The following is a 115,343-nucleotide window of genomic DNA, read 5'->3' on the forward strand; positions in this document are numbered from 1 at the left end:
TATTAGCCGATCATAGTTGAGATAATATAAGAATTGTTCGCCTAAATCTCTATTTAATGCTTTTTTTAAAGCTGACTTAAATACGCTAACTTGCAACAAGTTGCCTGTTAGGGATAATACATCACGCTCGTTCAATTCCACCGGCCTAAATTCCTGAGCCATTTTTTACCTCTTTCCAACTATTTTTATAATCTACCATATTCTGCCACCCAACTCACCGGCTTTAAATAATTAACCGCAGATGAACGCAGATAAACGCAGATAAATGCAGATGATCTATCAGCCTTCATCTGTGGAGCAGGCATCTTGCCTGCTTTACATCTGCGGTTAATTTAAACTCTTTCTACTCTGCTTTTAAAACAACCACCGGCAACTGAAAACGATCTAAACTCATACTTTGCAAACAGCCATTAAAATCGCCAACTGCCTGATTATAAACCCCGATCACCCCTCCCACATTTGCTAAACGTTCCTCATTTTGCTGCAACAACTCCACAGCCTCTTTTTCCAGCGTTTTTTCTAAATGCGAACGAGCGCGATCATACTGTTGCAAAATTGAATCTTCCAAGTTTTTAACCAACGGCAAAACATGAATCTTCAAAGTCTGATAAAGTGCCTGCGGAAATGTACTTTGAATTGTCTGTTTTACCTTTGGTTCAAAATCCATTTTCATCAATTGTCGGATTCCTGGTTCTGCATCCACCATACTCCCACAATCATACGCCTGCGAGGTTTGCTGTAACACTTGACGAAACTGATAAATTGAAAATGTACCCTCATCATAAAAACGGGAACTTTCTCGCACATATCGGTCACATTCTGTGCTCGCAGCAGCACGAATTGTAAGCTGTACTTTTTCCTCTAAATCTTTAAAAGCTTTCTCAACTCCTGCATCACTTCCCATCAACCGGCACAACTCCCGATAATACTCAGATCGGCGTATTTGTTCCTGCAAATAAACAAACCAATTACCAATCGTTTTTTCCGATTCTGTCGCCAAAACTTCCTCTAATTCATTCGACAGAAAATAAAATGCTTCTACCAAAATTGCTAATAGTGGCGCAGTCGAATTTCGGGGATGTGCAAGAGTGGCGCGGCGGTATGCTTCCTCGACAGAAAAACTATTTAAAAGTTCATCTGTCCGCGATACCATTTTAACTTTCAATTTGCGGAAATCTTCGTCAAAAACCGGACATTGGTTTGTAATTACCTGATTGATTTCTTGACTGATATGCTCATGTAAACCGGCCCCAATTTTTCGCAATTCTTGATTTAAGTGTTCCAACCGCTGATTTTTAATTCCCTCAACTTCCTGCGGTTGACTTTCTAAATGGCGGTATTGTTCCAAATAATGGCGGCTCAAAGCTACACAAATTGGTTGTAAATCATTTGCCAGCGCTTCAAACAACTGCGGACGTTTTTCTTGAGTCAAATAACGGGTAATTGCTGAGCGAAATTCCTCAATCCCACTATCTTTAATTAACTGCTCCAACAAGGGAGAACCCCAATCGCTCAAAATGCGGATATAATTGTCATTGGAGCTTTCATAGCTATGAAGTGAAATCCGAAAATTGCTCGGTAGTTTGCCAGAACTTACGCAATATTGATTAAAGGCATAAACAAATTGTGGGGTTTCTTCTTGCCCATCCAAACCCTTGACACTGGATGCAAAAAGTGTATCTAAACCATAGCGATCCATAATGCCGTTTGTGCGTTGAATTTGACTGCCCCAAAAACCCAACAAACCACTGGTTTTATAGACTCGGTTGCTATCCCGAAATTGGGTGTTAATTAAGTCATCTAATCGCTGCCGTAATTGTCCATTATACCAGGTTTCATCAATGCGATTAAACACATAAAAAACTCGATCTCGAATGCCGGGATTTTGGCTAATTTTTTCGAGTAATTCTGTTTCTTCGGTTGTCATGTCGCCTTCGGATGCCGGTTTGAGCACACAAACGACTGCTGATGTTTCAGGATCTTCTATTTTCCGATAAGTTAATTCAGCATCTTTTTTCACCGGCGCATCAATTCCCGGCATATCAATCAAAACATTTCCATCTTTTAAAAGCGGGTGATTGCAATAATATTCAATTCGTTTCAACACCGCGCTATTGCTTCCCCGCCGCGCATACCCCGCCGCTTCTTTTAAGTTGGAAAAGTTAAACTGTTCCATCGAAAATGTGTTATTATTTGTCGGATGAATTCTCTCTTTGTTTGCCTCTAACCCTTCCACCAATAACATTAAAGCTTTCGCTTGTTTTGCTCGTTCTGATTTCGCTTCGCCGCCTTCTTTTTGAAGAATTTTTTCGCCAAACTCTCTCAAAAGTTTAATCACTTCAGGCTCATTAATTTTGACAAGTCCATTAATTTGCAAACGCTGACATAAAGCAACTGCTTGTTCTTGAATTTCGGCTAAACTTAAAAACGTCAAAACAACTCTTTCTTTCTCCGGTTCAGAATACTCTATATAACATTCTGTTCCCGTTGCGTGCCCTTCTGCACTATAAAGCAATTCTCGCCCCAACAATGCGTTAATCAGCATTGATTTACCGGCACTAAATGCACCCGCAAACACAATCTCAAATTTCGGAGAAATTGCTTTTTTCAGCGAAGCTTGAACCGAAGTGATGTTTTGTCCTTTTAAAGCCGATTCTTGTTTCAACAATTGCAGAATAGAATTAACCGTAGTTTCCAAATTTTGACAGGATGGCGAGAGTTGTGTAGTCATTTTTGGTAGTTCCTGAATAAGAAGCGAACAACCGCCGGCTTATTTGCTTAAACCGGCCAGTCTATTTCCCGATTATCTCACATCACCTACAACCCAAACCGGCAATTTTCCCGAAGCGAAGATGGGTTTTATTTTTCTCTCGCCAAAAAATAAAACCTTAGTAAAAACCCTGTCAATTTTACTTAGTTGAACGCTTCAAAACTTCCTTACGAATTGCCTCTAAATTAGCCCCCATTGCCCCTTGAAAAATATCATAAAATATGCCTTCAGGCGTGCCTTCTTTGGGTTTAACTTCCACCTCTTGCGTAATTAAAATTTTCGTTATTTCACCCCCAGGATAGTCAGAAACAGGCTCAATTTTCCATGAACCTTGAAGTTTACCTAAATCTCCCTCAATTAACCGAAAATCAATTTGCTTCTTATCAATCTCAGTATTCTCTGTACGAATGCGAGACTGTACATCCACTAAAACAATTTTCCGCTTACTAACTTGCTCAACAATTTTGCGGTTTCCATTGGTTTCTAACAACTTAGAAGAAATCACATTCGGCAAAAAAGTGTACAGATTATCATAATCTGTTAAAACATTCCAAACCGCCTCAGAAGTCGCCTCAACTAACACCTTTCCGACAAATTTTCCCTCAGCGCCGGTGACAACAGTTTTGCCTTCTCGTAAAGCAACTCTTTCCTCCACCGGCAAACGATCCACCGGCCCATCAAAAAGTTGCGCCTGTACCGGAGAGCCTGTTAAACTTACCATTAAACTCAGCGCAAATAAACCTGCAAAACTGAAACGATTTTTCATGCTTTTATCGAGAATTGCTCATCAAAAAATTATCCTAATAACTTACTACAAATCTAAGACTAATTGCAATCCCCGCTGCTTTTTAGCATTTTCTGGCAAAGGTTCTGGATTTTCTTGCACCGCCGAACAATACCGAGAATAAGAACAAGTTGAACAATGCTCACCCGGTGCCGGTTCCCACACACAATCCTCGCGCAATCTCAAAGCAAGTTCACTAATTGTTTCTTCTACCAATACCTTCTGATACTCACCACAATCAAAAGTAATTTTATCACCTGTTCGCAGATAAAGCAAACTAAGACACTTCAAACTTTTGCCATATTTTTTCTCCAAAGCCAAATAATATAACCCTAACTGTAAATCAACTTCCTCTGGCAAAAACTCCTTAACCTTCTTACTAGACTTATAATCAATCAACTCTAACCCATCCTCTAACCAATCAATGCGATCATAACGTCCCGACAGCGCAAACTCAATATTTGCTATTGCCAAATTAGCTTTAATTTGCCCCTCCACCGCCAGAGGTTTTCGCATTGCTGTTTCGGTAGCAATAAAAAAATCATAATAAAAATTGAGAATTTCTTCACCTTCTTGAACTTGAGCCGGTTTCAACTTTGAAGTGTGCTGACTCCAGCACTTTTCTATCCAACTTCTCGGCGGTTTTGGTTCTAAATAAGACCATTTCCAATAAATATCAGCCAAAGTGTTATGCAAAGCATTGCCTAAAGCATCCGCACCCCCAAAACTCTTAGGCTTTATTCCCCTTTCATAGCGGAAATAATAAGCTTGCGGACATTGTTGATAGGACTGCAATTTTGTCGCAGATAATTGATAAGCCATAATTTACAACCTCTGGAAAATTGACTTGCATTTCCTCACCCTCAGCTTAGCCAAAATTCGCCCAAATTTCCAAGCCAAAAATATTGTCTTATTTCCCCAAATCTTCAACCCCAGCAAGCGCAAGAATTCGCTGCCAATGTGCCTCAGAAACCGCTACCACCGAAAGACGCGATAACCGAATTAAATCAAAACCCTCAAAATCCTTATCAGCCTTAATTTCTGCCAAAGTCACAAATTTTTTTACTCGCCGCACAGCACGCACATCTACCACAACACGCTTAGGATCATTTAAGGCTGGATCGGGGTAAGCTTCGCTCATTATTTCCGCAATTCCTACAACTTGTCTTTGTTTGCCGGTATGGTAAAATAACGCTAAATCACCAGGCATCATAGAACGCATATTTTTGAGAGCTAAAGCATTATTAACTCCATTCCAAACTGCCTTAGTTTCCTGAACTAAATCTGTATAAGAATACTCATCAGGTTCGCTTTTTAACAACCAATAATTCATAGTAGTGATGAAGGTTTGGGGATTGGGGAAAAGGCAAAAAACATCAAGTCAAACTCCAAAGCAGTTACTAAAACTGTAACCTATCGAACCTACAGGATTAAGCAGTGCCACAGTAGAACCATACAACAAAAAGCATCTGTAAGAGTGGCGCGGGCATCTTGCCAGCGATTGCTGATTACCGCCGCAGGCGAGACACCGGCACCACTGAGATGCAAAAATTATTGAGTGAGGAGAAAATTATCCATGTCTGTAAATCTTGCAAGCTTAAGCAAAATTAGCTCTCGAACCGTCCTGCAAGTTTTGCCCATAGCCTTGAGTTTGCTAAGCTTGAGTTTAACATTGCCAGTATTGGCTCAACAGCGAAACCCACAAGAGCAAAATCAAATTATCCAAGGAGTACCCGTGCGAACCTTAACAGTAACCGGCAGAGGTGTAGAATTAATCCCGACAACCATCACCCAAGTGCGCTTAGGCGTAGAAGTTCAGGCAAAAACAGCCCAAGAAGCACAACAAGAAGCCGCCAAACGTTCAACAGCCGTCGTGACATTATTAAAATCGCGGAATGTGGAAAAATTGGAAACCACCGGCATTAATTTAAACCCAATTTATAGCTATGAAAATAACACCCAAAAACTCACCGGCTATAGTGCCACAAATACCGTTAGTTTTCGTATTCCCACCGGCAACGCAGGAAACCTATTAGACGAAGCCGTAAAAGCCGGTGCAACACGCATTGATGGAGTAAGTTTTATAGCTTCAGACAGTGCAATTTCCACAGCCCAACAACAAGCCTTAAAAGAAGCAACACAAGACGCACAAAAACAAGCAGATGCCGTTTTGAGCGCCTTGAATTTAAGAGCAGGAGAAGTTATAGGCATACAAATTAATGGAGCCTATGCACCGCCGCCGGTGCCGGTGCCGATGCCAAAATTTGCCGATGCAAGAGCAGAAATGGCAGCCTCAACACCAATAGAGGGAGGTGAGCAGCAAGTCGAAGCAAGCGTCACCCTGCAAATAAGATATTGAGGCAGAATAGGCGGCTAAATTTCGCCACCCGCATAGCCGGTGCCACCGTTCATCATAGCCGCCTCGTTATCGCGTTTAGAACCCAAGAGATCCAACTTCTCAACTTTAATCACCGGCTTAGAACGTTGGGAGCCGGAGTTGCGATCTTGCCAATAGTCAAATTTTAGAGAGCCGGTGACACCGATTAAACTACCCTTGCGGACATAGCTACCAGCAATCTCTGCCGTTTTTCCCCAAATTTCCAAAGTAAACCAATCAGGCTCCTCTTTATTACGAGTTCTTCTGTCAACCGCTAACGTTAAATTGCACTTAACAGTACCAGACTCAAAATATTTCATGTCAGGGTCTTGGCCGGCACGGCCTACCAAATGGACGATATTAAGACTCATATTGCTTGTATGTCTTGATGTGCTGCACTGATCTTAGCTAAGGATCGACACAGTAAGTAACTTAGGGGTGATTGTTGATAGTTGCGGTGGTTTTTCGAGTAACCGAACGGAACTTAAAAAAAAACAACACCTGCGCCCCTTGAAAAAAAAAGCGGGCCTCTCTACAATAGCGGGCAGAGCGGCAATTGGCCATCACATTACCCGGATTGGGTAGGCGAAGCAATGGATGATCCTTATAACTTGCGAGTCAGTTGGCCAAAAAAAATAGCGGCCCAGACTAGACTCAGGGGAAAAAACGTAATAAAATCCAGCACGGCTACATCAGTAGTTACACAAAAAAAGCATTTGATTTTGGGGGCGTAGAAACTTGTGGGTCTTTTCAATCGGTTATCTTTATCGCGGGACATGGGTATAGACCTAGGTACAGCAAACACCCTAGTGTATGTATCTGGTAAAGGAATTGTCCTGCAAGAGCCCTCGGTGGTGGCTATTGACCAAAACCTAAAAGTACCGTTAGCCGTCGGAGAAGACGCTAGAAAAATGCTGGGCCGCACCCCCGGAAACGTGGTTGCCCTGCGCCCCCTACGCGATGGCGTCATCGCCGACTTTGACACAGCAGAATTAATGCTGAAGCACTTTATCCGTCGTGTGCATGAAGGCAAAACCCTTGTATCACCCAGGATCGTGATCGGTATTCCGTCAGGGGTGACGGGTGTGGAAAGGCGAGCGGTAATGGAAGCAGCTTCTCAAGCAGGGGCAAGAGATGTTTATTTAATTGATGAGCCGGTAGCAGCGGCCATTGGTGCAGGATTGCCGGTGGCTGAACCAACGGGCAACATGATTATTGATATCGGTGGTGGAACTACAGAAGTGGCAGTTTTGAGCCTCCAAGGAACCGTACTCAGCGAATCCGTGCGGGTGGCGGGCGATGAACTCACCGAAGCCATCACCCAGTATATGAAAAAGGTTCATAACCTAGTGATTGGAGAGCGAACCGCAGAAGAAATTAAAATTAAGCTCGGTTCAGCCTACCCGACAGTCGAAGATGATGATGCCATTATGGATGTGCGCGGTTTGCACCTTTTGTCAGGTTTACCGCGAACGGTGACTATCAAAGGGCCGGAGATCCGCGATAGTATGGCAGAGCCTTTATGGGTGATTGTCGAAGCCGTGAAACGAACGCTGGAACGCACGCCGCCAGAATTGGCTTCCGATATCATTGACCGAGGGATTATGTTGGCTGGGGGTGGCGCTTTGTTGAAAGGCTTGGATACCCTCATTAGTCACGAAACCGGCATTGTTACTCATGTGGCTGCTGATCCGCTTTCCTGTGTTGTGTTGGGAACAGGCCGTGTGCTTGAGAATTTCAAACAACTAGAGCGGGTGTTTAGCGGTCGTTCTCGCAATATGTAGTCGGTAGGGTTTAGGGTTTAGGGTTCATGGCAGCAATTACTTTGATGCTGTGAACAATGAACGCTAAACGGCGAATAATTTGATAGTGAACCACAACAAAAGTTAAATGTATTCATTGCGTCGCTGGTGGGATAGGCACGGGTTGCAAGTGGGGTTGGTGGCTGTCGCTATTGCTGGAGCTTGGGGAGTGCAGCAAACTCAAGGAGCGGTTATTTTTGAGATTTTCCGCACGCTCACCCTTCCTTTCCAGTCAAGTCCCTCCGCAGAAGAACAAATTGAAAAAGCTCGAATGATGGCACAGTCTGAGCGCCTTGTGGAGCTAGAAAATCAAAACCAAAAGCTTAAAGAGCTTTTGGGTTATGTCTCTACTACCAAGGACAAAGGTGTTATTGCACCTCTGATTGGCCGGTCTGCTAACCACTGGTGGCAGCAAGTCACTCTGGGGCGCGGTAGTCGAGATGGTATTAAAGAAGGTGATATTGTCACCGGCGCCGGGGGGTTAGTTGGCAGGGTGGAAAGTGTTTCTCAAAACACTAGCCGTGTGCTTTTGATTAGCGATCCCAGTGCTCGTGTGGGGGTGACTATTAGCCGCAGCCGCAATATGGGCTTTATGCGCGGCCAAGGTGCTAACCGGGCAGTTATGGAGTTTTTTGATAAGGTTCCTGATGTTCGTCCGGGTGATGTTGTCTCGACTTCGCCGGTGAGTGAGTTATTCCCTGCGGGTATTCCTGTTGGGCGCGTTGAGTCGGTTAACCTGAGCAAAAGTCCGGCACCGGAAGCGATTATTGAGCTATCGGTGCCTATTAATGTTTTAGAGTGGGTGGAAGTTAAGCCGAGCAAAATTCTGCCGGATAAGGAATTTTCGGCTCCGCCTCCTGTTCAAGATACCCGTCCTGCCGATGAGCCAAAAATTTATCCTGATGGCTCCCGCCCCGCTGAAACCGAACAGCCGGCTGAACCTCAACCAAACAACAGCACAGATGCTTCTACTGAAACGCCGCCGCAACCGCAGGATGAACTATAGATCGGCAATTAGAAGGGATTCTTGGAGTCGGGTGACTCGCCTGCGCCCCCAAACCCGTCGGTTGCTGAATACGCTGGTAACGCTTGCTTCTCTCTTATTATGTTTGTTGATTTTGCCGACTCGCCTCCCTGGCATGACTTTGCTGGGGATTGGCCCTAATTGGCTGTTAATTTGGGTCGTTGCTTGGAGTGTCAAGCGCAGTTGGTTTCTGGGGGCTGCTGCGGGTATTGCTCTGGGGTTGATTCAAGATGGTATGACTTCCCCTATCCCTAGTCATGCGCTTAGTTTGGGTATAGTCGGGATTTTGACGGCTCGCTTGCAAAAGCAGCGCTTTATTCAGGAAGATTTTATCTCGGTGGCTTTGATTGTGTTTGGCATGAGTGTGATTGCTGAGTTGATCACGGCTATTCAGTTCAGTTTTCTGGGTGAGCGCTCTTTGATGGAAATTTGGCATGACCGGCAACTTCTTGCTCTTTCTAGTGCTATCCTCAGCAGTCTTTGGGCTCCGGTTGTTTATTTTCCTCTCAATGTTTGGTGGGGACGCATGAAGTTAATTGAGTCGTCTTGATTTTGGGAAAATTCAGCGCTTTTAGGTGAAAAAAACTACAAGTTAAGGTTTGTCAATATCACTGTGAAGTCTACTTTGTGTGAGAAACCCGGTTTGTTTTATAAACCGGGTTTTTTAACATTCAGGAATTATTGCTAAGGGGCTATATAAGTTTTTTCAGGCTGCAATTCGCTGCTTTTGGGCGATTAAAAAATGACTCGCAGAAAGCAAATCGCTCATAATGTGATTAGGATTATATTGTGTTAGATATGTGCGGCTGCGAAGTCCACAAGTTAAAGCTATTGTGGGGACTGCACAAGCTTGTCCTGCTAATATATCGGCTTCTGTATCGCCAATCATCCATGCTGAGTCTGTGGCGACATTTTCTTTGGCAATGGCGGCTTTTAGTAGTTCTTGTTTGATGTCTGCATAGTTGTGATAAGCACTGTCGTCGTCTTGGGTTCCCCAAATGCTACTAAATAACCGAAGTAATCCGTAGTTTTGTAAGATTTGCTGGGCTTGTGTTTGCCGGCGTAGGGTGACTAATACTATGCGGAATCCTTGGGAGTGCAGCAAACCTATCGCCCATTCTACTCCGGGTTGCAGCCGGTCTTTGTGCAGCAAGTCGGGCTGGTTGACAATTTCTTGCACTCGTGCTAGGAAGGCTTCTATTTGTGAGCCTCTTAATCCTGAACGCATGGCAATTTCTGCATCGGGGATGCGGTTTTGTTTCATGTACCAAAAGCAATCTTTAGGGAGCGCTGTAACGGGCAATTGTATGTTTTTGGCTTGATAGTTTTCCTGAGTGTCTGCAAGTGCTTGCCGGTAGGTGCTGTAATAGCGATCTGATACATCTACTATTGGCCCGTCAAAGTCGCAAAATACCGTCATTTTTTGGCGGCAAAAAGCGCTTTTGGTTTGGGTGCCGGTGTAGTTGGTCATTTCGGAATTAGCTTGACTCATCTTCGCCACAAAACTTTACCTATGTTTTTGCTTTGATACACTTTTTAACAATAGCAAAAAGTAGATAAGTTTTACTTCAGTTTTTTCGGGAAGTTATATAAAAAAAAGCTATGAGAAGGCGGCGGCATAGAAGAGCGATAAAGCGCTACTACTTAGTGGCTTCTTTTTCTAAAAGCAAGGTAACGGGGCCGTCATTTTCAATGCTGACTTGCATCATTGCACCAAAGATGCCGGTTTCTACTCGTAAATTACTTTGCCGCAATTTGGCTACAAATAAATCATACAGTTGCTCGGCTTGTTGGGGTGGTGCGGAACGGTCAAAGGAAGGCCGGCGTCCTTTGCGACAGTCGCCATAAAGTGTAAATTGGCTGACTACGAGTAATTCACCGGCAATATCTTGAATTGATTTTTCCCAACGACCGCTCCCTTCTTCGTTGGCGGGAAATAAACGCATTTCTAAACATTTGCGAACCATCCATTCAAGTTCGGCTTCGGTATCGGTGTCAGAAATTCCTACTAATAAATTTAAACCTCTGCCTATTTTGCCGACAATTTCACCGGCAACTGTGACTTGAGAAGATTTTACTCGCTGAACAATGATACGCATTATTTTTGTTGTCCTTTGTCTAAAGTCCGTAGTCATTAGTCTTTTGTCTTTACTGAAAGGACTAATGACTAATGACTAATGACTAATGACCAGAAAGGCAGTTTTCTAGTTGGGATAAAATTTGCTCGCGGTCGAGGTCTTGGCCAATAAAAACTAATTGGGTTTTGGGTTCGCCTTTCCATTCATCGCTATCAATTGAAAAGCGTTTGCCGCAGAGGTGGAAAATGTGCCGTTCTTCACTTTCATCAAACCAGAGAATTCCTTTAGCCCGAAACACATTTTCTGGCAATAAATTATCCAAAAAATGCTGAAATTTTCTAATAGAAAAAGGCTTACCTGTTTGGAAAGAAACAGATATAAAACCATCATTTTCTAAGTGGTTGGAGTGATGATGGTGATGGTCGTGGTCGTGGTCGTGGTCGTGGTGGTCGTGGGTGCAATGACCGTGATCGTGGTCGCAGTCTGAGTGGTCGTGGTGTTCGTGGTTGTGGGTTTCTGTTTGGAAATATTTATCTGATTCAAACAACCCAACACTTAAGATGAGAGGCAGAGAAATTTGGGAGTTTTTTGTTCGGATAATTCGCGCACCGGCTTTGATATCTCGAATTTTGCACTCTAGTAAATCGACATCTGCTTCATCAACTAAATCTATTTTGTTGAGCAGAATAATATCACCGTAGGCGATTTGACTGTAGGCGGCTTGGGAGTTAAATAAATCGAGGCTGTAGTTGGCAGAATCTACAACTGTGATAATCGAATCTAAGCGGGTCATATCGCGTAATTCGGTTCCCAAAAATGTGAGGGCAACTGGCAAGGGGTCAGCTAAGCCGGTTGTTTCAACTACGAGATAATCGATTTTATCTTCGCGGGATAAAACTTTGTAAACGGCATCGAGTAAATCGTTGTTGATGGTGCAACAAATGCAGCCGTTGCTGAGTTCTACCATGTTATCGGTGCTGGAAACGATTAACTCGTTATCGATGCCAATTTCGCCAAATTCGTTGACTAAAACAGCGGTTTTAAGTCCTTGTTGGTTGGTGAGAATATGGTTGAGGAGGGTGGTTTTACCGCTACCGAGAAAACCGGTAATGATTGTGACAGGTAGGCCAAAATTGGGGGTATCGAGGGCCGGTGTGTTGTTGGGATTGACGGCTGTTTGCATGGTAAGGAGGTAAAAATTTATCAAGAGAATGTTGGGTGCGTTCCCAGCTAAACTTAATTATGGCCGGTGTTATGGAAATGGCGTTATTGCCGGCGTTGCGAATTTTTGTAAATTTCACAGTTATTTTATTATGGCCCTGAGAGTTTATAACACCTTGACTCGTTGCGAAGAAACCTTTGAGACGCTTGAACCTGGCAAAGTGCGGATGTATTGCTGTGGGGTTACGGTGTATGATTTCTGCCATTTGGGCCATGCGAGGGCGTATATTGTGTGGGATACGGTGCGCCGGTATTTGCTGTGGCGGGGGTACGAGGTGCGCTATGTGCAGAATTTTACAGATATTGATGACAAAATTTTGAACCGCGCCCGACAGGAAGGTTCTTCGATGGAGGAAGTGGCGGAACGCTACACGCAAACTTATTTTGAGGATATGCGGCGGTTAAATATTTTGGAGGCGGATGAGTATCCAAAGGCGACGCATACGCTGGATGGAATTAAAAAGTTGATTCACGAATTGGAAAATAAGGGGTTTGCTTATCCGGCGGAGGGTGATGTTTATTATTCGGTGCGAAAGTTTGATGGATATGGAAAACTTTCGGGTCGAAAATTGGACGATATGCAGGCGGGTAAAAGTGGTCGGGTAGAGGTGGAAGATCCAGAGGCGGCTAAGAAGAAAGATCCGTTTGATTTTGCTTTGTGGAAGGCTGCGAAAGAGGGTGAGCCTTCGTGGGATTCTGCGTGGGGTAAGGGCCGGCCTGGGTGGCATATTGAATGTTCGGCGATGGTGCGGGATTGTTTGGGCGAGAGTATTGATATTCACTGCGGTGGGGGTGATTTGATGTTTCCTCACCATGAGAATGAAATTGCACAATCTGAGGCGGTTACGGGGAAGAATTTGGCGCGGTATTGGATGCACAATGGGATGGTAAATGTGGATGGGGAAAAGATGTCGAAGTCGTTGGGTAATTTTACGACGATTCGAGGTCTTTTGGATGGGGAAAATGCACCGGAACCGATGGCGGTGAGGATGTTTGTTTTGCAGGCGCATTATCGCAAGCCGGTTGATTTTACGGGGGAGGCGATGGTGGCGGCTCAAAATGGCTGGAATACGCTTAAGGAGGGGTTAGTTTTTGGTTTGGAATATGGGGATAAATTGGGTTTTTCTGAGGGGCAAACCGAGGGGAATTGCTCCAATAAAAATGAATATATCGAGCGGTTTGAAGAGGTGGTGGATAATGATTTTAATTTTACTGGTGGGTTGGCGGTGATTTTTGAATTGGCGAAGGAGTTGCAAAAGGAGGCGAATATTTTTGTGCATGAGGGGGCAATAAAAACGCCGGTTAATGAGTTGGAGGAAAAGTGGGAGACGTTGGTGGCGTTGGCGAAGGTTTTGGGGTTGGAGGCAAATTTTGAGGCAGAAAATCAGGCGGCGGCTGATGGTTTGACGGATGCGGAAATTGAGGCTTTAATTGAAAGGCGACAGGAGGCGCGGAAGGGGAAAAATTTTGCGGAATCTGATCGGATTCGTAATGAGTTGCAGGCGCAAGGGATTACGTTGATTGATGCGGCGGGGGGTGTGACTCGCTGGCGTAGAGGATAATTGTTAAGAAGGCCGGTTTTTTTGTGGGATTGAAAAATTAGGAGGTTTAGAAATGCTGAAACTTTATCATACTCCGCTTTCGTTTAATTCGCGCCGCGTTTGGATGGCGTTGCTGGAAAAAGAGCTTGAGTTTGAGTTAATTGAACTTAAGTTAGATGGAGATCAATTTAAGCCTGAGTTTGTGGAGTTAAATCCGTTTCACCATATCCCAGTTTTGGTGGATGGAGATTTTAGTGTGTTTGAATCTTTGGCGATTTTGGATTATTTGGAGGCGAAATATCCGCAACCGGCTTTACTACCAAGCGATCCCCAAGCTTTGGCAAAGGCGCGGATGGTGGAAATGGTGACGGTGAATGAGTTGGCGCCGGTTTTCATGCAATTGGTTCTTGAGGCACTTGGAATGGAAGAAAGTAATCCTGAGAAAGCGGCAAAGCAAAAGCCACAAATTAATAAAGTTTTGCAGTTTTTTGAAAAAAGTTTAGGCGATGATGTGTATTTTGGAGGCCAGTCAATAAATCGGGCGGATATAGTTGCGGGTACGATTGTTTATCCCTTACCAATGTTTGATTTTCCTCTCGATAATTATGCAAAATTGAGTGCTTGGTGTAACCGTTTAGAAGAACTTCCAAGCTGGAAAGAAACGGAGGTTAGTCCGGTAGAAGTGGCGAAATTGATTGCCGGTAGAAAAGCGATGATGCAGAAAACCTAAAACCGCCAAACTCTTCCCACAAAACACTTTAAGCATCCGTGTCTATCCGCGTTTATCTGCGGTTAATTTTTGAACGCAGATGAATACAGATAAACGCAAATCTGCTCACCGGCTTTTATAATGGTGGGCAGATCCCACCCCACATCAATATTATGAGTGAACAACGCATTACGGTTTCTGTGTCGAATCTGCTGGTGGTGTTACTCACCGGCCTGCTTTTGGTGTTGTTTTGGCAGTTGCGGAGTTTGCTGCTAACAGTGATGATTTCGGTGGTGTTGGCTGCGTCAATTGTGCCGGTGGTAAATTGGGCGGAAAAATACGGTTTTCCGCGTTGGATAGCGACTATTTTGGTGTATTTAAGTTTGATTGGTGGGTTTGTAGGGGTGGGGTTATTAATTGGCCCTACAGTTATCGATCAAATTGACCGTTTAATTCGCCAATTACCTCTTTATTTGGAGGCGTTGCGAGTGATTGCAGAAGGGTTAGCGATGCGTTTAAGTGATAATAGTCCTGATGTGGTGCGGCAGTTTTTTAATCCAGAGGCTTTGACGGGTTGGGTAATTCGTTCGTCTCAGCAAGTTTTGTTACGTTCTTATGGGATTACGCGGGGAATTTTGGGGGGGGTTGTAACTTTTATTTTATGTTTGTTTATTTCGGGTTATATGGTGTCGGATAGTCGGACTTTAATTAATAGTTTGATTCGGCTTTTTCCGAAACCTTGGGATGAGCGTTTAGAGGCGCAGGTGGGGCCGGTGGGGGAACGGATGGGAGCTTATTTACGCGGTCGAATTTTGGTTTCTGCTATCTTGGGTGGGTTGACGGCGGTGGGGTTGAGTGTTTTGGGGTTATCGGATTTTGCTTTGGGTTTGGGGGCTATTGCGGGGGTGACTAATTTAATTCCTTTTTTGGGGCCGGTTTTGGGGACTGTACCGGCTTTAGTTGTGGCAATTTCTCAGGGTGGTTGGTTGTTTTTTTGGGTGTTGATTTTGTTTGTGATTATTCAAAATTTAGAGACTTATGTTCTTGATCCGTTTTTGGTAGGTTCTTCTGTTGGTGTGCATCCTTTATTTCAGTTGCTTTCGGTGTTAGGCGGTGTGCAGGTGTTAGGAATTATTGGCGCGTTAATTGTGCCGCCTTGGTTTGCAGGTGTTTCGGCTTTAATAGAAAATTTATATTTAAAACCGAAGTTATTAGCAGAACGACGGGCTGCACGGGAGGCAAAGGATGAGAAAGTCAGAGGGGTTGAGCTTAGGAAATAACGGTTGCTTTGGCTTGATTTTCCACCGGCACTTCTTGCTCTTTAGCCACAGTTACGGTTAGTTTTAATCCCAATTTTTGCAGCCATTCGGCAAGGTTGTATATGACGTTGCTGCCGTTTTCGGATAAAATTTTGTCGAGTTTTTCGAGTTGCAATTTGGCTTCTTCGGGGGTCATATTTGGTTCCCCCAGCGCTTCAAATACATTTTTTAATGCAACTTCGAGTAATTCTGGTTCTGGGTCTTTTTCTTCAAAAATTACTGTTAGCAATCCAGCAGAACGTTCGGGATTCTTGAGATGTGAAATCAAAAAAGGATGGTAAGGTAAGCTGCTAGGCATTTTCTCGACTCCTGTAATCTTTCCAGTATTCCTTTGCTTGGCGGATATCTCGTGCTTGAGTGCTTTTATCTCCACCGATTAAAAGCAGCACAACTGTTAAGCCAATTTGTCCAAAGTATAGCCGATAACCAGGCCCATAATCTATCCTCAATTCGCACACTCCCTCCCCAACAGGCTGATAGTCTCCCAAATTGCCAAGACCAACTCTTATAAGCCTTTTGTTAATGTTATCTTGTGCATTGCTATCCCGCAGTGAATTAAACCAATCATCAAAAGGAATTCTTCCATCATCGGTTATGTAACGTCTGATTTCTCTGGGTTGTACCATAATTTTATTGTAGGTCGTCGCCTTTCATTTTATGGTAGAAACCGGCCCTCAAACCACAGAAACCTTTTCTACATTTTCCCCTGAAACTTCTTGCTTTTTAGCCACAGTTACGGTTAGTTTTAATCCCAATTTTTGCAGCCATTCTCCTAAATAATAAATAGTTTCAACACCGGAATCCGAAAGAATATCATTTAATTTCTGCCGGTGTAATGTCGCTTCTTCTGAGGTCATATTGTCTTCTCCCAACGCTTCAGCAACATGATCAAGAGCCAGTTTCATTAAGCTTGCATCTGGCTCTTCTCCTTCCTCTAACTCAAAGTGAGTTTCAAGGTAAAGAGCAGCAAAACTGGGCTCTTTAAGTTGAGCAATCAAAAACTCGTGGTAAGGTTTACTTTTTGGCATTTTGCTAACTCCTGTAATCTCTCCAGTATTCAATTGCTTTACGGATGTCTTGAGCTTGAGTGCTTTTATCACCTCCACACAAAAGCAGCACAATTGTTGATCCAACTTGACCAAAATAAACTCGGTATCCGGGGCCATAATCTATTCTAAGCTCACAAACACCTTCTCCCACAGCCCGATAATCTCCCAAATTTCCTTGACTAATGCGGTTAATTCTTTGAGTGATTTTAGTTTTAACTTTCGCATCCCGCAAGGAGTAATACCACTCATCGAAAGGCGTTCTGTCATCATAAGTAGTGTAACGTTCAATATTTTTCGGTTGTACCATAATCTTATCATACCCCTTTCTCAGCCTGCTTTCGCATCAACCGCTGCACGCTCACCAAAGCACGATTTAATTCATAATTTCGCCGTTCAGGATTGTTTAAATACGCCTCTTGTTCTTCCTCAATCATCACTACATCTTGCCGAACTAACCCATCGAGTAATTTTTGTGCGGAACCAAACAAACTATCCTTAATAAACTTGCGAAACCACACCGGCAATTTATGCAATCTCCAAAACGCATTTAAGGAAGTAAAATGAATCAAATAAGCACGAGTTTGAGTTTCACTCACCGGACAAAGCAAACAATAAATCTTAAAATCTTTCCCCAAAGTTGACATCCAATGCGGGTAAATATAACTCACGTCCAAAGCTTCGGGATGCAGTTTTCGCAAGGCGGGAAAAAATAGCTGGGAAATTGACCAAATTTTATCGATTTTATAATAACTTTGCGCCTGATAATGGGCGGCAACATGGTTATCATCTTCATCGATATCTTGTAAAACAGGATCGGCCCAAGCTTGCCAACTTTGATGTAAATGTCCGTGATACATATCCATCAAATTTTCTATTAAATACGAGTAATGTGCTTTGCAATTAATCACAGAAACGGTTGCAATATAGTTCAAGTGATCCCACTCTGGTACTGCCATTAATTGCACGGTGTTTGCTTTTTCTGCATCTCCGGCAAATAGCCAAATAAACCCATCTTGTTCTTTAACTGGATAGGAGCGAATTTTACAAGTGGGTAATTTTTGGTTTTGTTCTAAGTAGGGAACTTCGGCACATTCACCATTTGATTTGAATTTCCAGCCATGATAATCGCATTCTAAATAATTGCCAATAACTTGCCCGTGACTAAGTTTAACTTGGCGGTGGGGACAGCGATCTTCTAAGGCGTGGATGGTGCCGGTGCTATCTCGATATATGACGATGGGTTGATTCCATAAAACAACTGCAAATGGCTGATTTTTTACTTCGCTGCTGCGAGCAATTACATACCAGTGATTGAGGTTAATTGCGAGCCGGCGAATGTCAAGATTTTGGTTAATTGAGGTTGAGGTGAGCATGGGTTTTTTGATTGTTTTTAGGGGGTTTTAAACGGCAGTCTGTAGCAGGCAAGATGCCTGCTCCACAGATGAATAGGATTGGTTTATCTGCGTTGGGGGTTTAGATTTGTAAGACGCCTTGGGGATTGACGGTAAATAAGGTGCGGCGCTGTAAGCCTTCGCGGTGTAAAATTTCGTTGGCTGCGAGTAAGCCACTACTTACGGCTCTTTCCATTAATCCGCAGGGAAATGGCATTTTTACCCAATCACCGGCAAACATTAAGTTTCCTACGCCGGCATCGGTTTCTGGCCGGTCTGGATAACTTCCTGGTGGATAACCAGAAAAGTTTTTTTGATTGACTAATTCTCTGTGTAAAATTGTGGCATTTTTTAAGGCCGGCACTACATCATACAATTCTTCTTCAAAGGTTTTTAACAAGACTTCTTGGGTGGGAAAGTCTTTTTCTTTGTAGCAATAAGCGTGCAATTCTACCACACTGCCGCCGGTTTTTTTATTCCACTCAATAAACTGGGTTTGGATTTTGTGGTAAAGGGTAATGCTATCGGTGAGTTTATAGCCGGATAAGGAGGTAAACCAGCTTTGATCCCACTCAAAATCACGGTCAAACCAAAACCGGCCTACTGCAAAGGGATCGGCTATTGCCAGCTTTTCAATTTTTTGCTTTACCGGCTGATTTACATCGCCGATCATCCGCGTAAATAGATGTTGTACCCCCGGCACATCTGTGGCGATTACATAATAATCTGCCTGTAGGGTTTCTGCTGTTTTCTTATCGGCGGCGAGTTTGGAAGTTGAGTTAATTGCAACTAATTGGACGCGGTTTTCTTCTTTTTCTACCACATCAAAACAAGGCAAATCTCGCTCTGCCGGCCCTCTAACAACTTTGCCATTTTTATCAAAAACAGCCCCATGACAAGGACAGTGAAATTCTCCATTTTCTGCTTTTTTCACCGTACAGCCTTGGTGTGTGCAAGTCATAGAAATCGCTTCTTTTTTATCAGCCTTTACTGCATACACTCGATCTCCTGCACCGTAATATTCTAGCTTGTCGTCTGCTAACAACTCATTCCGCTTTACCCAAAACGGAACTTTATCACCTGCATTGCCGGTGTAATAGCTCAAAGACTCAATTTCGCCATTTTTCCAGACGACATTATCAACTGTTGCACCGGCAATAATTTTCCCGCCTTTCCTAACAATAGAATCGGCAATTGGCTGCACCAAAGAAGTGCCCATATCATCCCGCGTTCCATTAAACGCCAACCCCTCTGGATTGCCAAAAAAATAAAAGTGGAAAAACTGCATTAATTCTCCCGCACTCAACACATCCGGCGCATTAAGACTCGACTTTGCAAAGGGCAGAAAATACAAATCATAAAGCCCGCGAGGAAACTCCGAAGCCACCCATTCTGACACTGATAAATTATCTAGCCGGTCATAAGTTTTTTGGGGATGGAAGCCGGTTATCGCCCGAAAAACTTGCCAATGAGCCGGTTTTGTAAGATTAATTCCCCAGCGCAACGAATTCGGAGAAGAAATCGCTAAATCAACAATATTCCAAGGAAAAGCCGAATGACTAGGACGAAAGATTTCCGGCAAATACTCGTTATCTTTAAAGACAACCGAGTAAAACTTTAAATCCACAAAATTCTCTTCAATTGCTAAATCAGCAACAATAGTTTTTAAGTTGTAATATTGCGGAAAAAAGCCATGAAAACCATGCTCCATCCTAAATTTTTCTTCCCCAACTTCTATCGGCCAACTGGCAATTTTTCCTCCTAGTTGCGGCGATTTTTCTAACAGCGTCACTACAAAACCTCTTTGGCTGAGTTCGTATGCACAAGCCAGCCCAGCCAATCCAGCCCCAACCACCACAACACTTTTTGGTTGACTTACCGAACGAGGCAAATCTAAGGTATCCTGCTGATAAACCGCTGGTTCGGGCTTACTAAAACGCGAGTATCCTAACAAACCGGCAACACTCCCGACGCTCAAAAACTTTAACATTGTGCGGCGAGAAATTGGTTGCGAAACCGTATATTTTGATAATTCAGTCATGGACTTTTTAGCAAACTCCTCACTTCGGAAATATTGGCGCGAAACACTAGCGGTAGCGCAACGTATCCTAATAGAATTGTTGCGCCGGCGACGCAGCTTAATTTTTTGGGGGATATTTCCCGTTTCCGTATTGTTACTCAACGGTTTTATTTTGGCAGAACGTGCCCAACTGTCAATGGATAAAGCTTTTGAAAATGCCGCTCCCTCAACGTTGGTAGGCGCTGCCTTGTTTTTCAGTTGCCTGGGGGGCAGCGTGGCAACTGTAGTCGCAGAGCGCGAACAGCAAACGCTCAAACGCTTATTTATCTCGCCTCTCAGCGGCACTTCCTATTTTTTAGGGATTTTTTTGGCCCACAGTTTTATCGGCATTGGTCAAGCCCTCCTGATATACACAATTGCGTCTTTTTGGCAAGCCCAATTTCAGGGATCAATCCTGTTGGGCGTTTTGATTATTTTACTCAGTATAATTTCCTATGTCGGTGTTGGGTTTGTTCTTGGCACACAATTTGCTCGCCGCACTGAGGATGTTAATGCTTTGGTGGCGGCTTTTGGGGTTCCTTTGTTGATTTTGGGAGGGGCTTTTTTGCCTAGTTCTTTGTTTCCTGAAACGCTTTTACAAATTGCTCAATATAATCCTATTTTTCACATGAATGAGGCTCTTTTAGGGGTTTCTGCTAATGGGGATGGGGTTGAGGAAATTGGCGAGCATTTTTGGTTTTTGTGTGGGTTTTCTGTTTTGATGGTTGCTGGGGGGTGGTTTTCTTATCGGCGGATGTTGGAAAGTGAGAGGAGGCTTTGATAATTACGGTTGATTTTTAACCGCAGATAAACGCAGATTAACGCAGATTTAAGGCAGGCAAGATGCCTGCCCCACTGATGAATACAGATGGTTATTTGGTGTGAAAGGGGTATTTATGTTGAAGATTGATAGGCTTTGCAAGAATTATGGGAAGCGTCAAGTTTTACAGGGTTTGAGTTTGGATATTTTGCCTGGCGAAATTTATGGTTTGTTGGGGCCAAATGGGGCGGGAAAAACTACGACGATTAATATTCTTTGCAATTTGCTTTCGGCAGATAGTGGGGATATTTTGATTAATAATTTGCCGGTTTCTGAGGGGACAAAATCTCTCATCGGGGTTGCTCCGCAGGAAAATTTGCTTTATAAAACTCTTTCTTGTGAGGAAAATCTGAGTTTTTTTGCGAAAATTTACGGTTTAGATAAGTCACGCCGTCAAGAACAAATTAAGGCTTGTTTGGAGGCGGTTGGTTTGCTAGATCGTGCTAAAAGTCCGGTGGAAAGTCTTAGTGGGGGTATGCAGCGCCGGCTTAATATTGCGGTGGCTTTGGTACATCGTCCGAAATTGGTGATTTTTGATGAACCAACGACGGGGTTAGATATTGAGGCGAGGTATGAAATTTGGGAGTTAATTCGTAGTTTAAAATCTCAGGGAATTACGGTTTTGTTAACTACTCATTTGTTGGATGAAGCGGAACGTCTTTGTCAGCGAATTGGGTTTTTAAAAGGTGGTAAAATTGTGGCTGAGGGCAGTTTGGAAGAGTTGCGCTCTCGCATTCCTGCTAAAGAAATTGTTGTGGTGCAAACAACTGATGAGGAAGCGGTGATGCAGCGGGGTATTGAATGTGGTTTTACTGTGCGCCGGTATGGTAGTGATTTGGCTTTCTGGGTTCCTGAAGTTTTGGAATTAAAGGAGATTATTGATAAGTTTGAGGGCATTTCTTTAGATTCGATTTCTCGGATGCCGGTGCGTTTGGAACATATTTATGTGGAGGTAACGCAAAATTCGCTTTCTACATCTTCTTTATCCACCGGCAGTAATACTTGAAATGTTGTATTTCCTGGTACGCTTTCTACAGTTATCTTTCCTGAATGTTTGTCAATAATTTTTTTGACAATATTTAAGCCTAAACCACTCCCCTCCCCGGCAGATTTTGTGGTAAAAAATGGCTCAAAAATATTGGGGATAATTTCGGGGCTAATTCCTTTGCCGCTGTCTGTCAAAGTCACTTTTACCCAGCCTTTATTTTGAGCGACATCTATGGTTAATGTTCCTCGATATTCCATCGCTTGCAAAGCATTGTGAATTAAATTTGTCCACACCTGATTTAATTCATCAGGATAGCACCACACCGGCCCTAAATCTTCATAGTTACGAATTACTTCCACTCCTTGTTTTAACAAATTTTCATACAGCGTTAAAATGGTTTCAATTCCCTCAATGATATTCGCCTGCGTCATCACGCCTGACGCTTCGTAATGAGCATAACTTTTTAGAGCAAATACTACTTTTGCGGCTCGCTCTGTAGCCGTATTAATTCTTTGCGTTCCCCGGTATAATTCTGACAACTTGTAGGCGACATCAAGTAAATAATTTCCCTGGCTTTTTCTCAACATCGGCAACGCATCCTCAACGTCATCATAAATTCCCATATCCACTAAAGTATCCGCCACCATGTCTGCATCAGCCACTCCTTCTTCTTCTAAAAAGGAAATTAAGTTTTTCTTCAGCAAGCGCTTTTCTTTTGTTGTTAGGTTCGGTTTTGCTTGCAGAGATTTTTGCAATAGTCCCCAAAAATAATCGGCTTCTGTTTCGGACAAGTTTTGACACAGTTTCGGCAATTCGGCGAGGGTTTCTGACAAAAATTTAGCCAGATTTCCTGCCGTTGATTGAATCGCTGCTAAAGGCGTATTCAGTTCGTGCGCTATCCCGGCGATCAACTGTCCGAGGGCTGCCATTTTTTCCGATTGTATTAACTGTGACTGTGTAGCTTGTAACTCTTTTAAAGTAGTGTTTAATTCCTGATTTTTTTGCTCTAAGTTATCGTTTTTTTCTGCCAAAGTTTTTTGCAATGCTCTCATTGACAAGTGGGTTCGCACCCGCGCCAAAACCTCCTCTACTTCAAAGGGTTTTGCGATGTAGTCCACTCCCCCCACAGAAAAAGCTTTAACTTTATTAAACGCCTCCGTCAATGCACTGATAAAAATAACCGGTATCTCACAAGTTTGTTTGTCAGCTTTTAGTTGTTCACAAACTTGATAACCATCCATCCCCGGCATATTGATATCTAACAAAATTAAGTCTAAATTTACTCGCTTCGCTATCGAAAGAGCTTGAACTCCATCTCGTGCCGGTCGAACATCGTAGCCACGCTCTCCTAAAATTACCACTAAAAGCCGCAAATTTGCTGGTGTATCATCCACCACTAAAATAGTAGTTCTCGCTGCTTTTGTTGGCTGTTCATTCATATATTTAATATGGGAATTTGAGTTTAAGTATTTAAGAGCTTGGCTAACAAAACACCTGCCGATTAAGCAAGATTATTCAAAATTTATAAAACCCTAAGCCGAACCTTAAATTAACTGCGGGTTTTTGTTGGGAGTATCAATTTTATCACCGTTATTTCCATTTTTCTGATTTGAGAACTGTGGCTAATTCTTCTAAAAGTAAATCTTGTTCTTTTTTAATCGCCTCCAGCCTGCTTAAAATCGTCGTCATTCGTGCTTGCCGGTCGTTACCTCGTAAAATATCTTCAAGTTTTTTCTCTCTCCCCTGAGAAGATTTTGGAATTAAACCCCAACCAAAACCCACCAATTTAAACGGGAAACTAAAAAGCCATACCCAAAATTTCTCTGTCACGTTAGAAACAGCTTTGAGTAAACCCGATAATAAAAATAACCCTAACAGCAATAACACCAAACTTTGCAAAGGATGATTTACTAACCAAATTAGTCGAGGATGACCGGCAATCCAGCTACTCAAAGATGAATTAATCGAAGCTTGGATGCCCTCAGAAAGCGTGCGATTTAAAGTTTCCGCTTGTTGAATCGTTTCTTGCAAAGATGCTTTGGCGGCATTTGTAGCGGCGCTTACAGAGTTAATTGCTTGATTTGTTTTTTCGCTAACAGTATTAACGGCATTTGTTGTAGTTTGCGTTAAAGTTGTTTTAGCGTTTTCTGTGATTTGATTAAGACTTTGGATAGCTTGACCGGCACTTTGGGATAAGGCTGTTTTAGCTTGTTGGTTTGCTTGGCTAACAGAACTTACAGCATTGCCGGCACTTTCATTGAAAAAATCCTTAGTTTTCTGGAAATTTTGGCTAATTTCTTCTGGTAGGTAAATTTGCATTGCAGCAGCCAACATAATGACAGGTTTTTGTTCCATGATATCCCATTGTGCAGTCACAGAAACACAAAAGGTTGGGCTATACAACCCAACCTACTAAATAAAACCGGCAGCAATTAAACCCTACCGGCACATAATCAAACTGTTAGCAGAAACAAACCCCGCAACCGGCGCCGAAATTTCAACCCAATTGCGAGTCGCACCACTTTTATCGCGGACAAGTTTATACCCAGAAACCAGCGTCACTCTGCCACCCGTTTGCACACTTCCGCGCAATCCAGAGGCCGGTGTTGCATCCGCACGAACCACTAAACCCTGGGGCGCCGCACGCCGATCTACCTGACGGCATAAGTTAGCTGTTGTGGCTGCCGGTTGTGCTGCCGGTTGTGCAGCAGGTTGTGCGGGAGAAGGATTACTAGCAGATGTGCCATCACAATTAACCAAATTATTCAAACTGTTGGGATATCCCGCTGATACAAACCCCCGCACCGGCCCAGAAATTTCCACCCAAACCCGTCCATCGGGGCCAGCAATATTTCTAAAATTTTCCACCAGCGTCACTTGCCGGTTTAATTCCACACCCCCCACCACAGCAGAGTTTGAATTAGCGCTTCGTCGCACAGCTAAACCTTGACGCACATTCACCCGCCGGCACAAGTTCGCCTGTGCAATTTCCATATTGTTTGTGCCTGAGTTTTCCACCCCAGCAAACGCCGATAAACTCAGACTTCCAGCCATAACAACGGCTGAGCTTAATACCGCCACACCTTGGCCCCACTGACTCTTGATTTTCATCTTTCTTGACTCCTCACGTTAGTTTAATGCTGTAGTTATAGCAAAAAAAACCATTCTTTCGATCTGCCTAAAGCTTAAAAATAATGGAAACTTGCCGGTTTTACATTCAAGCTACCTCGCTTTAAACGCAACTCTGCCTTTTTCCATTGCTTTTATGTATCCCACCAGCGATGCTTTCGCCTCCGCCACCCACCCTTTTTTACCCATACATCCAGGCTGTTTTAATTCTTTCTCTTTCTTAGAGATTTTTGATTGTTTGGCTTCTTTATTTTCCTTATTTTTAAGAGTTTTATTAATGATAAAAGTTCCTTTTTTTTGCTTTATTTTTGTGATTAATCAACTCGGCGAAACATTAAAATTATTCCTTTTTTCACCATCGGAATTTTTCAGCTTATTTACTTTTAAAAATTAAAGAATTCGTGACAATTCGCCTCACGCCCAACGCTTCTAACTTTTGCATATCCTCTAAACTGTCCACCGTCCAAGCCACAATTTCCACTCCCAAATCTTGGCTTGCTTGGATTAAACCTGGATTTTCTAACAACAAATGATACTCACTCACCATAACCGTTTTTTCTCGCCGCGAAGCTTTGGCAAGTTGAATTTGATAATCGCTTTCCTTGGCCACAATATATCCTAACTTTATTTGCTCGGAACACCGGCCCACCTGCTCCACAAATTCTTCATTAAACGACGTTATAATACACTTTTCTTCCAAGCCGCTACCCGCAATCATTTTTAACAAATTTTCAATATCCTTTTCCTGCCAATCGCAATAGCGCTTTACTTCCAAATAAATAAACTTTTTAATTTCTTGCAACTGCGCCAAAACTTCTTTTAAAGTCGGGATTTGTTGACCGGCAAACTCTGCCCCCTTCCACTCCCCCGCATCCAACCTTTTTAACTCTTCCAAGCTTCTCTCCTTCAACTTTCCCGCCGCGCCGGTTGTCCTTTCTAAACTCTCATCATGGAACACCACCGCCACCCTATCCGCCGATAACTGTAAGTCGCATTCTATCGAATCCGCCCCCGCTTCTATCGCTTTTCTAAACCCTGCTAAAGTGTTCTCAGGTGCGATAGCCGAAAATCCCCGATGCGCGATTATTTCTGGTTGGGTACTTGACATTTTTTTTGATTTATTTTATGCTATATATTATAAGGGAAATATTGATAAAAATTCTGGAGAAGCTCCGATTCCCATTATAATATACACTTTAGCAGATATCAAAACATTTAGCAACCCCCCAGCCCCTCTTTTTAAGCAAAAACTTTACAAATTTTTGAGTCAAGAAAATTGCCAAAATTAGGGGCCGGTGAACCCAGAGATTTGTGAGCCGGCAGAACAAGAAAGCAGCCAAACCCGCAACAATTGCTAAAAAAAGAGGTATCAAACATGAACCCACAGGACAATAAGCAAACCCCAATTCCCAACCACATCCTCAGCAGCTTTCAAAAAATTTGGGGATACGCAGACTTTCGACCACCACAAGGCGAAATTGTCCGCACAATACTGGAGCAAAAAGACGCCTTAATAGTCATGCCCACCGGTGCCGGAAAATCGATTTGTTTTCAACTACCAGCCATCATCCAAACCGGCCTAACCCTCGTCATTTCCCCATTGGTTGCCCTCATGGAAAACCAAATTCAAGAACTGCAACAAAAAAACCTAAGCGCCGCCTCACTCCACAGCGAACTAAGCACCGAAAAACGCCGCCATATTCTTCAACAACTGCAAAACAATAAACTTAAATTACTTTACCTATCCCCCGAAACCCTCCTCAGCAAGCCGGTGTGGTCAATTTTAATTCAACCGCAGATAAAAATAACCGCTTTGATCATAGATGAAGCCCATTGTATAGTCCAATGGGGAGACACATTTCGTCCCGCCTATAACCGGCTTGGAGTAGTCCGAAAAGCCCTGCTCAAAACAAAACCAACCGGCACAAAAATCAGCCTAGCCGCCTTCACAGCCACCGCCGATCCAAGCGCCCAAAAAACCATCAAAAACGTCTTAGAACTGCAAAACCCTCAACTTTATTTAATCAACCCCTACCGCCCAAACTTGCATCTGCAAATCCAAACAATTTGGACACCCCGCAGCCGCAGGCAAAAGCTCTTAAAATTTATTAAAAGCTTCCCCAACCAGTCAGGTTTAGTCTATGTGCGTACCCGAAAAGACAGCGAAATACTCAGCGAATGGTTAGAAGAAAAAGGATATAAAACCAGCGCCTATCACGCCGGCCTTTCTCCCCAAGAAAGACGCATAATAGAAACAGACTGGCTAACAGGAAAAACACAATTTGTAGTCTGTACCTGTGCCTTTGGCATGGGAGTTAATAAACCAGATGTACGCTGGGTGATACATTACCAACCACCGGCACAACTATCAGAATATCTGCAAGAAATAGGGCGTGCCGGTAGAGATGGAAAACCCGCCACCGCCCTAACCTTAATCAGCGAACCCACCGGCATATTTGATCCGCAAGACAAACAACAAAAGCAATATTTTGAAAAGCAAAAACAAAACCAATACTGGCAAGCCCAACAAACCCTTAAAAAGCTTCCCCCCCAGGGAGATATTAGCGCCATCACAAAACAACATCCCCACGCCGACATCACCCTATCGCTTTTGCAGGCCACCGGCAGCCTGACTTGGGTTGATCCATTTAATTACAGCATAAAAAAACAAACTCCCCTCAAAGAACCGCCCAACCTCAAACCCAACCTTACAGAATACCTGCAAACTCGACAATGCCGGTGGAAATTTTTACTATTTGCCTTTGGCTTTGCAAGCAATAACAACTGCGGACATTGTGACAATTGCCTCAAATCTCAGTGAAGTATAAAATGTAACATCCCCCCACCCAAAAAAACATCAATAATTCCTTGCAGATGTAACATTTTTGTTACCAATGGGAAAAATTTTTATAAAGCGCCCCTATTGCCGAGATGATGGCAAACACTTCTTACAAAAGTAGAAAAAATTCTGTGTAAATGACTGCGGAATTAAAAGCACTTCCCCCTTAATATTAAGGATGGGTGAAAACATTATTTCCATAAACCAGCGCAAAAATGTCCCACATCAACAAGGCGGGGCAAAGAGTGGGCCAACACAACCCAGACAACAACATTTGCGGAGAATATCCCGATCCCTTACCGGCCGTCTTAGATCAAGCCTCTGACGGCCTGTTGAGCGTAGATATTAATCCCGACCAAATAGCAGAAAGTTGTGGGGGTTCCATCTTTGAATTTCACATAGTCCGCGCAAACCCAGCCAGTCGGCTTTCTCAGGGTTTCTCAAACCCCCAACCTCTAATGGAACTTCCCTTACAAGAGGGCTGGCCGGCATTGCTTGCCCAAATCATCGTTTCACAACTCAAACACTGTCTCGAACAAGAAAAGCTGATCAGCAGCGCTCTGGCAAATAACTGCAACCTGCCAATGGATCTGATGCCGGTCAACCATTACCCAGCCAACATTGAGCGCATCATCGCACTGTGCAAAAATCTTCACGCCTTAAGTGAAACCGAAACCGACGGCCAACAAGAAACCCGAAAACTATCTCATTTAATTAACTGCTTGCCGGGGATTGTTTTTAGCTGCACAAACCCCCCAGATTGGGAAATGACCTATCTCAGCGAAGGATGCTATAAATTAACCGGATATACAAGCCAAGAACTGACAGGAAAAAATCGCACCACCACCTACGACGACCTCACCCACCCAGCAGATTTAGAAACAGTTATTCAAGCAATAAAAAAAGCCATCACAAACAAACAGCCCTATGTGGTAGAATATCGAATTTTCACAAAAGATGGGCAAGAAAAATGGCTTTGGGAAAAAGGAAGCGGCGTTTTTGACAGCTATGGAAACATACTCGCCCTCGAAGGCTTCATCAGCGACATTACAGAGCGAAAACTTGCAGAAGAAGCCAAAAAAGCCAGTGATCGCGTCCTTGAAAGCATGGTGGAAGGCGTTATCCTTTGGGACAAAGACGGCATTATGACTTATACAAATCCGGCTTTTGATGCCATGTTTGGATACAAAAATAGCGAAGTAATTGGCCAGCACATTTCTATTTTAAGTGCTTATCCTATGTCAGAAAATCAGAAAATTATCAGCGAAATTAATCAAAAATTAAATGAGCAAGGGAAATGGCTGGGGGAATTTAACAACCGCAAAAAAGACGGTAGTCTATTTACCACCTATGCCCATATCAGCACCCTCGAAATGGCCGAAAAAAAACATATTTGCTGCGTTTGTGAAGACATCAGCGACAGAAAACGCGCCGAAATTGCCTTGCGAGAAGCCGAAAAAAAATATCGCAGCATCTTTGAAAACGCTGTCGAAGGCATTTTTCAAACAACTCTTGATGGTTCTTATCTCACTGCTAACCCCATGCTGGCACGCATCTATGGTTATGAGTCGCCTGGGGAACTAATGAGCAGCATTCGCAACATTGAACAACAGCTATATGTTGACCCAAAACGGCGAGCAGAATTTACCCGCATTCTCCAAGAAAATGATGCGGTTTTGGAATTTGAGTCTGAAGTTTATCGCAAAGATAAAAGCAAAATTTGGATCAGTGAAAATGCCCGTGCCATACGAGGCCCAAATAGACAACTGCTCGGTTATGAAGGCACTGTAATTGATATAACTCGGCGTAAACAAGCCGAAGCAGAATTGCTTAAACGCGATAGCCTGCTTGAAGCGGTGGCCGCAGCCATGACACATTTACTCACCGAAAGCAATCATCGCTCGGCAATAGTGAATGCGCTGGCAACTCTGGGCAATGCCGCTTTTGTGGATCGTGTTTATATCTGCGAAAACCACACCCACCCAGACACCGGCCAAGCGGCAATGAGCATCCGCTTTGAATGGTGCCGGTCTGATATTTCATCCACTATCGACCAACCCTCTAGGCAAAATTTAAGCTACAACAGCACCGGCCTCCAAGAATGGTATGACATCCTGAAAACCGGCCAACCGATTGCCGGCACAATCACGGACTTTTCTTTGGAAGTTCAACCGTTATTAGAAGCTAACCAAGTTATCTCGCTGTTGATGGTGCCGGTGTTACTAAATAACGAATTTTGGGGCTATATCGGCTTTGATGATTGTCACAGCATTCGGTCTTGGTCAAAAAGCGAATTATCAATATTAGTCGCCATTGCGGCCAGCATTGGAGGTGCTGTACAGCGCCACCGCACCCTCGCCAGTATCCACCATCAAGCCTACCATGACCGGCTCACCGGCCTGCCCAACCGCCAACTGCTCGACACTCAACTGCCGGTCGCCTTGGAAACCGCAAACAGTACAGGCCATAAACTTGCCGTTATGTTTCTTGACCTCGACCGCTTTAAAATTATCAACGATACTCTCGGTCATGCCGTTGGCGACCAACTTTTGCAATGCGCCGCTCAACGTCTGCGAAATTGTCTGCGCGACCAAGATATAATCGTCCGCTGGGGTGGCGATGAATTTATTTTGCTTTTACCTAACCTTAACAGCGCTGAGGATGCCTCTAGTATTGCTCAGCGTATTCTCGAAGCTCTCCGCCCTGCCTTTGACATTGAACAAAACCAACTGCATATTACCAGTAGTATTGGAATTGCTCTTTATCCCCACGACGGCGAAGATGCAGAAACTTTAATCAAAAATGCTGATATTGCTTTATATCGCGCTAAAGAAGAAGGCCGGAATAATTATCAAATTTATACCGCCGGCATGAATTCCTGTGCTTGCGACTTTTTACAAATTGGTAACAACTTGTATGACGCGCTGGAACAAGGGGAATTTTTATTACATTATCAACCTCAATTTAATACGGCCAGCGGCAAAATTACTGCTATGGAAGCTCTGCTGAGGTGGCAACATCCCCAACGCGGTGTTATTTTTCCAGAAACTTTTATTCCCCTGGCTGAAGACAATGGTACTATCTTTTCACTAGGCCGGTGGGTATTGCAAACCGCCGCCCTCCAAGCCAAAACGTGGCTCGATCTCGGTTTATCTCCTGTCCGCGTCGCTGTCAATATTTCCAGTCGTCAATTCACTCAACCGGCCTTTGTTGAAATTGTCAAAAATATCTTGCACTCCACCGGCCTGCCAGCAGCTTATCTGCAACTAGAAATTTCTGAAACCATTGCTACCCAAAATGTTGCCTATACAGGCCAAGCTTTTCAACAACTTTCCCGCCTGGGGGTTCACATTTGTATTGATCATTTTGGTGCCGGTTATGCTTCCCTCAAAAGTTTAAAACATTTTGATTTTCACAGCCTTAAAATTGACCGTTCTTTTATCGCCGACTTGAACGATAATCCTCAAGATGCCGCCATTGTTACAGCGCTTTTAAATCTCGCCAATGCTCTTAATATTAACGTCATTGCTGAAGGCATCGAAACCGAACAAAACCGCCACTTATTGCAAAAATTGGGCTGCCAAGAAATGCAAGGTTATTTATTTCAACGGCCTCTAGCAACTGACCAAGCCACCAATTTTTTAAAAGATTTTTATTAAATTTTCTCCTGCCTGGGCATTTTTTAAGAGTATCCCTATTCAAATGCTCTCTTGTTCAGTAATTTAATATAGCATTTTTTTTATAATTGCACACCCCAAACTCGGTAACTTGGGCGAAAGCCGGTGTTTAAAAAACGTTTCTGTACTTCATATAACTGAAAAACTCTATAACTCAAGTTGCTATCTTAACCGCAATTGCTAGTTATATTCTCAGAGTTTTAGTAGCCTCGCACCACCCTTAAAAATAATTGCTTTGAGCATTCCCCGCTTTATTAAATCCCCCCAGGCTTCCTTAAAAAAGGCAGAGATAGAGGAAAAAATTTTTCACCGGCGGTAAGGGGGGGGATACTACACTCTTGCTCATAAAGCAAATAATTGTTATATTAAGAAAATTTTTCAAATTTAGTCAAAGCCGCCTCACCCCCACTGCCAAATACCCAATGCTGCTGTAAGCAAAAGACAAATTGCTTTTAGCCACGCCATTTTAACGCTCAGCAGCTTTTTTGACAACTGTTTAGGGCTTCCTCTATCTCAAGATAGAGTCGAAAAACAGCCAGTAATGATTCAATAAAAATACCTGGAATTGCCTCAAAAAAAATTTACATTTTCATACCCCAGGCAGCCCCGGATCATAATAATTATTCGGCATTATTTTTTGGCTAAATATCTGATGAATTTATAAAAAATAACAAATTTTTATTGATTAGGAACGCCGACTATGAATTATCCCCCAGAACTCTCAAAACTTTTGGCCAAAAAGGCCTCCGCAAAAACAGCCAATCCTCCTGATTTAGCCTGCTTCCAGCAAGAAACTCAGCAAAATTCACTCGGAATAATCACAGCATCTTTTGAAGGCATCGTCTTACACGAAAAAGGGAAAATTGTAGAAGCAAACGCCGCCGTAGCGCAAATGTTTGGTTATGAAATTTCCGAGATTTTAGGCAAAAATTTCCAAGAGCTTTTACTATTTAAATTTTCAGATTTTTTGGATAATTTTTCAAAAAACAGCAAGTTTCAAGAAGCCATAGGGTTAAGAAAAGATCAAACTTTTTTTCCCATAGAAATTTGCCGTCAGACCACGATTTATAAAGGCAAAAAAGTCAACATCAGCCTGATTAGAGACATCAGTAAATACAAATGTACCCAGCATAAACTCGAAGAATCTCTCTCACTGTTGCGAGCCACCCTCGACTCAACCGCCGACGGCATTTTAGTTGTAAATAATTCCCGAAAAGTAACGCTTTATAACCGCAAATTTTTGGAAATGTGGCGCATACCTGATGCCGTTATAAACTCACAAAAAAGCAGCATATTACTTGATTTTGTTCTCGAACAATTAAAAGAGCCGCAAGTTTTTCTTGCCAAAGTTATCCAACTGTATAATCAACCCGATGCCGAATCTTTTGATGTTATAGAATTTAAAGATGGCCGAGTATTTGAGCGTTCCTCTCAACCGCAACGCATTAGCGGTGAAAGTGTGGGCAGAGTTTGGAGTTTTCGAGACATCAGCGAACACAAAAAAGTCCAAAAAGAACTTGAAAAATCTCTGTGTATGTTGCGGGCAACTCTGGAGTCAACCGCAGACGGGATATTGGTGGGAAATCATCCGGGTGAAATCTCTCATTACAATCGCAAATTTGCGGAAATGTGGCGCATTCCTGAAGATATTTTAATGTCGCAGAATGGCAAAGCGGCAACAGAATTAGTTTTAAGCCAATTAAAAAATCCCCAAAATTTTATTGACAAAGTTCAACAAGCTTACATTAATCCAGAAATTGAGCAGCAGGATATTCTGGAATTTAAAGACGGTCGAATTTATGAGCGTTATTGTATTCCCCAGCGTTTAGAAAACGAAATTGTAGGAATTGTTATTAGCTTTCGGGATATTACAGAAAGAATGCGAACTGAAGCCGCTTTACGACAAAGCGAAGCCACCAATAGAGCCTTGCTGAATGCGATTCCCGATTTAATTTTTCGTTTCCGCGCCGATGGCACTTATTTAGATTACAAAGGCGGCGGAAATAATCCACTTGAAATATCGCCAGAGAATTTAGTAGGAAAAAACGTTTTTGAAATATTGCCGAGAGAAGTTGCCGAGCAGTGCTACCACTACATCCAAAAAGCCCTAGCCACCGACCAATTACAAATTTTTGAATATCAATTAATAATTAAGGGGAAAGAATATAACTATGAAGCTCGCGTAGCAGTTTGTGGAGAGTCGGAAGTTTTCGCAATTGTCCGCGACATCACCCTTAGCGTAGCGTCCCGCCGGGAAAAGAAACAGGCTAGAGAAGAATTACAAAAATCCGTTTCAATGCACCGCGCTACCCTCGAATCTACGGCAGACGGTATTCTCGTGGTAGACACCGCCGGCAAAATCTCTAGTTTCAATCAAAAACTTATCGAAATGTGGTGTCTTCCTGACGGATTTATCACTTTAGAACAATATAAAATCTACCTCAAACTAGCTTTTAAACAATTAAAAAAACCGCAAAAACTTCTCCAAAGATTCCGTTACTTGCAAGCAAAAGAACAAGAAGTATATCTGGATTGGATTGAATTTAAAGACGGCAGAATTTTTGAAGTATATTCCCAACCCCAGCGACTCGCCGGAAACATCATCGGTAGAGCTTGGAGTTTTCGAGATATCACTAAACGCCGACTCGCTGAACAAGAACTTTCCAGAACGCAAGAACGTTTTGAATTGCTTGCTCGCACCACAAATGATGCTGTCTGGGATTGGGATCGGCTTACCAATCGAAACTGGTGGGGTGGAGGTTTTCGCACCTTATTTGGTTACGACAGCAATCAAATTCAGCCCTCTTATGAACTGTGGTGTCAACTTATCCATCCTGATGATCGAGAGCGAGTTTGTTCTTTTTATCAAAAAGCTGTCGATAATAAGGAGCCATTTATTTCTGTTGAATATCGCTTTCAGCGTGCTAATGGTACCTACGCTTTTGTGTTAGATCGCTGTTGCTTTATTCACGACGCCACCGGCAAAGTTATTCGCTCCATTGGCGTAATGATTGATCTAACTTATCGCATCCAAGCCGAAGCCGAACTCCGAGAAAGTGAAGAACGTTTGAGACTTGCTTTAGAAGCCGCCAAAATGGGAATGTGGGACTGGAATATTCCTAGCAATGATTTGGTTTGCTCTAAACAATTCTTGCAACTTTTAGGCTTGCCGGCTGACTCATCGCTAACCTATGAAACTTTCCTAAAAATGGTGCATCCTGAAGACCGCGAAATGGTTAGAGCCATCAAAGAAAAAGCAATTGAAAACCGCACAGATTACACCTTAGAATGTCGTGTTTTGTGGCCGGATGGTAGCACCCATTGGATCGCTGGTCAAGGAAAAGTTTATTGCGGCTCAAACAACTTGCCGGTGAGAATGCTGGGGGTGAGTGTGGATGTCACTGATCGCAAACACACAGAACTGCAATTGCAGCAATCTCAGCAAATGTTACAGCTTGTGATTGATAATATCCCACAATATATTTTCTGGAAAGATAAAAATTCTGTTTTTTTGGGCTGCAATCGCAACTACGCTGAATTAACTGGGTTAAATTCACCAGCAGAAATTGCCGGCAAAATTGATGAAGATTTGCCTTGGCACCCAGAACAAATTGAGTTTTTATTGGAATGTGAACGCCGAGTTATGGCGACCAATACTCCCGAATATCATATTATTGAGCCGGTCTTAAAACCCGATGGCAAACAAGCTTGGTTAGATAGAAACAAAATTCCTCTGCACGATTTAGAAGGCAATGTTGTAGGTATTTTAGGAACCTTTGAAGACATCACCGACCGCAAACAATCCGAAGAACTGATCCGCTATCAAGCCACCTATGATTTATTAACCGGCTTACCGAATCGACATTTGTTTAATGATCGTTTACAAAATGCTTTAACTTGTGCTGCGGAAAGAGGCGAAATGGTGGCGGTTATGTTTTTAGATTTAGATCGTTTTAAAACCATTAACGATACCCTTGGACACGCCACCGGCGACCTGCTTTTGCAAGGAGTAGCCACCAGAGTTTCTGACTGTTTGCGCCAACAAGATACGCTGGCTCGCTGGGGAGGTGATGAGTTTACATTGCTCATTCCTCACCTAACAAAACTAGAAGATGCGCTCAAAATTGCTCAAAGAATTCTCGATATTTTAAAACCGGCCTTTCATTTAGAATCACATCTCCTTCACATCAGCAGCAGCATCGGCATTGCCCTTTATCCCCACGACGGAAATACACCAGAATTACTCCTCAAAAATGCCGACACAGCCCTTTATCGTGCCAAAGAAAAAGGACGCAACAATTACCAACTTTATACCCCAGCAATGAATTGCCGGGCCGGTGAATTATTAACCATCGAAAATAACTTGTACCAAGCCCTCACTTTGGGAGAATTTGTTTTACATTATCATCCTCAAATTGATGTCTCAACCGGCACTCTTACCGGCATGGAAGCTTTGCTGCGCTGGCAACATCCAGAATGGGGATTAATTCCACCGGCTACCTTTATTCCCCTCGCTGAAGAAAATGGTTTAATAGTGCCTTTGGGCCGGTGGGTATTGCAAACCGCTTGCGCCCAAAATAAAAAATGGTTAGATAGTGGCATTACCCCGTTGCGAGTAGCCGTCAATTTATCTGGTCGGCAATTTCAGCAAGAAAATTTAGTAGAAATGATTAGCGAAATTTTAGAACAAACCGGCCTTCCCCCCCAATTCTTAGACTTAGAAATTACTGAAACCGTTGCCATGCGAGATGTCAATTATACCCGGAATATCTTAGCTAAATTGCGTGCCAATGGAGTGCATTTATCGATGGATGACTTTGGCACCGGCTATGCTTCGCTGAGTTATTTAAAAAACTTTCCCTTCGACACCCTAAAAATTGACCGTTCTTTTGTTACAGACTTAACCATCAACCCCACAGATGCAGCCATTGTCAAAGCCATTGTTTCCCTGGGACAAGAACTTAATTTAAGAGTCGTCGTTGAAGGAGTCGAAACAGAGGAAGCACGGGATTTATTAATAAGTTTAAACTGCTATGAAATGCAAGGCTTTTTATTTAGCAAACCCCTCAATAGTACCTCAGCAACCGCCTTATTAAACCGGCCCTCCTCCTTTAGCTCTCCCCTTTCTCAGGCCGCTTCAATTCTTCAGTTTTACTCTTGACAAAAATCATTATCTATGATAAGGAAATCGCCAAACTTTCACAGTGCGGTCGCGGTTGCCGGCCAAGAGAGTTTGCCCATCCGGGCTAATAGCAATCGCAGAGACAGACCCATGAGGAGCAACGAAAGTATGGGCAAGCGCAGCGGTCGAGAGATTCCAAAGTTTAACGCTATCGGCAGCCGAAGCCAAAATTTTGCCATCCGGCGTAATAGCCAGAGATACAACCCCACTGCTGTGAGCTTCGACAACACTACGCAGTTTGCCGGTAGCCATATCCCAGAGGCGGATCGTGCCATCACTGCCCCCAGAAGCAAGAATTTGGCCGTTGGGGCTGATAGCGAGGGATAATACCGCACCTTTGTGTCCTTTGAGCGTGCGTATCGACTTGCCTGTAGAGAGATTCCAGAGTTTCACCGTTTGGTCATCGCTTGCCGAAGCAAAAATTTTGCCATTCGGGCTAATGACGATAGCATTAACCGGCCCATTGTGAGCCGGGATAGTCAAAAACCGACTAACCGAGGGCAACCTCCACAGCCGAATTGTTTTATCGCGGCTGCCACTCACCAGAGTTTGCCCGTTTGGAGTAAATGCCAAAGCCGTCACCGCTTCGGCATGAGTATTGGGGACACTCCGCATCCGAAAGCGTTTTTGGATATCCCAGAGGCGAATGGTACGGTCATCCCCAGCACTAGCCATGAGCTTGCCATTCTGGCTAATCGTTAACGCCCTGATCCAGCTATCATGGCCAATAAAGTTATGTAGCCGTCGGCCTCCGGGTAACTCCCAAAGACGAATATCCCGAAACGTTCCCGAAGCAAAGATCAATTCCGATTTTTGTGGGTCGCTCAAGCGAGCGGGGTTAATTGCTAGAGTTGTCACCGCACCAACTTCAGCGCCTCGGATTGTCTTTTGTAAAAACTGGCTACTGGGGATGCTTGCGAGAGTGCGGAGGGGGTTAGCCGGAAAGTCGCCATAGCGGAAATAGGCAAACAATTGGGTTGCACCTAGGGCGAACAAAAGCGCCAGGAAAACTTTAACAGCGAGTTTTTTGATTTCGGCAGTTTTATCGGCTTTGCGGCGGTTTTTTTGCAGAGAGGAAACCGGTTTGCCGATGGTATTTTGTTTAGAGCCGACGGTGCGACCTGAAGAGAGGCTTGTGTGGCTACCAAGGCGGGGTTTGGTGAAGCCAGACTGCGGGCCACCGGTGGTTTTATTACTGGGGTCAATTTCCGCGAGACACTGCATCAGCATCTGGGCATTTTGGGGCCGGTTCCCCGGAAACGGCGCCATCAGGTAATCAATAATATCTCCCAATTCTTGGCTTATTTGCGGAGCTTTATCGCGCCAAATTAACTTGCCGGTGCGGGGGTTTTCAGGAAACGCCGTCGGGGAAGAAGCCGTGATCAGATAAACAAACGTCCGACCCAAAGCATAAAAATCTGATTGCGGCACAGCTTTGCCGTTGACTTGTTCTGGGGGAGTATAGCCAGGCGAAACAATGCCGGTGACGTTTTGCCCTTGTCCAACTTTCGCTAAATAGGTGCCGGTCACTTCTCTGGCTGCACCAAAATCAATCAGCACCAGTTGCCCATTGGGCCGGCGCATGATATTCAGCGGTTTAATATCACGGTGGAAAAATTGCTGTTGGTGGACTTTTTCTAAAATTTCTGTGACTTTTTTGAGACAGTCCACTGCTTCTTCTTGCGAAAGCGGTTTATTGTTCCGCTGTTTCATCCACTCTTCTAAATTCAATCCCTGGATTTTTTCCATCACCAGGCAATGCAGTGGCTCTTTAAAATTATTTGGCAAATAAGTAAAATAGCCGTCGGTCTCTACCTTGGGAATTCCTGCGTGAGACAACCGACTCAATATGGTAGCTTCGTGCTTAAAAAGTTCTACCGCCTTGGGGTGGTTTTTGTAAAGAATTTTTAAGACTTTTAAAGTGCCTTGATCGTCCACCTCAAAAGTTTTGCCAAAACCACCCCCACCGAGGGGACGCACGACTCTATAGCGCCCACAAACGAGCAACTCAGAGCCACAGTGGCGGCAAATGTCTCGGTTATTGTTGGACAGATCCGAAGGATTTGGGCATTTGGGATTGAGGCAATAACTCACGGTGCTCTCGCTCACCCGTATTCAGACGACAGGCTCAACATCAATATAACTTGCAGCGCGTCCACGATCACTATAGGGTCACGCCACGCAATCGCTTTTTAAGAGTAGGGGCGGGTTTATCAATGTTGTCTGGGGGATACAAATATCCTTTAATAACCAGCCCCTACCCGGCTTGCCTGTTAAAAAACAAGAGATTGATCGCTCTAGGGGCTTGCATCCCAGCTTTTTTAGTTTTAGCGCAAAAGTGAATTTTTATCTGTATTTTTTAGTTTAGTTCGCCAGTTATTTTGGCAGTGTGTCTTATCTGTACACTTTACATTATTTTATCGCCAGCGATGACATGACATTCATCTGGTGGGTTTGTTGGCGTCAAGCGATCTTAAAAAGCGCTACCATGCCCGTTTATTCCCTCCAAACCGGCAATTTCACTTAGACTCCGTTGGCAAGTCGGTCGCTTGGTTTTGTGGTTTTACTGGCTGTTGCCAAATTTTGACCGAGTTATCCGCACTTCCACTGATCAGGGTTGTGTTATCCCGACTAAAAGCCAGTGAAAACACCGGCCCTTGATGACCGCTGAGGCTGTCGAGTAATGCAGCGGTGGAGCCGTTCCAAATTTTAATATTATTATCAAAGCTTCCTGTGGCAATTTTTTCACTATCCTTGCTCACTGCTACCGACACAATGGGGGACTTATCAGCTAAAATTGACAATTCTAGCTGGTTTTTTTCGAGATTCCAAACCTTAGTTATTCCCTCATTACTGCCACTGACTAATTTTTTTCCATCCGGGCTAAACGCTAGGGCTAAAACCGAGCCTTTATGCTCTTTTAAAGAGGCAATTTTTTCGCCGGTGGCTGGGTTCCAAAGATTGATCACACTATCATTACTGGCGCTGGCCAGAAGGGTACCAGCGGGGTTAAAAGCCACCGCATTTACCCAGCTAGAATGACCGATCATGGTGCGAATTTCTACACCATTATCAGGGTTCCAAAGTTTAACGGTGTTGTCATCATAACCAGCGGCTAAAATTTTGCCATCGGGACTAAATGCCAGAGAATTTGCCGCCACCGGCAGGCTTGCCAAGGTGCGAATCAGATTGCCGGTTTGCCAATTCCAAAGTTTAATTGTGTTATCTTCAGAAGCAGAGGCGAGGATCTTGCCATCAGGACTACTAGCAACGGCATTAACTCGTTTTGTGTGGTCGCTGAGGCTGCGGAGTTCTTCCCCGCTTTGCAAGTTCCAAATTTTAATCGTGCTGTCATTACTTCCCGAAGCAATCATTTTGCCATCGCTAGAAATTACTACAGAATTAATGCTTTCCGTGTGGCCGGTGAGGGTGCGATTTTTTGGTTTTGTCTCGCTTTGTTCAGCTTTGACCTCAAGGGTGGAAAGCGGCAATGGCAAAGTAGTTTTTTTGGATTTGGAATAAAACCAATAACCACCCGCCCCCAAGACACCAAGGGTGGCGAGGACGACGATAACAACCCAGGGAGATTTTTTTTTAAAAAATACCATAAGGATAAGCTGAAAGGATTTTAGATGTCTGAAGCTTGGGGAGTTTTTGCCAGACTTAAAAAAAGTTTGGCAAAAATTTTCCCCCACCCTACTTTATTTAACTTTCGCCTTAAATGACGGGATGGAAATAGAAAGCCAGTCCTAAAACCGCATAGGCTGCTAATAATAAGGTTCCTTCTAACCAGTCTGACCGGCCATCGGAACTCACAGAATTGGCAATGAATACAGCAACGGTGACGGCGACTAATTCAAAGGGATTAAAGTCAAGCGTCATTGGCTGCCCAAATATCCAACCGGCTAAAACCAAAACTGGCGCAACAAATAAGGCAATTTGTAAACTTGACCCGACTGCGACGGAAACGGAAAGATCCATTTTATTTTTCATCGCAACGGTGACGGCGGTGGCGTGTTCGGCAGCATTACCAATGATGGGTACTACAATTACGCCGGTGAAGAGTGCGGTTAGTCCGAGACTAGCGGTTGCTTCTTCTAAAGATGCCACCAATAATTCTGATTCAATGGCAACCAGAATCGTTGCGCCAAGCAAAACTCCTATCCACAGCGGCAAATTTACTTTGTCTTCTTTGGTATCTGGGGCTAAGTTGACCTCGCTTAAATCGGACGGGTCCATTTCTGCTAAACCTACATCATAGAGATAGGTGTGTGTTTTCATGGAAAACAAGAGCGTTAAGCCATACACCAGAATTAACACGACTGCGACGGCAATTGAAAGTCTCTGAAGTGTTATTTCATCAATGCCAGGAGAGGTGACATCCATTGCGGTTGGCAGTAACATGGCAATGACTGCCAAGTTCATTGAGGAAGCGTTGGTGCGGGCGACAATTGGTTGAAAGGTTTGTTCTTTGAAGCGTAAGCCGCCGAGCAGCATGGATAGCCCCATGACAAGCAGTAAGTTTCCCATGATTGAGCCGGTGATGCTGGCTTTGACGACATCTAAAAGGCCGGCTTTGAGGGCGACTATGCCAATTATCAGTTCTGTGGCGTTGCCAAAGGTGGCGTTTAGTAATCCTCCCAAGGAGGGGCCAAGCACAACGGCTATTTCTTCGGTGGCGGTTCCCATCCAGGCTGCTAGGGGGATGATGGCTATGGCCGAGGTTACAAAGAGGGTGGTTGATCCCCAATGCAGAAAGTGGCCTGCAATGGATATGGGGATGAATACTAAGAGCAGTGATAGTAAGTTGTTGGTGTTCAGCATTGATTTTTTAAAAGCGATTGGCTGTGGCGGGATCTCCTAAATTCCACATCCGACTCTAGGATAGTTCATTGTTTATCATTGATTGTTGATTTTGTTTAATTTATTGACAAAAATATAAGTTTGTGATAATAAATAGATTTTTTTCGGTGAAGCCAATGGTGATCTTTTGGTATCCCTGCTGAGTTGAAGGCTTTGGCGCTATCTACGCGCTGCTTGGGTCAAATTTTTGGGGGGAAATTTGAGTTAAGAATGGCAGTAATCTCATGCTATGGGTAGAAATTTCGTGGCCGCAGTAATGCAGAAATAGCATTCTTTGGGTTGTTTTTTTTCATAGAGGCTAGGAGAAAAAAGTATAAAATTTTAGGGTTTCAAGGCTAGTTATTTGCTGCTTAAGTGCTGTATTTTTCAATCGGGGCAAGGGATGTAGACGATTGCAGGGTTCTCCAAAAGCCTCGATGATTCCCTAGACAACGATTAGCGTCAGAAAATTATTCTTTTTTAACAAAACCAACGTTTCAATATAGCGGTGGTAAAATTGAAACGTGCAGCATCAAGCAAAGTTTGGGTTAAGAGAGGAACAACCCAAAAAGAAGCTGTGATTGACAAAAGTTGTGTAAAGACTTGTTTCGTTTCATTACAGGTAAAAACGAATGACATCTATTTATGAAGTTTCGTCGAATGGACGAACGGCAATTTCTACGGAATTGGTAACGGAAAAAGAACAAATAAACGAAAATAGCCGCGCAACAAATGGCGAAATTGAGCAACTGGTAACAGTCGGGGAAACCAAAAGCCAACTACGTCCGGTGGCGAAGGGGGTCTATATTACTATTCACGGACATTTTTACCAGCCGCCCCGCGAAAATCCTTACCTAGACGCGATTGAGCGCCAACCGAGCGCGACACCTTTTCACGATTGGAATGAACGCATCCTCCATGAATGTTATCGCCCAAATGCTTTTGCTCGGATTTTAAATGACCGGGGGGAAGTGGTAGGGATTGTGAATAATTATGAATACTTAAGTTTTAACATTGGCCCTACTTTGATGACGTGGTTAGAACGCCATGATCCAGAAGTTTATGGCCGAATATTAGAGGCAGATCGCAAAAGTGCGGAGCGTTTAAACGGTCACGGAAATGCTATCGCCCAGGTGTACAATCACATTATTATGCCTTTGGCAAATAAGCGAGATAAAGCTACGCAAATTCGCTGGGGTAAAGAAGATTTCCGCGCCCGATTTGGCCGTGATCCAGAGGGAATGTGGCTTGCAGAAACGGCGGTGGATTATCCAACGTTGGAAGTTTTGATTGAGGAAGGAATTAAGTTTATTGTGTTAGCGCCTTCGCAAGCGCAGCGGTGCCGGTTGATCCCTACCCCAGAAATCGTTGATCCCGAATGGCATGAAGTGGGAGGGGCACAAATTGATCCAACTCGTCCTTATCGTTGTTATTTAAATAAAACTGCGGCGAAAGTTGGGGAAAAAGTAGCATTTTCTCAAAAGAAAGAAGAGCGTTATATTGATATCTTTTTCTATGACGGGCCGATTTCGCGGGATATGGGTTTTAATGATGTGCTGAGTTCTGCGGGTCATTTGGCCGGCCGGTTGGGTTTGGCAATTCATGGCGATCACCGGCCTAGTCAATTAATCTCTGTGGCGACGGATGGGGAAACTTTTGGTCATCACAAATATGGCACAGAAAAATGTCTGGCTTATGTGTTTACGGAAGAGTTTGCAAAGCGCGATTGGACGGTGACTAATTATGCTCATTATTTGAGTTTAAATGCGCCGACTTGGGAGGTAGAATTAAAGCCTGTGACGGCTTGGAGTTGCTCTCATGGGGTGGATCGTTGGCAAGAGGATTGCGGTTGCGGTGGTGGCGGCGGTTGGCATCAAAAATGGCGCCGGCCTCTGCGGGATGCTTTGAATTGGCTGCGGGATGAATTAATCGAAGTTTATGAGGAACAGGGACGCCGGTTTTTCCGTGATGTTTGGGCAGCGAGAGATGGTTATATCGGCGTTATTCAAGATAGGAACCAAGAAAATATTGCCCGTTTTTTGGCAAATTATGGTTGCCGAGAATTGACACCGGCAGAAACTACAGATGCGCTGAGATTGTTGGAAATGCAGCGTTTGGCGTTGTTGATGTTTACAAGTTGCGGTTGGTTTTTTGAGGAGTTGTCTCGCCCGGAAGGGGTGCAAATTTTACGCTATGCGGCGCGGGCAATTGAATTAGCGGCGGATGTGGCCGGTGTGCAGCTTGAAAATCATTTTGTGGAGTTGTTGGCAAAGGCTCCTAGTAATGTTGAATTGTTCAAAGATGGTGCTCAGGTTTACCGGCATCAGGTGTTAACTTCGCAAATTTCTCTGCAACAAGTGGCGGCGCATTATGCGATAAGTGGGTTATTTACAACTTATCCAAAACATGAGCGCGTTTATTGCTATTCGGCAGATTTAAAAGATTACCATTTGCAGCGAATGGGCCCGCTGACTTTGGCTGCCGGTCAGTTGCAATTGTGTTCAGAAATTACTCTCGAAAGTACGGAGTTTGTGTTTGCGGTGCTGCATTTAGGCGGTTGGGATTTTCATTGCTGTATTCAACCGTTTACGGGCCGGCGTTCTTATGTGCAGATGAAAGAGCATCTTTTTGACGCTATCAAAGAGGCTTCGGCGGCGGGTGCAATTTTGGCGATGAATGAGCATTTTGATGGGAAGTATTTCAGTTTACGCGATTTATTTGCGGAAGAACGCCACCGGATTATGCGTTTGTTGAGTCAGGAAACGCTGCTGCGTTTAGATCAGCTTTATTCCCAGGTTTACCGCGATAATTATGGCGTGATGATGGGTTTCCACCGCGATGAGTTGGCGGTTCCCCAAGAGTTGCAGGTGGCGGCGGAGATTGCTTTGGCTCATCGCTGTTTGACGGAGGCTAAGGAGCTTTATCACGAATTGTGCGATTTGTCAAGTGATAGTGCTTATTTGGGGTTGGGTCATTTGACGGAGTTGGAGGCGATAGCAAAAGAGGCAAATCATTTGCGGTGCTCTTTGAATATTCCTGAAGTGAAACAAACTTTGGAACAGTTAATTTTGCGGTCTTTGTGGCATTTGTTGCAGGGTGTTGATCCGCAGACGGCGGCGATGCAAATTGAGCGGATTGAGCGGATGATTGCGTTGGGTAATTTATTACATTTAGATGTTTCGCTTGAGCGGGCGCAAGAGGTTTACTATTTCTGGTTGCATAGTCATTTGCGCGATGCTGAGGTGCCAGAAGGGGCTTTTTGTCCGGCTTGGGATAGCCATCAATTACGCCGGCTTTTTCAGTTGGGTGAACTGTTAAAAGTTGATGTTGGCTAAGGGAAACCAACACCGCCGGTTAAAGTTCGCGTCGGAAGCCACCGGTTTTAATCGGTGGCTAAGTTTAAGTTAAGACGGGTTTGAGCACTTTCTAAAGCTTGTTTAGGCTCTTTTCCTAATAAAGATGCTTCAATTGCCCGCCCCAAAGTATCAGAAATTCGCGCATATCCGGTACGAATAGGCCGAGAACGGGCATATTTCATTTGCTCAATAAATACTTTTAGACTGGGTTGTTTGCTGATGAATTCTTGATAGTTTTGGCTTTGTCTGGCTTTCAAATTTACTGGCAGGTAGCCCGTGCCTAATGCAAATTGAGTTTGAAAGTCTATCCCTATTACATATTCTAAAAACTTTAAGGCGGCTTGCTCACGTTCAGGCGTGGTTTTCATTACAAATAAATTTTCGCCGCCGATAACAGTTGCCGGCTTTTTGGCTACCGGCAAAGGTAAGACATCAAAATCGATTTTTGTTTGGGCTAAATATCCTAATGTCCAAGGGCCGGTGAGTTGCATGGCAACTTTTCCGTTAATAAAATTATCTTGTTCGTAGCCGCGTTCCGGGGCTGATAAAATGGCAGATCCATCTTTTAATAAATCTGTCCAAAATTCTAAGGCAGAAACGGCTCCTTCATTGGCTAAATTGATGTTTTTACCTTGGATTAATTCGCCACCGGCACTGTACATAAATGGCAACCAATTAAACACTGTCCATTCTCCTTTTCCCAAGGATAACAAAATGCCATGTTGATCGGGCCGGCCATCGCCATTAGTGTCTTTTGTGAGTTGTTTGGCTGCTTGTCTGACTTCTTCCCAGGTTTGCGGTAATTTGGTGAGACCGGCTTCTTTAAATAAACTAGGCCGGTAAAATAAAGCCAGATTATTTGTTCCCATTGGTACTGACCAAATATGACCATCTAAAGTCATACTTTCCAATAATGCTGGGTCAATATCGGCTTTTTGCGGCAAAGCATTAAACCAATCTTCTAAAGGTTTTATTGCACCTAATTCTGCAAGTTGGCCGGTGAAAAAAGGGCCAAACCAAAGAATATCCGGCGAGGAGTTACCTACAACAGCGGTTAAAATTTTCGGTAATTGTTGATCGGCTTGCCCGACATACAAAGATTCTACCTGAATATCTGGGTGAGTTTCGTTAAAAGAACGCACCAAATTATCAAAAATATCGCGGTTGGGTGGTGGGTTGATTCCTTGCCATAAAGTTAGCTGTATGACTTTTTGCGAGTTGAGAGTTGATGCTTGACATCCTGCCAAACTCAATAAAAATATCCCCAGAAACATTGCCCAAAACCACCGCTGAAACCGTTCCACCATTGCCCTCACCAAAAAATTATCTTTGTATTTTAACTGATTGTTTTTTTTTGATATTGTATAAACAAGGCAGGGTTCGTTTCAAATGCCTCAGAAAAATTAGACAAAATTATGAAACAACAATTCAAATGGCCCTTAAAATTGCTCGGTTTCGTGACAGCCACCGCTATCACCGGCCTTACCAACTTAACAAACACCGCTGAAGCCGCGCAAACCTTAGTTGTCCGCAAAAGTATATTTTCCGAATCGATTGATGTTGCTGACTTGCGAAAAATTGCCGAAACCGGCACGGTGCCTTCCAATTTGCAAGGGTATGCCAAACGCCTCTCTACGGAACAACGCACCGCAATTTTAGCAGCTTTGAGAGCGAAAGTTCCTTTGGGAGTGGTTGCAATTAGCCGGCTTTTAAATACTCGCATTGGCAGTACAATTTTAGCCGATATTGCCAGCGTCACCGACCGGCCCGCAGCGAGTGCCGGTGTCCAAGCTTTGCGAGCAGCGATGGTACTTGGCTCCAATGCGCCAGGGGGACTTTCGATTGTCAGTTTTATCGAAAATTATCCATCTGAGCGTTTAGTAATTGACTTGGATCGCACTTTTGAAGTTATGGGAAGCCTAAATACTGGCTTTTGGCAAACCCAACAATTTATGAGTGCTATTTCTCCCCAACTTGCCCCGCAACAAGTGTCTTTAAATTTACCGTTTAACGCGGCGGAAATGGGCAAAAATAGCGCCAAAGTCATAAATTTAAGTTTAAATGATTCGGCAAGAAATCGGGCGATTCCTGTTGATATTTATTGGTCGGAAGGGGCTACTATAGATAAGCCGGTGATTGTATTTTCGCATGGCATGGCTTCGGTGAAAACTGATATGAAGTATTTAGCAGAACATTTAGCCTCGCATGGCTTTATTGTCGCTGCTTTGGAACATCCGGGGAGTAATGAAACTCATGTAAATGCGGCTTTGGCTGGTGGGCCTTTGATTGAGCCGCAGGAATTTTTAAACCGGCCTAAAGATGTCAGTTTTGTTTTAGATGAATTGGCGAAGCTTAACCAAACCAGCGGCCCGCTTCAAGGAAAAATAGCAACGGATAATAGTTTGGTGGTTGGCTATTCTCTGGGGGGAAGCACTGCTTTATCTTTAGCCGGTGCCGAGTTGCAATTAGAGAATTTAAGAAAGAGTTGTCAAAGCAATTTAGTTGCATTTAGCTTTGGGGAAACCTTGCAGTGTATCGCTGGTTTCTTGCCAGAAAACACCTATAAACTCGGCGATCCGCGCATTAAAAGAGCAGTGGCGCTTAATCCTACCACTTCTTTATTGTTTGGAGAAACGGGGATGAGTAAAGTTGAAGTGCCGGTTTTAATGTTGGCCGGTTCGGCGGATAAAACAACGCCGGCATTTCGTGAGCAAATTGTGCCGTTTTCTAAATTACCGACTCCAAAATTGTTAGTGGGGATTGGAGGGGGAACGCATTTGAGTGTTAAAGATCCGAGTAAAACGATGGATCAGGCCGGTCAACCAAGTACGCTTTTTAGTGGCGATGAAGTGGTGGGAGAGCAAGCGGTAGATATTCGCAATTATACGAAAGCGATTGTTTTGGCGTTTGCCGGTCAAATGACAGCGGATGCAGAACGGTATAATATTTTTCTAAGTTCTGAATATGCACAATCTGCGTCAACGCAAAATTTTCCAATTCGGTTAATAGATGATATTCCTCCTCAAGCTGTGCCGATAGTGGAAAGTTTTATGAAAAATCCGTGAAGAGATTTAAAAAATGCCAGGGCGAGGCTGATTCAGATTAGACTAAACTGTGAAGTTTGAATGAAGTTGAATTGAAAATGGGAAACTTTTTGCTGGGTTGGTTATTGCGGTTTGGGAAATCAATTTTGCTATCGCTGCTGGCGTTTTTTGCGGTTTTGGGTTTAAGTGTGGTTGCACAAACGCCCGGAATCAATCAATTAGCGGCGACTCGCAACTGTCCGGGGTGTGATTTGCGGGGGGCTAATCTTTCGGCTATATCTCTGGCGGGTGCGAATTTGGCGGCTGCTGATTTGAGAGGGGCCGATCTGAGCCAGTCAGATTTGCGAGGGCTTTTGCTGGGAAATGCTGATCTCAGAAGCGCTACTTTGGTTAACAGTGACCTCAGTGGCGCTAACTTGATCGGTGCGAATCTGGGTAGCGCCGATCTCGGCGGTGTGAATTTGAAAGAAGCTAATTTGACTCGCGCTAATCTTTTGGGTGCTAATTTAATTTTGATTCAGTTGGGCGGTGCGTCTTTGGTGGAAACCAATCTCAGCGGTGCAGATTTGCGGGATATTTATTTAGAAAATACTAATCTGCGCGGTGTTTATTTGCCTAACGCTAATTTGATGAATGCTGACATGGTGGGGGCTAATTTGCGAAGTGCGGATCTCAGCAGTGCAAATGCTCAAAGTGCGAATTTAAAAGATGCTAATTTGCGAGAAAGTAATCTGCGGGGAGCAAACCTCAGCCGTAGTAGCTTGCGAGGGGCCGATCTTAGCCAAGCGAATTTGCAAGGGGCTGATCTTGGGCAAGCGGATTTGGAAGCGGCGGCTTTGGAAGGGGCAAATCTTAAAGGAGTTAATCTGGAAAGAGCAAATTTGATAGGGGCGCGGTTTGTGAAGGCAAATTTAGAAGGTGCAAACCTCAAGGATGCGATTTTAACGGATGCGGATTTTTGCGATGCGATTTTGCCCGATGGTAAGGAAAATGATTGTTAAACTCCTTTGCTGATAGTTGAAAAAAAGATTGTTAGAATTTGGGGATAATTTAACTGCTAAATACTGCTATGAAGCGGACTTTAACGAGCATCTGCATTTCGATTACTACGGTATTCTCTTCTGTTCCATTGCCGGTTTTTTCTCAAACTGAGACACCGGCACCAATGCCTGAGCAACAAGCGCCAATGCCTGAGCAACAAGCGCCAATGCCTGAGCAACCGGCCCCAACGGCTGCGCCAGAAACTTCTCCAGCACAAGGTCAAGATATACAATATTGGCTAAATCGAGGTCAATATTTTACTGACCAAAAACAATATGAAGATGCGTTAATTGCTTACGACCAAGCAATCAATCTCAAGCAAGATTTGGCAGAAGCTTTGGCAGGCAAAGGGGTGGTGTTGGGAGCGCTAGGCCGGCATGAGGACGCTTTAAGTGTTCTTCAAAAGGCGAGCGAACTTAAACAAAATTATTCGGCTGCTTTGTTTCATCAAGGCATGGTTTTGAGGGCGCTTTCTCGAAATGAAGAAGCAAATCAAGCGTTTGATAAAGCTATTGAAATGAATGGCGACTGGGGAACTCAAAGCCAGGCTGTTGCTTGGAGTTATAAGGGATCAAATTTGTGGCAACTTGGCAGAAAAGAAGAGGCAATTGCTGCTTTTGATAAGGCGGTTAGTATTAATGCCGATTATGCGCTGGCTTGGTACAATCGGGGCACGGCTTTGTTGCAATTGGGTCAATATCAAAATGCGATAGATTCTTATGATAAAGCACTGCAAAGTAAGGGGATGTGGGGTGCAGAAACCGGCCCGGCGAGTGCTTGGTATAATCGCGGTTTGGCTTTGGAACAATTAGGCCGGTTTGATGAGGCAATAGAGTCTTATGACAGGGCTTTGAGGATTACTCCAAATCATTTAAAAGCACGGCAACAATTGGCAAATTTACGCCGCCGGATCGAACAGCGTTAAGGTTTCTGGTGGGGGTTCTGATCTGCCGGCCCCCTATCGGGAATTATCATAAATAGAACTGGGTGAAGATGGGGTTTTAATTGGGGCCGGTTTGTCTAAAATGGTTGTTTGAAGAATTAAGCCAAAAATTGCCGCCAATACAAACCATATCGGTGCGGGAATATTGAGCCGATCAATGTTTTTTTCGCGGCGACATTTAAGACAAACGTAGCGGTTAGGGTTTTCTGCATCTTGCACCCAAGGACACAAAACACAATTTTTATCCATACAAAACCATCCAAGCTTAAAGAATCTGACATTTTTTGTGAATGCCTTTAGTTTTCTATTGGGGAAGCTTTGATGGTTTTATGCAGGTTTTCCAAAAGAATGTTTCTTAGGGCAACCAGCGGGGACGCAGCCCTGTAAAGGGTAATTCTTCAGGTTTGAGGGCTTTTTGACCTTCGCTATCTTCAGGGAGCAATGGCAACAACATCAAGTTACTTGTAATAATGGTTTCACCGGAATTTGTACGCGGGCCTTCCGCTATTTGGTTTTGCCGATCTGTGACGACTAAATCAAATAACAGGGCTAAACCATCCGCTGATAAACTTACGTCAACTTCTCGCTGTTTTGGAAGGCTAACTAAGGCTTGGGGAATGGCATTGCTTTTTAATTCTACTTTGGCAAGATAAGGCTCTTCTCGGTAGTCTTGGCCGTTGGTTAATAGTTGGGTTAACAAACAATAAAGGTTTTTATTGTTGGGGGCAAATTGAGCGCTGATAATTGAGCCGGTGGTGCGAAAAACTTCAATTTGGTTTCCTTGATTTGTTGCCCAAAACAGTGAGCGCGTATAATCATCATTAAACTTTACCATTGCTGCGCTTGCTCCATCATGGGAAAAGTTCAACAACCGGCCAAATTTGGGTAAAAAATCCAAGGGTTTTGTATCGGTTTTTGCAGCATCTAGGGGTAAAATTGCGACGCCTTGACCTTGGGTAATGGCAATTGATTGATTATCTGGGTGAATTAAAAATTCTCCGCCTTGGATGTTCATTGGTTTTGGGGGTGCGGGTGGTTGAATCATCCATAAACCAAAATCACGCCCCGGACTTTTTTGGTTGACTCGCATCGCCACTATGGTTTTGCCGTCAGGTGATAATTCAAATTTGAGGTTTTGGTAGTCTTTATTATCTAAAATTAAGTCAAGTTTTCCTGGTTGTTCGATTTTGGGTTCAACTTCGCCTGGCGATGTGGGGTGAATGCCGGTGGTGACGGTATAAATTTTGGCATTTAGGGCACTTTGATCTCCTTGGGAAATATCTCTTGCAGAAAATAAAATTCGAGAGCCATCAGGAAAGGGAATAAAATCAATAACACCTAAATCTGGCGGTGTCAAGATTATCGGTTCTTGTTGTTGTGTTAGATTAACTAACATCAATTTTTCGGCTTCTTTGCCTTCAATTCCTAAATAAACAAAAGCGCGATCTCGACTGCGAAAAGTGCCGGAAAATGGGGCGATTCTTGCTTGATTTTCTGCATTTTTATGGAGCCGGTCTTTGGCGTTTTCTAATTTTACTTCGTAGCTGGTTCCATAGGGGGCCGGTTGTTCTAAGGTGTAAGCCATTTTGCGACCGGCCCAACTGATTTTTCCGGGTAAAGGCGGCTCAATTCGCAAGTTTTCTTCGACGCTGGGGCGATCCATTGGCCGGTTAAATGTGAGGGTAAATGACCTTTCTTGCCCTCCTATTTGTTTATTTTCCCAGCTAAAATCTCGCACTCTGGGAACGGTTTGGTCGCCTTGTAGCAATAACAGTGCTATTAAGATGCCCAGCACTAACATTACCGCCAGGGCTGCACGATCAAGGGGTTGTAGAAATTCTTTAAATTTGATGGGTGAGCTAGACATTGGCTTCACGATTTTTTAGGGTTTAATAGTCGTAAGGGTTTTTGGGTTTGGGAATATTTGTAAGCGTCTGCGCCTCAATAGTTAGCTGACGTTTATTGCCTAAATTAGTGGTGATCATTTCACCTTCAATTTCTAACCAAGTGTCGGAGGGATAGGCGCTGCGATTTTGGGCTAATTTCACCGGCAACCCGACAGGATAAGCATCCGCTGCACAACAAGTCAAAATAAACCGAGCAATAATAATGTATTCCTCGCTATAATTTGGCGGATGAATCACAAAACCCTGCACTTTTACCTTTTGGCCGGTATAGGCATCCGGTTCGGGATAAACGTTTAAAGTCCTCACCCAATCAATAATCGAACGGTCTTCTGGGCGGGTATTTGAGCGAAAAGATTGGGGTTGGGAACGAGTTAAACTAACAAAGTCTGTGATGCCTCGATCTAAAGCGGTTTGGCTGGAAAAAACTTGTGGTTCGATGGCTAAACCTAGCAAAGCGGTGATTAATAATAAACTGCTGCCAATTCCGGGGGGAAATACGCTTAAATGTTGAACGTTTGGGGCGGGCAAATTTGACGGTTTTTTCTTTAATTGGCTGAGAAGTTCGACTGTTTTAAAGACACTGAGGGCGAGTAAGCCAAACCCTCCGGCAATAACTAGCCAAAAGAAATCAGGGTGAATGAGTAGATAAAGTTTGCCGGTGAGCCAATATTTTATCATCAAAATTCCCCAGGTTCCTATGGCTAAAACATCTAGCCAAGGTAGTAAAAAGGTGGGGATTTTTTTGGGAGACTTGTTGTTTGCAGAAATAGAAGTCATGCCAGAGGTTTTAACTAAAGTGCAGGTTGATTAACAGAGTGAAAAGAAAGGTGAGTTGGGCAGCGAGGGCAAAGAGGTAAATGATCGCTTTTTTCTTGAAGAGAAAGAGCATTAAACCAATGCCTTTGAGGTCAATCATGGGCCCAAAAACTAAGAAGGCGAGGAGGGAACCGCTGGTAAAAACCGAGGCAAAAGAAAGGGCAAAAAATGAGTCTACAGTCGAACAAATCGAGACGACGGCGGCGAGTACCATCATGGCTAAAATTGATGTCACCGGCCCCTGTCCTAAACTAAGGATAAAATCGCGGGGGGCTGCTACTTGAATAATCGCGGCAATGGCACTGCCAATAACGAGAACTGCTCCTAATTCTCGGAGTTCTTGGATGGTATTATCTGCGAGTAAACGTAATTTGTCTGCGAGGGGTTTTTTGGCGCTGTTGGCGGCAATTAAATTTGGTTGTAGCATCGTAGAGTCAAGACGTAATGGCGCGCCTGGTTGACCGAGTAAATAAGTGCCAGATTGTAATAACATTGAAGCAGTTTCGCCGCTATCGATGGCTTTTTTTCCTGGGGGAATGTAGCGAGGCATGGCGCGTGCGAGGGCCGGTTGTAAGACGGGGCGGAGGTCTGCTTGGGCGCTAAAAACGCAGCCTATTATGGTAGCAATGGTTAAGGAAAGTACGACGCGCAAAACTACAATTTCTGGCTGTTCTCGAAAGGCTGTCCAGGTTGCCCAAATAACGATGGGATTGATGGTGGGGGCGGCGAGTAGAAAGCCTATAGCCACCGGCGCAGGGACTCCCTGCATTAAAAGTCGTCTGGCTACGGGCACGTTTCCGCACTCGCATACTGGAAATAAAAATCCGATTGAACTGCCGGCTAAGGCTCCTAAGAAGGGGTTGCGGGGCATCATTTTGACTAATTTGGCTTCATCGACAAATAGCAGCAGTAAACCGGAAAATAAGACGCCGAGCAGCAAGAAGGGGATCGCTTCTACCAGCAAGCTTAAAAAGATTGTAAAAGCCTGGTTGATTTGATTCATGTAGTGTGTGGGGAGCGCGAAAGTTCATAACCTACAACATCTTATCAAAGAGGTAGTGGCACCCGGAACAATGCAGCAAAAAAGCTGGCAGCGATCAAGCAACTGCCAGCCCGTTGAAGGTTTTAGGTTGAAAATTGCCGCATTAAGCCGGTAATGCCACCATTTTTTCGCTAAATTTGGGGGTGGTGGCTACGGGGGGAGTGCTGGGTTTAGCTATTAAGAAACCTTGCACAAAAGTTGTCCCGCGTTCGCGCAGCCAGTGTAGTTCTTCTTCGGTTTCAATGCCTTCGGCGATTGTTTTTATTTCTAACTGGTGGGCGATTTCTAAGAGTTTTTCGGTAATTAAAGCTTTGTAAGGATCTTGATGGACGTTGCGGATTAAGTGCATATCTAATTTGACAAAATCTGGCCGCAGTTGATGGATTAAATTTAAGTTGGAATAGCCGCTGCCAAAATCGTCAAGGGCGATTAAAAAGCCGGCATCTTGATAAAATTTCAAGATTTTAGTCAGGTGGGAAATATCGGGGGGTTGTTCGGACTCTGCAACTTCAAACACAATCCGCTCGTGAGAAAAATCTGCTTCGTCAATGGCTCGCACGGTCATTCGTAGACAAGTAGTGGGATCATATACAGAGGTTGGCGAAAAGTTGATAAATAAATGTTCTTTGATGCCATGCAAGCTTCCTTGTTTAATGGCGCTTGATCTTGCTAAGGCATCTAACTGAAATATTAAACCGGCTGATTCTGCCTGAGCAAAAATCCGTCCTGGGGCAATGACGCTATTGTTTTCATCTATTCCTCGCAGCAGCGCTTCGTAGGCGAAAATTTGTGAGGTGTCTTCTGTATAAACAATAGGCTGAAAATAGCTGGTTATTCGCTCGTTTGCTAACATATCTAATAACCAGTCAGATTGTCCTAAGCTAAGGAAGTTTTGCAGAGATACTACCCGCGAAAAGTCTTTAAATTGTGCTTCTTCCAGGTTTGGCATCCACAAAGCTTGGCTTTCTTTGAGTTCTTTGCTAGAGAGTTTGGCCGACAACACATTGAGAAACCATTCTTTGCTTTCTTTATCTAAGATAATATACAAACATTTTTCTTCTTGAAGATGATAAGTTAACTGTTGATTTTTCAGGAAAGACAAGATTTTGTTAAGGGTGTGTTTGACGGGAAACCACAGGTATAGTCTGCCACTTCCCTCTATTTTGCTGGGGATCGTTTCACAACGGGCGCAACCTTCTCCATTTCCGTTTATTGCAGTCATTGTGTATATTCCTGTGTGATATTAGATTCCTACAGAGGGGGTTTCGAGGCTGATGTGTTTTTAACATTGGTGAGCGGGCCGACTGAAACTAAAAACACACTTTTTATGATTCCCTACCATAAAAAGCAGGGTCTAAGCGTTTAATTTTAATAATGCAGAGTTAGCTGATCATCTACCTTAAGGTAGATATGCTTTTCAACTTTTTGGAAGGGAACTTAAAAAAATTTAAAACGTATAAGACCCAAGAAAACCTGATAATTATACTGATTTTTTGCTCAATTTCTGGAAATAACGGACAAACTCATCCATAGGAGCCTTTTTATGCACTTTGACAATAAACCTCTAGGCAGATGCACTTTGCGTGGGGTTTGGATTACAAATAAAAAAGTGATAAGTGTTTGCTAGTTGAAGAACCTGTGAGCGAGAAAAATTGTAAGAATAATAAGTGGAATTATGATTATGATAAGAGCCACTTTACTTTCTTAAAGTTTTCCGTTCTCATCAGGTTTTAGAAGGTTTTAGATATTTTTTTTAAGTGTTTTAACATTTTTTGAATTCGGTAAATATTTTTTTTATTGGCCTTTTAAACCCTCTATTTGTTCATCCCGCATCTACTTTCTTAGAACCCCAGCATCTCCATGACTCCTCAAATGATCGCTAATCTACCTCTATCGAGCGGCCAAACTTCAGGGATAAGGGCTTTAGCCACCGGCAGCGTAGCAACAGCCCCTCACCAGCCGGTTAAAAATTCTGGGCTTTGCGTCGCAAGTATCCCCGGATTGATGTATCAATTTTTGCTCAGGAAGGATGGCTCTCTGAGTTTTTTATTTCTGAGCCCAAATTTTGGAGATTTTTTTGAGCTAGATGCCGGTGCAATGGATGTGGATACGGAAACTTTGGTAGCCATGATTCATCCCGATGACCGAGATTATTTTTATGATTCGATTAAGAACTCAGCAGATGCTTTAGAATCTTGGAATTGGCTGGGCCGGTTTAATTTACCTTCCGGGGAAATTAAATGGCTGCAATGGGATGCCCAACCGTCGCGGCAAGCGAACGGAAATATTTTTTGGAATGGTTTATTGGTGGATGTAACCAGCCAGCAGCAATTAAATGATGAAGTTGAGCGGCTTTGTTTTTTGTTGGGTGTAACTGAACGCTTGCAAAGTACGAGCGATCTTTATGAAATTGCTAATTTTGCTTTAACTTATTTGGTTCAAGCTACTCATGCAGCTTTTGGAGATGTGAAAGTTATTGAGCGCGATGCTGAAAACTGGCGATCCTGTTGGTTGACGAATTACGTTTCAGCCCAAGTTATTGCCAATTTTGGAGAAAGGGTTGTGACGGAAATTTTAACAGGTTTGCAAAAAAGTGCCGATCAGGATCGAGAATTCCTGGGGCAAGTTGTACAAACCGGCACAACTTTAGTAATAGAAGATTATGCCAGCCACCTTGAATTTAGCATTGATGGCTGCGAGTTGCCGGTGGGACAAATTATCATGTTTCCTATTCCTGCTAGTGATGGCACTGTGTTAGCAGTTCTGACTTTACATTCCAATCATCCTGAGCCAATTCAAAACAGCCGGATCAAAGAAATGGTTTTAGCTGCCTGTCGCATTTTAGGTGTTCGACTTGAACAGGCAAAATCGAGAGAAGAACTACGGCAAGCGAATATTCAACTAGAGTCTGCTTACGATAAATTGAGAGAGCAAACCCAAAATTTAGAACAAACTTTGTGTGAGCTTAAACAAACCCAAGCACAATTAATTCAAAGTGAAAAAATGTCGAGTTTGGGTAGTTTAGTGGCCGGGATCGCTCACGAAATTAATAATCCTGTAAGTTTTATTCACGGTAATCTACCTTTTGCGCGGAAGTATTTTCAAGATTTGCTATTTTTGCTAGAAACCTATCAAAAATACGGCCCGCAGCCGGGGCCAGAAATTGAGCAACTAACTGAGGAAATCGATATAGGTTATTTGCGAGAAGATTTGCCGAGAATTTTGACTTCCATTCAAACAGGTTCCGAACGAATTAGGGATCTTGTCCGCTGCTTGCGTAACTTTTCCCGCTTGGATGAGTCGGAACTAAAAAAAGTTAATATCCATGAGGGTATTGAAAATACGTTGCTGCTTTTAAATAACCGCTTAAAGGCGCAACATTGGCGGCCAGAAATTGAAGTTATCAAAGATTATGGAAATTTGCCCGGCGTGGAGTGTTATGTTAGCTCTCTCAATCAAGTTTTTATGAATATTATTAGTAATGCCATTGAGGCGGTGGAAGAATCTTTTGCTACCGGCTACTTGGATGCCAAACAGAATAAAGGACAAATTTGGATTCGTAGCGAACTCAAATCTGGGCAGATTTCAATTGCCATTTCTGATAACGGTTTTGGTATTCCTGCTGCTTTGCAGTCTCGTTTGTTTGATCCATTTTTTACCACCAAACCTGTCGGCAAAGGCACCGGTTTAGGGCTTTCGATTAGTTACCGCATTGTTACAGAAAAACATGGGGGTCAATTAAAATGTATTTCTGCCCCTGGACAAAACACTGAATTTGTGATCCAAATTCCCCTCAAACAAATTAAAATGAGTCAAAAATGGCCTCCATCTGCGGAAATTCCAGCTTGAGGATTTTGTGGATTTAATGTGAATTGAAGATTTACGAGTAGCCGAACTCTACAAGCTAACTTCCCCTCTAGCAACAACCACTGGCTATCAAAATTGTGGGGTTCAACTAAAACAAACCTACATAAATAAGTTAAAACTCTGTTAAAGCTAGGTAAAAATTATTTAAACATTTGCGGGCGTGGGCCGTGTTTTTTTTTCACAAAACCTTGCCTAATTGTTAAAAACAAGATTTGATAATATACGATAGATCATAAATTGCTTGTAAAATCAAGCCATCTGAAATAAGCAAAAAATCTCGCCGTTAACATTAAAAAATCCTTAAATTTTTCGGTGGCAACGACTGTCAGGTTCCAAAGTGAGGAAACTATAAGTAACTATATGCTCAGCGCCTCCCGCTTTGACACATTCTCATCGCCCCTACTGGCGAATTCTTGCCAAAAGCTGCGTTTAGATTCAACGCTTGAAGATTTGCAGCTTTGGGACTGTCAGGTAGAATCGCATTATCTCGGTAAAGAAATCGCCGAAAAATTTAACCAAAATCCTCTCTTACCCGGAGTAATTATGACGGAAGCGGGGAAATTTATCGGCATGATTTCGCGGCATCGGTTTTTGGAAAATCTTAGCCGGCCTTACGGTGTGGATTTGTTTTTGCCACGACCACTTAAATTTTTATACCGCTTTGCTCATAGCCAGGAGTTAATTTTTCCCAGCAAAAAATTAATTGTAGAAGCAGCGCACCAATCTTTACACCGGCCCCCAGAATTACTTTATGAACCGATTGTTGTGGAGGTAGCCCCTCAAGTTCAGCGATTGCTTGGTTTGCATGAATTATTAATTGCTCAATCGCAAATTCATCAACTCGCCACCCAATTACTTGAACAAACTCGTCAAAAGTTGGAAACGGCAAATGAACAATTAAAACGTCAAGTTAGTATTGATGGTTTAACCGGCATTGCTAACCGTCGCCGGTTTGATGAATATTTAGAAATAGAATGGCGTCGTCTTGGTCGTGAAAATTTGGTTTTGTCTTTGATTTTGTGTGATGTGGATTTTTTTAAAAGCTATAACGACACCTACGGACACCAAGCTGGGGATATGTGTTTGCGATCCTGTGCGAGTTTGTTGAGCAATTCGGTTCACCGGCCTGCGGATCTGGTGGCTCGCTATGGCGGTGAAGAATTTGCGATTATTTTGCCGAATACCGATAGCGCCGGTGGTGTTTATGTTGCAGAAGCCATCCGGGCCGGTTTGCATTCGTTAAAACTGCCTCATATTCGCTCAGAGTGCGGTTTTGTTTCCCTCAGCTATGGAGTAGCTTGCATGATTCCCAGCCACGACACAGAACCGGCAGACCTCATTGCCCTAGCAGATCAAGCGCTTTATGAAGCTAAAGCAAAAGGGCGAAATTGTGTAGTTTTGAAAACGCAATTTTAGGGTAAAATTATCCCAAGTTTTAGCTGCGAGTAGACAATAAATTGCCACAAGGGCTATAAATTTGTCAGAATCTACTTTTCAAATAAGGTTTAATGCGCCAAAAAGCTCTCAAGAGTTTAATTATAGTTTAAGGCATAATTATTTTATTGTTAAGACTAAAAGCCAGAAAAATTAAGAGTAAAAGTGTCCCTAATAGCTTAAAATATAAAAAGTTGAACTGAACATTTAAAGCAAGCATAACCGGGGTAAAAAAAGATGTTGGCTAGCAATCAACTTTGTGAAGGAGTAAAACAGGTGACGAGATATCAACTCTACACCGGCAACCTGCGAATAGACTCAACGATCAGAGATTTAACACTCCATGAGTTTATTGCCGATGCCAGTTGTTTAGGCAAAGAATTGGCAAAAGCATTTACTGAAAATCCATTACTTCCTGGTGCCATTCTCATCACCCCAGGCGGCCAACTAGCAGGAATGATTTCGCGCAGGCGGTTTTTAGAACACCTAAGCCGGCCCTATGGAGTTGAGCTATTTTCTCGCCGTCCTGTGGAGGCATTATATCGGTTTGCCCAAACAGATGTTTTAGTGGTGCCGGCAAACACCACCATTGTCAATGCAGCCCATCAATCTTTACAGCGTTCCCCCGAATTACTTTATGAGCCGATAGTCGTTGAACTCGCCCCGCAAAATTATCGGCTTTTAGATGTTCACCAGTTATTAATTGCTCAATCTCATATCCACCAACTTACAGCCCAACTGCTCCACGAACAAACCCAAGCCCAAATGATTCAAACAGAAAAAATGTCAAGTTTGGGGAGAATGGTTGCCGGGGTAGCCCACGAAATTCGCAACCCAGTTAACTGTATTTCTGGGAATATGGGATTTGTGGAAAATTACTTTCAAGATTTGCTTTATCTCCAAGAAATTTACGACGAAATAGACATAAAAGACCCAAGCCTAATTGAACAGACTAAAGAAGAAATAGACTTAGATTTTTTGCGAGAAGATATGCCAAAAATGATTGAAAGCGTCAAAATAGCTGCCGACCGGCTCACCAAAATTGTCGCCAGTTTGCAAAACTTTTCGCACCTCGACGAAAAGAAACCGCAACCGGCAGACATTCACGAATGTATCGACAGCACGCTGTTAATTTTAAATAACCGCCTTAAATATGATATTAACCTTGTCAAAAATTACGGTGACGTGCCGCCAATTCCCTGCTATTCTGGACAACTTAGCCAAGTATTTATGAACTTGATCAGCAACGCAATCGATGCTTTAATGGAGCAATTAGAAACGGCCAAAAAGGAATGGAAACCGCAAATTAGCATCCGCACCGGCCTCAAAGAATTTGACCAAAAAGAATGGGTATTTATCCAAATAACAGATAACGGGCCCGGTATCCCCCCAGAAATTATAGGAAGAATCTTTGAAACATTTTTTACAACAAAACCCCTGGGAAAAGGCACCGGCTTAGGATTAGCCATTAGCCATCAAATTGTCACGGAAAAACATACAGGCAAACTGAACGTATCGAGCCGATGGGCTAACAGTGAGGAAAGCCAGATAGAAACCGGCACAGAGTTTGAAATTTTGTTGCCGGTTACGGAAACTGGTTTAATAAGCAGCAGATAATGTTAGGCTATGGTCTGAAGCTAAAACCACAGCTTCCTGTCTGCTCAAGTTTATGCGTCCGGGTTGGCCGGCGAATTATGTGTTTTAAGTGCCAGAAGAATTTGCTTGTGAAATAAAAGCGCCTGTTTTATCGGATGTTGGCAATCAAGACCTCCGCATCGAGTCTACCTTGGAGGAATTGCCGCTTTACAGTTTTGAAGTTGAAACCAATTGCCCCGGCAGCGCTATTGCCGCAATTTTTGAAAAGCATCCCTTACTTCCGGGGGCAATTTTGCTTTCTGACGGCAAATTTATCGGCATGATCTCCCGCCAGCGCTTGCTAGAATACTTGCTGCGTCCGCAGGGAATAGAATTGTTTTTGCAGCAACCTTTGAGCGTGCTTTATAGTTATGCTCGCACTCAGGTTTTAGTGTTACCCGGAAAAATGTTAGTTGTGGAAGCAGCGCGGCACGCCTTGCGGCGAAATCCCGAATTACAAGGAGAACCTTTGGTGGTTCAAACTGAAACCAAGATTTATCAATTATTAAACGCCCAAGAGTTAAATATTGCTTACTGGCAAATTCGCGGTATTGAAACCCAGATGCGGTTTGAATTCATGCAGGCGCAAATTATTCAAAGTGAAAAAATGGCATCTTTAGGCCGGTTAGTGGATGGCGTGGCGCACGAAATTTTAGATCCCGTAGGGTTTATTTGGGGAAACCTGAGTTATGTGTCGAGTTATGTTCAACAATTAATGGAAGTTGTTAAGGCTTATGAACAATTGATACCGGAAGTGCCGGCAGAAATTGCCCAACTCAAAGAAGAAATGGAATTTGATTTTTTGCAGGAAGATTTACAGCGAACTCTCAGCAGCATTCGCACCGGCGCGGAACGCTTAAAAAAACTGGCTTTGGGATTGCAAAATTTTTGTCATATTGATGAAGTGTATGCCAAACCGGCGGATCTGCACGCCTGTTTGGATGGAGTTTTGCTGCTGCTAAAAAGCCGGCTAACCGTAGAAATAGAAGTAGTGAAAAATTATGGACTCTTGCCACCGCTGTCTTGTTATGCCGGTCAATTGAGCCAAGTATTTATGAATATTCTCAGTAACGCCTTAGACGCACTCATCAACCAATCTTTGACCCAAAAATTTGCCGCAGAGTTTAGGAATGCCGCCTTGACTTATCTGCCGGCAAAAGCAACTTATAAACCTCGCATTGAAATTACAACCTCTGTATGTGCTTGGAACCAAAAAAACAACGAGACACATTACTCGCGGGGTGTTATGATTAAAATAGCCGACAACGGCCCCGGAATGTCACCCCAAAAACAGCGGCAAATTTTAGAATCTTTTTCTGCTGAAAAACGAGTTGAAAAAGAAACCAGTTTAGCCGTAAGCTATTGGATTGTAACTGCAAAGCATGGCGGACAATTTAACTTTAAATCTCGCTGGCGGGGGGCTGAAAACCACAATGATAGAGATTTGCAAGCCAACACCGGCACGGAATTTGAAATTATTTTGCCTTTGATTTAGGGGCCAACATTAGCTGGGCTTATACCTGCTATTAGAAAAAGTTTTATCTTTTTTATGTGCAGGAGTAACATTTTCTATGCCTTGAGATAGGTTATTTTTTAGAAGTTGTGCTACTTTGGGTGAGATGGGGTATAAATCGCAGCCAATAGCCAAAGCCGAAAAATTGCTACAGCACCTTCTACAAAACCCATCTTTAGCACTACGAAACTAAGTTTTTCAAAATTTTGGCGGCCAGACAACAAATTGCCGTTTCCGTTTCTAAGTAATCAAACTAATTGAGTGTGGGTATAAAGCGATGTCTTTAGAGTTGGGAGCAAAATTGATCGGCCAATTGCCACAATACATCAGTTTAAAACAACCAATAAGCGAACATTCCATTAATTACCCATTGATAGTAAGGATCTGGCAAAAATTCCACCAACGCAATGAAAAATACCGGCAAATTTTTGAAAATGCCGTTATTGGAATGTTTCAAGCCACAAAAAGCGGACATTTTATAGCAGCAAACCCAGCCCTAGCAAAAATTTATGGCTATGAAACTACTCAACAACTGACCGATAATTTAAAGAATTTAAAACTCCATCGTTATGTTGATCCCCACCGGCATCAAGCCTTAATTAACCTGTTGCAAGAGCAAGAAGTTGTGCGGGGTTTTGAATCGGAAATCACCCGTTTAGATGGAAGTAGAATTTGGATTTCAGAAACGGTAAAATTGACTTATAACGCCTATGGAATACCAGTAGGATATGAAGGCAGCATAGAAGAAATTACCGAACGCAAACAAGCAGAATTTCGCTTACAAGAAGCCCTGGAAAAAGAAAAAAAAGCCAGCCAGCTTAATGCACAGTTTGCCTCGATGATTTCCCATGAATTGAAAAACTCTCTCACGATTATTGCAGCTTCCGCAGACTTGCTGAAGTTGCACAGCCAAAAAATGGCACCCCACGAAAAACAAAGCCGGTTTGACAAAATTGGCACCACGATTAGAAATATGAGTGCCATGATCGATGGTGTCCTTGCCATTGGCAAAGCAGAAGCCGGTAAATTAAAATTTGAGCCGGTTCAGCTAGAAATTCAGCCTTTTTTCCAAGACATTTGGCAAGATATTCAGGTAATGACAAAAGCCCAACATACCCTGAAAATATCCAGCCGAGATAGCAAGTCTATGGTAGTAGAAACCGACTTGCGAATTTTTCGGCAAATTTTCATCAATTTACTTTTAAATGCCGTCAAATATTCCCCAGATGCCAGCGGAGTCGAGTGCGAAATAACCTACGAACAAAACCAAGCAATTTTTCGCATCAAAGATGAAGGAATAGGCATTTGTGAAGAAGACCAAAAACATTTATTTGAAGAATTCCATCGCGGCAAAAATACGACTAGCTTTGAAGGCACCGGCCTGGGTTTATCCATTGTCAAAAAAGCCCTAGAATTACACGGCGGCAGCCTCAGTTTTGAAAGTCACATAGGCGTAGGAAGTATCTTTACTATCCACCTTCCTCAAGCCTCTCCTCCTAGTCTAACTGCCTTTAACGGCAATATACAGAAACATCTTCTTTGCATACCTCGGCCAGAAAACATAACGAACGAAAACGCAATCCCACAAATTCCTCATATAAGGGATTGAGTTTGCACATTGGCGGAATGTGAAACAAAGTCTTACCAAAAAATTGAATATCTCGCTCAAACGGACATTGAGAAGGAATCAACCGACAAATTAGTTTAGCCTGTTGCCGGTTATCAATTTTGACTGTATCCAACCAATGACGGAGCGGTTGCAATAAGCGAGAAACAATCGTCGGACGCGGGGATTTTTGGAACGAATAAGAAATGCTTGAAACCGTCATAATCTCTTACCTAATTAAATCAAAGTTGAGTTCACTTTTCGGCTTATTTTGAGGTCAGCTTGAATCCTGGTTATTTTGAAGCCGCCATTGCGATTGCTCGCTCAACTTTGTGACACTCTTAATTTAAAAAATTTTACCCCCTGGCTTTCGTATATTTCACTACATAATGCCCATTGAGATGCTAAGAAGGGATGATAAGCATTCAATTTTTGAATATGTGGGTTTACCAGAGGAAAAATTACACTTCCAACAAACCTGGAGGCGGATTAATTTCCAACCGGCCAGCTTCCAAATCAACCACCGGCACAATTTCATTAACAAACGGAATTAAAACCTGTGGCGGTTGACTCGGTTTAGAAGCTTTGCGTTTTCTACCACCGCGACGAGCAGAAGGGTGGATAGGTTGAGGTTCTTCGGGGGGAGTTTCTGACGCCACACCGAACAATTCTACAGCTAGTAAATCATTACCCGCTGGGATGACATCAACCACTTTACCAATGGTTTGATTAGTTTGCCGGTTTAACACCTCCAAACCAATCAAATCCATAACATGATATTCGCCTTCTTCTAAAGTAGGCCGGTCAGTATCAGGAACCAACAATTCAAACCCCCGTAGGGCTTCCGCATCCTCTCGATTCTTAATTCCCGCCAGTTCCACCACATAAATTCCTCGGCCCGGAACCTCCCGACCTCCTAACAATTCAATCGCTTTCGCTTCTTCTGTTTCATTGCGTCTGATCCACCGCTTTCCCGGTTCTAAAAACCGTTCAGGAAAATCCGAATTTGGATAAATTCGCATCTGGCCATCTAAACCTTGCGCGGCAACAATTGTCCCAATCACTAACCAATTATCATTTGTCATTTTTCAGTTATAAATCCCTACAAAACAAACAGCCTATTTTTGAAAATCTGGAAGCAAGCGGCACTTTTCAACCAAACGAATAAACTCCCCACGATAACCTTCTGGATCATCATCTGTTGCCTGAATTGCCAGTTGCAAAACTTGGTCAAAATTTGCCGAACCTTTATGCTCCGACTCTCTTAAAATCATACCAAAACCTGCGACCGCCGCCGCAAATTTTAAATTTGACGATGCCGAAGCTAAACTAACATCCCCATCCATCACCGGCTGCGAAATCAACTGCGAAACTGTCTCATTCGGTGCCTTATAACGTAACTTCACCTGCATCAACTCATTACTTTGAGACACCGGCTCAACATTATTTTGCTGATAGCGCAGCGGATCAACCTCTGGCAACTTCACATCACTTTGAATCCCCACCGGAATTATCTCATAAAGAGCAGTTACCGAATGGCCGGCCCCCAACTCACCGCTATCTTTTTGATCATCATTAAAGTCTTGCGCTTGCAATAGTCGATTTTCGTAACCAATCAGCCGGTAAGCTTGCACTTTTGCCGGATTAAACTCTACTTGAATTTTAACATCTTTAGCAATTGTCAGCAACGTTGCCCCAATTTCTTTTACCAAAACTTTCTTTGCTTCCAGCAAACTATCCACATAGGCATAATTTCCATTACCTTGATTTGCCAACTGTTCCATTTTTGCATCTTGATAATTGCCGGTGCCAAAGCCCAAAACCGACAGAAAAACACCACTATTTCGCTTTTCTTCAATCAAGCGCACCAATTCTGCATCACTCGAAACCCCGACATTAAAATCCCCATCCGTTGCCAAAATTACGCGGTTATTTCCCCCATCAATAAAATTTTCTTCCGCCCACTTATAAGCAAGATTAATTCCCTCCCCCCCGGCAGTCGATCCACCGGCTTTCAAATTTTCAATCGCCGCCATAATTTTCTCTTTTTGATTTCCTGAAGTAGCAGGCAAAACAACACCGGCAGCCCCGGCATACACCACAATTGTCACCCGATCTTCTTCTCTTAATTCATTTACCAATAGCCCCAACGAAGACTTCACCAACGGCAGTTTATTCGGTTCATCCATTGACCCCGACACATCCACCAAAAACACCAAATTACTAGGCGGTAAATCTTCCGTAGAAATGCGTTTTCCCTGTAAGCCAATTTTTACTAACTTATGTTTAGGATTCCAAGGTGCAGACGCCAATTCTGTTGTAATAGAAAAAGGTTTATCATCTGACGGCTGCGGATAATTGTAAGTAAAATAATTAATCAATTCTTCAATCCGCACCGCATCTTTCGGCGGTCGCTGACCATTACTAATAAACCGACGGACATTGCTGTAAGAAGCCCTATCTACATCAATAGAAAAAGTCGATAAAGGGTTATTAGTAGCTCTTTGAAAAGTATTTTCATTAAAAACGCGATACCCCTCTCGATTAAAATCAGGATCGGAAGAAACGCCTGGATTAATTAAGATTTGTTGAGGTGAATCTTCCCTTGTCACAAAATTAGCATTACCCCCTCCGCTGCTTTCATCAAGAGGGTAAACACTCCCCACCGGCGGCGGAACTGGTCTAGGAGTAACTTGTACAGCAGGAGCCGGGGGACGCGGAGCAATATTATTATTTCCAGAAGCCTGATTTTGTCTAATTTGCGCTAATTCAACGGCAAATTCTCGTTCTAATTTTTGCCAATTTACTATTTCTTCTGGGGTAAAATTATAATCAGGATTTGCCGTTGTAAATTGCTTAATTACGACTTGGCAATTATTCATGGCAACCGCCAATTCATACCGAGTCAAAACTTTGTTAGGTAACGGAACACAATTATAGCGTAAGAAAAAACTTTGTAAAGTTTGAAATTGCCAATCTGTCGGCTTTACTCCCGCCGGTGCTAACTGCGAATTAGACTGAGTTAATTTAACCAAATTTTGCGTATTTGGAACAGAGGCAACTGCATTACCTGCTACCAGTAATAGCACGCCTAAAACTCCTCCACTCCGCTGCAAAGCCAACCAAAAAGTTTTTGACATTGCTCTTTCCTCGCTTTAAAGTTATAGCTAATTGGTGGGCAGAGCCCACCCTACAAAATTAGGCAATCGCCGCTACTTTTCCAGCTTGATAAACCTTTTGCACAACCTCAGCTAAACGCCGCATTCCTGTTTCTATTTCCTCATCCGTTGCCGTTAAACTAATGCGGATACATTGATGTTTGTGTTCCCATTCTTCATTTAAACCAGGGAAAAATGTACTTCCCGGCACCACAATCACCCGAACCGTTTTCAACTGTTGATAAAACTCCCAATCAGAAATCGGCAAATCCTTTAACCACAACCAGGCAAAAATTGCCCCTTCACCGCGATGCAAAAACCAAGATAAATCTGCCGGCATTGCTTCATCCAGCGTACTTTCCACCACCGTAAATTTTTGTTTATAATAAGGGCGAATTACGGTTTCAGAAATATCTGCCAAACCGCCACTTTCAATCGCTCGCGCCGCAATTGCTTGTCCATAACGGGGTGAATGAATGCAGGTATTAGTTTGGAAACTTTCTAACACTTGAATCACATCAGGATCACCAATCGCAATCCCAATTCGTTCCCCAGGCAAACCGGCCTTTGATAAACTCATACCATGAATAATATTGCCGCCAAAAATCGGCTGCATTTCCGTAAAATTCAGCGCCGGAAATGGAGGCCCATAGGCAGAATCCACCACCACCGGCACATCATAAGGCGCAGCCAAATCAGCAATTTTTTGTAATTCCTCATTGCTGATCACATTGCCGGTGGGATTGCAAGGACGGGAGAATAAAACACAGCCGGTATTTTCATTAATTTGTAGTTGACTGAAATCTGGCCGGTATTTAAAAGAGTGGGCGGTTTCATTAATATCTAAAGTTGGTTTATATGCCACCAAAGCTTCCGGCACAAAACCAATACCACCATAGCCGGTATAATCGGGACTCAAAGGCAAAACAATTTGTTTAAGCTGACCCGATTTTGAATAACCGCCAAACGCATTTGCCGCATAAAAATAAAGCGACTGAGAACCTGGAGTAATCAAAATATTGCGGCTGGTTAAATTTAACTTATAACGCCGGTTAAAATCTTTTACCACCGCATCAATCAAAGGCTGATATCCTTGCGAAGAACCATACCGGCACACCACCTCGCCATATTCAGGGCTCGCCAGCAAATCCGCCGTACAGTCGCGCCAAAGTTGCTCAACCTCTGGTAAAATAACCGGGTTGCCGGCACTTAAATTAATGAATTCCTGCCCTTTTCCAGCTTGCAGGGTTTCAATAATATCTTTCATAATTGCCCGCACCCCTGTGAGGTTGGACATTTTTTCACCAAATTGAGACAGGGCAGGATTCATAAGCTTGGGGAGATGAAACGACTATTTCTATTTTCAATATAAGATAGTAACTAATTTATTGGCTCTTTTCACCTTCTTTCCCTCAAATTTAACTGCCCTAAGATGAAAGTCGCGTAAGCTTGCCTGTTTACCCGCCTCTCCTACCACCGGCCTAAAACCGACGTAAGGGCCGGTTTTGCTACATTTATGTCATCAAAAGAGCACAAGTTTTAAATGTTAAGAGAAACCGAGTTTCTTAGTTGAGATTTAACTCTTGAATTTTCGTTTCATAGAAAGCAGGTTTTTGTGCCTTCCGGATAAATATTTTGACACTTAGGTTTCAAGGTTCTAAGCCGGTTAAATCCTCGGCTTCATTCTAGCTCACCAGCAGGTAAGTGAAATTGCAGTTAGGGAGTAATGCGGAATTCGGTACCAATTTCTGAATTTTCATAGTTATGTTGGAGAATGTGGGCGATACGTTGTAGATAAGTTTTTAGCATAGGAGTCTCGGAAACGAATTTGTTAAAGCTGTTATAAGCCTGATCTATGTCCTCAAAAATTTCACAAATTAGTTGTTTTTTGCCGCTCAATATGTAAAGTTCTGATTCTATGTTGATCAGCGTAAAGTCTGGTTCTGCTTCTCCGCTAAATAAGACGGTACACTCTCCTCCTAGGCGTGTATTAAATTCCATAAGGCTATCAATACTTAGGGGAACTTTATAAGCCCAAATGCTTTTTTCAAGTAAAACTACGCCCCACAGTTCTTGATAGCCGTGTGAGAGTAAGGTTTGGTGGATTTGGTGCAGATAGGGTGTTAGATAATCTTCGTAGGATATGGGAACGGCTACCCATTCTGAGAGTTTAAAAAGGATGATTTCTAAACTGTGTCTGGGTTTAACTTGGCTACGAATTGCCCAGCTTAAAATTTCATCAATTTTATCTAATTCTTGTGGGTCGGTGATGAGTTGAATGTGTTGCGGTTGGAAAAAAGACATGGGTTTTAATTTGGTAAACAACGGTATTATTATTTATGGTAGCGTCTCTCCAATAGGTAAATACCTAATTTTATATGGTGCACCTGTTGGTCGTTGAATTTCCACAGTAGGCGCATCAACGCTAGTAGCGTTCGGTCGCACAATAATAGTGGTTTCATCAGGAAGATTTGTGGTATAAGTCCCAGGATTATCTATTTTTGGTATAACTTCTGATTTGAATTTAAAAACAAAAAAAGTGAAAAAATCCATGTAAGCAGCAGCCTGTTGAAACACAGCATTTTTCCAATAGTTTCTATTCCCAACCGGGCCATTAGCACTATTTAAATATTCTATGATAGCCCTGTCTACTTCTGGATTTAATGGATAAGGATTTCCACCTCCAGAACCACCCTCTCCACCAAAACCGGCCTCCAACAAATCACCCTCACCGGCATCATATCCCTCAGAAAAATACACATTCTGAGAGCTATAACTATAACCATTCGTATCCCCCCCGCCACTTTCATAAACAGAGTAATACTGCTCATTATCCCAAAAATAAGAACTCCAAGAATTACTCCAATACCGATAGCCATTATCCAACTGATACCAATATTTTGACAAAGACCAATTATTACCACGATTCCAATAATCGGAATTCTGAGAACCCGATTCCCCATCAGAACCATTTAACTGCCACGACCAACTTTTTCCCCCATTCCAGATAGATTCACTCCAGAAATAACCAAAACTAGAACCAGTAGAATTTGACCAATAACTGCTATTATTCCACCCATCCTCAGATTTTGACCAACTTGAACCAAAGCTGATACTTTCTGAAGATGAACCATCTCTGTAAGTTATTCCTGACTGACTATTATTGGACGAGTAGCTATCGCTGCTATTGTACGAAGTCGAAGAGTTCTCATTATAATTGCTAAAACTTTTAGAACTTCCATTCCCATAGCTACTACTTTGACTAAAAGAATTATACCAATCACTTGTAACTTTATTAAAAGATTGCGAATCATTAAACCACAAGCTTTCTGAGTTACTGTAGCCCTCATATCCATACCACCGATATTTTTGTTCCCAAGAATAGTTACTACTAGACGAGCTAGAACTATTGCTAACACTGCTGTAACCAGGATAAAAATAATGTGAATTTGAGGAATAAGAACTCTCACTATTTTGGCTACCTTGATACATCACCCAAGTGCTATCCCAGTAAGAGTTATTATTCCATTCATTAAAACTCTGACTGCTGCTATTAATTTCATAACCATTTCCACTGCTGTGCCAGTTATCACTACTTGAAGAAGATTCAGAATTTTCGCTGCTTTCGTCATACCAATTACCGGTATCTTCTGCTGGATATGGTGATACTACTTGAACTGTGCTGCCATTAGAACTAAAACCCCCTGAATTCCCTACTGAAATCGCTATGGGGATACTATTATCGCTGTTGCTAGAATCACCTGAGTTGTCAGTTGGCCACCCACCTTCTTCTAGCCAAGATACCGGCACCGCTTGAACTTCTGCCAACGGACTCTCACTAATCAGGGAATTATTTATAGGACTTACGTTTGTGGGTTCAGAAACCGGGTTTTTTATCGGTATTAAAGTCTCTATAGGATTGGATAAAAATCCTGTTTCTAATTTGGTATTTTCTGGAAGAATTTGTAATGCCTTTTCCACAGATGAAGAAACATTTAATAACCCAAAACCCGTAAGCGCATCCCAACCGGCTGTATTCAAATCAGTAGCCGTCTCTAATAGAATTACCTTAACTTGTTGGTAACTTAACTCAGGATTTGCAGCCCAAACTAAGGACGCTGCACCCGTTACTGTAGCGGCGGCGGTTGAGGTTCCAACAACTTTACCCACTCCCTCTCCTACTGTGGAAAATAGGGGCTTTTCTTGCGTACCACCTTCAGCTAAAATGCTTAAACCTTCCCCATAATTAGAATAATCAGCGCGATTCCAATTATCTACCGCCCCAACGGTAATAATATTGTCAAACTCTTTAGATGCACCGGCTAAAGCAGACACTTCTTTTCCTTTATTTCCAGCGGCTACTACAATTAAAACGTTATTTTGACGTGCATATTCAATAGCATCTTTTTCTTTAGCTGTTAATTCAAAGCGGGGACTCATGCTATAGGAATCGTTAACCTCTGTTAATTCAAAGCTGAGGTTAATAATTGCATTTGGTTGTGATGAAGCAACAGCAGTATCTACAAATTCTCTTAAAGATTCTTCCCATTTACCAGAACCCACCGCACGTCCTACCCAAATGGGTGCATCGTCATTGATTCCCTCAATACCAATGCCGTTATTTTTAGTAGCCGCTATTATTCCTAAAACAGCAGTACCATGCTCGTCGCCTTTTCCTGCTTGCAAGAGAGGATTTTTATCACCATCAATGCGGTCAGATCCTAAAATTATTTTTGAATAGTTAAGATCAGGGTTATGGGCAGAAAATCCGGTGTCTATTATTCCGATTAACGGTTGTGATTCTCTAGGAAAACTAAACTGCACCGGCCCTAAACTTTGTGGTGTCCTCAGTTCAAAAACTGTCGGTTCTATTGCCGATGCCGGTTCTAATATTTCTGTTTCAAAAATAATAGAAGCCGATTGAACGACATTTTCAGAAACAATAATAGCCGGTTCTATTATTGCGGTTTCAGAAACAATAGGAGACGTTTCTATTATCGGATTTTCAGAAACAATAGGAGCCGGTTCTATTGCGGTTTCAGAAACAATAGGAGCCGGTTCTATTGCGGTTTCAAAAACAATAAGAGCCGGTTCTATGGGCGAATTTTCTGCAATAATTGGTGTAAATTCACTTACCGGCTCAACGGATTTAATAATGGCTGGTTCTTCGAGTTGGCCGGTGATACAATTAGATAACTGATTTTTATGAGATTTAGGACAATCCACCGCACCGGCTACTGGTTGAGGTCTGCTATTATTCGGCAAACCTGTAACAATGTCATAAGCGGCTGATTTTTGTTTCTTCAAAGCAGGCGGTTGGGTTTTGCTCTGATTAGCTTCACTTTTTATTTTTCCACAATCAGCCTTTGTAATGTCAGCAGTAATTAAATTTTCTATGACGATTAATTCAGGCACCAGTTTATCATTATAAATCTCTGGCGATTCTCTTGTCATGGTGCCAGAAAGCGGCGGAATTAAGTTAAAAAGGCTGTTTGATTCACTATCTAGGTTGTTATTACTTATGAGTGAAGTGCTGTTTAAGTCATCTAACTCAAATGCCATTTTTAAACTCCCACAAAATAGATGCACGCCGTTATGATCAAGATACACCGGGATTTTTCAGGTGTTTCTTGTTTACCAGTTATGTTTATAGCAGCCAAGAATAACGCTTTTTTTCTGGAGCGTAAATCCGAAAAATTACTGAATTATAGGAGTCTTTAAAATCTGGCCGGTGGCGGAAGTAGTAACGATTTTTAAGCTTGCCAGCTTTTGATAATTTTTCTTTTTGCATAGAAAAATTAACCTAGGATTTTTTCACCAACCCGTCAAGCGTAAACTGACTGAAGTTAACCTAGAGAGGACAAAATAACTTTGACCTTAGAAACAGGGTTTTTGATCTGTTATTGGTCAAATGTCATTAGTCAAATGTCATTATTCAAAGGACAATTGACCAATGAGATCCCCCCTACCCCCCTTTAAAAGGGGGAAGAGCAATGACAAAGGACAAATGACTATTGACTATAGCAATTACTTACACAGCGCATCAAAATAAAAACCCCTTCCCCCCGCCACCGTTGTATAATCACTATCATCACCGGCCAGTTGATTCCAGTCCTTTTGTTTTGGAATAGAATTTTGATCTGCCGATGCTAACTGTCGTTGCTGACAATCTGCAAAAAATTGTCTCTGACTGCTTGTTTTTAACTGCCCATTGATAAACTGTTGCTGTACAAAAGTAGCATTCTTAACTTGTTGACCCGAAGGTAAACGCATACTTTTAACATCGCTAATTCTCTTCACTTTTACCGCACAACCAGTCCCGCACCCATGAGAAAATTCGCTTTGGCTGCGAGCATCCACACCAATAGCCATCCCCAGCACCCCCATCACCACCACTGCACTCATCAAATAAATTCTCTTCATTTTCATTCCTTATCCCCAACTTCAAAAAATTAAATGCTAACCATTTTATTTCGCTTATGATAACATTTCCTCGCTTTAGTTTATGATAGTGAACAGCACTCTTTAAGCTCCCGATAAAATGCAAATTTGGCAAATAGATTTCTCCAAACGCCCCTACAAAGATAAAACCGGACAAACTCTCTGGGAATTATGCCTCTGTGACTCCTCAGATAGCGGCTTTAGGTACAGTTCGCTTTGTCCGCAATCACAGGTTAATGCAGAGTGGCTCACCAAAACTATCAAAACCGCTCAACAGGGAACTTTGCCAGAGCGTTTTGACGTCTTTCGTCCCCAGTGTTTAGGCTTAATAGAAACCAGTGCTAAAATCTTAGGGGTGCCGGTGCAACAAAACCCCCATTGTCAGCAGCTAAAAACTTGGTTAGCCGAGCAAAATTATCAAAATTCAGAATATTACACCGGCGAAATTTTTGACCCCCTTGCCATCGAACGCAACCCCCCAATCCCCCCACCCATTCAAGGGCAACAATGGCGTTTTGCAGCCCTAAATGCCGCTGATTTAATAGACGCATTTACAGACTTGCCCATTCCAATTTTAAATATGCCAAAATCACTTTATCCAGTCAACTTAGGCATAGCCTCCACCACACCCATCCCCGGCATTATTATAGATGCAGGCCGGCAATCAATGCGTTTAGCAAAATGGCTCCAAGAAACCCAACCCACTGCCTTAAATTATATCCCCGGCTCTCCCGACGGATTAATTTTAGAAGCCGGTTTAGCAGACAGGTGGGTACTAGCAACCTTTGAAGATACCGAAGTCTCAAAAGCAGGTCAAATTTATCAACAACGCAAACAACAATCACACCAATTACACTTTATTTTAATCCGCCCCGATGACTCAGGCATGACCTATACTGGTTTTTGGCTATTGCAATAAATAGCCTTTTTAAGATAACTCCACCAAAAACCCGGTTTCTTTACAAAACAGGGTTTGTAAAAAACAAAAAAGCGAGCAAAAAACCCGGATGAACAAAAAGAAAAACCGTAATTATTAGCCGCCAACTCCTACCATTTCTGAAAAATTGTAAATTTTAGCCAAATTTTCACCGCTGATATTTATGAAAAAAATCAACCATTACTTACTGCTGACTTTTGCCTGTTTAGGAATAATACCGGCCCCGGTTGTCGCCCAAACTTCCATCCTTACATCGTTTCAAGCCGAGATTAATTCCAATTTATCAGAAACCGATTTTATTGATCAAACCAAACTCGAAAACCCGCAAATTGCCGCCAACCCATCCTCCGTTCCTTTTCCAAGTTTTGATAGTGAATTCCTCGACGATCAACTTGAAAAATATCTCAAATTCACCGCAATTTCCGGCCCCCCCGATATCCTCATTGTCGGTAGTTCGCGGGGAGTACAAGGCATCGATCCAGCCGTATTACAGCAAGCAATAGCAGCCAGAGGAAACAGCAATTTAAAAATATTTAACTTTGGCATCAATGGCGCAACAGCCCAAGTTGTAGAAGTATTATTGCGGCAAATTTTAACCCCCGAACAATTACCCCGAATGATTATTTGGGCTGATGGCGTCAGAGCATTTAATAGCGGACGCATTGATCGAACCTATAATGCCATCATTGCTTCAGAAGGATATCAAAGTTTAACCACCGGCAACCGTCCAACCCCAACCAAACCCGCGAATACGCCCCCAACTTCACGCCCCAGCAAACCCTCACGCCCCAGCACACCCTCACGCCCCAGCACACCCTCACGTCCGAACAGCCCCCCGCCCAGCCGTCCCACAACCATCCCCCCCGGAGGATTAAATAGCGATCCGATTAATTTTCTACCCCAGATCCCCGTATCTTGGGCTGAGTCCACCGGCCAAATCACTCAACTCTCTTCCGACGCCGCCAAAACATCCCAAAAAATCGCCCAAACCCAAGCCAACCCAACCAACAACCCCGCCCTCAATGGCTTTAACGCCATTTCCACCCGTTTTAACCCCAACACCTATTACCAACGCTTTCCCCGTGTTGCCGGCCAGTATGACGGAGACTATGCCAATTTCAGCTTACAAGGAGAACAAACAATTGCTTTGCAATCTATAGTCGCCTTTACCAAATCCCGCCGCATTCCTTTACTCGTTGTCAATCTGCCGTTAACGCGAGATTATTTAGATCCGGTACGGCTTAGACATGAAAGACAATTTGTGCAATTTATGTGGAGAACGGCTGGGAGTGCAGGCTTTATGTTTCGGGATTTATCGAGCCGGTGGCTCACAGAATATAATTATTTTGCTGACCCCAGCCACCTCAACCGTTTTGGAGCACAAGCCGTTTCCCAGCAACTAGCACAAGATAGAACAATACCCTGGCCGGCCACAAGACGCTAATTTTTGATACTTCCAGGTTGACACTTGCCGAAAGTGTTAATCAGCAACTTTAATTAAACCTTGCTGGAGGCCATCAAAAACTTTATTGATACTTTTGTGATCAGCTTCCGTTAAAAGGTCTTTAGAGAGCAGCGAAGTCATTAACAAACGCTGGTCAAATCGCGTAATTTGGCGCAGGCTAAAGATGCGCTCGACTACTTGCTCTAGTGAGATAGTAGATAGATACTCTGATAGTTGCATGGGGATCAAATTAAGGGGAAATTGTCAAAAAGAGCAATCTTTCTAATTTAAAGGATTTCCGGCACAAAAGTCTCCCTCAGCAAACCCGAAAATCGTGATAATTTAGTTAAATTTTAGTGATTGTTATCATTGACAAAACAACAAATTTTTCAAGCCACGCAACTTTCCCGGTAAAATAGCTTGGCACAACAAAAAGGCAAAAAATTCTCATGGCTCATGCAAAAATTGGCATCATCGGCGGTAGCGGACTTTACAAAATGGAAGCCCTCAAAGATGTCGAAGAAGTAACAATAGACACACCTTTTGGCCCGCCCTCCGATGCCATCATTTTAGGAACCCTCGACAACACACGGGTAGCATTTTTGGCCCGACACGGACGCAACCACACCCTATTGCCCACAGAATTACCCTTTCGGGCCAATATTTACGCCATGAAAAGTCTGGGAGTAGAGTATTTAATTTCAGCCTCAGCCGTTGGCTCACTCAGAGAAGAAGTCAAGCCGCTGGATATGGTAGTTCCCGATCAATTTATTGACCGCACTAAAAACCGCATTTCTACATTTTTTGGTGAGGGAATTGTAGCGCATATTACCTTTGGTGAGCCGATTTGCACCAAACTAGCCGCAGTTTTGGCAGATGCAGTCGAAAGTTTACAATTGCCCGATGTCAGCTTACATCGAGGCGGTACATATGTTTGTATGGAAGGGCCGGCCTTTTCCACCAAAGCCGAATCACATCTTTATCGCAGTTGGGACGCCACCATTATCGGCATGACGAATTTACCGGAAGCAAAATTAGCCCGCGAAGCCGAAATCGCATACGCAACTTTAGCCCTCGCCACAGACTATGATTGCTGGCATCCAGATCACGACAGCGTAACCGTTGAAATGGTCGTTGCCAACTTACACCGCAACGCCACCAACGCCCAAAAAGTCATTCAAGAAACCGTGCGCCGGTTAACAGAAAACCCCCCCGAAAGTAGCGCTCATTCTGCCTTGAAGTATGCTATTTTAACGCCTTTAGATAAAGTGCCGGCAGCCACAAAACAAAAACTTGAATTGTTGCTGAAAAAATATCTGTAACGGGTCAATATTCATTTGTCCTTTGACTGTTGACCAATGTAGGGGCGGCGCCGATTGGCGAACCCGCCCTAAACCCATGACAACTGACAAATTTATCCAGCCGTCACCATCTCCTCAAAGCCGATATTTTGGCGAATTGCATTAAAAAAAGCATCGTTTTTTGCCATTTGTTTTTTATTTGGGTTGAGATGAATTGAACGTCTTAAATTTTCCAAAGCCGAATCAGTTTTTCCTTGCAAAGCATAACAGCGAGCCTTTTCATACCACGCATCCGCAAATTCAGAATTAAACTGCAAAGACTTATTTAAAGCGCCCAGAGCCTCTTCAAAACGCCCCAATTGTGATAGCGCCACCCCTTTAGTACACCACGCCTGATAATCCTCATAATTCCCTTGAATTGCTCGGTCACAATGAGCAATAACTTCTTGGGGGTTAGCCTCACCCCCATTAGAATATTGCGGCGTAACATCAAGCAGCCGGTCATCTAACTCATCTTCTTCTAAATGTACTTGCGGCGTAGGTTCATAACGCTGATAAACATCATTAGTCGAGTGATTGTGTCTTTGTTCAACATAAGGTTCATAAATCACCTCCGTCACTCGCTCTTCCACCGGCGCCTCTTCCGGTTGATAATTATTATTAAAACCGTCTTGAGGCGGTTCACTCCCCGGCTGAGAAACTTGGTTATTTAAAGGCTCTTGACTTTGTTGCTCTGGCCGTTCGTACCCCTCATTTAAACGATCTGTAGGAGGCTGCTGCGAACGCTCAAAAACATCCTTTAAAAGCTCCTCCGCTTTTGCTTGAGAGTTCACAGAATTTTCTATTGTATGGCGAGTTTCCGAAATCAAATTTTGCGTCGCCATTGCCATAGAAATCAGTTCCTTTAACTGCCCCACATTTTCCCCATTATTTGATGGAGCCGTCGAATTAGTTGGGGTTTTTGGTTCCAATTCGGCATGAATTGATCTCACCAATTCTGCTTTTACCTCTTGACCCAATTCTTGTTTAACTTCTGTTTTAATTTGAGAAGCTAAATGGCGTCGCAACAGCCACAAAGCAATAATTCCCGCAATTGGAAACAAAATTAAAAGACCCAACAAAAGATTTAACAAAGAAGTCGTAAAGCCAAAACTCCGATTCACCTCTGCTTGAACTTGATTACGCAGTTCCGAACTATTTTTAACACTATTATCAACCGCTTTTTGGATACGTTCTTGTTCGCGGCGTTGTTGTAATTCCTCGCGTTCTTTTTGAGACAAAACAGTTTCTTTTGGGGCTACAGAAGGTTTAGCAGCAGGAGCAGTTGGGGCTGCCGGTTGCCCAACTGCCGACATTGCACCGGCACCCAAAAGCAGAGTAGAAAGAACAAAAACAACTGAATGTTTGATTTTCATAAAAAAAGGCCCTATACATCAACTAACTGCTTGAACAATTCCCGTTCTCGAATCGCATCAAAATCCGGGTCAGTTTTCGCTAACTGCTTATATTCTGCGGGATTAAGTGCAAGCGCTTTTTGCAAAGTTTCAAGAGATTGATCCACATAACCGCCGGCTGCATAACAACAAGCCTTGTTATACCAAATTCCAGCATCGTCCGGCTTGAGTTTCACAGCCACATTATAGGAGGCGATAGCATCCTCATAGCGATACCATTTTGCATAGGCACTGCCCCGATTAGTCCACGCTTGATAGTAGTCTGGTTTAAGCTGCACCGCATGGTCATAGCAAACAATCGCCTCTGGATACCGGCCCAATTGCGTTAGCAAATTGCCCCGCTGATGCCAAATCTCGGAATCATTTGGTTTAAATTGAGTCGCTTTTTCATAAGCGTTGTTTGCCTCATCATATTGCTTTAACTGTTGCAAAATTTTGCCTTGGTTGTACCAAGCATCGCCATATTCCGATTTAACCTCAATGGCTTTATTAAATGACTCTAGCGCTTCAGTGGGCCGGTTCATTTCCACCAAAGTCTGTCCTCGGTGATACCACGCTTCGGCATAGTCCGGTTTCACCTTCAGCGCTTGGTTATAAGATGCAATGGCTTCTTCATAGCGGCGCAGGCGAGTTAAGGCACTTCCCCGGTTATTCCAAGCTTCGAGATAATCGGGTTTTATTTGCAAGGCGCGGTCATAGGAGGCCAGAGCTTCTTGATGCCGGTTTAAATTAAACAGCGCACTGCCCCGGTTACTCCAAGCTTGATGATAGTCTGGCATAAGTTGCAGCGCTTGCGAATAGGCGGCAATCGCTTCTTCATAACGCCGCTCAAAAAATAGCCCATTGCCTTGTTTGACAAAATCAACAGCACTTAAGGTTTGGCTTTCCTTTGTTTCCTGTGTTTCCTGTGTCTCCTGTGTTTCGTGTGTCTCCTGTGTCTCAGGCGGCGGGTTATTGATGGCAGTTGCCGATACGCCGGCCGGTTCGACAGCGTTTTGAGTGTTCGTTAGCACATCGGGGGGAGTTTCGCTTTCTGGTGGCGGAACACTCACCGGCGCATTGGCGACAGCCTCAAATGTGGCTAAAGTTTGTTGGGCAAAAGCGTTTTGGTGTTCGAGTTGTTGCAAAATCGGCTCAACCGATGAAATAATTGCCTTTAATTGGGCAAGGGCATCGTTTTTGAGACTTTCGACCTCGCTGCGCTGCGAGATCGTCTGCTGTTGAAATTCTTTGAGCAGATACCATATTCCGAAAGCAGCCAGGGTTGGCAACAATGCCAAAACGACGAGTAAGGCGTTTAGCAAACCGATAGCCCTGCTAAAGGCGCGGTCTACTTCTTGTTGTACCCTTTGATCAACTAATTGTTGTATCCGCTGCTCATCGTTAGGGAGTGCTTGCGCCGGTGCTGGTGTGGGTTGTGCCGGCAACTCGGCAAAAATTGTTTGTTTTGGAAACGATGATATGGCCGGTTTGGTGTTTGCTAGACTCATTGCCAAAAATAAGGCACTGAGAGCTACCGCACCCCGAAATTGCGATTGAGAATTTAAACGCTTTGTCTTTTCCACAAATTTATTCACCAATTTACTCCTCGTCTTCGCCGGCCCCTCAACGCTGACCCTGAAATTACAAATTACTCTAGCCTAGCCGCGTTTGTCATTGCGTCCTTTGAGCATTTGCCAAAACCAACCTCTTCCCCCAACCCTCTTTTTTCGTCGTTGCGCTGCTCTCGCCAACAGCTTCGTAGTGAGAATACACCGGCTGCGTGATCTTCACCGGCCCGACGCTCTGTGACATAAATCGCCGCCATTGATGATCGATGATACACCGGCCAGATGTTTTTAATCACCGAAGATATCCCCTAATAATTTCATAATTAAAGCATCGAGATTAATTTTCTCTAAACTCGACGGTTCAATATACAGAACCCTCAAAATTCTCTTGATTTTCTCGTTGAACGATTGACCCAAAACTAGCCGACTGTGTTTACTTTTCTTAACATCTTTAAAAGCAGCTAATCACATCTGAAGAATCGGTTAATGGCCTAGCATCCTTCTTTCCTTTAGCCTGTGGGGTTTCAACCCTCTGTCCTTAACAGCCATTCACATTATATTGTTAATTTATATTTCGCCCTCTCGCCGCTTTCACAACCGCAAAAGATACCTTTTATTGCCAGCGATTTACAGCTAAAAACTCTTAGTCCGTTAACCTGCTGTAAAAAACTTGTTCAAAGGTGAATTGCCGTGCCGCTTTAAGCCCTAGGGCATAGAAAAAATCGAAGCCTTCCCCAACGCACAGCTTATCCAAGGAAACAAAACGATGGAGACTTTTAGCCAAAGTTTAGCAATCTCCGCCTCACAAGCGGCAAAAACTGTGAGAGTCGAGTCTTTTTCTCAGCCAAGTCCTGCTAAACCATCGGCGGCTTTTCCTTTACAACCAAATGCCGATGAGGCGTTCCTTCAAACTTTAGTAGCCAACGCTTCTGTTATTCTTTACGCCCTAGATCCCCAAGGTCTGTTTATCCTTTGTGAGGGACAGTCGGTGGCTCACTGGGGCTTACAACCCTCAGAGGTATTGGGCCGTTTTGTTTGGGAGATTTACCCCGACCAGCCCGGAATGTTTGAGCGGTTGTGCGAATGCTTGGCGGGAAATAATGTGAGTTGGACAACAGAAATTAATGGTTGGATATGCGAACATAATGCAACACCCTTACGAAACGAAACGGGAAATATTATCGGCATCATAGCTGTAGTGACAGAAGCAACCCAGGGCCGGTTTGTATCAGAAGTATCTTCACAAATGACTATCGACCAGTTGACAGGTTTACCCAACCGCGACGGGTTTATCGAAAAATTACAGCAAACTCTTTACCATTCTCGCCTTTGGGCCGGCCCTTGCAAAGGGGCTGTGCTGATATTAGATTTGGATCGTTTTAGAGCGATTAATGAAAGTTTAGGGCATCACGGTGGAGATTTATTAATCAAAACAGTGGCAGAGCGTCTTAAAAGTTGCTTTCCTAATGATTTGTTAGCCCGTTTAGATGCCGATGAATTTGGTCTTTTTTTCCCAGAAATAGCAGAAATTGAGGTTGTATTGGAGTTGGCAAATTATATTCATCAGCAGTTACGTTTGCCGATTTATTTAAAAGGTTATGATTTGTCTATTTCTGGCTCGATAGGTATTGCGTTAATAACGCATTGTGAAGATGCCGGTGAGATGGCTGCGAATTTATTGCAGGATGCCGGTTTAGCCTTGTGTCGTGCTCAACAACGAGGCTGGGATGTGGCGGTGTTTGAACCGGCTATGCGCCTTCAAGCTCTTTTAAGATGGCAGTTAGAAGCAGAATTGCGTCGCTCTCTCGGTGCTAGAACTTCTGTGCCGGTGGGGGAGTCTGGAAAAATAAATTCTTTTACTCTTTATTATCAGCCGATTGTTTGTTTAGCAACAAATAAGATTTCTGGCTTTGAAGCTTTGGTGCGTTGGCTTCACCCTCAGCGGGGTTTGGTTTCGCCGAATGAGTTTATCCCCATTGCTGAAGAAACTGGCTTGATTGTGCCTTTGGGTTGGTGGGTTTTGGAGGAAGCTTGCCGGCAATTGTCCGAATGGCAAAAGCGATATCCTAAACTGGATAATTTAACGATGAGTGTTAATGTTTCTTGTCAGCAATTGGAGCAAGCAAATTTCAGTGAGGGTATAGATGAAATTTTACAGAGAACTGGCTGTGAGCCTTCGCTTTTGAAGTTGGAAATTACGGAAAGTTGTTTGCATGAAGATTGCTTTGAGTTGACGCAAAAGCTGGCTCATTTAAAAACCCTGGGAGTGCAGTTAGCGATAGATGATTTTGGGACGGGTTATTCTTCTTTGAGCCGGCTTTATAGTTTTCCTATCCAAACTCTAAAAATAGACCGTTCTTTTGTGTCTGGTATGGATATTTCTCCTGCTAATACGGAGATTGTGCGTACAATTATTGCTCTGGGGCAAAATTTGGGTATGCAGGTAACGGCGGAAGGTATCGAAACTGCTCAACAGTTGCGTCGGCTTGGCGAGTTGGGATGTGGGTTTGGGCAAGGGTATTTGTTCTCGAAGCCTTTAGAACCTCAGAAAGCTACTGAATTGCTGGCCGGTGGTTTTTCTGGGGAGAGTTGCTAGGGCCGGTAATTTGTTTTTAATAATTTTTACTTCTTCTCCTTATTTCTCAAAAAACCGTAAAGATTTAATGAAACTTTATGAGGTTTATGTAAAGAATAATTTTGCCAAAATGATTGCTACTTAATGGCCGGTGTTTTCCCCTATAGGCAAGGGTTACACCGGCCAAGCCTGCATCGCTAAAATAGGTAATATCTGGGAAGCAGTAGGGTAAACTTTCTAGCAACTCATCAATAATTTTAGGTTTTTTAAAAAAAGTAAATTTGTTGCTTTCTCATTGATAATTAAAAGCTATTTATTTGACGAAATAATCAAAAATTTTCAATATTTAAAAATGTAAAAAAATCTACCTAAAGGTAGTTTTAAGTTAAAATAAATTCAACCGATAAAAATTCGGATTTAATCAGAAAGCCGGCCTTGAGAGCAGGCGAAAACAATGAAAAATAAATTGACGACGACAGTTTTAACAGCTATGGCAATGACAGTGGGAGCAACAGTTGCTTTCCAACAACCCAGCCAAGCGCAAGCGACCAGATTTATCTGCTCTATGAGTTACACCACCGGCCTCCCTACCACCTACGCCATCAGGCCAAACGGCGAGAGGGTTGCTGTGGTGCGTTGGTATTCTGAATACTTTAGTGATGCTGGATATACGCCAGAACGCCGCTGTCAGGAAGTAACAGGCCGGTTTCAAAATCTCCACAACCAAGGTCAACTCACCCACATCACCACCGGCTATGTGAACGGCCAAGCAGTTGTCTGTGCTAGTCAAGGTAGTGGCTGCAACAGCAGCAACTTACTCTTTACCCTCAAACCCGGTCAAGACGCCGCCTACTCCGTGCAACAACTCTTTGACCTACGAGCCACCGCTGGCGCTTCTGGCCCCTTGTACGAAAGTTCCGCTGATGATGGCTCTATCACCATCGATCTAAACAACTATATAAACAATGCAGCCGTTGAGCAAGAAGGCGGAGGAGCAGCCCCCAGTGCAGCCCCCAGTGCAGCCCCCGGTGCAGCCCCCAGTGCACCGGCCCAACCCAGCCAAGGCGGCGGCGGCATCTTCTAAGCAGCTTACTTGTAGAAACCCGCTTTCTCTAAGAAATCGGGTTTCTGACAGCACCTTTTTTCCAAGACAGGACAAAAAACGTGAAATTACAGACAATCTTTCTTGCCTGTGTTGGCAGTCTTTTTTTGGGATTGCCAGCACATTTGTATGCCCAAAAATCTGTTGCCCAACAAGACTTTAAAGGCATTTTATCTCAAATTCAACCCAGTCAAATTTCCATCGAACAACTACGCCGGCTTACCGAACAAATTACCGTCAGAATACCGGCTCCCAAAAGTTGGGGTTCAGGAATTTTGATAAATAAACAAGGCAATATTTATACAGTATTGACGAATCATCACGTCATCAAAAGCAACACTTCCTATCAAATTCAAACCGCCGACGGTCAAACCCACAACGCTGAACTAGTCCAAACCCTGCGTTTTGGTGATAATGATTTAGCCGTGCTAACTTTTCGCAGTAATAATGCTTATACAGTGGCATCTTTTGGCAATTCCTCAACCTTAGAAATAGGTGAAGAAGTTGTTGCAGGAGGGTTTCCCTTCGATCAAGAATTAACCGGCTCAAGAGGATTTCTATTCACCACCGGCCAAATTTCTTTATTTAGCAATAAAACCTTTGCCGGAGGGTATCAACTGGGATACACAAACCCCATTGAAAAAGGCATGAGTGGCGGGCCGGTTCTTAACAGCAAAGGGCAACTAATTGGTGTAAATGGAATTCATGCTTATCCGCTTTGGGGAAACCCCTACGTTTTTAGTGATGGTACCTCAGCATCACCGCTAATGCAAGAGCAAATGAGCCGGTATAGTTGGGCAATTCCCATTCAAACTTATATCGAATTAGCGATGGGAAATACTCGTCCACAAAGCAGGCCGGTTTTAAACATAAATCAGCCCCAAATAGAAATTAATAATCCTGAAAATACGCCCAGTTTTAACAACAGCCCCCAGCCAATTAGCCAACCAGAAAATCAAACACCTTCACCCGTACCCCCAGAGATTTATCCAATTCAAGAAACCTTGCCATCAGTAAATTCTCAGCCGGTACCCCTGTGGTAAAAATCGGTAGAGACATAGTAAAAAACGTTTCTACTGACATCAATCGTCTAAAAACCTTGAGCAAAAAAATGAAAAATCATCAAGTCATACGGGCGGCTATTTTTGCAACAGCAATGCTATTTTCAGCACCACAAATTGCCACAGCCTTAACCGCAGATCAAGTTCAAGCAATAGCAGAAAAAGTTACAGTATTAATCCCTGAAACAAACCCAGATACAGGACAGCCAGCAGGTAACGGTTCTGGGTCAATCATCGCCAAACAAGGAAACACCTACACCATTCTTACTGCTAATCACGTTGTCTGTAGAGATCAAAACCCTGTTTGCCAAAGACCTTATCAGTTAAAAGTTAAAACCCATGACGGTGAAGAATATACAGTAAACAACAGCACAATCAAAAAATTGCCTAATTTAGATTTAGCAATTTTTCAATTTACAAGCGACAAAAATTATCAACTTGCAACTTTAGCAAACTATGACCCAAAATTAAGAAGTGAAAGACAAGTCCGCCTTGCCGATGGACGAACGGTGAGAGAATATGGACAATTTGTATTTGCTTCTGGATGGCCAGGAATTAACAACATCGATATCACAGAGTTAAAGTATCATTTTAGTGTAGGCCGGATGGTGCCGCCCGATAAAATTGTGGGGTTTAAAATTCGTCCTGTTGAGGAAGGATACGAAGCTGTTTATACCAGTATTACCTTTCCGGGGATGAGTGGCGGGCCGGTGTTTGATACGGATGGAAGAATAATTGCTGTTCACGGACAAAATGAGGGAGAAAAAGTCTATGATGAATCTTCCCAAAAAAAGCGCAGAGTTCAAATAGGCTATAGTTTATCAATTCCAATTCGAGAATTTTTAAACAAAACCTCCCAAACTGGAATACAGCTACCTTTAAACGTGCAAACAACTCTTCCAGCAGAATTAAATGAAAATGAATTAGACTCAATAGGAACCCTCTACATTTTAGCTTGGGCAGAAGAGCAAAATACCGAAACAGAGACAGCAATTTATTGGGCAAACCAGGGTAATAAATTTTGGCGATCTTTGCAGCCTATCCAAGCATTAGAAGCTTATGAAAAAGCCATAAAAATAGATGCAAACTTCTATCCTGTTTGGTATGGTAGAGGCTTAGTGAAGACATTTTTAGGAAATTATGATGAGGCATTAACTAACTACAGTAGAGCCTTAGAAATAATCAATGAAAAAGTTTCACAACAGCCACAAAATAACGATTTAAAACAGGTGCAAGGCTGGGTACAAAGATTGCAAACACATATTCAACCTCTAGCGACAAACACCCCCCAAACCCAACCGCAAACGCCCTATGCCGGCGGTGATAAACAACCCGCCCCGCCCCCCCAACCGGCCCCAAGCATTCAACAACCGCCGCAACCTTCACCCCCCGCCGAAAACCAACTTCTATGGTAGGGTAGGTTCGACGCACCCTACCATACCCCTATTCGCAAAAACGTCAAATTTTTATTGGTGTAAAAAGAGGAGCAAAACATGAACTTTTTTCCGCAACTTGTCAAAACAAAAACCGGCCTCCTAACAAACCTAATTATGGCCGGTGCAACCCTTTCCACAGCAATTTCTTACAGCAACATCGCCCTTGCCACAACCAACAACAACCCCATCAAAAAACAAACCCCATTGCTCGCACAAAACATAACCTCAAACCCTGACACAACAAACCAAATCAAACAACCCGACCTATACAAAGCCCCCAGCAACATAGCCACACTTAATCAAAGCCAAAAAAGCGCCGGCCTCCTCCTTCCCCAACCCATAGCCCAACAACCCACTCCACCGCCAGTATCCCCAGAACTGCAACAACTCCGACAACAATACCTATTAACCGAACCGGCCACCTTAGAAGTCGCAACCCTAGGCGCCGCAGCAGCCCCCGGTTCCAGTTCCGGTACCCCCACCGCCTTCGGCGCAAGCTGGGGAAGAACCTTTGCCGGCATCGGATTCCAAGGCAGAACCCGCTACACCGACGATGCAGACGGCAGCATATCCGTCGGAATGGGATTCGGAGACGCCCAAAAATCCGTCGGAGTAGAAGTCACCCTCGCCGTCCTCAGCTTACTTGGAGATGATGCCTTTGAACGCGGCGGTTTCAGCTTCAAAGTCCACCGGCAACTCCCCGAAAACTTCGCCGTTGCACTCGGCATAGAAAACGCCATAGTTTGGGGAGAAACCGACGCCGGTAGCAGCGTTTACGGAGTTGTTAGCAAAATATTCCCCCTCAAAGAAAAAGCCTCCGAACCCTTCAGCCAAATCACCGCCTCACTCGGCTTAGGCGGGGGAAGATTTCGCTCAGAAAATGACATCAACAACGACGAAGGCTCCGTCAACATCTTTGGCAGCATAGGAGTCCGAGTTGCAGAACCCGTCTCAATCATAGCCGACTGGACAGGACAAGACCTCACCCTCGGCGCATCCATCGCACCCTTTAAAGACATCCCCCTCGTCATCACCCCCGCCATCGCCGACATCACCGGCAACGCAGGCGACGGCGCAAGATTCATCCTTGGCATAGGCTATAACTACAGCTTCCCCACCGGCAACAGATAACAAGTCATTTGTCATTGCAACGTTTACCACTAACCAGTGGTTTTTTTATCAACCTCAAACCTTCCAAAACCATGCAAAAACAATACAACCTAGTCCTAAAAATTGCCCTAACCCTAACAACCCTCATCCTAACCACCATCAAACCAGCCATCGCCCAAACCGGCAACCAATCAGACAGCACCGGCCCCATCCCCACCACCTCCGACATTGCCGGTGGCCCCCCGACAACCCAAACCCAAGGCGGAACAGAAACCGTATTTCAAGGCGGTGTCAGCGTCCAAACCGCCGTAAACCAAGCCGCCGCAACCGTTATCAGCGAACTAAGCGCCAACACCCTAACCGGCACCGGCACCCCCATCCCAGCAGCCACCCAGCAAACCGTCTTAAGCCTCCTCACCGACACAAATAGCACCCAAGCAGCAGCCAACATCACCACCGCTTTAACCTCCTGCCCCAAATCACCCTCCGTCCCCGCTGGGCAACAATTAACCCCCTGCCCCGGATCACCCCCCGTCGCCGTTGCCCAAGAATTAACCTCTCGGTTGGCCGGTCTTTTAACTGAAGGAAAAGTCAGCCCCGAACAATTAAAAGCAGCAATTCGTGCTTATAATGCCATGATTCTTGCTAGTAACACCGAATTTTTAAGCAATCCGCCCGCAGAATTAAACGCTATTCGCATTTCACTTTCCCGATTAATTGCAGCTACCGGAAGAAGCTAAGGTTAAGGTGGGCAACAGCCCACCCTCCAAAACTACAAAACCTTGTGGGTATATTCGTGTTGTTTTACATTATCTTCGGTGCGAATAATCCGCTGAGAATTTAAAACCCGCTTGCGATCAATTGAATATTTAAAATCATTGCGACTTGTTCCCAAAGGAATATGCGACTGTGCAGAAGGCCGGCTTTTATAAGTACGAGCCGCAGAAATTGCCCGAAAAGAAAAATCATCACAAAACTGAGCATTTGATGGAAAATCCGCCGGCAACTTCAGAGAATCCCCCTCTAAAACTTCTCCCAAAGTAGTAGCCTTAGCCACTTGATAAGAAGTAGGAATTCCTTTCACAATTGCTTCCAAAGCAGCCGAAGGAATTGGCTCAACAACGTTCACCTCATGCACTTCGCCATCTTCCTTAATAAAACAAGTCGCCAACCCAAGCACCAAGTAATCATCACTGCTGACATCGGGCGCATTCGGAAAACTAATCACAGTTGTCATAACAATCTTTTAAGGAATCCATTAAATACGTTTCCTATCCTACCATTTCACCCCAGTAGGCTAGACTAAATAACCAAACAATACCTGTCAGTTTCGATCACAGCCAAAAAAGCCCTGGTGGGAATCGCCCCTCCCCAGAGAAATATAAAGATTTGATAAACTGCACCCGAAACTAACCTTTAAAAATCTTTTGGCCCCAGAACCGGCATTCCCCTGGATGGGAAAAGGTAATCGCCGGCAGAATTTATACCAGAACCAGCTTTTATAGAAGTTATAACGGTGCAGACTAGGAATAAAGGGCCAGATTTGGCTCAATAGTCCAACAAACCTGTCCTCGACTTTCACGTTCAATGCGACCGGCAGCTAAAGCAGTGCAGAGGTTGGTAAGCGCCTCCAAATCGTCCACTCCATAGCCCTTCATCGCCAGGACTTGGCGGATAAGACCTTCAGATTCAACACTGAGGCAACCGGTGTTCAAAGCAGATTCAACAAGTGTGCGAATCATAATAGCCCGGATCTCCCCTAAATAACCGTCTACATTAAATATCTGGGATTTTTGAAAAATCCGGATCGATCAAGATCCCAGGTAGACGTGATCTTAAATTATCGGTAAATGTGATTTAAGTCACTGACAAGCTCTCCGACTCTTTGCAGTCTGGGATGGGGATTAAATCGGTAATGATAGAAAAGACAGCCAAAAACTGTATTACCTCCTGGGTATCTGTTTACAGGCTTTGTACACGATAGTGCCTCCCCAAAGATTAGAGTATTGTTATGCTGTTGATCGCGGTTGGGGTGCTAGTCTTTTAGCCGTGTAGTGTGTGTTGAGGTCTGAATTGGAATGACGACATTTGATAGTGTTGTTGGGCAACCTTCTGTATTAGATATGGCGAGAGCCGGCAATTTCCGGGCGTTGAGTTATTGGATAAACACCTTTTTGATGCCCCAAGGCATTCATGCGCGTGTCGAAAAGGCTTCCGCCGGCTGTGTACAAATCTTAATCGAGTCGCCACACTCGCCAGAACCAGAGCCAATAGTTCAGTCGATCTGCCATCAAATTTGGCGGCTCAATTCTGATGTGATCCAAGGCGTTCGGATCGTAGCGCGAACCAGTAGCAACTCAGATATCCTCTGGAAACAATCTGTCCGCATTGTTACCCCAGCAAACCAACGTCGCACTCAATCTGTGCGCCGCCACCGCGACGACGCCGCCAAGCAGATCAATTTTAAAACCCTCCGGGCGCTCTTGATTGCCGGAACGGCGATTACATCGTTTGTTCTCAGCGCCAGTCTTACTTATCATTTGATTTTGCCGTCTTCGCGTCTGGCTAAGGCTGTCTCTCCGGTGTCGTCGGTGCCCCAAGTTCGTCCCCTCTCGGTGCGAACGGCCAAGGAAACGGTAGCGGTTATCCCCCACAATCAAGTCCTCAACCCAAACGACCCCATCGTTACTTTGATGTTTGGCAAGGATCTAACTCCCAACACCACCGGCGCCGAACAACCGTCTTTTTCACCCCAAGTTGACATCTACCGCGAGGCTGATTTTTCTACCGTTAGCCTCGATCCGACTTCTGTGAGTGCTGAAAGTGCTTTTGTGACAGCCAACCGCCTCGCTTCCGAAGGAGTCGATCTCGTAACGGTGGCCGGTGGCGTGGAAAGACAAGCTCAAAGCAGCTTAGAACAAGCTGCGGTTCATTATGTTGGGGCCGGTGAAAATGCTTTACAATCGCGGCGACCGTCGATTATTGATGTCAAAGGCCAACGTATAGCTTATCTGGCTTATGAACAAGCCAATGCTGACAACCAAGCGGCACTGAAAGCTCAAATTAAAGAAGATATCCAAGCTATCCGCACTCAAGTTGATTGGGTGGTTATTAATTATCACACTCATGCAGAACTCGGCGAAGTTCCCAGCGAGTGGCAAGTAGAATTATCTCATTTTGCCATTGATCACGGGGCGGATTTGGTGGTGGGCTACCACCCAGAACGCTTACAGGGTGCAGAAATTTATAAGGGCCGGCCCATTGCTTATGCTTTGGGAAACTTTATTTTTGGCGAAACAACCCAAAGTGATTTTGATACGGCTGTGTTGAAGGTTTCGCTCAAAGACAGAAAAATGAAGGTAGAATTTTTGCCGGTGCAGGTGCGTTCTTATCAACCGCAGGTAATTGATGGCTCAGAAGGCGAGGCAATTCTCCAAACAATAGAGGAAATGTCTTTGAGTTTTAACCGGCCTATGACTTCGCCTATGATTATTTATGCTCCCAAAACCCAGCCTAAAGCCTCCGTAGCCGAGGGTTCTCTTCAATCTATGCCAGCAAAAAGCATCATTGAAGAACCTTCTCCTACTTTCACTGGAGAAAGTTTTGTGAAAACGTCGGGAGGATCGAAACGTTTGATTGAGATGCCGGTGTTTCCGGGTGATATCATTCACCGAAATTATCTTGATGAGCAACTTTGGCCGCAAACCGAATTGCCAGAACCGGCAGAATCTTCTGTTGAGGCTGATCCGTTTATTTCAGAGCCTTTTATCGAAGAACCGCTGTCTGCTCCTGCAAATGCGGAACCTCACTCCAAAGCGCCGGCACAGCCTGTTTATTCGTTTAATTTGTCTTATTATTCCAAACCCAAGGATTTACAAACAGTCAATTTGGCTGCTGGTATCCAGACCACCGACCACAAAAATATAGACCTGCCGGTGTTTCTGTAAGATTTTTGAATTATTATCGATCTGCCGGTCGGCCAAAAACCGCCTCCCAAGCTACCACTGACACCCAACCAAGGACAATTGTGTTTGCCATCGCCGTTAATAAGCAGCAGTACGAAACCTACACTCTCACAGACGACTCCGCCGAGTCTTCTCTTGAAGTCGTTCCTGAACGGGGTGGGATAATCACCGGCTGGCAGGTTAAAGGCAAAGAAATTCTCTACCTGGATGCCGAACGCTTTGCCAACCCTGCGCTCAGCGTCCGGGGAGGAATCCCGATTTTATTTCCGATTTGCGGGAATTTGCCCAATAATACCTACAGTTATCAAAACCAGCAGTACACGCTCAAACAACACGGCTTTGCCCGCGATGCAGCTTGGCTTGTCAGTGACCAGGTAACGGATAATAAGGCTAGTCTCACTTTGGTTATGCACAGTAATGAGGAAACTCGTGCTGTTTATCCATTTGATTTTAAGCTGGCTTTTAGTTACACGATAAAGGGAAATGCCTTAGAAATTTTTCAGCGCTATACAAATTTATCTGAGGAAACGATGCCGTTTTGCACCGGCCTCCATCCCTATTTTTTGACACCAGATAAAAGTCAGTTGCGCTTTGAAATTCCAGCGGTGCAGTATATCGACCAAATTAAGCAAACCAAACATCCCTATTACGGTCATTTTGATTTGACCCCAGATGAGTTGGATTTGGCTTTTCCCCAAATTACCGGCCTGGCGGCGAATTTTACCGATAATAGCCGCCGGCTGCGGGTGACGGTTAGCTATAGCAGTGCTTATACGACTTTGGTTTTTTGGACTATCAAAGGCAAAGATTATTGCTGTATTGAACCTTGGAGCGCGCCGCGAAATGCCTTAAATGCCGGTAAACCCTTGATTCGGCTTGCTCCTGGGGCTAGTTGTGAAACCATAGTCCGGTTGAGTGTGACATTTTTTTAAAAAAACCTCTTGCATTTCTCAAAGGATGTGTTATGGTATTAAAGGTGTGAGCGAAGAACACACAGCGGGTCGCTAACTCAACGGTAGAGTACTCGGCTTTTAACCGATTAGTTCCGGGTTCGAATCCCGGGCGTCCCATTTAGAAAAAGAGATCAGTAAGTTTGAGGCTTTAGGGATAAGGCGTAACAAAGAGCCTTTTATCTCGCTTCAGTCGGTTGTCGATGAATTTTGACTATGGACTAATGACTTTTGACAAATGACAAAATAATTTCGCAGAAGTGTCAAAGTATCTTAAGATTGTCGTAAGAATTAGGCTGCTATAAAACCAACTCGCTGACAATACAGAATTAGGAGGAATATCTATGGCGCTAGTACCTATGCGGTTGCTGCTCGATCACGCGGCGGAAAACGGTTACGGCTTGCCGGCTTTCAACGTCAATAACATGGAGCAAATCCAATCGATCATGCGGGCAGCAGAAGAAACCGATAGCCCGGTGATTTTGCAAGCTTCTCGTGGCGCTCGTAACTATGCCGGTGAAAACTTTTTGCGCCATCTGATTCTGGCTGCGGTGGAAACCTACCCGCATATTCCCATTTCGATGCACCAAGATCACGGGAATGAACCGGCCACCTGCTATTCTGCCATGAAGAACGGTTTCACCAGCGTAATGATGGATGGCTCTTTGGAAGCGGATGCTAAAACTCCCGCCAGCTATGAGTACAACGTTGCTGTTACCCGCGAAGTGGTGAAAGTGGCTCACGCTATTGGTGTGAGTGTTGAAGGTGAACTCGGTTGCTTGGGTTCTTTGGAAACCGGCATGGGTGAAGCTGAAGATGGACACGGTTTTGAAGGCAAACTGGATCATTCTCAATTGCTGACTGATCCGGATCAAGCTGTTGATTTCGTTGAGCAAACCGGCGTGGATGCGCTGGCGGTGGCAATTGGTACCTCTCACGGTGCTTATAAGTTTACCCGTAAGCCGACTGGCGAAATTTTGGCAATTAGCCGCATTGAAGAAATTCACCGCCGCTTGCCGAATACTCACTTGGTGATGCACGGTTCTTCTTCGGTGCCGGAAGATTTGCTGGCTTTGATTAACCAGTATGGCGGTACTATCCCTGAAACTTATGGGGTGCCTGTCGAAGAAATCCAAAAAGGCATTAAGTGCGGTGTGCGTAAGGTTAATATTGACACCGACAACCGTTTGGCGATTACTGCTGCGGTGCGGGAAGCTTTGGGTACAAATACCAAAGAATTTGACCCCCGCCACTTCTTGAAGCCTTCGATTAAGTATATGCAGAAGGTTTGTGCAGATCGTTATCAGCAGTTTGGTGCTGCCGGTAATGCCAGCAAGATTAAGCAAGTTTCTCAGGAAGAATTTGCACGCAAGTATGCCAAAGGCGAACTTAACAGCGCTCCTAAGAAGGCTGTGACTGTTTAATCAGTTGTTGCTGAAAAAGCGCTGAATAGGGGAATTGGCAAAATTAAAGTTGAAATTCCTAATTTGAACTTAACCGGGTGTGCTAATAGCTGCCCGGTTTTTGTTGTTGGCAGAGGGTAAGAAGCTAGGGAAGAGTTTTATGGGTGTTGTGGAGGGCTAGGTGGGTTTAAGGTTGGAAAAATACATGAAAGCCTGTTTCTGAGGTTAGAATGGCTGTTAAGGAAAGTGAGTTTGATTGCGTAAAAAAATTTATGAAGGATGGGTGCCGGTGATAAAGAATAGGAAAGTTTTCTTCCTGTTAGGTTAATGATCTTCTTTAAATCTGCCTTAGCTAACCTATGAAAAAGCCAGTAATTATTTGTGTAGACGATGAGATTAGCCTTCTTAAAAGTTTAAAGTTAGAGCTAAAAAATGCTTTTTATCAAGATTATGCCATTGAAATTGCCGAAGGGGGAGAGGAGGCTTTAGAGTTAATTGAAGAGTTGCAGGAGGAGGGGCGAGAAATTCCTTTAATTATTTCTGATTATTTGATGCCAAATATGAAGGGTGATGAACTTTTAAAGCGGGTTCAAGAGATTTCTCCCCATACTCTTAAGGTTATGTTAACAGGGCAGGCAAATTTAGAAGCAATTGGAAATGCAATTAATTATGCTAAACTCTATCGCTATATTGCCAAACCTTGGCAATCTGAAGACCTTATATTGACGGTTAAAGAAGCGCTTAATAGTTACAATCAAGAGCAAAAACTAGGGCAGCAAAATGCTCAGATTGTGGAATTTAATAATATTTTGCAAGGCTTATTAAGTGAACAATCTATATTAATTTCTAAACTGCATGAGGAAGAACAACGTTTAAAAAAATTTTTAGATGCGATGCCGGTGGGGGTTTTGGTGACAGATACGGAAGGTAAACCTTTTTATATTAATTCTCGCGCTCAGGAGTTGCTTGGCAAAGGAAGGGTGGAAATAGCAAATCTTGAGGCATTGCGAGAAGCTTATCAAATTTATCGAGCAAAGACTAACCAACTATATCCTTTAGAAGAGGATGCAATTTTTTGTGCTCTTCAAGGCAGAAGCGTGTATCTTGATGATTGGCAAATTCGTCAAGCCGATAAGAGCATTCCGATTGAAGTTTGGGGAACGCCGATTTATGATGAAGAAGGTAATATTATTTATGCGATTGCGGCTTTTACTGATATTACGGAACGAAAAAAAGCGGAAGCGGAGCGCAGTAAGTGGACAAAACAATTAGCGGATCTTAATTGTAATTTGCAAAAGGCTTTAGAAACGGAATTCCAACTAACGGAAGCTGCGAGCCGGTTTGTGCCAAATCAGTTTTTATCTTTTTTGGGCTATGAAAGCCTTGTGGATGTGAAATTGGGGGATGCGGTAGAGCAGGAAATGTCGATTTTGTTTTGTGATATTCGGGATTTTACTACGATTTCGGAAAAATTGTCGCCTCAAGATAATTTTAAGTTTATTAATTCTTATCTTTCGCGGATGGAGCCGGCTATTATTGAAAATAATGGGTTTATTGATAAATATATTGGCGATGCCATTATGGCGCTGTTTGGGGAAAGCGCCGATGATGCAGTGAAAGCCGGTATTTCGATGCTACAAAAGCTGCGCCAATATAATTTTAATCGCTGTCAGGGTGGTTATCCAGCTATTAAAATTGGCGTTGGTATTAACACCGGCTCTTTAATGTTAGGGACGGTTGGCGGTGTAAACCGAATGGATAGCACGGTGATCAGTGATGCGGTGAATTTAGCGGCGCGGGTTGAAACTTTAACGAAACATTATGGGGTGTCGATGTTGATTACTCAGAGGACTTTTTCGCACTTAAAAACGCCGGAAAATTATGCAATGCGCCAGGTGGATGAAGTTCAAGTGAAAGGCAAATCTGAATCTGTTTTAATTTATGAGGTTTTTGAGGGTGATCCGCCGGAAGAAAAAGAAGCGAAGTTGAAAACTCTGGAAAGGTTTACTGAAGGGTTATGCTTGTATAGTAACCAACAATTTAACAAAGCTGCTGTTTTATTTGCGGAATGTTTGCGCCTGCATCCCCAGGATAGACTGGCGTTGATTTATTTACAACTTTGCCAGAATCAAACTAAAGATAATTCTCTTTTATATCCCTTTTAAGGGCTTTTAAATAAAAGCTAAGAATGATGATAAGCTATTAAACTTTTCTGAAAAGTAGATAAAATTTAATTTCTATAAGCTTAAAAAGAAAGCTTCTTTAACTCTGTGCTATGTGTATCAAATCTGTTTCTCGCTTGGCTGTAAAAATGACTGGGAAGTTGCCTTTGCGGGCAATTTTTATTTTTCCCTTCGTTTTCCAAATTGTTGGGGCTGTAGGAATTGTTGGCTATCTGTCTTTTAAAAACGGGCAGGAAGCGGTTAATAATTTGGCTAACCAGTTAATGAGGGAAGTGAGTGCGCGTGTTGAGCAAAACTTAGAAACTTTGCTGGCAAAGCCTCACGAAATTAATCAAAGTAATTATGATGCGGTTCAGTTAGGAATTTTAAATTTTGAAAATTTGGATGATTGGGAAAAATATTTGTGGAGACAAGTTCAAGTTTATCCTTATATGAACTTTATTGCAGTTGCCAATAAAAACGGAGATTATAGAGCCGGCGAAAAGCTTTCAGATGGCACTTTAAGGGTTAATGCGACGAAGGGAGAAGGAAGTGCTGATCCTTTTATTTTTTCTTCTTTCAATACTAATGAAAAGGGAGAGCGGACAACACTAGAATTCACTCGCAAAAATTCTGATCCTCGCCAGATTCCTTGGTTTATTGATGGAGTTAAGGCGGGTAAAGCAACATGGAGTTCTGTTTATATTTCATTTTTAGAACCGACTTTACTGGTGAGCGCGGTTAGGCCGGTTTATGATAAAGGGAATGAGTTAGAAGGGATGTTGCTTGCAACGTTACGCCTCGATCAGATTGGGAACTTTTTAAATACGCTGAAAATTGGCAAAATCGGCCAAGCTTTTATTATGGAAAGAAGCGGCCTTATGGTAGCAACTTCTACGTCAGAAAAACCCTTTCGCTTTATAAACAACGAGAGAAAATTAATACAAGTTAAAGATAGCAACAATTTGCTAACGAAAGCAACGAATAGCTATTTAACTGAGCGTTTTCAGAACTTAAAATCAATTCAAACTGCTCAGCAAATTAAGTTTGAATTTCAGGGAAACTCTTATTTTCTGAGGGTGTTGCCGATCAAAGACAGTCACGATTTAGATTGGTTGATTGTTGTGGTGGTTCCTGAAAGCGATTTTATGGAGAAAATTAACGATAATAACCGCACAACTGTTTTATTATGTCTGGTAGCTTTTGTGGGCGCTACAATGCTTGGCATTTTGACTTCGGGGTGGGTAATAAATCCAATTTTGAGATTAAATCAAGCGGCGAAAAATATTGCCAAAGGCGAGTGGGAAAAAACGACTGTTAAAATTGACCGTTCTGATGAATTGGGAGAGTTGGTGAAGTCTTTTAATTCGATGGCACGTCAGTTACAAGAATCTTTGGAAACCTTGGAGCAAAAAGTGGAGGAACGCACGGCAGAATTGATGGTTGCTAAAGAAAAAGCCGAAGTTGCTAACTATGCAAAAAGCACGTTTTTGGCGAATATGAGCCACGAGTTTCGCACGCCATTAAATGCGATTATTGGGTTTGCTCAATTAATGAAGCGCAGCCAATCTTTACCGCCAGAGCAATTAGAAAATATTAGTATTATTAACCGTAGTAGTGAGCATTTGTTGACGCTGATTAATAATGTTTTAGATTTGGCAAAAATTGAGGCCGGTCGCACGACAATCACGGAAAAGAATTTTGATTTACACCGGCTGCTGGATGATTTAGAAGATATGTTTAATTTCAAGGCAGAGGAAAAACATTTGCAGTTAATTTTTGAGCGGATGCTTGATGTTCCCCAATATGTGCGAACCGATGAAATTAAGTTGCGACAAGTTTTAATTAATTTGCTGAATAATGCTTTGAAATTTACTACAGAAGGGGGTGTGACAGTGCGGGTGAGTTCTGCTGGGGGAAAAGGTGAATTAGGAATGCCGGCGGAGTTACATTTTGCAATTGAAGATACCGGCCCAGGAATTTCCCAAGAGGAAATAAATCAAATTTTTGAAGCATTTGGGCAAACTCAAGTGGGTAAAGAATCACAAGAAGGGACGGGTTTGGGTTTGCCAATTAGCCGGCAATTTGTCCGGTTAATGGAAGGGGAAATTCGGGTGAATTCAGTGGTAGGAAAAGGCAGTATTTTTGAATTTAATATTATCGCTAAAGTGGGGGATAGAAGCGAAGTAGAAAATCAAAAGCAGGTGCGCCATGTGATGGGGCTGGAAGCAAACCAACCCCGTTATCGAATTTTGATTGTCGATGATAAGCCGGTGAACCGACAATTGTTAGTTAAAATGCTTAATCCTTTGGGTTTTGATGTTAAGGAAGCAAAAAATGGTCAAGAAGCAATTGAAATTTGGGATAGTTGGGAACCGCATTTAATATGGATGGATATGCGAATGCCGGTGATGGATGGCTATGAAGCAACCAAGCATATTAAATCTACAATTAAAGGTCAGGCGACGGCAATTATTGCGCTGACGGCGAGTGCTTTGGAGGAAGAAAAAGCTATTTTTATTTCTGCCGGCTGTGATGATTTTATGCGGAAACCGTTTCGGGAAGCCGATATTTTTGAGACGATGCACAAACATATAGGTGTGCGTTATATTTATTCAGAAACGGCTGCCGGTGGGGTTGGGAAAGTGTCTCAAAAGGATATCGAAGATCCTCTTAAACCCCAGGTTTTGGGGCTGTTACCGGCCTCTTTGTTGACGAGTTTGGAATATGCTGCGAGTGTTGCTGATATGGCCGGTGTTGAAGATTATATTGAGGAAATTCGCAGGGAAAATCCTTCGGTTGCTGAGGCGTTGATGAGTTTTGCTGCAAATTTTGACTATGACAAGATTGTTGAGATTATTCGAGCAGCAAAAAATCTCGAAAAATGATAAATTAATTAAAATAATAAAACTAATCTTCTTCTAGTTAAAGAATAATGTTGATGAGCCGATCACAAGCTTGCCCAGTCGTCATAGAGTTGATACTTTCCAAATTATCAAAAGTTTATTCTTAGCTTTCAGCTAATGCTTTTTTATATTCTATATTTTTCCCTTTTTTCATCCCCATAATAGCATTAAGTAGGCGTACGCTTTTACCATCATAAGCTAAATAGCATCTTTTTCCTCTTTTAGGACAAATTGTAATAGAAGCAGAGATTGCCTTCACCTGATGGCATTACTTTCACATCTTTTCGTCTCTCTCAAAAAAAAACAAAATGATATCCTAAAAATATCTCCCCCAAAATCTAAAAACCTTTATGCTTGAATTCAACCGCATTATGCCCGGAAACTGCCTTGAAATTCTCCCACAAATCCCCGACAAAAGCATTGATTTAGTCATCCTCGATCCCCCCTACTGGAAAGTGGTAAGTGAAAAATGGGATTACAACTGGCGCACCCAAGAAGATTATGCAAACTGGTGTCAAAAATGGCTTACAGAAATTGCCAGAGTGATGAAACTTTCGGGCAGCCTCTATTTATTTGGTTATTTGAGAAACTTAATCCCTCTCCATAGCCATCTCCTTAATCTTGGCTTTCTTTTTCGCCAACAAATCATCATCGATAAAGGCATTCGCGCCCTTGGCGGCAGAGCAACAAAAGGCTACAAAATGTTTCCTAATGTTACCGAATCTTTGTTGTTTTTTATCGGTGACAGCAAACCTTTTATTAAACAACTTCTCAAACAAAGACAAAAAGAACTGAAATTAACTGCTCAAGAAATTAACCGGCAACTGGGAGTTAAAGAAAACGGCGGCGGAATGTGGTCACTTTACACCGGCCAAAACATTCTCGCTCAAATTCCCACCCAAGAAATGTGGGAAAAATTGCAAGAAATACTGCAATTTGAGTATCCCTACGAAGACATCGCGCCGGTTTTTAACATCGAAATGGGGATAACAGATGTGTGGACAGATATTGATTTTTACGAAGAAAAAAGATATCATCCCACGCAGAAGCCGGTGAAATTGATGGAACGGATAATTAAAGCCAGCAGTAATCAAGGAATGGTGATTTTAGACCCCTTTTTGGGATGTGGTTCTACAGCCATTGCTTGCCATAATTTAGACCGCTATTTTATAGGAATTGAGCAAGAAGAAAACTATGTAAAAATTGCTAGAGAAAGACTGGAAAAGCTTAAAAAGCAAGGCCCACAAAATAGTAATTCCCTATCTTCTATAGTGGCTACGTCAAACAATAAAATCCTTGAGCAAGCCGCATCATATCAGCAACTAACTCTTGATTTGGAAACTTAGAAACTATAAGGGCTGGTTGATTATCTATTTATTAACCAGCCCTCTTTTACCAATATTTATTGATTTCTTAGTGGCAGGTATTGCTTCAAACTCTCATCAAGACTTGTGGGTAAAGACTCTAAACCAACCCTTAAACGAAGGTTTTCCTTTTCCGGCTGATTTAAAAGGTTTGTTGGCATTGCTACTGAATCAAGAAAAGACCTATCTTCATCGGGTTTTACATACTTTAGTATCTCTAGGCTAGGAGTTTCACTAATGGCCCTATGGACTAAGCAAGAAAAAGTTAAAATTGGATTACAAATATAGAACTGATAGCTATACGGCCAAAAATTTTTTGGCGCTGGTGTTTGCTCCGGTTTTTTTCTTTTAGCCGTTAAATAAATATGGTTATAATAGTTATACATTAACTCTCTAAATCGGGTATGGCGATCACTTGTAGGCCAAATTTCAAAAGATTGAATCCTTAACGTATCATAATCCTGATCCTCAAAGTTTGGATAATCAGCAATTACTAAGATGACTCTTTCAATTTCTTTAATTAATTCGTTTAAATCTCTTTCACTCCTAATCGTAAAAAGCCACTTTGAATCATTATTTCTCTTGATCTTTATTGAGCCGCATTCTGGGCAAGCTACTTCTAATCGTGCCACAGGTGATTTACAACTATTACACTTGTCGAGTTGGTCAATCCTAGAACAAGATTTTACCTCAGATCCATCCGCTAAATCCTTTCCTCTTGCACCAGTTCTTGTGCCTGGAACTCCTGTGATCAGCGAGGCTAAATGTTGCCCAGGATAACCCACTTTAAGGTTAGGAGTTTGCTTAGTTATTTTTGACCACTTTACAGCATTTATGCGGGGTTGAATAACCAACTCACTCAAAAGTTGCTTAATTTTATTTAAGTTATCGTCAATTGTAATTAAGTTTAGATTAGGGCGCATAATTGAATTAGTCTTTAAATAAATCACCGATGCTTAAACCCAAAGCATCAGCAATTTTTTGTACATTTATTAATGTGATATTTTTTTCTGCTCTTTCAATCATTCCTATATAAGTTCGATGAAGATTTGCCTTTTCAGCCAACCCTTCTTGTGAAAGGTTCTGTTTTCGTCTTTCTTGCCTTACTTTTTGACCAAATTTGATTAAAACTTCTGGTTTCATGGCTTTTCAGCCACTTGAGAGATTAAACTCAATTTATGAGATTGCTAACTATAGGTCTACATACTATGATTAGCAATAAGGGTCTCACACCCCCACAAATGGGCATGATCTCGCGTCGGCCTTTTGGGCCAAAATGGGTGCGCTCGTCTAGTATGTGATGGAAAATGGCAAAATTACCCGCAGAAACAAGCGAAACAATATGGACATTGCTGCGACAACTTTTAACCATCGTAGAAGATGCCGGTGCCGCAGAATACACCCTTTTTGAACGCTATGGCGAAACCCCCAGCACCCTTGGCAACTTGGCAGACTTAAAAAAGCTTGCCGAAGAAGCAGCAACACGCTATTCCCAACTCTTCAAAATCCGCCTCCGCATAGCAGAGGCTAACCCAACCGCCCCAAACGATATGTTACGATTGGTGGACACAGCCATCACCCAAAACCAACTCAGGATTCCGGCGATGGAGCGCAGCATTCAAGAAATTAAGACGGAGTGGAACCTGCAATGAACAACGAACCCCGCATCCCCGATGAAGAAACTCGAAAACGTCTTTCGATGAACCTGCGGAAAGCTCGCCTAGACTTAGAAGAATTTGGCTTACAACTAGAAGAAATAGAGGCCGGTTTAGATAAACACATCCGCGAACAAAAAATGAAGCGCCTCGAAAAATCGCGCCAATATTTAGATCAAATGTCAAAATCTTAAAAACTAAAAAAAATCATAATAAAAAAAACCGGTCTCTATTAGAAACCGGGCTTTTTGTAGGGTGGAAAAAACCCACCCCAAAATCAAACTTAGTAATCGAAATCGCCGCCACCCATACCAGCACCGGCACCAGCACCAGCACCTTCTTTAGGCTCAGGCTTATCAACAACAATGCACTCAGTCGTCAACACCATACCGGCAATAGACGCAGCATTTTGCAGAGCAGAACGAGTCACCTTCGCAGGGTCAACAATTCCCGCCTCAAACAAATCAACAAACTCGTTAGAAGCAGCATTGTAACCAACATTAAACGGCTTCTCTTTCACCCGTTCAGCAATCACAGCACCATTCTGACCGGCATTTTCAGCAATCCGTTTCAGAGGAGCAGAAATTGCACGAGAAACAATCAAAGCACCAGTCAATTCTTCAGCAGACAAATTAGCATTTGCCCACTGTTCCAACTCAGGCGCCAAATGAGCCAAAGTCGTACCACCACCAGGCACAATACCTTCTTCAACAGCAGCCTTAGTAGCGTTGATCGCATCTTCCAAACGCAACTTGCGATCCTTCATTTCCGTTTCGGTTGCAGCACCAACCTTGATCACTGCAACACCACCGGCCAACTTAGCCAAACGCTCTTGCAACTTCTCCTTATCATAAGAAGACTCGGTATCTTCCATTTGACGGCGAATTTGCTCACAACGAGTCTTAACAGCAGCCTCGTTTCCTTCAGCAACAATCGTCGTATTATCCTTAGTCAAAGTAATGCGACGAGCGCGACCCAACATATCAAGCTTAGTAGTTTCCAGCTTCAAACCGGCATCTTCAGTAATCACTTGACCGCCAGTTAATACAGCAATATCTTCCAACATTGCCTTACGACGATCACCAAAACCAGGAGCCTTAACAGCAGCCACATTCAGCACACCGCGCAAACGGTTTACCACCAAAGTAGCCAAAGCTTCCTTCTCAATATCCTCAGCCAAAATCACCAGAGGACGACCGGCACGAGCCACCTGCTCAAGCACCGGCACCAAATCTTGAACCAGAGCAATTTTCTTATCAGTTAACAACAAGAAAGGCTCCTCAAAAACCGCCTCCATCCGCTCAGTATCCGTCACGAAATAAGGGGAAATATAACCCTTATCAAAACGCATACCTTCAGTAATTTCTAACTCGGTGGTCATGGATTTTCCTTCTTCCAAGGAAATCACACCTTCTTTACCCACCTTATCCATCGCCTCAGCGATCATATTGCCAACTTCTTCATCATTGCCGGCAGAAATTGAACCCACTTGAGCAATCGCCTTAGAATCTTCCACAGGGCGAGCGTGTTTGGCAATTTGTTCTACCAAGAAACCAGCAGCTTTATCAATACCACGTTTCAGGATAATAGCATTAGCGCCGGCGGCCACATTACGCAGACCTTCTTTAACCATTGCGTGAGCCAAAACCGTTGCAGTCGTGGTGCCATCACCAGCGGCATCATTGGTTTTAGAAGCAGCTTGACGAATCAAAGCCACGCCGGTGTTTTCGACATGATCTTCAAGCTCAATTTCTTTAGCAATAGTCACACCATCATTCACAATTTGAGGAGCGCCGAATTTCTTTTCCAGCACCACATTGCGACCTTTGGGCCCCAAAGTTACGGCCACAGCTTCGGCCAAAATATCCATACCCCGTTCCAGGGCGCGACGAGCATTTTCGTTGTAAATGATGCGCTTAGCCATAGTTAATTTCCGCGATTGTAGTAGATTTGTTTCTTGATTTTTGCTTGGGCTTCAATTTGGGTTTAATGCGTTGGGGAAAAATACCCCAACCCTGCTAAATTCCCAAACTAGTTAACGACAGCGAGAATATCTTTTTCAGACAGTAAAACGTATTCCTCAGTACCGAGTTTGATATCGGTGCCGGCGTACTTAGAATAGAGAACTTTGTCGCCAATTTTTACTTCCATTTCTTGACGAGAACCGTCCTCATTGCGCTTGCCAGGGCCAACTTGAACCACTTCGCCAATTTGGGGTTTTTCTTTAGCCGCATCCGGCAGTAAAATGCCACCTGCCGTCTTTTCTTCAGCAGCACTTACCTTTACAAAAACGCGATCTCCTAGAGGTTTGACGGTAGAAACACTCAGAGATACAGCAGCCATACAAACTTCTCCAAACTACAAGTTATGTTGATCAATAATTCAGCAACGAAGCCGGCATTTTTACCTACGACCCACTCAAATTGAGTGTTTAGCAGGGGTGCCGGTGGAGTGATTTAGCACTCTCAACTCCTGAGTGCTAATTTAGCGGAGAGCGATCCACCAATGCAACAGATTTTTCTGTACGGGTTCCCGAACTAAAAGGGCCAAAAACCCAAAAAAAGCCTCCGCTCTTACCCAATAAATAACGAAATTAAAGCAACAAATCAAAGCAAAATAGCCCTGATTTAGATAGGTTTGAGGACAAATTTAATTTTTATAGAAAAATGAAAACTCCAAAAAATCACCATCCTCAATAGCAAGAGCAAATAAAAATCAGCCGCTCAAAAAGCTAAAAACCTAGGATGGCCGGCCAGTGGTGGTAAGTAGAAGCACTTAATTATTTGTAGGATGGGTAGAGCGTAAGCGTAGCGCTATCGCGCACTACGTTACGCGTAGCGTGCCGAAGGCAAAACCCATCAAAGCCTGGAGAGTGTTGGGTTTCGTTCCTCTACCCAACCTACATTACACCCAGAGTTTAATTAAGTTGACTTACTTAATTAAGTAGAATCCCCAATGAGAATAAATGCTTGTAGCGGTTGGGCCAATCTGTCGCCGCAGGAGGATTCGTGCAATTGAAAGTGTTAAAGCTAGTACCCATAGCTTTAGGCCAAGGGCTCTGTTTCAGTCTCCGCAGGGGAATTATCTAATTTCTCTCTAGTATTTAGTAACTGATTAGCAGCCTCTTGTATCAACGTAGGACTGGGTTAGGATTAACTTTAGTAATTATTTCAATATTTCTGAATTCCTTTCCCTTAAGGTACATATTTAAAAAAGTTTTCGTATTTTTTTAGAAAAAAGCACTTCAGAATAACCGTCAATAAATTGGCAAACTCACTTTTTTGCTTTCCCCTTTTTTGAGAATTTTTTCTAATACTATTAAAGTTATATTTGAGACAATATCGGCTGCATTTTTGTGTTGAATATTGGCAGAAATAAAGTTCTCTTCTTGATTAGACATTATCCCGCAGTAATGCAAAGCCTCATTGCAGCGCACCGGCAAAGCAGCACAGATTCACAAACTCAACAAAACCCCCCCCAGTCAAAGTTAAAAAGCTCAATTCGCGGCGCACTCAATCAAATTGAGCAAAGCCGGTGCTGTTGCCAAGGCCGTAAAACTGCTTTTTAAGGAAATGGTTAAGGAGTGGCGTAATTAACCCAACACATACAACCGACCGTAACAGATGATTTAACGCCATCGATTTTTTTTGCTCCCGACTTAAACTGAAAGCTTAGAATACTAGGGATAACGAACGAATAGTTTTATAGTGCTAACTGGTGTGAGTGAAATAGGAGCAAAAAAATGCTGAGTTGGGAGCAAAGTCCAAGCCTAGCATCAATGCGTTGTGAGCGGGCCTGGGTGGAAATTAACTTGCCTGCTCTTGCAGAAAATGTGCGGTACTTGAAGCGGTTGCTTTCTCCAAAAACTGACCTTATGGCAGTCATCAAAGCCGATGCCTACGGACATGGAGCCGTGCAAGTCGCGCAAACCGTTCTCAATAGCGGTGCCGACTGGTTGGGAGTGGCCACCATCCCAGAGGGAATAGAACTGCGCGAAAGCGGTATTACAGCGCCTATCTTGATTTTGGGTGCCACAAATACCACCGAACAAGTGCGGACGCTCGTTCGGTGGCAATTGCAACCCACCTTATGCACGCCTCAGCAAGCATTGATATTTTCAGAAGCTTTGCAATCTTTATCTTTTGCTAAGGGCAAAGAACAAACTTTGCCGGTGCATATCAAACTTGATACTGGAATGTCGCGGCTGGGTTCTCCTTGGCAAGAAGCCACCGAATTTGTAAAGTGCGTCTCGGCGTGTCCTAACTTAAAAATTGCCAGTATCTATTCCCATTTTGCCACCGCAGATAGTCCAGATCCGACAATTATGTGGCAACAACATTCGCGTTTTCAGAAAGCAATTTTTGCCCTTCAAAATGCCGGTTTATCGGTGCCGAAACTGCATTTATCAAATTCCGCAGCCGCCCTCACCGATTCGCATTTGCACTACGATATGGTGCGAATGGGATTAGCGATTTATGGATTATATCCCGCCGAACATTTAAAATCGGTTGTCGAATTAAAACCCGTGATGCAAGTCAAAGCACGAGTCACTCAAATTAAAACTCTCGAAGCCGGCACCGGCGTCAGTTATGGTCATCATTTTGTTGCCAGCCGGTCAATGCGTGTAGCCGTTATCGGCATTGGTTATGCTGATGGCATTCCTCGCAATCTTTCCAATAAAATGAAAGTTTTGGTGCGCGGTGAATGGGTACAGCAAATTGGCGCAATTACAATGGATCAATTAATGCTAGATGTGACAGCAATTCCTGACTTACAAGTAGGCGAAGTTGTCACCTTGCTAGGATCACAAGGCAAACACCACATCAGTGCAGAAGATTGGGCAACAATGCTGGGTACAATTTCTTGGGAAATTCTCTGCGGTTTTAAACACCGGCTTCCTCGCGTGCCGGTCAGCCAGCCCTTTGAACTACAACAGCAGCCGGTGCAACCTTAAGATTTTAGTAGGGGCCGGTGCACCCTTATTGAGGCTATTAATAAACCGCATTAATAAACCGGCCCACCACAACTTTTTATTTTAAAAATTGTGGAATAATACAAACAAATCTACAACCTTTTTTTGCAAAAATAAACTAAAATAGCAAACCAAATGTTAACAATTCATTATTTTTTGACAGCCCCCCCACAAGTGCCCGCAGGAAATACGGACTTGCGGAACTATGCCGCTCTTTGGCAATCTGTAGAAGTCTGGAAAAAATTTCTGGATTTGTTGTTTTCAATTATTCCCCAGATGCTTTGGGCCTTGGGAATTTTGCTGCTGACAAGACTGGCAATTAATGTTATGACGCGCACGATGCGGCGCGTACTGAACCGAACCGAACCAACCCTCAGAAAATTTTTAATACAAGCCGCAGAAATTTTAACAATGGTGGTAGGAGTAGTTGCGGCCTTAAATGCAGTTGGAATTCAAGCAACAAGTTTAGTAGCAGTCGTGGGGGCGGCAGGTTTAGCCATTGGTTTAGCTTGGCAAAATACCCTTTCTCATTTTGCGGCTGGAGTAATGTTAATTAGTTTAAGACCCTTTGAAGTAGGCGATTATATTGAAGGAGCAGGAGTGGCCGGTGTAGTCGATGCCATTGGTATTTTTTCCACCACTTTATTAACAGCCGATCATATCAAAATTACCGTACCCAACGCTCAACTTTTTAACGGAACCTTGAAAAATACAACCGCAATGAAAACGCGGCGGGTAGATATTGACGTAAATATTGGAGAACGGCCAATTGCTGCAACAATTTCTCATTTACTCGTTCTAGTTGAGTCTCATCCTTTGGTTTTTTCCAAACCGCATCCAACCGCTGTAGTAACTTCCATTGCTTCCGGTACAGTTTTATCCGTCCGTCCTTGGTGCGCCTCGCAAGATTATGAGCAAGTGAAATCGCAAGTACAGCTAATTATTAAAGAAGCCTTACAAGACGAACCAGAACCGGAGAAAAGCAGTAATATTTAAAATAGCCCCGCCCAGAGAACAGTAGAGTGGGTTTGGAGCAAAATCTACAGATTGAGACAAATCAGCGATGAAAATTTAAACTTTTTAACCTTTCAACAAACCAGCGAGAAAAACAGAAAACTGCCGCCCCTAGGAGTGGATTTTCTCAAACCACCCGCTAATTACGGGGGTAAAATAAGTTTGAACATTTTCCTATACTTACCCGCCAAAAACTATGAAAGTTTTAAAAAATTTCAGTAGATTTCAAAATCGGCTCATTAGCTTACTTGCCATCAGCACACTGATCCCGGTCTTAGTGTTGGGCTGGTACAGCATTTCGGTTGCCACCAATGCCATCACAGATTTGTCATTGCAAGTCATAGATAAAGAAACCTCAAAGACTGCCGAAAAAATTAACAACTTTTTAGATAATGTCAGCCAAGACGTTCTATTTTTAAGGGGAATGCCTCCGGTATCAGGAATAATCCGTGCTAGAGAAAATGGAGGTATTGATCCAGAAGATAAGTCATCTTATCTTCAATGGATAAATAGATTAAACCAGATTTTTGTAGCCCTGATGGAAAGCCGACCTCAGTATTACCAGCTTAGCTATTTAGATGAAAAAGGTAATGAAATGGTAAAGATAAATTCCGACAACGAAACCATAACAGTCGTGCCGGCAAAACAAATGCAAAACGAGGCCAAAACCGACTATTTTATGGAGACAATGAAGCTGAAATTAGGGGGAGTCTATGTATCGCAGGTGAATTTAAACCGCGAAGGAGGCAAAATAGAAAGTCCCCACCATCCCGTCCTGCGAGTCAGTACACCCATTTATAGCCAGCAAGGTAACAAACGAGGAATTTTGGTTGTTAATGTTAATGCCAATTCTTTTTTAGAGATAAATACCGAGGATACAAAAAACAAGACCACTTTTTTTGTTGTCAACCAAAATGGTTACTACCTCTCCCATCCCAATTCAGAAAAAACCTTTGGATTTGAGTTTAATAAAGACGAGAGAATCAGCCGAGATTATCCTGAAGAAATAGCTGCTCAATTGTTATCTGGAGGAAAAGGATTAATTTCTGAAGGGACACCTCAATTATTAAGCTATTACACACTTTACCCCAACAAAAACACTAAAATTCATCCCCTCATATTTGTATCCCAACTGCAAAAAAGCGAGGTATTTGCATCAATTGCCCAATTAAGGGGAGCAGCTTTTCTCGTTACCTTTTTATCGTTGCTTGCGGTTTTGATAATCGGAAGTTTTATTATCAGGAGCTTATTAAGATTAATTCAACAATTGACCGCAGTAATTTCCTCATTTTCTCTACAAGTTCTTTCCACTTTAGAAGAGCAAGAAAGGTTGTCCTCTCAGCAGTCTTCCTCCGTACAGGAAACAACCGTAACAATGGATCAATTGAGCAATTCTTCACAACAATCAGCACTGCAAGCAGAAGCCGCCGCCGCCGGTGCCCGTTTGGCCCTTGACCGAGTAGCGGACGGAAACCAAGCAGTAAAAGAAAGTTTAGAAGAAATGGAAACATTAAAAATAAAAGTCGAAGCCATTGCCCAAGAAATAGGGCGTTTAAGTGAGCAAACCCGTCAAATTGGCACCATTTCCAAATTAGTCAGCGACTTAGCCAATCAAACCAATATGTTAGCCCTAAATGCTGCCGTTGAAGCCGTCAGAGCCGGTGACTATGGCAAAGAATTTGCAGTAGTAGCAAAAGAAATACGCACTTTAGCCGATCAAAGCAAAAAATCAGCCGAAAGTATTAACAGTTTAGTCGCCAACCTTCAAAAAGCAATAGAGTCAACCGTAGAAGTCAGCAATGAAGGCACAAACAATGTAGATTCCAGCGTAAAAATTGTTAAAAAAACAGCCGAAGCCTTTAACGGACTTGCCGGGGGGATGAACCGAATTGTCGATAACAGCCAGCAAATTGCCGGCAATGCAAAGCAGCAAGCACTTGCCATTCAACAAGTTCTTGATGCTATGAATGCCATTAATCAAGGCGCCGCCGAGTCGGCTTCCGGTATCCGTCAAACCAAAGTCGGTACCCAACAATTAACCGAAGCCGCCATGCGTTTAAGAGCCGCCGTTTAAAATCCCCCCCAAATCCTTTTATGCACTCACCGGCCCCATTTTTACCCCCGGACTATCCAACATTAAACAATACAAATCATTTAACTGTTTTGCCACCCCATCCCAGCTAAAAGTTGTCTCAACTCTCAAGCGAGCCGTTTGACCTAATTTCTTTGCAAAATCAGGGTTGCTCAAAATACGATCAAGAGCATCAGCAAAAGCCTTTTCATCTTTTGGCGGACACAACAAACCGGTTTTTTCTGGAATAATTGTGTACTGAAGACCCCCCACATCCGAACCGATCACCGGCGTACCACAAGCCATAGCCTCAATCGTCACCAAACCAAACGGTTCATAATAACTTGGAACCACACAAACATCAGCCGCCGCATAATAAATCGGCAAATCTTCGCGTCCCAAACGACCAGGAAAAATAGTAATTTCTCCTAAACCCAACTCCTTGACAATCCCATCAATTCTTTCTCTTTCAAAACCATCACTTTCCCCCTCACGCCAACCGCCACCAATAATTAACTTTAGCTTAGCTTGCCGGCGAATTTTACAAGCCGCCAGAGCACGCACCAAAGTCTCAATCCCCTTACGAGGGTCAAACCGGCCCACAAACAAAACCACCTTTTCATCAGCCGCAATCTTTAAAACTTGCCGGGCTTTTTCTTTGCCAATTGAACCAAAATTGCGAATATCCGTACCACAGGGAATAATATCAACATAACCTTTTGTAGAAACCAAATCCTGTAAATGATTTCTTTCTTGAGGGCTAGTTGCTACCACACAATCCGCAGTTTCCAAAACAGCCTTTTCAAAAAACAACCGCGTCTTAGCAATCATCGGAATCGTACTAAGCGACTGATATTTAATTGCCCCCAATGAGTGATAAGTATGCACCTGTTTAATGCTTTGACATTTTTTTAACTGCATTCCTACCCAACTAGAAATCCAGTAATTTGTATGGACAATCGGATATTTAACCCCCGTGACATCTTGAAACTTAAGGAACTCCGAAACAAACCTTGGTGCAAAACTAAAAATATTATCACGAGGAATAAATTCTTCTGGGCCCGCTTTCAACCGAATAGTGCGACAATGGGAATTATGTTCTACTATTGCCGGCTGACTTGCATCAGCTTTGCGGGTAAACATATCCACTTGCCAACCTTGTTTAGACAAAGCCTCTCCCACAGAACGCACATAAACATTTTGACCACCCGCCTCTTCTTTCCCAATTTCAACTGCCGGATCTCCATGAACAGAAACCAAAGCAATCCGCCTATTATTACCCTTCATCTTTTTACTCTTCCCATTATTAGAAATTTACACCCTGTCTGCTTGATTACCTTAAGAAAAGGAGCTCAACCAGACTTAAAAGCAAAGAAAAATTAACTGAACTAGAGCCTGTTTGAATTATCAAAAAAGACTCTTTTAAACTTTTCTAAATTCTAGGAATACCAACTCCACCAGGTATCCCCCCTTAGCTAGATAGGCTAGAGGTATTTTGCCAGCTTTTCGAGACAATAACACCCACAGAAATACGCATTTTTATATACATTATCAACGTACATTTATTCATCAATTACTGTTGATAATTCTAATTTTCTTCACATCATGCAAAGCCTACAGCACCTCCCAAAACCGCTGTAAAGCCCTCCGGGGAAGCATTCAGCCCATCAAAAATCCGGCCATTCAAAACCCTCTTAAAAATTGGCCCCTTTTGGCCCAAAAAAATCCCCAAAAAAAAATTTGTCTTTTTTGTGACAACCACAAAAACTTGTGCTACCATCATTAATTGTGAGCACGGAGAGGTGGCTGAGTGGTCGAAAGCGGCAGATTGCTAATCTGTTGTACGGTACGAAAGGCCGTACCGAGGGTTCGAATCCCTCCCTCTCCGTCCCCCCATCCCCAAAAACCCCCAAAAGATAACCCTGTAAGCCCCCCCTTACAGGGTTATCTTGTTTTGACCTCAAAACAAACCTCTCCCGCCGATAGGGGCAACCAGAGGCCAATTCCCCCTACGAAGCGGTAGGGAGATTAAGTTCTCTACAAACCAACAATCGCCTCAGCCACCCGACTTGAAACAAAAGGTAAAATCGCCTCATTCTTACTGTGAGCCTTACCCTCCGTAAACACCACCAACAAATAAGGCCGCACCTCCGCCAACTCAATATAAGCCGCATCATGGCGTACCTGACTTGTGAGCCCAGCTTTCGACCAAACCCGTGCATTTTGGGGCACACCGGCCCCCAAAAACCCCGTCACCTGATTGTCAGCATCCGCCGCCAACTCCACAGGATCAAGCGAACGCCGCATCAACTGCATCATTTCCTGGGAACGCGCGGAAGAAACCGCCACCCCGCCGACAATACTGTGAACCAACCGCGCCGAAGCATCCGTAGTTAACATATTGCGGTTTTCCATCATTTCCCCTAAAAACATCCTTTCCCGACCATAGGGGCCATCACACCAAGTTTTTTGGTTCATATTCACCGCACCCAACTCCGGCCAACCAAGCGACTGAAAATAGCGATTAATAATATTCCGCTGTTGCTTCCAAGTTTCAAACGGCCCCCGCGATAACTCTGGCCCACTCGTCGTGCCGGTCAACACATCCACCACCAAACTCGTCGCATCATTACTAGAATCCACAATCATATCCCGCATAGCCCGCTCCAACTCGCGGGAAGATTGCAACATACCCTTTTCTAACCATTCATGTACCGCCACCAAATAAAATAACTTGACAATACTTGCCGGATAAATACGCTCACCCCCGCGATAAGAAAACCCCCGCACAGGATGATTCCAAAACGCATCAGGACTCAACGCACCCCCCGTATTCACAGGCGCCGGTGGATCATAAACCACCAACGTCATCGCAATTTGATTTCTCTCCAAACTTGGAAACTCGCGCCAAGTAGCCTCTAAAATTTCACTTCCTAGGTTTTCGAGTTGTTCATCATTCCGAAAAAAAGCCATAATTTCTCAGGGGTCAGTTGTGACTAGCTATTTTATTTTAGAAAAATATTGCAACAGAACCTCACAGACCCCACAAACAAAAAAATCTCCCCTCCAGCCCAAAATCTAAACTGGAAAATTTTCCCTCAAAAATCAACTGACCCCTATGATTTCTCTTAAAGAACTGCAAACCAAATTTGCCACCAACCAATCCCAAGCATCTCGCATCCAATATCGCTGTTTAACAAATTTAGATATCTATGACTCCCCAAAATGCGAACGCTTAGCCACCCAAGCAGCCAAAAACCGCAACCTTTGTATTCATTCCCTAGAAACCGACACCCTAAAAATTGAACTTTGCGAAGACAATTATCCGGGGTGGCTGACCCAAGAGCAACTAAAATTTCTTGAAACCTCAAAAACCCCCTATCAACCCATCACCCTATCCCAAACAGAAATTCAACAGGGTTTACCGCAAGTTATCGCCTTTACCCACAACGCCATGAACACCCCAAACCAATATCTTTGGGGTGGAACAGTTGCCCCAAATTATGATTGCTCAGGCTTAATGCAGGCCGCATTTTTATCAGTAGGAGTGTGGCTACCCAGAGACGCCTACCAACAAGAAGCCTTTACCGAGCCCCTCAAAATTTCCGAATTACAACCAGGAGACTTAATCTTTTTTGGCAATCCCCAAAAAGCCACCCACGTTGCTTTATACCTGGGCGACAAAAAATATATCCACAGTTCAGGAAAAGAAGCCGGTCGTAACGGCATCGGCATAGATATCCTATCCGAAAAAGGCGATGAAATCAGCCGCGCCTATTATAAACAACTACGCGGTTTTGGAAGAGTAATAAAACCCTATCTTCCCACCCACTAAACCCAATCCCCAAAACCCAACAAACCATAAAACCATCTGCGTCCATCTGCGTTTATCTGCGGTTTAAAAATCTCCCTAACCCCCAACAAAAAAGCCATGCTAGACCTCAACAAACTAGCCGGAAAACTCCCCGGCATAAGCAAACACCTCACCCAAGAAGCAACAGCAGCAAAAGGCCGGCTACAAACAGCCGAACTATTAATGCAGCAAGCCCAAACCCATCACCTAGAATTAGTAAAAAAACAACAAGATTGGAAACACCGGCTCATATTTTCAGCAGCCGAACCCGTCGAACCATTAGATACTAGAATCGCCATTCCCCCAGCCCCCCGCACCCACACAGTCATCGCCACAGACGGCTCCCAAATTGCCCCTAGTCATCACGAAATTGCTTATTGCTATCTTATTAATGTCGGGCGAGTTGTACTGCATTACGGAGTCAGCCGGCATCCTTTATTAGACAGTTTGCCAGAAATTTATTATCGGGCTGAAGATTTATATGAATCGCGGCAATGGGCAATCCGAACTGAAGAATGGATGGGGTATAGACGCACTGCTACTGAAGCAACAGTTTTAGCAGAATTAGCTTGCTCATTGTGGGAAACAACCCCCCCGCCGGTGCCGGCAATTTCGCTGGTGGATGGTTCATTAATTTACTGGTTTTTAGAAGGTATTGCCTCAGAAGCCCGCGATAAAATTTTAGGAGAAATTTTAGACGCTTGGGATAAATTGGAAGAAGCCGGTATTCCTATTGTGGGATATCTCAGCGCTTCAAGAAGTATGGAAGCGATTAATTTTTTACGCTTAGAAGCTTGTATTCATAAGGAACCAAACTGCATTTCTTATTGCGCCCCAGACCTAGATTTTAGTTCACCAGGGCAACCAAAAAAAGCGCCTTGCCAAGTTTTTGAACCTCTGCGAGATGTGGCCCTGTGGCAAACAACTTTACAACCAGGCCAACGCAGTCCTTTATGGCGGAGTTGTGCGCCAATTTTACAATGCTATGGACACCATACTGTTTATTTTTGTTATGTTAATGTTGGCTCGGAAATTGCCAGAATAGAAGTGCCGGGGTGGGTAGTAGAAAATCCTGAACTTTTGGAAACAACATTAAGCTTAACTGTTGCCCAAGTTCAAAAAGGTTATGGTTATCCTGTGGCGCTGGCAGAAGCGCATAACCAAGCTGTTGTGAGAGGGGGAGATCGTTATCATTTTTTTGCTTTATTGGAAAGAGAAATGATTAAGGCCGGTTTAAAAAATGTTGGCACTTCCTACAAGGAAACCCGCAAACGCGGCAGTATTGCTTAAACTCTCCCCTTAATCTTGAGTTTGTGCGCTTGCTTTGAAAAAAAAGTCAACAATCTTTAAGCTTCTTAACGCCCAAACGCCCAACCAAAAACTAAAATAGAAAGGTGGAACCGGCAAACCCCAATTTGCTAAAAAGCTGCAAGAAATACACGGCTTTCCTGCACCCAGAATAGAAGCCAGCGGGAAAGTGCAGCTTGTGTCAGCGGCGGCAAAGCATAGATCCCCATCCCTGGATGCAACGATAACGCTTAGCCACAGACTGTCGATAGAATGGTAACTCACTTTATAAATAGGACGACCCAAACCCCATGAGGCAAAAAATGCCCCCAGCAGAAATCACAACAGTAAACCCCCAGAAGCAAAA

93 protein-coding genes and 2 tRNA genes (2 of these 95 cut by a window edge) are annotated in these 115,343 nt (G+C 43.3%); 46 read left to right on the forward strand and 49 right to left on the reverse strand.

Annotation, left to right across the window (positions count from 1 at the left end):
- The 5 genes from NG798_RS08360 to NG798_RS08380 form a co-directional block, all read right to left on the reverse strand.
- A protein-coding gene (locus NG798_RS08360; RefSeq protein WP_261221875.1) for a KGK domain-containing protein crosses the window boundary here: on the reverse strand, positions 1-162 show its 5' end (the start). 204 nt of this gene lie to the left of the window's left edge; the window shows 162 of its 366 coding nt (coding positions 1-162); it begins with the start codon at positions 160-162; its stop codon lies off the left edge, out of view.
- A 181-nt stretch (positions 163-343) separates the two neighbouring features.
- The gene (locus tag NG798_RS08365) at positions 344-2,731 is read right to left on the reverse strand and encodes a dynamin-like GTPase family protein (RefSeq protein ID WP_261221876.1); all 2,388 of its coding nucleotides are present in this window, start codon (positions 2,729-2,731) and stop codon (positions 344-346) included.
- A 178-nt stretch (positions 2,732-2,909) separates the two neighbouring features.
- Positions 2,910-3,536, reverse strand: a complete 627-nt coding sequence (locus NG798_RS08370; protein WP_261221877.1) for an SRPBCC family protein — start codon at positions 3,534-3,536, stop codon at positions 2,910-2,912.
- 45 nt (positions 3,537-3,581) lie between these two features.
- Positions 3,582-4,376, reverse strand: a complete 795-nt coding sequence (locus tag NG798_RS08375) for a PD-(D/E)XK nuclease family protein (protein WP_261221879.1) — start codon at positions 4,374-4,376, stop codon at positions 3,582-3,584.
- An 88-nt stretch (positions 4,377-4,464) separates the two neighbouring features.
- The gene (locus NG798_RS08380; RefSeq protein WP_261221880.1) at positions 4,465-4,887 is read right to left on the reverse strand and encodes an EVE domain-containing protein; all 423 of its coding nucleotides are present in this window, start codon (positions 4,885-4,887) and stop codon (positions 4,465-4,467) included.
- 243 nt (positions 4,888-5,130) lie between these two features.
- Here NG798_RS08380 and NG798_RS08385 point away from each other — a divergent pair, with 243 nt between their 5' ends.
- Positions 5,131-5,913: an SIMPL domain-containing protein gene (locus tag NG798_RS08385; RefSeq protein WP_261221881.1), complete on the forward strand. Its 783-nt coding sequence runs from the start codon at positions 5,131-5,133 to the stop codon at positions 5,911-5,913.
- A 14-nt stretch (positions 5,914-5,927) separates the two neighbouring features.
- Here the strand turns inward: NG798_RS08385 and NG798_RS08390 are convergent, their stop codons facing one another.
- Positions 5,928-6,302 (reverse strand): single-stranded DNA-binding protein, encoded by a 375-nt coding sequence (locus tag NG798_RS08390; protein ID WP_261221882.1) that lies wholly within the window; start codon positions 6,300-6,302, stop codon positions 5,928-5,930.
- Positions 6,303-6,707: 405 nt separating this feature from the next.
- Between NG798_RS08390 and NG798_RS08395 the strand changes: the two genes are divergently transcribed.
- The 3 genes from NG798_RS08395 (at position 6,708) to mreD (ending at position 9,307) form a co-directional block, all read left to right on the forward strand.
- Positions 6,708-7,715 (forward strand): rod shape-determining protein, encoded by a 1,008-nt coding sequence (locus NG798_RS08395; RefSeq protein ID WP_261221884.1) that lies wholly within the window; start codon positions 6,708-6,710, stop codon positions 7,713-7,715.
- Positions 7,716-7,821: 106 nt separating this feature from the next.
- A complete protein-coding gene (mreC, locus tag NG798_RS08400; RefSeq protein ID WP_317619566.1) occupies positions 7,822-8,739 on the forward strand; it encodes a rod shape-determining protein MreC in 918 nt (305 codons plus the stop codon).
- Positions 8,729-9,307, forward strand: coding sequence for a rod shape-determining protein MreD (gene mreD, locus NG798_RS08405; protein WP_261221886.1), 579 nt, complete (start codon positions 8,729-8,731; stop codon positions 9,305-9,307). The genes mreC and mreD overlap by 11 nt, the downstream gene beginning before the upstream one ends.
- A 156-nt stretch (positions 9,308-9,463) precedes the next feature.
- Here the strand turns inward: mreD and NG798_RS08410 are convergent, their stop codons facing one another.
- The 3 genes from NG798_RS08410 to NG798_RS08420 form a co-directional block, all read right to left on the reverse strand.
- Positions 9,464-10,249 carry an HAD family hydrolase gene (locus tag NG798_RS08410; protein ID WP_317619567.1) on the reverse strand — a complete coding sequence of 262 codons (786 nt, stop codon included), beginning with the start codon at positions 10,247-10,249 and terminating at the stop codon, positions 9,464-9,466.
- Positions 10,250-10,397: 148 nt separating this feature from the next.
- Positions 10,398-10,856, reverse strand: a complete 459-nt coding sequence (gene dtd, locus NG798_RS08415; RefSeq protein ID WP_261221888.1) for a D-aminoacyl-tRNA deacylase — start codon at positions 10,854-10,856, stop codon at positions 10,398-10,400.
- Between the two features lie 82 nt (positions 10,857-10,938).
- Positions 10,939-12,018: a GTP-binding protein gene (locus NG798_RS08420; protein ID WP_261221889.1), complete on the reverse strand. Its 1,080-nt coding sequence runs from the start codon at positions 12,016-12,018 to the stop codon at positions 10,939-10,941.
- 130 nt (positions 12,019-12,148) lie between these two features.
- Between NG798_RS08420 and cysS the strand changes: the two genes are divergently transcribed.
- From cysS to NG798_RS08435, 3 genes are all read left to right on the forward strand, one after another.
- The gene (gene cysS, locus NG798_RS08425) at positions 12,149-13,618 is read left to right on the forward strand and encodes a cysteine--tRNA ligase (RefSeq protein WP_261222173.1); all 1,470 of its coding nucleotides are present in this window, start codon (positions 12,149-12,151) and stop codon (positions 13,616-13,618) included.
- Between the two features lie 52 nt (positions 13,619-13,670).
- A complete protein-coding gene (locus NG798_RS08430) occupies positions 13,671-14,327 on the forward strand; it encodes a glutathione S-transferase family protein (RefSeq protein ID WP_261221891.1) in 657 nt (218 codons plus the stop codon).
- 152 nt (positions 14,328-14,479) lie between these two features.
- Positions 14,480-15,586 carry an AI-2E family transporter gene (locus tag NG798_RS08435; RefSeq protein WP_261221892.1) on the forward strand — a complete coding sequence of 369 codons (1,107 nt, stop codon included), beginning with the start codon at positions 14,480-14,482 and terminating at the stop codon, positions 15,584-15,586.
- On the opposite strand, the gene NG798_RS08440 is transcribed toward NG798_RS08435, so the two are convergent.
- The 6 genes from NG798_RS08440 to NG798_RS08465 form a co-directional block, all read right to left on the reverse strand.
- On the reverse strand, positions 15,576-15,923 hold the full coding sequence (locus NG798_RS08440) for a DNA-binding protein (RefSeq protein WP_261221894.1): 348 nt from the start codon (positions 15,921-15,923) through the stop codon (positions 15,576-15,578). The two genes, NG798_RS08435 and NG798_RS08440, sit on opposite strands and share 11 nt — an antisense overlap.
- Complete coding sequence (locus NG798_RS08445) at positions 15,916-16,254, reverse strand: type II toxin-antitoxin system RelE/ParE family toxin (protein ID WP_261222175.1); 339 nt, start codon at positions 16,252-16,254, stop codon at positions 15,916-15,918. The genes NG798_RS08440 and NG798_RS08445 overlap by 8 nt, the downstream gene beginning before the upstream one ends.
- Positions 16,255-16,299: 45 nt before the next feature.
- On the reverse strand, positions 16,300-16,653 hold the full coding sequence (locus tag NG798_RS08450) for a DNA-binding protein (protein WP_261221896.1): 354 nt from the start codon (positions 16,651-16,653) through the stop codon (positions 16,300-16,302).
- A gap of 4 nt (positions 16,654-16,657) precedes the next feature.
- The gene (locus NG798_RS08455) at positions 16,658-16,984 is read right to left on the reverse strand and encodes a type II toxin-antitoxin system RelE/ParE family toxin (protein ID WP_261222177.1); all 327 of its coding nucleotides are present in this window, start codon (positions 16,982-16,984) and stop codon (positions 16,658-16,660) included.
- Positions 16,985-16,988: 4 nt separating this feature from the next.
- Entirely contained in the window at positions 16,989-18,047 is a 1,059-nt protein-coding gene (locus NG798_RS08460) for an aromatic ring-hydroxylating dioxygenase subunit alpha (protein WP_261221898.1), read from the reverse strand.
- A 100-nt stretch (positions 18,048-18,147) separates the two neighbouring features.
- Entirely contained in the window at positions 18,148-20,106 is a 1,959-nt protein-coding gene (locus NG798_RS08465; protein ID WP_261221899.1) for an FAD-dependent oxidoreductase, read from the reverse strand.
- On the opposite strand from NG798_RS08465, the gene NG798_RS08470 reads away from it, so the two are divergent.
- Positions 20,105-20,905 (forward strand): ABC transporter permease, encoded by an 801-nt coding sequence (locus tag NG798_RS08470; RefSeq protein WP_261221901.1) that lies wholly within the window; start codon positions 20,105-20,107, stop codon positions 20,903-20,905. The genes NG798_RS08465 and NG798_RS08470 overlap by 2 nt on opposite strands.
- Before the next feature lie 115 nt (positions 20,906-21,020).
- Positions 21,021-21,950, forward strand: a complete 930-nt coding sequence (locus NG798_RS08475) for an ABC transporter ATP-binding protein (protein ID WP_261221902.1) — start codon at positions 21,021-21,023, stop codon at positions 21,948-21,950.
- On the opposite strand, the gene NG798_RS08480 is transcribed toward NG798_RS08475, so the two are convergent.
- The 4 genes from NG798_RS08480 to NG798_RS08495 form a co-directional block, all read right to left on the reverse strand.
- Positions 21,887-23,371: a response regulator gene (locus tag NG798_RS08480; protein ID WP_261221903.1), complete on the reverse strand. Its 1,485-nt coding sequence runs from the start codon at positions 23,369-23,371 to the stop codon at positions 21,887-21,889. The two genes, NG798_RS08475 and NG798_RS08480, sit on opposite strands and share 64 nt — an antisense overlap.
- A 151-nt stretch (positions 23,372-23,522) precedes the next feature.
- Positions 23,523-24,287 carry a hypothetical protein gene (locus tag NG798_RS08485; RefSeq protein ID WP_261221905.1) on the reverse strand — a complete coding sequence of 255 codons (765 nt, stop codon included), beginning with the start codon at positions 24,285-24,287 and terminating at the stop codon, positions 23,523-23,525.
- An 84-nt stretch (positions 24,288-24,371) separates the two neighbouring features.
- A complete protein-coding gene (locus NG798_RS08490; protein WP_261221907.1) occupies positions 24,372-25,043 on the reverse strand; it encodes an SH3 domain-containing protein in 672 nt (223 codons plus the stop codon).
- Between the two features lie 391 nt (positions 25,044-25,434).
- Positions 25,435-26,169: a glycerophosphodiester phosphodiesterase family protein gene (locus tag NG798_RS08495; protein WP_261221909.1), complete on the reverse strand. Its 735-nt coding sequence runs from the start codon at positions 26,167-26,169 to the stop codon at positions 25,435-25,437.
- A 267-nt stretch (positions 26,170-26,436) separates the two neighbouring features.
- On the opposite strand from NG798_RS08495, the gene NG798_RS08500 reads away from it, so the two are divergent.
- The 3 genes from NG798_RS08500 to NG798_RS08510 all read left to right on the forward strand — a co-directional run bounded on the left by NG798_RS08500 (position 26,437) and on the right by NG798_RS08510 (position 36,738).
- Positions 26,437-27,882 carry an ATP-dependent DNA helicase RecQ gene (locus NG798_RS08500; protein WP_261221911.1) on the forward strand — a complete coding sequence of 482 codons (1,446 nt, stop codon included), beginning with the start codon at positions 26,437-26,439 and terminating at the stop codon, positions 27,880-27,882.
- A gap of 233 nt (positions 27,883-28,115) precedes the next feature.
- A complete protein-coding gene (locus NG798_RS08505; protein ID WP_261221913.1) occupies positions 28,116-31,559 on the forward strand; it encodes an EAL domain-containing protein in 3,444 nt (1,147 codons plus the stop codon).
- Positions 31,560-32,277: 718 nt separating this feature from the next.
- Positions 32,278-36,738: a PAS domain S-box protein gene (locus tag NG798_RS08510; RefSeq protein ID WP_261221915.1), complete on the forward strand. Its 4,461-nt coding sequence runs from the start codon at positions 32,278-32,280 to the stop codon at positions 36,736-36,738.
- Between the two features lie 9 nt (positions 36,739-36,747).
- Here NG798_RS08510 and NG798_RS08515 read toward each other — a convergent pair whose 3' ends face one another.
- The 3 genes from NG798_RS08515 to cax form a co-directional block, all read right to left on the reverse strand.
- Complete coding sequence (locus NG798_RS08515; RefSeq protein ID WP_261221916.1) at positions 36,748-38,853, reverse strand: protein kinase; 2,106 nt, start codon at positions 38,851-38,853, stop codon at positions 36,748-36,750.
- A gap of 425 nt (positions 38,854-39,278) precedes the next feature.
- A complete protein-coding gene (locus tag NG798_RS08520; RefSeq protein WP_261221918.1) occupies positions 39,279-40,367 on the reverse strand; it encodes a WD40 repeat domain-containing protein in 1,089 nt (362 codons plus the stop codon).
- Between the two features lie 109 nt (positions 40,368-40,476).
- The gene (gene cax, locus NG798_RS08525) at positions 40,477-41,583 is read right to left on the reverse strand and encodes a calcium/proton exchanger (RefSeq protein ID WP_261221920.1); all 1,107 of its coding nucleotides are present in this window, start codon (positions 41,581-41,583) and stop codon (positions 40,477-40,479) included.
- Positions 41,584-42,233: 650 nt separating this feature from the next.
- Between cax and NG798_RS08530 the strand changes: the two genes are divergently transcribed.
- The gene (locus NG798_RS08530; protein WP_261221922.1) at positions 42,234-44,936 is read left to right on the forward strand and encodes a DUF3536 domain-containing protein; all 2,703 of its coding nucleotides are present in this window, start codon (positions 42,234-42,236) and stop codon (positions 44,934-44,936) included.
- A gap of 47 nt (positions 44,937-44,983) precedes the next feature.
- On the opposite strand, the gene NG798_RS08535 is transcribed toward NG798_RS08530, so the two are convergent.
- Entirely contained in the window at positions 44,984-46,264 is a 1,281-nt protein-coding gene (locus NG798_RS08535; RefSeq protein WP_261221924.1) for an ABC transporter substrate-binding protein, read from the reverse strand.
- A gap of 108 nt (positions 46,265-46,372) precedes the next feature.
- Here NG798_RS08535 and NG798_RS08540 point away from each other — a divergent pair, with 108 nt between their 5' ends.
- The 3 genes from NG798_RS08540 to NG798_RS08550 all read left to right on the forward strand — a co-directional run bounded on the left by NG798_RS08540 (position 46,373) and on the right by NG798_RS08550 (position 49,967).
- Entirely contained in the window at positions 46,373-48,022 is a 1,650-nt protein-coding gene (locus NG798_RS08540) for an alpha/beta hydrolase (RefSeq protein WP_261221926.1), read from the forward strand.
- A 56-nt stretch (positions 48,023-48,078) separates the two neighbouring features.
- Positions 48,079-49,002, forward strand: a complete 924-nt coding sequence (locus tag NG798_RS08545) for a pentapeptide repeat-containing protein (RefSeq protein ID WP_261221928.1) — start codon at positions 48,079-48,081, stop codon at positions 49,000-49,002.
- 68 nt (positions 49,003-49,070) lie between these two features.
- Entirely contained in the window at positions 49,071-49,967 is an 897-nt protein-coding gene (locus tag NG798_RS08550) for a tetratricopeptide repeat protein (RefSeq protein ID WP_261221929.1), read from the forward strand.
- Between the two features lie 33 nt (positions 49,968-50,000).
- On the opposite strand, the gene NG798_RS08555 is transcribed toward NG798_RS08550, so the two are convergent.
- From NG798_RS08555 to NG798_RS08575, 5 genes are all read right to left on the reverse strand, one after another.
- Positions 50,001-50,234, reverse strand: coding sequence for a hypothetical protein (locus tag NG798_RS08555; RefSeq protein ID WP_261221931.1), 234 nt, complete (start codon positions 50,232-50,234; stop codon positions 50,001-50,003).
- 106 nt (positions 50,235-50,340) lie between these two features.
- A complete protein-coding gene (locus tag NG798_RS08560; protein WP_261221932.1) occupies positions 50,341-51,852 on the reverse strand; it encodes an Ig-like domain-containing protein in 1,512 nt (503 codons plus the stop codon).
- A gap of 22 nt (positions 51,853-51,874) precedes the next feature.
- Positions 51,875-52,669, reverse strand: coding sequence for a TIGR03943 family putative permease subunit (locus NG798_RS08565; RefSeq protein WP_261221934.1), 795 nt, complete (start codon positions 52,667-52,669; stop codon positions 51,875-51,877).
- A 10-nt stretch (positions 52,670-52,679) separates the two neighbouring features.
- Entirely contained in the window at positions 52,680-53,711 is a 1,032-nt protein-coding gene (locus NG798_RS08570; RefSeq protein ID WP_261221935.1) for a permease, read from the reverse strand.
- Between the two features lie 142 nt (positions 53,712-53,853).
- The gene (locus tag NG798_RS08575; protein WP_261221937.1) at positions 53,854-54,972 is read right to left on the reverse strand and encodes an EAL domain-containing protein; all 1,119 of its coding nucleotides are present in this window, start codon (positions 54,970-54,972) and stop codon (positions 53,854-53,856) included.
- Positions 54,973-55,610: 638 nt separating this feature from the next.
- Between NG798_RS08575 and NG798_RS08580 the strand changes: the two genes are divergently transcribed.
- The 5 genes from NG798_RS08580 to NG798_RS08600 all read left to right on the forward strand — a co-directional run bounded on the left by NG798_RS08580 (position 55,611) and on the right by NG798_RS08600 (position 63,808).
- Positions 55,611-57,599: a sensor histidine kinase gene (locus NG798_RS08580; RefSeq protein ID WP_261221938.1), complete on the forward strand. Its 1,989-nt coding sequence runs from the start codon at positions 55,611-55,613 to the stop codon at positions 57,597-57,599.
- Between the two features lie 378 nt (positions 57,600-57,977).
- Positions 57,978-59,033, forward strand: a complete 1,056-nt coding sequence (locus tag NG798_RS08585; RefSeq protein WP_261221939.1) for a GGDEF domain-containing protein — start codon at positions 57,978-57,980, stop codon at positions 59,031-59,033.
- Between the two features lie 255 nt (positions 59,034-59,288).
- The gene (locus NG798_RS08590; protein ID WP_261221940.1) at positions 59,289-60,668 is read left to right on the forward strand and encodes a sensor histidine kinase; all 1,380 of its coding nucleotides are present in this window, start codon (positions 59,289-59,291) and stop codon (positions 60,666-60,668) included.
- An 88-nt stretch (positions 60,669-60,756) separates the two neighbouring features.
- A complete protein-coding gene (locus NG798_RS08595; RefSeq protein ID WP_261221941.1) occupies positions 60,757-62,181 on the forward strand; it encodes an ATP-binding protein in 1,425 nt (474 codons plus the stop codon).
- A gap of 295 nt (positions 62,182-62,476) precedes the next feature.
- Positions 62,477-63,808, forward strand: a complete 1,332-nt coding sequence (locus NG798_RS08600) for a PAS domain-containing sensor histidine kinase (RefSeq protein ID WP_261221942.1) — start codon at positions 62,477-62,479, stop codon at positions 63,806-63,808.
- Here NG798_RS08600 and NG798_RS08605 read toward each other — a convergent pair.
- The 7 genes from NG798_RS08605 to NG798_RS08635 form a co-directional block, all read right to left on the reverse strand.
- Positions 63,711-64,028 carry a Mo-dependent nitrogenase C-terminal domain-containing protein gene (locus NG798_RS08605; RefSeq protein WP_261221943.1) on the reverse strand — a complete coding sequence of 106 codons (318 nt, stop codon included), beginning with the start codon at positions 64,026-64,028 and terminating at the stop codon, positions 63,711-63,713. The genes NG798_RS08600 and NG798_RS08605 overlap by 98 nt on opposite strands.
- Before the next feature lie 238 nt (positions 64,029-64,266).
- Positions 64,267-64,890 carry a ribosome maturation factor RimM gene (gene rimM, locus NG798_RS08610; RefSeq protein ID WP_261221946.1) on the reverse strand — a complete coding sequence of 208 codons (624 nt, stop codon included), beginning with the start codon at positions 64,888-64,890 and terminating at the stop codon, positions 64,267-64,269.
- Positions 64,891-64,923: 33 nt separating this feature from the next.
- Positions 64,924-66,945, reverse strand: a complete 2,022-nt coding sequence (locus NG798_RS08615; RefSeq protein WP_261221947.1) for a VWA domain-containing protein — start codon at positions 66,943-66,945, stop codon at positions 64,924-64,926.
- Between the two features lie 58 nt (positions 66,946-67,003).
- Positions 67,004-68,293, reverse strand: coding sequence for a valine--pyruvate transaminase (locus NG798_RS08620; protein ID WP_261221949.1), 1,290 nt, complete (start codon positions 68,291-68,293; stop codon positions 67,004-67,006).
- A 386-nt stretch (positions 68,294-68,679) separates the two neighbouring features.
- A complete protein-coding gene (locus NG798_RS08625) occupies positions 68,680-69,267 on the reverse strand; it encodes a hypothetical protein (protein WP_261221951.1) in 588 nt (195 codons plus the stop codon).
- Between the two features lie 33 nt (positions 69,268-69,300).
- Positions 69,301-72,525, reverse strand: coding sequence for a S8 family serine peptidase (locus NG798_RS08630; protein ID WP_261221953.1), 3,225 nt, complete (start codon positions 72,523-72,525; stop codon positions 69,301-69,303).
- A 465-nt stretch (positions 72,526-72,990) separates the two neighbouring features.
- On the reverse strand, positions 72,991-73,392 hold the full coding sequence (locus NG798_RS08635; protein WP_261221955.1) for a hypothetical protein: 402 nt from the start codon (positions 73,390-73,392) through the stop codon (positions 72,991-72,993).
- A gap of 112 nt (positions 73,393-73,504) precedes the next feature.
- On the opposite strand from NG798_RS08635, the gene NG798_RS08640 reads away from it, so the two are divergent.
- Positions 73,505-74,323, forward strand: a complete 819-nt coding sequence (locus NG798_RS08640; protein WP_261221957.1) for a Tab2/Atab2 family RNA-binding protein — start codon at positions 73,505-73,507, stop codon at positions 74,321-74,323.
- 181 nt (positions 74,324-74,504) lie between these two features.
- Positions 74,505-75,785: a hypothetical protein gene (locus tag NG798_RS08645; protein WP_261221959.1), complete on the forward strand. Its 1,281-nt coding sequence runs from the start codon at positions 74,505-74,507 to the stop codon at positions 75,783-75,785.
- Between the two features lie 36 nt (positions 75,786-75,821).
- Here the strand turns inward: NG798_RS08645 and NG798_RS08650 are convergent, their stop codons facing one another.
- Entirely contained in the window at positions 75,822-76,025 is a 204-nt protein-coding gene (locus NG798_RS08650; protein WP_261221960.1) for a hypothetical protein, read from the reverse strand.
- A 209-nt stretch (positions 76,026-76,234) separates the two neighbouring features.
- On the opposite strand from NG798_RS08650, the gene NG798_RS08655 reads away from it, so the two are divergent.
- On the forward strand, positions 76,235-77,107 hold the full coding sequence (locus NG798_RS08655) for an S-methyl-5'-thioadenosine phosphorylase (protein ID WP_261221962.1): 873 nt from the start codon (positions 76,235-76,237) through the stop codon (positions 77,105-77,107).
- 92 nt (positions 77,108-77,199) lie between these two features.
- Here the strand turns inward: NG798_RS08655 and NG798_RS08660 are convergent, their stop codons facing one another.
- From NG798_RS08660 to NG798_RS08670, 3 genes are read right to left on the reverse strand one after another with little or no spacing between them, the layout of a single operon-like run.
- Positions 77,200-78,501: a tetratricopeptide repeat protein gene (locus NG798_RS08660; protein ID WP_261221963.1), complete on the reverse strand. Its 1,302-nt coding sequence runs from the start codon at positions 78,499-78,501 to the stop codon at positions 77,200-77,202.
- Between the two features lie 11 nt (positions 78,502-78,512).
- Entirely contained in the window at positions 78,513-80,117 is a 1,605-nt protein-coding gene (locus tag NG798_RS08665) for a tetratricopeptide repeat protein (RefSeq protein ID WP_261221964.1), read from the reverse strand.
- Between the two features lie 53 nt (positions 80,118-80,170).
- Positions 80,171-80,386, reverse strand: a complete 216-nt coding sequence (locus NG798_RS08670; protein ID WP_261221966.1) for a hypothetical protein — start codon at positions 80,384-80,386, stop codon at positions 80,171-80,173.
- Positions 80,387-80,856: 470 nt separating this feature from the next.
- Here NG798_RS08670 and NG798_RS08675 point away from each other — a divergent pair, with 470 nt between their 5' ends.
- The 6 genes from NG798_RS08675 to NG798_RS08700 all read left to right on the forward strand — a co-directional run bounded on the left by NG798_RS08675 (position 80,857) and on the right by NG798_RS08700 (position 88,114).
- Entirely contained in the window at positions 80,857-82,686 is a 1,830-nt protein-coding gene (locus NG798_RS08675; protein WP_261221967.1) for a bifunctional diguanylate cyclase/phosphodiesterase, read from the forward strand.
- 433 nt (positions 82,687-83,119) lie between these two features.
- The gene (locus NG798_RS08680; RefSeq protein WP_261221970.1) at positions 83,120-83,749 is read left to right on the forward strand and encodes a COP23 domain-containing protein; all 630 of its coding nucleotides are present in this window, start codon (positions 83,120-83,122) and stop codon (positions 83,747-83,749) included.
- Between the two features lie 80 nt (positions 83,750-83,829).
- Complete coding sequence (locus NG798_RS08685) at positions 83,830-84,810, forward strand: serine protease (RefSeq protein WP_261221971.1); 981 nt, start codon at positions 83,830-83,832, stop codon at positions 84,808-84,810.
- 68 nt (positions 84,811-84,878) lie between these two features.
- Positions 84,879-86,243 carry a tetratricopeptide repeat-containing serine protease family protein gene (locus NG798_RS08690; protein WP_261221974.1) on the forward strand — a complete coding sequence of 455 codons (1,365 nt, stop codon included), beginning with the start codon at positions 84,879-84,881 and terminating at the stop codon, positions 86,241-86,243.
- 78 nt (positions 86,244-86,321) lie between these two features.
- Entirely contained in the window at positions 86,322-87,395 is a 1,074-nt protein-coding gene (locus NG798_RS08695; protein ID WP_261221976.1) for a hypothetical protein, read from the forward strand.
- Positions 87,396-87,466: 71 nt separating this feature from the next.
- Positions 87,467-88,114, forward strand: a complete 648-nt coding sequence (locus NG798_RS08700; protein ID WP_261221978.1) for a hypothetical protein — start codon at positions 87,467-87,469, stop codon at positions 88,112-88,114.
- A gap of 32 nt (positions 88,115-88,146) precedes the next feature.
- Here the strand turns inward: NG798_RS08700 and NG798_RS08705 are convergent, their stop codons facing one another.
- Positions 88,147-88,611, reverse strand: a complete 465-nt coding sequence (locus NG798_RS08705) for a hypothetical protein (RefSeq protein WP_261221980.1) — start codon at positions 88,609-88,611, stop codon at positions 88,147-88,149.
- Positions 88,612-88,897: 286 nt separating this feature from the next.
- The gene (locus tag NG798_RS08710) at positions 88,898-89,116 is read right to left on the reverse strand and encodes a hypothetical protein (protein WP_261221982.1); all 219 of its coding nucleotides are present in this window, start codon (positions 89,114-89,116) and stop codon (positions 88,898-88,900) included.
- Between the two features lie 336 nt (positions 89,117-89,452).
- Between NG798_RS08710 and NG798_RS08715 the strand changes: the two genes are divergently transcribed.
- From NG798_RS08715 to NG798_RS08740, 6 genes are all read left to right on the forward strand, one after another.
- Positions 89,453-91,321, forward strand: coding sequence for a CapA family protein (locus tag NG798_RS08715; protein ID WP_261221983.1), 1,869 nt, complete (start codon positions 89,453-89,455; stop codon positions 91,319-91,321).
- Between the two features lie 80 nt (positions 91,322-91,401).
- A complete protein-coding gene (locus tag NG798_RS08720; RefSeq protein WP_261222179.1) occupies positions 91,402-92,271 on the forward strand; it encodes an aldose epimerase in 870 nt (289 codons plus the stop codon).
- 66 nt (positions 92,272-92,337) lie between these two features.
- Positions 92,338-92,409 (forward strand) — tRNA-Lys (locus NG798_RS08725).
- A gap of 224 nt (positions 92,410-92,633) precedes the next feature.
- Entirely contained in the window at positions 92,634-93,713 is a 1,080-nt protein-coding gene (gene fba / locus NG798_RS08730) for a class II fructose-bisphosphate aldolase (protein WP_261221985.1), read from the forward strand.
- A gap of 338 nt (positions 93,714-94,051) precedes the next feature.
- Complete coding sequence (locus tag NG798_RS08735; protein WP_261221987.1) at positions 94,052-95,857, forward strand: adenylate/guanylate cyclase domain-containing protein; 1,806 nt, start codon at positions 94,052-94,054, stop codon at positions 95,855-95,857.
- A gap of 110 nt (positions 95,858-95,967) precedes the next feature.
- On the forward strand, positions 95,968-98,742 hold the full coding sequence (locus NG798_RS08740; RefSeq protein ID WP_261221989.1) for a hybrid sensor histidine kinase/response regulator: 2,775 nt from the start codon (positions 95,968-95,970) through the stop codon (positions 98,740-98,742).
- Positions 98,743-98,863: 121 nt separating this feature from the next.
- Here the strand turns inward: NG798_RS08740 and NG798_RS08745 are convergent, their stop codons facing one another.
- Complete coding sequence (locus tag NG798_RS08745; protein ID WP_261221990.1) at positions 98,864-99,019, reverse strand: hypothetical protein; 156 nt, start codon at positions 99,017-99,019, stop codon at positions 98,864-98,866.
- Positions 99,020-99,110: 91 nt separating this feature from the next.
- Here NG798_RS08745 and NG798_RS08750 point away from each other — a divergent pair, with 91 nt between their 5' ends.
- Positions 99,111-100,106 (forward strand): site-specific DNA-methyltransferase, encoded by a 996-nt coding sequence (locus NG798_RS08750; RefSeq protein ID WP_261221992.1) that lies wholly within the window; start codon positions 99,111-99,113, stop codon positions 100,104-100,106.
- Positions 100,107-100,162: 56 nt separating this feature from the next.
- Here the strand turns inward: NG798_RS08750 and NG798_RS08755 are convergent, their stop codons facing one another.
- Positions 100,163-101,047 (reverse strand): MamI family restriction endonuclease, encoded by an 885-nt coding sequence (locus tag NG798_RS08755; protein ID WP_261221993.1) that lies wholly within the window; start codon positions 101,045-101,047, stop codon positions 100,163-100,165.
- 7 nt (positions 101,048-101,054) lie between these two features.
- The gene (locus tag NG798_RS08760) at positions 101,055-101,267 is read right to left on the reverse strand and encodes a helix-turn-helix domain-containing protein (RefSeq protein WP_261221995.1); all 213 of its coding nucleotides are present in this window, start codon (positions 101,265-101,267) and stop codon (positions 101,055-101,057) included.
- A 164-nt stretch (positions 101,268-101,431) separates the two neighbouring features.
- On the opposite strand from NG798_RS08760, the gene NG798_RS08765 reads away from it, so the two are divergent.
- Together NG798_RS08765 and NG798_RS08770 are read left to right on the forward strand one after the other, a co-directional pair.
- A complete protein-coding gene (locus NG798_RS08765; RefSeq protein ID WP_261221996.1) occupies positions 101,432-101,776 on the forward strand; it encodes a hypothetical protein in 345 nt (114 codons plus the stop codon).
- The gene (locus NG798_RS08770) at positions 101,773-101,973 is read left to right on the forward strand and encodes a hypothetical protein (protein WP_261221997.1); all 201 of its coding nucleotides are present in this window, start codon (positions 101,773-101,775) and stop codon (positions 101,971-101,973) included. The genes NG798_RS08765 and NG798_RS08770 overlap by 4 nt, the downstream gene beginning before the upstream one ends.
- Before the next feature lie 89 nt (positions 101,974-102,062).
- On the opposite strand, the gene groL is transcribed toward NG798_RS08770, so the two are convergent.
- The 3 genes from groL to NG798_RS08785 all read right to left on the reverse strand — a co-directional run bounded on the left by groL (position 102,063) and on the right by NG798_RS08785 (position 105,179).
- Positions 102,063-103,703 carry a chaperonin GroEL gene (gene groL, locus NG798_RS08775; RefSeq protein ID WP_261221998.1) on the reverse strand — a complete coding sequence of 547 codons (1,641 nt, stop codon included), beginning with the start codon at positions 103,701-103,703 and terminating at the stop codon, positions 102,063-102,065.
- A gap of 107 nt (positions 103,704-103,810) precedes the next feature.
- A complete protein-coding gene (gene groES, locus NG798_RS08780; protein WP_261222000.1) occupies positions 103,811-104,122 on the reverse strand; it encodes a co-chaperone GroES in 312 nt (103 codons plus the stop codon).
- Between the two features lie 913 nt (positions 104,123-105,035).
- Positions 105,036-105,179, reverse strand: coding sequence for a hypothetical protein (locus tag NG798_RS08785; RefSeq protein WP_261222002.1), 144 nt, complete (start codon positions 105,177-105,179; stop codon positions 105,036-105,038).
- A 342-nt stretch (positions 105,180-105,521) separates the two neighbouring features.
- On the opposite strand from NG798_RS08785, the gene alr reads away from it, so the two are divergent.
- The 3 genes from alr (at position 105,522) to NG798_RS08800 (ending at position 109,839) form a co-directional block, all read left to right on the forward strand.
- Positions 105,522-106,733: an alanine racemase gene (gene alr / locus NG798_RS08790; protein WP_261222004.1), complete on the forward strand. Its 1,212-nt coding sequence runs from the start codon at positions 105,522-105,524 to the stop codon at positions 106,731-106,733.
- A gap of 153 nt (positions 106,734-106,886) precedes the next feature.
- Complete coding sequence (locus NG798_RS08795) at positions 106,887-107,747, forward strand: mechanosensitive ion channel family protein (RefSeq protein ID WP_261222006.1); 861 nt, start codon at positions 106,887-106,889, stop codon at positions 107,745-107,747.
- Between the two features lie 214 nt (positions 107,748-107,961).
- The gene (locus NG798_RS08800) at positions 107,962-109,839 is read left to right on the forward strand and encodes a methyl-accepting chemotaxis protein (RefSeq protein WP_261222007.1); all 1,878 of its coding nucleotides are present in this window, start codon (positions 107,962-107,964) and stop codon (positions 109,837-109,839) included.
- Positions 109,840-109,857: 18 nt separating this feature from the next.
- Here the strand turns inward: NG798_RS08800 and NG798_RS08805 are convergent, their stop codons facing one another.
- A complete protein-coding gene (locus NG798_RS08805) occupies positions 109,858-111,123 on the reverse strand; it encodes a glycosyltransferase family 1 protein (protein ID WP_261222009.1) in 1,266 nt (421 codons plus the stop codon).
- Positions 111,124-111,632: 509 nt separating this feature from the next.
- On the opposite strand from NG798_RS08805, the gene NG798_RS08810 reads away from it, so the two are divergent.
- Positions 111,633-111,724, forward strand: a tRNA-Ser gene (locus tag NG798_RS08810).
- Positions 111,725-111,873: 149 nt separating this feature from the next.
- Here NG798_RS08810 and NG798_RS08815 read toward each other — a convergent pair.
- Entirely contained in the window at positions 111,874-112,809 is a 936-nt protein-coding gene (locus NG798_RS08815) for a serine hydrolase (RefSeq protein ID WP_261222010.1), read from the reverse strand.
- Between the two features lie 145 nt (positions 112,810-112,954).
- Here NG798_RS08815 and NG798_RS08820 point away from each other — a divergent pair, with 145 nt between their 5' ends.
- From NG798_RS08820 to recA, 3 genes are all read left to right on the forward strand, one after another.
- Positions 112,955-113,671: a C40 family peptidase gene (locus NG798_RS08820; protein ID WP_261222012.1), complete on the forward strand. Its 717-nt coding sequence runs from the start codon at positions 112,955-112,957 to the stop codon at positions 113,669-113,671.
- 96 nt (positions 113,672-113,767) lie between these two features.
- A complete protein-coding gene (locus NG798_RS08825) occupies positions 113,768-114,979 on the forward strand; it encodes a DNA double-strand break repair nuclease NurA (RefSeq protein ID WP_261222015.1) in 1,212 nt (403 codons plus the stop codon).
- 320 nt (positions 114,980-115,299) lie between these two features.
- Positions 115,300-115,343, forward strand: the start of a protein-coding gene (gene recA, locus NG798_RS08830) for a recombinase RecA (RefSeq protein ID WP_261222017.1). Its footprint extends 1,045 nt past the window's final position; the window shows 44 of its 1,089 coding nt (coding positions 1-44); its start codon is at positions 115,300-115,302; the stop codon falls past the right edge of the window.

The sequence above is a fragment of the Ancylothrix sp. D3o genome (genome assembly GCF_025370775.1).
In the GTDB taxonomy this organism is placed as follows: Bacteria; Cyanobacteriota; Cyanobacteriia; order Cyanobacteriales; family Oscillatoriaceae; genus Ancylothrix.

Coding starts and splice junctions, on each gene's coding strand:
- NG798_RS08510 (WP_261221915.1), top strand. CDS start 32,278: ATGAATTATCCCCCAGAACTCTCAAAACTTTTGGCCAAAAAGGCCTCC.
- NG798_RS08825 (WP_261222015.1), top strand. CDS start 113,768: ATGCTAGACCTCAACAAACTAGCCGGAAAACTCCCCGGCATAAGCAAA.
- NG798_RS08660 (WP_261221963.1), bottom strand. CDS start 78,501: ATGAAAATCAAACATTCAGTTGTTTTTGTTCTTTCTACTCTGCTTTTG.
- NG798_RS08390 (WP_261221882.1), bottom strand. CDS start 6,302: ATGAGTCTTAATATCGTCCATTTGGTAGGCCGTGCCGGCCAAGACCCT.
- NG798_RS08585 (WP_261221939.1), top strand. CDS start 57,978: ATGCTCAGCGCCTCCCGCTTTGACACATTCTCATCGCCCCTACTGGCG.
- cax (WP_261221920.1), bottom strand. CDS start 41,583: ATGCTGAACACCAACAACTTACTATCACTGCTCTTAGTATTCATCCCC.
- NG798_RS08695 (WP_261221976.1), top strand. CDS start 86,322: ATGAACTTTTTTCCGCAACTTGTCAAAACAAAAACCGGCCTCCTAACA.
- NG798_RS08735 (WP_261221987.1), top strand. CDS start 94,052: ATGAAAAAGCCAGTAATTATTTGTGTAGACGATGAGATTAGCCTTCTT.
- NG798_RS08395 (WP_261221884.1), top strand. CDS start 6,708: ATGGGTATAGACCTAGGTACAGCAAACACCCTAGTGTATGTATCTGGT.
- NG798_RS08690 (WP_261221974.1), top strand. CDS start 84,879: ATGAAAAATCATCAAGTCATACGGGCGGCTATTTTTGCAACAGCAATG.
- NG798_RS08420 (WP_261221889.1), bottom strand. CDS start 12,018: ATGCAAACAGCCGTCAATCCCAACAACACACCGGCCCTCGATACCCCC.
- NG798_RS08675 (WP_261221967.1), top strand. CDS start 80,857: ATGGAGACTTTTAGCCAAAGTTTAGCAATCTCCGCCTCACAAGCGGCA.
- NG798_RS08450 (WP_261221896.1), bottom strand. CDS start 16,653: ATGCCAAAAAGTAAACCTTACCACGAGTTTTTGATTGCTCAACTTAAA.
- NG798_RS08805 (WP_261222009.1), bottom strand. CDS start 111,123: ATGAAGGGTAATAATAGGCGGATTGCTTTGGTTTCTGTTCATGGAGAT.
- NG798_RS08555 (WP_261221931.1), bottom strand. CDS start 50,234: ATGGATAAAAATTGTGTTTTGTGTCCTTGGGTGCAAGATGCAGAAAAC.
- NG798_RS08370 (WP_261221877.1), bottom strand. CDS start 3,536: ATGAAAAATCGTTTCAGTTTTGCAGGTTTATTTGCGCTGAGTTTAATG.
- NG798_RS08770 (WP_261221997.1), top strand. CDS start 101,773: ATGAACAACGAACCCCGCATCCCCGATGAAGAAACTCGAAAACGTCTT.
- NG798_RS08650 (WP_261221960.1), bottom strand. CDS start 76,025: ATGCAACTATCAGAGTATCTATCTACTATCTCACTAGAGCAAGTAGTC.
- NG798_RS08570 (WP_261221935.1), bottom strand. CDS start 53,711: ATGAATCAAATCAACCAGGCTTTTACAATCTTTTTAAGCTTGCTGGTA.
- NG798_RS08760 (WP_261221995.1), bottom strand. CDS start 101,267: ATGAAACCAGAAGTTTTAATCAAATTTGGTCAAAAAGTAAGGCAAGAA.
- NG798_RS08500 (WP_261221911.1), top strand. CDS start 26,437: ATGAACCCACAGGACAATAAGCAAACCCCAATTCCCAACCACATCCTC.
- NG798_RS08680 (WP_261221970.1), top strand. CDS start 83,120: ATGAAAAATAAATTGACGACGACAGTTTTAACAGCTATGGCAATGACA.
- rimM (WP_261221946.1), bottom strand. CDS start 64,890: ATGACAAATGATAATTGGTTAGTGATTGGGACAATTGTTGCCGCGCAA.
- NG798_RS08755 (WP_261221993.1), bottom strand. CDS start 101,047: ATGCGCCCTAATCTAAACTTAATTACAATTGACGATAACTTAAATAAA.
- NG798_RS08380 (WP_261221880.1), bottom strand. CDS start 4,887: ATGAATTATTGGTTGTTAAAAAGCGAACCTGATGAGTATTCTTATACA.
- NG798_RS08605 (WP_261221943.1), bottom strand. CDS start 64,028: ATGACGGTTTCAAGCATTTCTTATTCGTTCCAAAAATCCCCGCGTCCG.
- dtd (WP_261221888.1), bottom strand. CDS start 10,856: ATGCGTATCATTGTTCAGCGAGTAAAATCTTCTCAAGTCACAGTTGCC.
- NG798_RS08440 (WP_261221894.1), bottom strand. CDS start 15,923: ATGCCTAGCAGCTTACCTTACCATCCTTTTTTGATTTCACATCTCAAG.
- NG798_RS08550 (WP_261221929.1), top strand. CDS start 49,071: ATGAAGCGGACTTTAACGAGCATCTGCATTTCGATTACTACGGTATTC.
- NG798_RS08625 (WP_261221951.1), bottom strand. CDS start 69,267: ATGTCTTTTTTCCAACCGCAACACATTCAACTCATCACCGACCCACAA.
- NG798_RS08385 (WP_261221881.1), top strand. CDS start 5,131: ATGTCTGTAAATCTTGCAAGCTTAAGCAAAATTAGCTCTCGAACCGTC.
- NG798_RS08705 (WP_261221980.1), bottom strand. CDS start 88,611: ATGACAACTGTGATTAGTTTTCCGAATGCGCCCGATGTCAGCAGTGAT.
- NG798_RS08535 (WP_261221924.1), bottom strand. CDS start 46,264: ATGGTGGAACGGTTTCAGCGGTGGTTTTGGGCAATGTTTCTGGGGATA.
- NG798_RS08470 (WP_261221901.1), top strand. CDS start 20,105: ATGGACTTTTTAGCAAACTCCTCACTTCGGAAATATTGGCGCGAAACA.
- NG798_RS08630 (WP_261221953.1), bottom strand. CDS start 72,525: ATGGCATTTGAGTTAGATGACTTAAACAGCACTTCACTCATAAGTAAT.
- alr (WP_261222004.1), top strand. CDS start 105,522: ATGCTGAGTTGGGAGCAAAGTCCAAGCCTAGCATCAATGCGTTGTGAG.
- NG798_RS08475 (WP_261221902.1), top strand. CDS start 21,021: ATGTTGAAGATTGATAGGCTTTGCAAGAATTATGGGAAGCGTCAAGTT.
- NG798_RS08700 (WP_261221978.1), top strand. CDS start 87,467: ATGCAAAAACAATACAACCTAGTCCTAAAAATTGCCCTAACCCTAACA.
- NG798_RS08460 (WP_261221898.1), bottom strand. CDS start 18,047: ATGCTCACCTCAACCTCAATTAACCAAAATCTTGACATTCGCCGGCTC.
- groES (WP_261222000.1), bottom strand. CDS start 104,122: ATGGCTGCTGTATCTCTGAGTGTTTCTACCGTCAAACCTCTAGGAGAT.
- NG798_RS08505 (WP_261221913.1), top strand. CDS start 28,116: ATGTCCCACATCAACAAGGCGGGGCAAAGAGTGGGCCAACACAACCCA.
- NG798_RS08465 (WP_261221899.1), bottom strand. CDS start 20,106: ATGACTGAATTATCAAAATATACGGTTTCGCAACCAATTTCTCGCCGC.
- NG798_RS08635 (WP_261221955.1), bottom strand. CDS start 73,392: ATGAAAATGAAGAGAATTTATTTGATGAGTGCAGTGGTGGTGATGGGG.
- NG798_RS08565 (WP_261221934.1), bottom strand. CDS start 52,669: ATGACTTCTATTTCTGCAAACAACAAGTCTCCCAAAAAAATCCCCACC.
- NG798_RS08520 (WP_261221918.1), bottom strand. CDS start 40,367: ATGGTATTTTTTAAAAAAAAATCTCCCTGGGTTGTTATCGTCGTCCTC.
- NG798_RS08740 (WP_261221989.1), top strand. CDS start 95,968: ATGTGTATCAAATCTGTTTCTCGCTTGGCTGTAAAAATGACTGGGAAG.
- NG798_RS08795 (WP_261222006.1), top strand. CDS start 106,887: ATGTTAACAATTCATTATTTTTTGACAGCCCCCCCACAAGTGCCCGCA.
- NG798_RS08750 (WP_261221992.1), top strand. CDS start 99,111: ATGCTTGAATTCAACCGCATTATGCCCGGAAACTGCCTTGAAATTCTC.
- NG798_RS08410 (WP_317619567.1), bottom strand. CDS start 10,249: ATGAGTCAAGCTAATTCCGAAATGACCAACTACACCGGCACCCAAACC.
- NG798_RS08820 (WP_261222012.1), top strand. CDS start 112,955: ATGATTTCTCTTAAAGAACTGCAAACCAAATTTGCCACCAACCAATCC.
- NG798_RS08575 (WP_261221937.1), bottom strand. CDS start 54,972: ATGACTGCAATAAACGGAAATGGAGAAGGTTGCGCCCGTTGTGAAACG.
- mreC (WP_317619566.1), top strand. CDS start 7,822: ATGTATTCATTGCGTCGCTGGTGGGATAGGCACGGGTTGCAAGTGGGG.
- NG798_RS08765 (WP_261221996.1), top strand. CDS start 101,432: ATGGCAAAATTACCCGCAGAAACAAGCGAAACAATATGGACATTGCTG.
- NG798_RS08590 (WP_261221940.1), top strand. CDS start 59,289: ATGTTGGCTAGCAATCAACTTTGTGAAGGAGTAAAACAGGTGACGAGA.
- NG798_RS08800 (WP_261222007.1), top strand. CDS start 107,962: ATGAAAGTTTTAAAAAATTTCAGTAGATTTCAAAATCGGCTCATTAGC.
- NG798_RS08375 (WP_261221879.1), bottom strand. CDS start 4,376: ATGGCTTATCAATTATCTGCGACAAAATTGCAGTCCTATCAACAATGT.
- NG798_RS08560 (WP_261221932.1), bottom strand. CDS start 51,852: ATGTCTAGCTCACCCATCAAATTTAAAGAATTTCTACAACCCCTTGAT.
- groL (WP_261221998.1), bottom strand. CDS start 103,703: ATGGCTAAGCGCATCATTTACAACGAAAATGCTCGTCGCGCCCTGGAA.
- NG798_RS08480 (WP_261221903.1), bottom strand. CDS start 23,371: ATGAATGAACAGCCAACAAAAGCAGCGAGAACTACTATTTTAGTGGTG.
- NG798_RS08815 (WP_261222010.1), bottom strand. CDS start 112,809: ATGGCTTTTTTTCGGAATGATGAACAACTCGAAAACCTAGGAAGTGAA.
- NG798_RS08715 (WP_261221983.1), top strand. CDS start 89,453: ATGACGACATTTGATAGTGTTGTTGGGCAACCTTCTGTATTAGATATG.
- NG798_RS08615 (WP_261221947.1), bottom strand. CDS start 66,945: ATGTCAAAAACTTTTTGGTTGGCTTTGCAGCGGAGTGGAGGAGTTTTA.
- NG798_RS08640 (WP_261221957.1), top strand. CDS start 73,505: ATGCAAATTTGGCAAATAGATTTCTCCAAACGCCCCTACAAAGATAAA.
- NG798_RS08655 (WP_261221962.1), top strand. CDS start 76,235: ATGGCTCATGCAAAAATTGGCATCATCGGCGGTAGCGGACTTTACAAA.
- mreD (WP_261221886.1), top strand. CDS start 8,729: ATGAACTATAGATCGGCAATTAGAAGGGATTCTTGGAGTCGGGTGACT.
- NG798_RS08430 (WP_261221891.1), top strand. CDS start 13,671: ATGCTGAAACTTTATCATACTCCGCTTTCGTTTAATTCGCGCCGCGTT.
- NG798_RS08580 (WP_261221938.1), top strand. CDS start 55,611: ATGACTCCTCAAATGATCGCTAATCTACCTCTATCGAGCGGCCAAACT.
- NG798_RS08495 (WP_261221909.1), bottom strand. CDS start 26,169: ATGTCAAGTACCCAACCAGAAATAATCGCGCATCGGGGATTTTCGGCT.
- NG798_RS08485 (WP_261221905.1), bottom strand. CDS start 24,287: ATGGAACAAAAACCTGTCATTATGTTGGCTGCTGCAATGCAAATTTAC.
- NG798_RS08620 (WP_261221949.1), bottom strand. CDS start 68,293: ATGAATCCTGCCCTGTCTCAATTTGGTGAAAAAATGTCCAACCTCACA.
- NG798_RS08540 (WP_261221926.1), top strand. CDS start 46,373: ATGAAACAACAATTCAAATGGCCCTTAAAATTGCTCGGTTTCGTGACA.
- NG798_RS08785 (WP_261222002.1), bottom strand. CDS start 105,179: ATGTCTAATCAAGAAGAGAACTTTATTTCTGCCAATATTCAACACAAA.
- cysS (WP_261222173.1), top strand. CDS start 12,149: ATGGCCCTGAGAGTTTATAACACCTTGACTCGTTGCGAAGAAACCTTT.
- NG798_RS08490 (WP_261221907.1), bottom strand. CDS start 25,043: ATGAAAATCAAGAGTCAGTGGGGCCAAGGTGTGGCGGTATTAAGCTCA.
- NG798_RS08600 (WP_261221942.1), top strand. CDS start 62,477: ATGTCTTTAGAGTTGGGAGCAAAATTGATCGGCCAATTGCCACAATAC.
- NG798_RS08710 (WP_261221982.1), bottom strand. CDS start 89,116: ATGATTCGCACACTTGTTGAATCTGCTTTGAACACCGGTTGCCTCAGT.
- NG798_RS08435 (WP_261221892.1), top strand. CDS start 14,480: ATGAGTGAACAACGCATTACGGTTTCTGTGTCGAATCTGCTGGTGGTG.
- NG798_RS08365 (WP_261221876.1), bottom strand. CDS start 2,731: ATGACTACACAACTCTCGCCATCCTGTCAAAATTTGGAAACTACGGTT.
- fba (WP_261221985.1), top strand. CDS start 92,634: ATGGCGCTAGTACCTATGCGGTTGCTGCTCGATCACGCGGCGGAAAAC.
- NG798_RS08530 (WP_261221922.1), top strand. CDS start 42,234: ATGACATCTATTTATGAAGTTTCGTCGAATGGACGAACGGCAATTTCT.
- NG798_RS08645 (WP_261221959.1), top strand. CDS start 74,505: ATGAAAAAAATCAACCATTACTTACTGCTGACTTTTGCCTGTTTAGGA.